The organism is Viridibacillus arenosi (assembly GCF_001955655.1).
GTDB classification, from domain to species: Bacteria; Bacillota; Bacilli; order Bacillales_A; family Planococcaceae; genus Viridibacillus; species Viridibacillus arenosi.
On sequence record NZ_MSPW01000015.1, the window covers coordinates 1 to 97,036 of the forward strand.

The 97,036-nt window shown below is 35.8% G+C and carries 79 protein-coding genes, 1 tRNA gene and 3 riboswitches; of the genes, 59 read left to right on the top strand and 21 right to left on the bottom strand.

The annotated features are described in order from the left end of the window. Positions 1–514: 514 nt before the first annotated feature. The 5 genes from BK137_RS19545 to tsaD all read left to right on the top strand — a co-directional run bounded on the left by BK137_RS19545 (position 515) and on the right by tsaD (position 3,359). Positions 515–591 (top strand) — tRNA-Asp (locus BK137_RS19545). Between the two features lie 143 nt (positions 592–734). Then, complete coding sequence (gene tsaE / locus BK137_RS19550; RefSeq protein ID WP_038179489.1) at positions 735–1,187, top strand: tRNA (adenosine(37)-N6)-threonylcarbamoyltransferase complex ATPase subunit type 1 TsaE; 453 nt, start codon at positions 735–737, stop codon at positions 1,185–1,187. Next, the gene (tsaB, locus tag BK137_RS19555) at positions 1,184–1,885 is read left to right on the top strand and encodes a tRNA (adenosine(37)-N6)-threonylcarbamoyltransferase complex dimerization subunit type 1 TsaB (protein ID WP_038179487.1); all 702 of its coding nucleotides are present in this window, start codon (positions 1,184–1,186) and stop codon (positions 1,883–1,885) included. The genes tsaE and tsaB overlap by 4 nt, the downstream gene beginning before the upstream one ends. Before the next feature lie 11 nt (positions 1,886–1,896). Beyond that, positions 1,897–2,340, top strand: coding sequence for a ribosomal protein S18-alanine N-acetyltransferase (gene rimI, locus BK137_RS19560; protein ID WP_038179485.1), 444 nt, complete (start codon positions 1,897–1,899; stop codon positions 2,338–2,340). Continuing rightward, positions 2,340–3,359 (top strand): tRNA (adenosine(37)-N6)-threonylcarbamoyltransferase complex transferase subunit TsaD, encoded by a 1,020-nt coding sequence (tsaD, locus tag BK137_RS19565; RefSeq protein ID WP_038179483.1) that lies wholly within the window; start codon positions 2,340–2,342, stop codon positions 3,357–3,359. The genes rimI and tsaD overlap by 1 nt, the downstream gene beginning before the upstream one ends. A gap of 375 nt (positions 3,360–3,734) precedes the next feature. On the opposite strand, the gene BK137_RS19570 is transcribed toward tsaD, so the two are convergent. Continuing rightward, positions 3,735–5,675 (bottom strand): ABC-F family ATP-binding cassette domain-containing protein, encoded by a 1,941-nt coding sequence (locus BK137_RS19570; protein ID WP_038179481.1) that lies wholly within the window; start codon positions 5,673–5,675, stop codon positions 3,735–3,737. 126 nt (positions 5,676–5,801) lie between these two features. Here BK137_RS19570 and BK137_RS19575 point away from each other — a divergent pair, with 126 nt between their 5' ends. From BK137_RS19575 to tatC, 3 genes are all read left to right on the top strand, one after another. Beyond that, positions 5,802–6,440: a redox-sensing transcriptional repressor Rex gene (locus BK137_RS19575; protein ID WP_038179479.1), complete on the top strand. Its 639-nt coding sequence runs from the start codon at positions 5,802–5,804 to the stop codon at positions 6,438–6,440. A gap of 81 nt (positions 6,441–6,521) precedes the next feature. Beyond that, on the top strand, positions 6,522–6,710 hold the full coding sequence (locus BK137_RS19580; RefSeq protein WP_038179477.1) for a twin-arginine translocase TatA/TatE family subunit: 189 nt from the start codon (positions 6,522–6,524) through the stop codon (positions 6,708–6,710). Between the two features lie 17 nt (positions 6,711–6,727). Next, the gene (gene tatC / locus BK137_RS19585; protein ID WP_038179469.1) at positions 6,728–7,501 is read left to right on the top strand and encodes a twin-arginine translocase subunit TatC; all 774 of its coding nucleotides are present in this window, start codon (positions 6,728–6,730) and stop codon (positions 7,499–7,501) included. 89 nt (positions 7,502–7,590) lie between these two features. On the opposite strand, the gene BK137_RS19590 is transcribed toward tatC, so the two are convergent. Beyond that, positions 7,591–8,301, bottom strand: coding sequence for a CPBP family intramembrane glutamic endopeptidase (locus BK137_RS19590; protein WP_051448553.1), 711 nt, complete (start codon positions 8,299–8,301; stop codon positions 7,591–7,593). Positions 8,302–8,487: 186 nt separating this feature from the next. Between BK137_RS19590 and groES the strand changes: the two genes are divergently transcribed. The 3 genes from groES (at position 8,488) to BK137_RS19605 (ending at position 11,742) form a co-directional block, all read left to right on the top strand. Then, positions 8,488–8,772, top strand: a complete 285-nt coding sequence (groES, locus tag BK137_RS19595; RefSeq protein WP_038179465.1) for a co-chaperone GroES — start codon at positions 8,488–8,490, stop codon at positions 8,770–8,772. A gap of 37 nt (positions 8,773–8,809) precedes the next feature. Continuing rightward, positions 8,810–10,435, top strand: a complete 1,626-nt coding sequence (groL, locus tag BK137_RS19600; protein WP_038179462.1) for a chaperonin GroEL — start codon at positions 8,810–8,812, stop codon at positions 10,433–10,435. Between the two features lie 602 nt (positions 10,436–11,037). After that, complete coding sequence (locus tag BK137_RS19605) at positions 11,038–11,742, top strand: class I SAM-dependent methyltransferase (RefSeq protein WP_038179461.1); 705 nt, start codon at positions 11,038–11,040, stop codon at positions 11,740–11,742. Between the two features lie 40 nt (positions 11,743–11,782). Here the strand turns inward: BK137_RS19605 and BK137_RS19610 are convergent, their stop codons facing one another. Beyond that, complete coding sequence (locus tag BK137_RS19610; RefSeq protein WP_038179459.1) at positions 11,783–12,628, bottom strand: DUF2268 domain-containing putative Zn-dependent protease; 846 nt, start codon at positions 12,626–12,628, stop codon at positions 11,783–11,785. 182 nt (positions 12,629–12,810) lie between these two features. Between BK137_RS19610 and BK137_RS19615 the strand changes: the two genes are divergently transcribed. Further along, the gene (locus tag BK137_RS19615) at positions 12,811–13,083 is read left to right on the top strand and encodes a hypothetical protein (RefSeq protein ID WP_038179457.1); all 273 of its coding nucleotides are present in this window, start codon (positions 12,811–12,813) and stop codon (positions 13,081–13,083) included. A gap of 338 nt (positions 13,084–13,421) precedes the next feature. On the opposite strand, the gene BK137_RS19620 is transcribed toward BK137_RS19615, so the two are convergent. After that, complete coding sequence (locus tag BK137_RS19620) at positions 13,422–14,819, bottom strand: alanine/glycine:cation symporter family protein (protein ID WP_038179455.1); 1,398 nt, start codon at positions 14,817–14,819, stop codon at positions 13,422–13,424. Between the two features lie 331 nt (positions 14,820–15,150). Here BK137_RS19620 and BK137_RS19625 point away from each other — a divergent pair, with 331 nt between their 5' ends. The 4 genes from BK137_RS19625 (at position 15,151) to BK137_RS22440 (ending at position 18,859) form a co-directional block, all read left to right on the top strand. After that, positions 15,151–16,350, top strand: coding sequence for a phosphoenolpyruvate hydrolase family protein (locus BK137_RS19625; protein WP_038179453.1), 1,200 nt, complete (start codon positions 15,151–15,153; stop codon positions 16,348–16,350). A 110-nt stretch (positions 16,351–16,460) separates the two neighbouring features. Beyond that, positions 16,461–17,669: a Tm-1-like ATP-binding domain-containing protein gene (locus BK137_RS19630; RefSeq protein ID WP_038179451.1), complete on the top strand. Its 1,209-nt coding sequence runs from the start codon at positions 16,461–16,463 to the stop codon at positions 17,667–17,669. Between the two features lie 15 nt (positions 17,670–17,684). Continuing rightward, positions 17,685–18,515, top strand: a complete 831-nt coding sequence (locus BK137_RS19635; RefSeq protein ID WP_038179449.1) for a phosphoenolpyruvate hydrolase family protein — start codon at positions 17,685–17,687, stop codon at positions 18,513–18,515. A gap of 179 nt (positions 18,516–18,694) precedes the next feature. Further along, complete coding sequence (locus tag BK137_RS22440) at positions 18,695–18,859, top strand: hypothetical protein (protein WP_164491919.1); 165 nt, start codon at positions 18,695–18,697, stop codon at positions 18,857–18,859. Between the two features lie 107 nt (positions 18,860–18,966). On the opposite strand, the gene BK137_RS19640 is transcribed toward BK137_RS22440, so the two are convergent. Together BK137_RS19640 and BK137_RS19645 are read right to left on the bottom strand one after the other, a co-directional pair. Further along, entirely contained in the window at positions 18,967–19,683 is a 717-nt protein-coding gene (locus tag BK137_RS19640) for a 3-ketoacyl-ACP reductase (protein ID WP_038179448.1), read from the bottom strand. Positions 19,684–19,843: 160 nt separating this feature from the next. Then, entirely contained in the window at positions 19,844–20,746 is a 903-nt protein-coding gene (locus BK137_RS19645) for a LysR family transcriptional regulator (protein ID WP_038179446.1), read from the bottom strand. 137 nt (positions 20,747–20,883) lie between these two features. Between BK137_RS19645 and BK137_RS19650 the strand changes: the two genes are divergently transcribed. The 5 genes from BK137_RS19650 (at position 20,884) to BK137_RS19670 (ending at position 26,502) form a co-directional block, all read left to right on the top strand. Further along, on the top strand, positions 20,884–21,849 hold the full coding sequence (locus tag BK137_RS19650; protein ID WP_038179444.1) for an ABC transporter ATP-binding protein: 966 nt from the start codon (positions 20,884–20,886) through the stop codon (positions 21,847–21,849). Beyond that, the gene (locus tag BK137_RS19655; RefSeq protein ID WP_038179443.1) at positions 21,846–22,874 is read left to right on the top strand and encodes an ABC transporter substrate-binding protein; all 1,029 of its coding nucleotides are present in this window, start codon (positions 21,846–21,848) and stop codon (positions 22,872–22,874) included. Before BK137_RS19650 ends, BK137_RS19655 begins: the two co-directional genes overlap by 4 nt. A 61-nt stretch (positions 22,875–22,935) precedes the next feature. Continuing rightward, positions 22,936–24,597, top strand: coding sequence for an ABC transporter permease (locus tag BK137_RS19660; protein WP_038179442.1), 1,662 nt, complete (start codon positions 22,936–22,938; stop codon positions 24,595–24,597). Then, positions 24,590–25,696 (top strand): MBL fold metallo-hydrolase, encoded by a 1,107-nt coding sequence (locus tag BK137_RS19665; RefSeq protein WP_038179441.1) that lies wholly within the window; start codon positions 24,590–24,592, stop codon positions 25,694–25,696. The genes BK137_RS19660 and BK137_RS19665 overlap by 8 nt, the downstream gene beginning before the upstream one ends. Next, positions 25,696–26,502 (top strand): hypothetical protein, encoded by an 807-nt coding sequence (locus BK137_RS19670; RefSeq protein ID WP_038179440.1) that lies wholly within the window; start codon positions 25,696–25,698, stop codon positions 26,500–26,502. Before BK137_RS19665 ends, BK137_RS19670 begins: the two co-directional genes overlap by 1 nt. Positions 26,503–26,645: 143 nt before the next feature. Here BK137_RS19670 and BK137_RS19675 read toward each other — a convergent pair whose 3' ends face one another. Beyond that, complete coding sequence (locus BK137_RS19675; RefSeq protein WP_038179439.1) at positions 26,646–27,263, bottom strand: GntR family transcriptional regulator; 618 nt, start codon at positions 27,261–27,263, stop codon at positions 26,646–26,648. A gap of 289 nt (positions 27,264–27,552) precedes the next feature. On the opposite strand from BK137_RS19675, the gene garR reads away from it, so the two are divergent. The 4 genes from garR to BK137_RS19695 all read left to right on the top strand — a co-directional run bounded on the left by garR (position 27,553) and on the right by BK137_RS19695 (position 32,208). Next, a complete protein-coding gene (gene garR, locus BK137_RS19680; protein ID WP_038179438.1) occupies positions 27,553–28,443 on the top strand; it encodes a 2-hydroxy-3-oxopropionate reductase in 891 nt (296 codons plus the stop codon). Positions 28,444–28,449: 6 nt separating this feature from the next. After that, positions 28,450–29,880: a four-carbon acid sugar kinase family protein gene (locus BK137_RS19685; protein WP_038179436.1), complete on the top strand. Its 1,431-nt coding sequence runs from the start codon at positions 28,450–28,452 to the stop codon at positions 29,878–29,880. A gap of 21 nt (positions 29,881–29,901) precedes the next feature. Next, positions 29,902–30,750 carry a class II fructose-bisphosphate aldolase gene (locus BK137_RS19690; protein WP_038179434.1) on the top strand — a complete coding sequence of 283 codons (849 nt, stop codon included), beginning with the start codon at positions 29,902–29,904 and terminating at the stop codon, positions 30,748–30,750. Between the two features lie 138 nt (positions 30,751–30,888). Further along, positions 30,889–32,208, top strand: coding sequence for a gluconate:H+ symporter (locus BK137_RS19695; RefSeq protein ID WP_038179433.1), 1,320 nt, complete (start codon positions 30,889–30,891; stop codon positions 32,206–32,208). 120 nt (positions 32,209–32,328) lie between these two features. Here BK137_RS19695 and BK137_RS19700 read toward each other — a convergent pair whose 3' ends face one another. After that, positions 32,329–33,084, bottom strand: a complete 756-nt coding sequence (locus BK137_RS19700) for a DUF817 domain-containing protein (protein ID WP_038179432.1) — start codon at positions 33,082–33,084, stop codon at positions 32,329–32,331. 153 nt (positions 33,085–33,237) lie between these two features. Between BK137_RS19700 and BK137_RS19705 the strand changes: the two genes are divergently transcribed. The 3 genes from BK137_RS19705 to BK137_RS19715 all read left to right on the top strand — a co-directional run bounded on the left by BK137_RS19705 (position 33,238) and on the right by BK137_RS19715 (position 35,830). Beyond that, positions 33,238–33,807, top strand: a complete 570-nt coding sequence (locus BK137_RS19705) for a manganese efflux pump (protein ID WP_038179430.1) — start codon at positions 33,238–33,240, stop codon at positions 33,805–33,807. Between the two features lie 475 nt (positions 33,808–34,282). Continuing rightward, positions 34,283–34,687: a MerR family transcriptional regulator gene (locus BK137_RS19710; protein ID WP_051448552.1), complete on the top strand. Its 405-nt coding sequence runs from the start codon at positions 34,283–34,285 to the stop codon at positions 34,685–34,687. 114 nt (positions 34,688–34,801) lie between these two features. Then, positions 34,802–35,830: an LLM class flavin-dependent oxidoreductase gene (locus BK137_RS19715; RefSeq protein ID WP_038179428.1), complete on the top strand. Its 1,029-nt coding sequence runs from the start codon at positions 34,802–34,804 to the stop codon at positions 35,828–35,830. A gap of 466 nt (positions 35,831–36,296) precedes the next feature. Here BK137_RS19715 and BK137_RS19720 read toward each other — a convergent pair whose 3' ends face one another. Next, positions 36,297–37,916, bottom strand: coding sequence for an N-acetylmuramoyl-L-alanine amidase family protein (locus BK137_RS19720; protein ID WP_051448551.1), 1,620 nt, complete (start codon positions 37,914–37,916; stop codon positions 36,297–36,299). A 1,041-nt stretch (positions 37,917–38,957) separates the two neighbouring features. Between BK137_RS19720 and BK137_RS19725 the strand changes: the two genes are divergently transcribed. After that, positions 38,958–40,889, top strand: coding sequence for an acyltransferase family protein (locus BK137_RS19725; RefSeq protein ID WP_038179426.1), 1,932 nt, complete (start codon positions 38,958–38,960; stop codon positions 40,887–40,889). A gap of 151 nt (positions 40,890–41,040) precedes the next feature. Here the strand turns inward: BK137_RS19725 and BK137_RS19730 are convergent, their stop codons facing one another. From BK137_RS19730 to BK137_RS19750, 5 genes are all read right to left on the bottom strand, one after another. Next, positions 41,041–42,594 (bottom strand): alanine/glycine:cation symporter family protein, encoded by a 1,554-nt coding sequence (locus BK137_RS19730; RefSeq protein ID WP_051448550.1) that lies wholly within the window; start codon positions 42,592–42,594, stop codon positions 41,041–41,043. 426 nt (positions 42,595–43,020) lie between these two features. Next, a complete protein-coding gene (locus BK137_RS19735) occupies positions 43,021–44,244 on the bottom strand; it encodes an NAD(P)/FAD-dependent oxidoreductase (RefSeq protein ID WP_038179424.1) in 1,224 nt (407 codons plus the stop codon). Further along, the gene (locus tag BK137_RS19740; RefSeq protein WP_038179422.1) at positions 44,237–44,575 is read right to left on the bottom strand and encodes a (2Fe-2S)-binding protein; all 339 of its coding nucleotides are present in this window, start codon (positions 44,573–44,575) and stop codon (positions 44,237–44,239) included. The genes BK137_RS19735 and BK137_RS19740 overlap by 8 nt, the downstream gene beginning before the upstream one ends. Continuing rightward, a complete protein-coding gene (locus BK137_RS19745; protein WP_038179504.1) occupies positions 44,572–44,826 on the bottom strand; it encodes a (2Fe-2S)-binding protein in 255 nt (84 codons plus the stop codon). Before BK137_RS19745 ends, BK137_RS19740 begins: the two co-directional genes overlap by 4 nt. Before the next feature lie 92 nt (positions 44,827–44,918). Next, positions 44,919–46,613 (bottom strand): sigma-54 interaction domain-containing protein, encoded by a 1,695-nt coding sequence (locus BK137_RS19750; protein ID WP_038179420.1) that lies wholly within the window; start codon positions 46,611–46,613, stop codon positions 44,919–44,921. Positions 46,614–46,954: 341 nt separating this feature from the next. Here BK137_RS19750 and BK137_RS19755 point away from each other — a divergent pair, with 341 nt between their 5' ends. The 5 genes from BK137_RS19755 to BK137_RS19775 all read left to right on the top strand — a co-directional run bounded on the left by BK137_RS19755 (position 46,955) and on the right by BK137_RS19775 (position 52,590). Further along, complete coding sequence (locus tag BK137_RS19755; protein ID WP_038179502.1) at positions 46,955–48,127, top strand: NAD(P)/FAD-dependent oxidoreductase; 1,173 nt, start codon at positions 46,955–46,957, stop codon at positions 48,125–48,127. Then, positions 48,127–49,167 carry a proline racemase family protein gene (locus BK137_RS19760; protein ID WP_038179419.1) on the top strand — a complete coding sequence of 347 codons (1,041 nt, stop codon included), beginning with the start codon at positions 48,127–48,129 and terminating at the stop codon, positions 49,165–49,167. The genes BK137_RS19755 and BK137_RS19760 overlap by 1 nt, the downstream gene beginning before the upstream one ends. Continuing rightward, entirely contained in the window at positions 49,168–50,070 is a 903-nt protein-coding gene (locus BK137_RS19765) for a proline racemase family protein (protein ID WP_038179417.1), read from the top strand. It begins immediately after the preceding gene. A gap of 22 nt (positions 50,071–50,092) precedes the next feature. Further along, complete coding sequence (gene dapA / locus BK137_RS19770; protein ID WP_038179415.1) at positions 50,093–50,986, top strand: 4-hydroxy-tetrahydrodipicolinate synthase; 894 nt, start codon at positions 50,093–50,095, stop codon at positions 50,984–50,986. Positions 50,987–51,099: 113 nt separating this feature from the next. Further along, a complete protein-coding gene (locus tag BK137_RS19775; protein WP_038179413.1) occupies positions 51,100–52,590 on the top strand; it encodes an aldehyde dehydrogenase family protein in 1,491 nt (496 codons plus the stop codon). 120 nt (positions 52,591–52,710) lie between these two features. Here BK137_RS19775 and rpoN read toward each other — a convergent pair whose 3' ends face one another. Continuing rightward, a complete protein-coding gene (rpoN, locus tag BK137_RS19780) occupies positions 52,711–54,003 on the bottom strand; it encodes an RNA polymerase factor sigma-54 (RefSeq protein ID WP_038179411.1) in 1,293 nt (430 codons plus the stop codon). Between the two features lie 312 nt (positions 54,004–54,315). On the opposite strand from rpoN, the gene opp3b reads away from it, so the two are divergent. Genes opp3b through BK137_RS19800 form a run of 4 tightly spaced genes read left to right on the top strand, consistent with a single transcriptional unit; the run spans position 54,316 to position 58,645 of the window. Then, complete coding sequence (gene opp3b, locus BK137_RS19785) at positions 54,316–55,242, top strand: oligopeptide ABC transporter permease (protein ID WP_038179409.1); 927 nt, start codon at positions 54,316–54,318, stop codon at positions 55,240–55,242. Continuing rightward, the gene (gene opp3C, locus BK137_RS19790) at positions 55,242–56,276 is read left to right on the top strand and encodes an oligopeptide ABC transporter permease (RefSeq protein WP_038179407.1); all 1,035 of its coding nucleotides are present in this window, start codon (positions 55,242–55,244) and stop codon (positions 56,274–56,276) included. Before opp3b ends, opp3C begins: the two co-directional genes overlap by 1 nt. Positions 56,277–56,288: 12 nt before the next feature. Further along, positions 56,289–58,274, top strand: coding sequence for an ABC transporter ATP-binding protein (locus tag BK137_RS22855; protein WP_076066895.1), 1,986 nt, complete (start codon positions 56,289–56,291; stop codon positions 58,272–58,274). Then, on the top strand, positions 58,274–58,645 hold the full coding sequence (locus BK137_RS19800; RefSeq protein ID WP_235175669.1) for a DUF3899 domain-containing protein: 372 nt from the start codon (positions 58,274–58,276) through the stop codon (positions 58,643–58,645). Before BK137_RS22855 ends, BK137_RS19800 begins: the two co-directional genes overlap by 1 nt. 168 nt (positions 58,646–58,813) lie before the next feature. On the opposite strand, the gene BK137_RS19805 is transcribed toward BK137_RS19800, so the two are convergent. Continuing rightward, positions 58,814–60,475: a peptide ABC transporter substrate-binding protein gene (locus BK137_RS19805; protein ID WP_038179405.1), complete on the bottom strand. Its 1,662-nt coding sequence runs from the start codon at positions 60,473–60,475 to the stop codon at positions 58,814–58,816. A gap of 181 nt (positions 60,476–60,656) precedes the next feature. Here BK137_RS19805 and BK137_RS19810 point away from each other — a divergent pair, with 181 nt between their 5' ends. Continuing rightward, on the top strand, positions 60,657–61,736 hold the full coding sequence (locus tag BK137_RS19810) for a M24 family metallopeptidase (RefSeq protein ID WP_038179402.1): 1,080 nt from the start codon (positions 60,657–60,659) through the stop codon (positions 61,734–61,736). Between the two features lie 65 nt (positions 61,737–61,801). Here BK137_RS19810 and BK137_RS19815 read toward each other — a convergent pair whose 3' ends face one another. Continuing rightward, on the bottom strand, positions 61,802–63,835 hold the full coding sequence (locus BK137_RS19815) for a Na+/H+ antiporter (protein WP_038179399.1): 2,034 nt from the start codon (positions 63,833–63,835) through the stop codon (positions 61,802–61,804). Positions 63,836–64,097: 262 nt separating this feature from the next. On the opposite strand from BK137_RS19815, the gene BK137_RS19820 reads away from it, so the two are divergent. From BK137_RS19820 to BK137_RS19860, 9 genes are all read left to right on the top strand, one after another. Next, a complete protein-coding gene (locus BK137_RS19820; RefSeq protein ID WP_038179397.1) occupies positions 64,098–65,486 on the top strand; it encodes a protoporphyrinogen oxidase in 1,389 nt (462 codons plus the stop codon). Positions 65,487–65,644: 158 nt separating this feature from the next. After that, positions 65,645–66,307, top strand: coding sequence for a class A sortase (locus BK137_RS19825; protein WP_038179395.1), 663 nt, complete (start codon positions 65,645–65,647; stop codon positions 66,305–66,307). Between the two features lie 173 nt (positions 66,308–66,480). Next, a riboswitch (SAM riboswitch) is annotated at positions 66,481–66,587 on the top strand. A 73-nt stretch (positions 66,588–66,660) separates the two neighbouring features. Next, positions 66,661–68,520, top strand: a complete 1,860-nt coding sequence (locus tag BK137_RS19830) for a bifunctional homocysteine S-methyltransferase/methylenetetrahydrofolate reductase (RefSeq protein WP_038179393.1) — start codon at positions 66,661–66,663, stop codon at positions 68,518–68,520. Then, complete coding sequence (gene metH, locus BK137_RS19835) at positions 68,501–71,935, top strand: methionine synthase (protein ID WP_038179384.1); 3,435 nt, start codon at positions 68,501–68,503, stop codon at positions 71,933–71,935. The genes BK137_RS19830 and metH overlap by 20 nt, the downstream gene beginning before the upstream one ends. A 280-nt stretch (positions 71,936–72,215) precedes the next feature. Next, positions 72,216–73,268 carry a Delta(5) desaturase DesA gene (desA, locus tag BK137_RS19840; RefSeq protein WP_038179383.1) on the top strand — a complete coding sequence of 351 codons (1,053 nt, stop codon included), beginning with the start codon at positions 72,216–72,218 and terminating at the stop codon, positions 73,266–73,268. 98 nt (positions 73,269–73,366) lie between these two features. Further along, positions 73,367–74,506, top strand: coding sequence for a sensor histidine kinase (locus tag BK137_RS19845; protein WP_076035270.1), 1,140 nt, complete (start codon positions 73,367–73,369; stop codon positions 74,504–74,506). After that, positions 74,499–75,104, top strand: a complete 606-nt coding sequence (locus BK137_RS19850; RefSeq protein WP_038179381.1) for a response regulator transcription factor — start codon at positions 74,499–74,501, stop codon at positions 75,102–75,104. The genes BK137_RS19845 and BK137_RS19850 overlap by 8 nt, the downstream gene beginning before the upstream one ends. A gap of 366 nt (positions 75,105–75,470) precedes the next feature. After that, positions 75,471–77,054: a catalase gene (locus BK137_RS19855; protein ID WP_038179379.1), complete on the top strand. Its 1,584-nt coding sequence runs from the start codon at positions 75,471–75,473 to the stop codon at positions 77,052–77,054. Between the two features lie 232 nt (positions 77,055–77,286). Beyond that, entirely contained in the window at positions 77,287–77,841 is a 555-nt protein-coding gene (locus BK137_RS19860; protein WP_081729998.1) for an NADPH-dependent FMN reductase, read from the top strand. A gap of 76 nt (positions 77,842–77,917) precedes the next feature. On the opposite strand, the gene BK137_RS19865 is transcribed toward BK137_RS19860, so the two are convergent. Continuing rightward, on the bottom strand, positions 77,918–78,673 hold the full coding sequence (locus BK137_RS19865; RefSeq protein WP_038179377.1) for an ABC transporter permease: 756 nt from the start codon (positions 78,671–78,673) through the stop codon (positions 77,918–77,920). Further along, complete coding sequence (locus tag BK137_RS19870) at positions 78,670–79,401, bottom strand: ABC transporter ATP-binding protein (protein WP_038179375.1); 732 nt, start codon at positions 79,399–79,401, stop codon at positions 78,670–78,672. Before BK137_RS19870 ends, BK137_RS19865 begins: the two co-directional genes overlap by 4 nt. 383 nt (positions 79,402–79,784) lie before the next feature. On the opposite strand from BK137_RS19870, the gene BK137_RS19875 reads away from it, so the two are divergent. Continuing rightward, a complete protein-coding gene (locus BK137_RS19875) occupies positions 79,785–80,276 on the top strand; it encodes a methylated-DNA--[protein]-cysteine S-methyltransferase (RefSeq protein ID WP_038179373.1) in 492 nt (163 codons plus the stop codon). A 326-nt stretch (positions 80,277–80,602) separates the two neighbouring features. Here the strand turns inward: BK137_RS19875 and BK137_RS19880 are convergent, their stop codons facing one another. After that, positions 80,603–81,148 (bottom strand): phosphoribosyltransferase family protein, encoded by a 546-nt coding sequence (locus BK137_RS19880; protein WP_038179372.1) that lies wholly within the window; start codon positions 81,146–81,148, stop codon positions 80,603–80,605. 423 nt (positions 81,149–81,571) lie between these two features. On the opposite strand from BK137_RS19880, the gene BK137_RS19885 reads away from it, so the two are divergent. The 9 genes from BK137_RS19885 (at position 81,572) to BK137_RS19925 (ending at position 94,155) form a co-directional block, all read left to right on the top strand. Continuing rightward, on the top strand, positions 81,572–83,041 hold the full coding sequence (locus BK137_RS19885) for a nicotinate phosphoribosyltransferase (RefSeq protein WP_038179369.1): 1,470 nt from the start codon (positions 81,572–81,574) through the stop codon (positions 83,039–83,041). A 13-nt stretch (positions 83,042–83,054) separates the two neighbouring features. After that, a complete protein-coding gene (gene nadE, locus BK137_RS19890) occupies positions 83,055–83,882 on the top strand; it encodes an ammonia-dependent NAD(+) synthetase (protein ID WP_038179367.1) in 828 nt (275 codons plus the stop codon). 401 nt (positions 83,883–84,283) lie between these two features. Beyond that, positions 84,284–85,234, top strand: a complete 951-nt coding sequence (locus BK137_RS19895) for an AAA family ATPase (RefSeq protein ID WP_038179365.1) — start codon at positions 84,284–84,286, stop codon at positions 85,232–85,234. Between the two features lie 44 nt (positions 85,235–85,278). Next, positions 85,279–86,448 carry a DUF58 domain-containing protein gene (locus BK137_RS19900; protein WP_051448549.1) on the top strand — a complete coding sequence of 390 codons (1,170 nt, stop codon included), beginning with the start codon at positions 85,279–85,281 and terminating at the stop codon, positions 86,446–86,448. Continuing rightward, positions 86,445–88,673, top strand: a complete 2,229-nt coding sequence (locus BK137_RS19905) for a DUF4129 domain-containing transglutaminase family protein (RefSeq protein WP_051448548.1) — start codon at positions 86,445–86,447, stop codon at positions 88,671–88,673. The genes BK137_RS19900 and BK137_RS19905 overlap by 4 nt, the downstream gene beginning before the upstream one ends. Positions 88,674–88,706: 33 nt before the next feature. Next, positions 88,707–88,808: riboswitch (purine riboswitch) on the top strand. A 142-nt stretch (positions 88,809–88,950) separates the two neighbouring features. Continuing rightward, positions 88,951–90,504 (top strand): glutamine-hydrolyzing GMP synthase, encoded by a 1,554-nt coding sequence (gene guaA / locus BK137_RS19910; protein ID WP_038179363.1) that lies wholly within the window; start codon positions 88,951–88,953, stop codon positions 90,502–90,504. 462 nt (positions 90,505–90,966) lie between these two features. Beyond that, a complete protein-coding gene (locus BK137_RS19915) occupies positions 90,967–92,595 on the top strand; it encodes a Na/Pi cotransporter family protein (RefSeq protein ID WP_038179361.1) in 1,629 nt (542 codons plus the stop codon). A gap of 281 nt (positions 92,596–92,876) precedes the next feature. Beyond that, positions 92,877–93,464, top strand: coding sequence for a TetR/AcrR family transcriptional regulator (locus BK137_RS19920; protein WP_038179359.1), 588 nt, complete (start codon positions 92,877–92,879; stop codon positions 93,462–93,464). A gap of 16 nt (positions 93,465–93,480) precedes the next feature. Next, complete coding sequence (locus tag BK137_RS19925; protein ID WP_038179357.1) at positions 93,481–94,155, top strand: YqeB family protein; 675 nt, start codon at positions 93,481–93,483, stop codon at positions 94,153–94,155. A 49-nt stretch (positions 94,156–94,204) separates the two neighbouring features. On the opposite strand, the gene BK137_RS19930 is transcribed toward BK137_RS19925, so the two are convergent. Next, the gene (locus BK137_RS19930; RefSeq protein ID WP_038179355.1) at positions 94,205–94,828 is read right to left on the bottom strand and encodes a pentapeptide repeat-containing protein; all 624 of its coding nucleotides are present in this window, start codon (positions 94,826–94,828) and stop codon (positions 94,205–94,207) included. Positions 94,829–95,027: 199 nt separating this feature from the next. After that, positions 95,028–95,129: riboswitch (purine riboswitch) on the top strand. A 127-nt stretch (positions 95,130–95,256) separates the two neighbouring features. On the opposite strand from BK137_RS19930, the gene BK137_RS19935 reads away from it, so the two are divergent. Next, positions 95,257–96,573: an NCS2 family permease gene (locus tag BK137_RS19935; protein ID WP_038179353.1), complete on the top strand. Its 1,317-nt coding sequence runs from the start codon at positions 95,257–95,259 to the stop codon at positions 96,571–96,573. The last annotated feature ends 463 nt before the right edge of the window (positions 96,574–97,036 follow it).

Here is a 97,036-nt window from a genome sequence, read left to right on the forward strand (position 1 = left end):
GGTAGTTGGGGGTTTCCCCCTGTGAGAGTAGGACGTTGCTAGGCACATCAAAGCACAGCTGATTTAATCAGTTGTGTTTTTTTATTTGTCAAAAATGTAATGGTATATAAGATTTATATATCATTAAATGTAGTTTTTTATATTGTTATAAGTTTGGCGGGTTTGCGGGTTTTATTTTCCGAATCAGAGGAGAGCTGGATTAGTAGCTTCATTATTATGGCTAATTTAATTTGAGACATGGTAAACAGTGATCAAAATTTGCTTGGTAGGGAAATTTCTTTATTTAGGAAAGTTTGAGATTTACAATTATTGAATATTGCCATTTAAATAGAGTAAATGTAACTTCATTAGTGTAACTATTAATGATAGGTAGTTTAAAGTATTAGAAAAAGCTAGAATCATACAATATTAGCTGGATAAAGTAAAAATATTTTATGTAAAAGTAGTTTTTTTTATGAAAATCTATTGCTAAAGCGTAGATTAGCTGATATAATAAATCTTGTCTTAAAGAAATGGTCCGGTAGTTCAGTTGGTTAGAATGCCTGCCTGTCACGCAGGAGGTCGCGGGTTCGAGTCCCGTCCGGACCGCCATTTACTTTTAAATTCAAATGTAAACACAGCTAATGTAGCTGTGTTATTTTTTTATGTCCAAAAAATTTTAGCCCGTTCACTTTGAACATTTGCGGCGCTTTAGGTAAACTATAGTTAATGTAAGTTTGAGAGGATAAGGTCGAATGACAATGGAGATATTGGTTAACTCATTAGAAGAAACACAAAATCTTGCTTTGAAACTGGCTGATTTGCTGGAAGCGCAGGATACGATTACACTTGAAGGAGATCTTGGCGCAGGTAAGACGACTTTTACACAGTCTTTGGCGAAGGGATTAGGAATTACACGTACAGTAAATAGTCCAACATTTACAATTTTAAAGCAATATGAGGGTAGATTGCCATTCAATCATTTAGATGTCTATCGACTAGCTGATAGCGACGAAGATTTAGGCTGGGATGAATTGTTTTTCGGTGATGCTGTGTCTGTAATAGAATGGGCTCATCTTATTGAGCAAGATCTGCCAGCTGAACGTCTAGGGATTGAAATCCATCGAATAGATGAAAATAAAAGACGATTTTTATTGAAACCAATCGGTAAGCGTTATGAAAGATTGTGTGAGGAGTTAATGAAATGATTTGGTTAGGGATAGATACATCGAATTCCCCGTTAGCTGTAGCCATTGTAAAAGATGGTCAAGTTGTAGCGGAGGAAGTAGCGAATATTAAATTAAATCATTCAATTGGGGCTATGCCTGCAATTGAGCGATTATTTGAAAGAGCAAAGATGAAACCAGCTGAAATTGATGCAATTGCAGTTGGAGAGGGTCCTGGTTCTTATACAGGTGTGCGCATTGGTGTTACGATTGCTAAGACACTTGCTTGGACATTAAAGAAACCACTAGTTGGTATTTCTAGTTTAAAGCTCTTAGCAGCAAATGCAGCACTTTATAATGGAGTTGTATGCTCTATTATTGACGCGAGAAGACAAAATGTCTACGCAGGTGCTTATAATATGTCAGCAGGTCTAACGTCAGCAGTTGAGGATGGGCATTATAGCTTGCAAGGATTACTTGAAAATTTAAAGAACTTAAATGCACCAGTGATGTTCGTTGGACATGATGTGGATTTATTTTGGGAGTCAATCCAAGACCAACTAGGAGATCATGCAGTACGTGCACCTTTTACTTTAGATTTACCTAGTGCTAGTCAGCTAATTCAATTAGCTTCACAACAGGAATTGCCTGATATTGAAGCTGTACATTCATTTGTACCTCAATATCGTCGTTTAGCTGAAGCTGAGGCGAATTGGATAAAAGAGCAGAAAGGTCAGTAATAGGTGAAACGATGATTATTTATCGAGAGATGACAGTGGCGGATGTACCAGCAGTGCATGCAATTGAAGCTGAAGTATTCCCATCACCGTGGACGATGGATTCTTTTTATCATGAAATGACTACAAATACACAAGCTACCTATGTTGTTGCTGTGGACGGCACAGAGCAAATTATAGGGTTTTGTGGCATGTGGATTGTATTAGATGAAAGTCAAATTACAAATGTGGCAGTAACAGCATCTGCTAGGGGTTTAGGGATAGGTGAAGGACTAATGCGTGAAGCAATTCGTATCGCTCGTGAACGGGCAGTTGTCGTTATGAGTTTAGAGGTACGTGTTACAAATACAGTTGCCCAAAATCTCTATCGTAAACTTGGCTTTCAAGATGGAGGTATCCGAAAAGGATACTATACAGATAATCAAGAGGACGCTCTTGTCATGTGGGTGAATTTATAATGGAAAATCGATATATATTAGGAATCGAAAGTAGTTGCGATGAAACGGCAGCTTCTATTGTCAAAAATGGGTGTGAAATAGTGTCAAATGTAGTGGCATCTCAAATTGAGAGTCACAAACGTTTTGGTGGTGTTGTACCAGAAATTGCTTCAAGACACCATGTAGAGCAAGTGACACTAGTGATTGAAGAGGCATTGGCGCAGGCAAATATGAAGCCAGAGGATCTAGATGCGGTAGCAGTAACAGAAGGTCCTGGGTTAGTTGGGGCACTTTTAATTGGTATTAATGCAGCGAAGGCTTTTGCATTTGCTAATGGCCTCCCGTTAATAGGTGTACATCATATTGCAGGGCATATATATGCAAATGCTTTAATGCAGCCGATGGAATTTCCTTTACTTGCTCTAGTGGTATCTGGTGGACATACAGAACTTGTTTTCATGAAGGAACATGGCTCATTTGAATTGATTGGAGAAACTCGTGATGATGCTGCTGGTGAAGCTTATGATAAGGTAGCTCGCGTATTGAATATTCAATATCCAGGTGGTCCGCATATTGACCGTATGGCGCATGAGAGTGATGAAGCAGTTAAATTTCCCCGAGTTTGGTTGGAAGAGGATTCATATGATTTCAGCTTTAGTGGTTTAAAATCTGCAGTGATTAACTATAAGCATAATGCCGAGCAACGAGGCATCGAAGTAAATCCATTACATGTTGCTAAAGGTTTCCAAGATAGTGTTGTAGAAGTGTTAACAGCGAAAACATTACGTGCAGCGCGACAGTTCAATGTGAAACAAGTAATTGCAGCTGGTGGTGTTTCAGCTAATAAAGGTCTGCGTAAATCACTAGATGAAACATTTGCTAATGAAGGTATTCCTTTTTATGTGCCACCACTTAAATTGTGCACAGATAATGCGGCAATGATTGCTGCTGCTGGTACATTTATGTTTGAAGCTGGAAAGCGTAGCGATATGGGAATGAATGGACGCCCAGGTATGGAATTAGTATCTTGGCATAAATAATATCACTTATTTATTAAAACTAAATTGTGTATGAGAAAAGATTACTTTCGTCAGAAAGTGATCTTTTTTTCATAAAATGGGAACAAGGGATGAAAAATACGAACATTCGTACTTATGCACAATCTGTGGATAAGTTGTGGATAATATGTGTGTTTTCAACATATGGTATTGTCTTTTACACAACTAAATGTGTGTAAAATAAATTTACGTTGTGGATAATGTGTATAACTATGTTAATATACTGGGAATAAAGGAGTTATAATGTGTATAACCCTGTGGAGAAAAAATACGTAAAATTTCTTCTTGACCTATATATGGGACATGAATTGTTCTTATACGACAAAAACCGCGTGCTCATCGACACGCGGTTTTCTTTTAAAACATTTCAAGTTGTTCGTTTAGTTCAAGCCATTCCATCTCAGCTGTTTCATGCTCTTCTTTGGTTTCATCAAGTTGATGTTGAAGGGCCATTACTTTTTCGTGATCAGGGAAGATTTCTGGATCGCACAGTTGCTCCTCTATGAAACGGATTTGCTCTTGATAGTTTGCCATACTATCTTCAATCTCTTCAATTCGTCGACGAATTTGACGTTCCTTCTTTTTCGCTTCCTTATCGATTTTTCCATTTGTCGTCACTTTTTCTGGAGCTTGCTCTTTTGGAAGAGGTATTGCTGCAAGTTTTTCAGCTGCTAATTCTTCAAGCTCTTTTTTCTTCTCTACAAAATAATCATAATCACCTAAATATTCAAAGCTACCATCAGCCGATAAATCAATAACTTTTGTAGCAATACGATTAATGAAATAACGGTCGTGGGAAACAAATAGTAAAGTGCCTGGATAATCGATGAGCGCATTTTCCAATATTTCCTTACTATCTAAGTCTAAATGGTTCGTCGGTTCATCAAGAATAAGGAAATTACATTTTTGAAGCATCAGTTTCGCGAGTGCAAGACGTGCTTTTTCCCCACCCGATAAATCTTGTACGATTTTACTGACGTCATCACCAGAGAATAGGAAGCGACCTAGCACTGTGCGAATGTCTTTTTCGTTCATTAATGGCCATTCATCCCAAAGCTCTTTTAAAACAGTTTTGTTGCTTGTAAGCTTCGCTTGCTCCTGGTCATAATAACCGATTTGAATATTCGTACCATAATGAATGTCTCCCGCAATGACAGGTTTGTCCTTTACAATGGTTTTTAGTAGTGTAGATTTACCAACACCATTTGGTCCAACAAGGGCAATGCGATCTTCGCGGAAAATACGCATATTAATATGTTGAGATACTAATTTCCCATCATAGCCTATTGCTACATCATTTACTGCCAGTACATCATTACCACTTTGTCGGTCGATGCCAAAGGTAAATGTCGCTGATTTCTCATCGCCATCAGGTGAATCCATCCAATCAGTCTTCTCTAACACTTTACGTCGGCTTTGTGCCATTTTCGTCGTTGAAGCACGAGCGATATTTTTTTGGATAAAGACTTCTAATTTTGCCTTTTCATCTTGTTGCTTTTCGAATAGTTTCATATCACGTTCATAGTTTTTCGCCTTCTCATCTAAGTAGCGACTATAGTTACCTGTGAACTTTGTGACATGATGACGAGAAACTTCGTAAACAATAGATACAACTTGGTCCAAGAAATAGCGGTCATGTGATACGATTAAAATAGCGCCGTCATAATTTTTTAAATAGTTTTCAAGCCAGCTTAATGTTTCAATATCTAGATGGTTTGTAGGTTCATCCAAGATTAACAAATCAGGCTTAGTTAAAAGAAGCTTTGCAAGGGCAAGACGGGTACGTTGCCCACCAGAAAGGGCAGAAATATACTTGTCATAATCAGCTGGATAGAATTGCATACCATGCAAAACGGAGCGTGTATCGGCTTCGTATTGATAGCCACCTTGCTCTTTGAAGTCATGCTGTAACTGATCGTACTCAGCCATTACCTTAGCATAAGTTTCTGCATCCTCATAAACAGCAGGATCAGCCATTTTATGCTCTAAGTTTCGTAACTGCTGTTCTTGTTTTTTTATCGGTTCGAAAATAGTCATCATTTCTTCCCATATAGTTAGAGAAGATTCTAAACCAGCATGTTGTTCTAAATATCCTAGGCGAACATCTTTTGGCATAATGATATCACCAGAATCATAAGAAAGCTGACCCGCTATAATTTTCAGTAATGTAGATTTACCAGCGCCGTTACGGCCAACAAGTGCAACACGATCTCGATGCTGTACTTCTAGCTTAACGCCGCTTAAAATTTCATCCGCAATGTAAGATTTATATAATTGATTGACTTGTAAAACAATCATTTTAGACACCTCAGTTCAATCTTAGTTTATCGGATTGCGCAGTTGGGTGCAATGAGATAACTTTACAGGATAACAATCGTCATGTAATATTGAAACGATTTCGGATTGATTGCAGGAGGAAACTGTGTGAAACACGAAACAACTAAAATTCCACAAGCTACGACAAAAAGGCTTCCTCTCTATTATCGATTTATTCAAAACTTCGCTAAAGCAGGGCAGGAACGCGTCTCTTCAAAGGAATTAAGTGAAGCGATGAAAATTGATTCTGCGACCATTCGTAGAGACTTTTCTCATTTTGGAGCGCTTGGCAAAAAGGGCTACGGCTACGATGTCCAAAAAATGCTAGCGTTTTTTAGAAATATATTAGACCAAGATGAGCGTATGAATGTAGCACTAATAGGGGTAGGGAATTTAGGGAATGCCTTTTTGAAATATAACTTTCAAAAGAATCATAATACAAAAATTGTCGTTGCATTTGATACAAAAGCTCCGCTAGAAGGTAAAATGATAAGTGGTATACCTGTGTATCATCCGGATGCGTTAGAGGACAAGTTTGTTGAGTACGGAGCAGAGCTTCCTATCTTAACTGTACCATCACGCTCTGCACAGATGATGACAGATCGTTTAGTGAAGATGAATGTTAGAGGTATATTAAACTTCACACCGATTAGAATATCAGTACCGGATTCAATTCGGGTGCATACGATTGACTTATCTATCGAGTTACAAACGCTTATATACTTCATGCGAAATGATGAAGAATAACTCGAAATATTCACATTTATAAAATAGCATAATTTAGCGAAATGAGTTAAAATAAGAAGATATTATGAGGAGGTGTCTGTTATGGTTGGCCCAGGGAGTGCTATTATCATAGGGACTGTAGCCCTACTTATTTTCGGACCGAAGAAATTACCTGAGCTTGGAAAAGCAATGGGTTCTACTCTCCGCGAATTCAAAAACGCTACTAAAGGTTTAGCAGAAGACGAAGAGGATACAAAAAAAGTCGTCGATGTTAAAAAAGAAGAAAAATAAGTTAGGATGTTAGTTGGATGAACAATAATGAACTAACGATAATCGAACATATAGAAGAATTAAGAAAACGGCTATATATTGTTGCCGTTTTCTTTGTTATTAGTGTTATCGGTAGCTTCTTTTTAGCTGAACCGTTAATCCACTTTTTACAATTTAATAGTGAAGAAGCACAACAACTACAATTGCATTCATTTAAAGTAACAGATCCAGTAAAGGTCTATTTCCAAGTTATTTTCATTCTATCTGTTGTCATAACATCGCCTGTTATTTTGTATCAGATTTGGTCATTTATTAGTCCAGGTTTATATGAAAAAGAACGTAGAGTAACACTAAGCTATATTCCATACAGTGTATTACTATTCTTGGGAGGCGTCGTGTTCTCATATGAACTATTGTTCCCTTATATTATTAAGTTTATGATGCAAATGTCTGTGGAATTAGATGTGCAACAAACGATAGGAATCAATGAATACTTCGAATTTTTAATGCAAATCACCTTGCCATTCGGAGTAATATTCCAATTGCCAATAGTGGTCTTATTCCTTACACGCTTAGGTATAATCACACCAATGATGTTGACTAAAGTACGAAAATACGCGTACTTTATCTTACTAATCATTGCGGCTATCATTACCCCACCAGATATTATGTCTCATATGTTTGTAACATTACCGCTTTGTATTTTATATGAGATTAGTATCCTTATTTCTCGTGTAGGCTACCGCAAGTATTTAAAAGCGGAACAGCAACGCCAAATTGAATTGGCAAACAATCCTTCTACTGATGAATAATCAGTAGAAGGATTTTTTATTTGGAAAATTAAAAATAGATGAGGGAATACATAAAAAAACCTACTCCACAAAAGAGTAGGTCGGCAATCTTACTGTCCTAAAAACTTCATAAGATCATCTTGATAAAGTTGAACTAAAGTTACAAAGCCATTTAGCATCATATGCGCAATAATCGATGTAATAATGCGTTGTGTCTTATGATATAAAAACGCGAATATAAAGCCTGAAATCGCATACAGTATGATGTGTGAAAAGTCGAAGTGGATCACGGCAAAGACAATTGCACTTACTGCAGCAGCAATAAAGAAATTTGTCTTTCGGAAAATTGAACCGAAAATAACACGGCGGAAGATAAATTCCTCTAAAATCGGTCCAAACACTACAATACCTATAATAGCTACTGGTGCCACATCTGCAATTTCAATTAAATTAGCTGTATTTTCTGAGCCAGTTTTTATGCCTAGACCTTGTTCGATGAGGGCACCGACTGTTTGGCCAAAGAATACGAGGAAGAAGCCAATTATACCCCAGCCGATTGACATAGGAATAGAAGCCTTTTCACCTTTAAAAACTTGCCAAAAACCTTTATCTCTCCTAACAAGAATGAGTGAAACGATTAGAGCGGTACCCATGCTGATGAATATCCACCAACCTTGGGTCATGAGAATAGCTGAGTTTAAACTAAGGTCAGGATTCATTTTCTGTATGAGCTTAAGAAGCGGTTTCAAAAAAAGAATAGATGACAGTTGCATAATAATGTAGACAATCAAAACAAAAAATGCGGTTTTCTTTGATTTCAAATTTAAAATCCTCTCTTAAAAAAGGTGTTATCTCTATTGTAGAATACTCGCTTTCGAAAACAAAATAATTTATGCTTCTTACTTGCAAAAAAAGATGGAATTCTTTATTATAAGAATTGTGTTAGCACTCATGACTTAAGAGTGCTAATAAAATATAAATTCAACATTTCTAGGAGGTTGTTTCACTTGTTAAGACCATTAGGTGATCGCATTATTATCGAATTAGTCGAAGTAGAAGAAAAAACAGCATTCGGCATCGTTCTTCCAGACTCTGCAAAAGAGAAACCTCAGGAAGGTAACGTTATCGCAGTAGGTACTGGCTTCTTGACTGACAGTGGTACAACAGTTCCACTTAACGTAAAAGAAGGAGACCGCGTTATCTACTCTCAATACGCTGGTACTGAAGTAAAATATGAAGGTAAAGAATATTTAATTTTACGCGAAAGCGATATTTTGGCTATTATCGGCTAATAACTGAAACTAAAAACTATTCAGGGGGTACGCATCAATGGCAAAAGATATTAAATTTAGTGAAGAAGCACGCAGCTTAATGCTTCGCGGAGTAGATAAATTAGCAGATGCTGTTAAAGTAACATTAGGACCTAAAGGACGTAACGTCGTTTTAGAAAAAACTTTTGGCTCACCACTAATCACAAACGATGGTGTAACAATCGCAAAAGAAATCGAGTTAGAAGATCCATACGAAAACATGGGTGCAAAACTTGTATCTGAAGTAGCTTCTAAAACTAACGAAATCGCTGGTGACGGTACTACTACTGCAACAGTTCTTGCGCAAGCAATGATCCGTGAAGGATTGAAAAACGTTACAGCTGGTGCTAACCCAGTTGGTATTCGTAAAGGTATCGACAAAGCAGTAGCTACAGCTATTACTGAACTACAAACTATTTCTAAACCAGTTGAAAACAAAGAAGCAATTGCTCAAGTAGCGGCTATTTCTGCAGCTGACGAAGAAGTAGGCGAGTTAATCGCAGAAGCTATGGAACGTGTTGGTAACGACGGCGTTATCACTATCGAAGAGTCAAAAGGCTTCACTACTGAACTTGATGTAGTAGAAGGTATGCAATTCGACCGTGGTTATGCATCTCACTACATGGTTACTGATACAGATAAAATGGAAGCTGTCCTAGACAATCCATATATCTTAATCACTGACAAGAAAATCGCTAACATCCAAGAAATTTTACCAGTACTTGAACAAGTTGTTCAACAAGGTAAACCACTTTTAATCATTGCTGAAGACGTAGAAGGCGAAGCACTTGCTACATTAGTAGTGAACAAACTTCGTGGCACATTCAATGCAGTAGCAGTTAAAGCTCCTGGATTCGGTGACCGTCGTAAAGCTCTATTAGAAGATATCGCAATCCTAACTGGTGGACAAGTAATCACTGAAGATATCGGTTTAGATCTTAAACAAACTTCAATCGATATGCTTGGTCGCGCAGCGAAAGTTGTTGTAACTAAAGACCACACTACAGTAGTAGAAGGCGCTGGCGAAATCGGTTCAATCGAAGCTCGCGTAGGCCAAATTCGTGCACAATACGAAGAATCTACTTCTGAATTCGATAAAGAAAAACTACAAGAACGCCTTGCTAAATTAGCTGGTGGTGTAGCAGTTATCAAAGTTGGTGCTGCAACTGAAACAGAACTTAAAGAACGTAAACTACGTATTGAAGATGCTCTAAACTCAACTCGCGCAGCAGTACAAGAAGGTATTGTAGCTGGTGGTGGTGTTGCACTAGTAAGCATCTACAACAAAGTAGCTGAAGTTGCAGATGCATACGAAGGCGACGTAGCAACAGGTGTTAAAATCGTTCTTCGTGCTCTTGAAGAACCAGTTCGTCAAATCGCTAACAACGCAGGTCTTGAAGGTTCAATCATCGTAGACCGCCTAAAACGCGAAGAAAAAGGCATTGGTTTCAACGCAGCAAACGGCGAATGGGTTAACATGATCGACGCTGGTATCGTAGATCCAACTAAAGTAACTCGTTCAGCACTACAAAACGCAGCATCTGTAGCAGCTCTATTCTTAACTACAGAAGCAGTTGTAGCAAACATCAAAGAAGCAGCAGCTCCTGCAATGCCTGATATGGGCGGCATGGGCGGTATGATGTAGGGTTCGCACGATGCGAATCACGTAACCGTTGCGACAGGACGTCGCGAACTTAGGTTACGTTCCTTACCAATGTGGTAAGACATCTCGTACGCTTTCACTGCGCTAAAAAACGCAAGGCACTATCTAACTTTGTGTTTGCAAGACCCTAACATTAGACTACTCATCTAAAGTTAAACCCCCTTATCATTTCTTAAGTGAATTGATAAGGGGGTTTTTTGTAAAGTGTTAAATAGTAAATTACTATTAGTGATTGATACTGATTTATCTTTTATGGTTATTCATGTGAAATTATTAAATTAGATATATTTTACGGAAATATATCTGAAGGTGACGGAGTTATATCCTATTACAGGAATACACAGGAGAAAATTCATTGGTGCACTATTGAACATTAATGAAAAAATATTTCCTTGAGAAAATATGCTACTTATATAAACTTTTAATAATAATAAAAGCAGCCCTGCAATCACTGCAAGGCTGCTTTTTAAGTATCAAAATTTATTTACTATGAAGTAATATTTTCATTAAGGGCTTACTCTATACATCTACATATCTAAAGAGTAAGCATACTATAACTTTATAAAAAATAGGAGGGATATCCAGTGTCTAATGCTTACTTAGACTTATTAGCATACTTTGGAATTGGTGGTGCACATCCTGGTGGGTTTAATCTAACCCAATCAATATTAAAAGACGCAAATATTAAACCAAGTGAATCTGTATTAGATGTAGGTTGTGGTACAGGGCAGACATCAGCTTTCTTGGTGAAAAGATTTAAGTGCCAAGTGACTGCAATAGATAAACATCCAATTATGATAGCAAAAGCAGTGGAACGATTTAAGAATGATCCATCCACAGTTAAGGTAATGGAAGGGAACGCGGAATGTTTGAATTTTGAGGATGACTCCTTCGATTTCATCATTGCTGAATCTGTTATCGTGTTCACAAATATTGAAAAGACGTTACATGAACTTGCTAGGGTGTTGAAAAGTGATGGCAGGTTGATCCTTCTTGAAATGACGGCTGAACAGAACCTGACGGAAAAATTGCAGAGAAAAGTATGCAATTTATATGGAATCAAAGAAATTTTAAGCGAAGATGAGTGGCGGGCTAAGTTACAGCAAGCTGGATTTACTCGTCTTGAAATAATCGATACACCATCTGAACTTAGTCCAAGTGAAGTAGATGATATTAATCAATCGGATAACATAAAAAAAGAGCTGTTTGATTTATTGGAAGAGCATAACGAATTAATAAATCATTATCGTCATTTCATAGGCTATCGAGCTTTTAAATGCTATTTCTAACATAACTTTTAAAAAAAGAATTGAAATGGCATCCTTAAAGTTACTCATCAATTGCAAATTTGGAACCGGCAATTATTTCATCAGAGGATTTATAATATAACTCGCCCTTTTTAAAGGGACCGTGATTCTTTTGATAGCTATCAACAATCTGAAAGCCTAGATGATAACCAATCCATTTTGGCAGTGGTCCTCTAGCTTTACCATATAAAAAAGGGTAATGATTATTTATGTCTTGAACATTTAAAGAAGGTATAAAACGTCGTTTCCATATAGCAGAAGCATCTTCAAATGAGTAGAGATTGACCCAAGGACCAATCCATTTTTCACCATACAAATCTTTTACTGCATATTCTCCAAGTCCTTCAATGATGAGTGAATCTTTTAACGTAATTTTATTCGAAGCCAAATCTAAATGTTTTATTCTACAAACATGGTTATATTCATGGGCTAATAAAGCCTTTAGTTCTGTTATTGGAAGATCTACAGATACGAATAAAAATAATGCCCCACTATAGGCCACACCGTTTTTACTTGGTGTTTGTTTTCTTGACTTTATATTCGCGTTTTTTATAGGGAAAATATAGATTGAAACTTTTGGACCTTTCCATAATCTCCTTAAATACTGATATTCCTGCTCAACAATTTGCCAAACTTTTTGATCTTCTAACTTCTTTACGGTGCTCTTTAAGTTGGTCCATTCATACGGCTCAAAAAGTCCATAATTCTGGAGTTCATATTGCCAGACTTCTGGGTTGGCCTTAGGCTTTAATCCTTCGAGTGGTCCGCATAGTGTCTCACATTGTAAGTAAGATGCTCCTTTACCAGACTGCTCTTCACATAGTTCAATAAACTCATAAAGCCAAGGTTGCGTTTTGATCACTGACATATATCTCATCCTTTTAGTTTTGATGTCTTTTAGTATATGTATGGGATGCATCATTGCTTTTGATAAATATAAATAGCTACTAATCCTTTATTCACTAGACGATTGTCCATTACGTAAATTTATCACCTCCATATACTAGCAGAGCATACTTGTATGTAAATAGTCGTGGAAGGAGGATTAAAATGAATCAAATATATGATCAATGTTGTAGATTTCATGGAAGAACGGTGAGGATTACTTGCAATGATGGTAGAGTTCATGTAGGGGAAATTACCAGAGTTAATAGAGATATGGTCTGGATTCGACCTACTGGAGGTCTTGGTGGTTATGGTTTGGGATTCTTTGGGGGAGGTTTTGGATTCAGACGTGGATTTGGACGTGGATTTGGTTTTGGATTTGGCATAGCTCTTGGTGCAATTACTGGAATCGCCTTGGCTTCAGCATTTTTCTGGTAAGACCTATTTAATCCAAGTTCACGTTCCCACAAGCATAGTATAACTTCCATTAATTAATCTCTTGCAAATAATAAGGGAAATGGGGTAAACGCGTGCTTTGGCTGAACAACAAAGCCATAAAAAGGAGAGTAAATTGAACTGTGCCTAATTGTTAGATACAAACTGACAATTGAAGGTGCAGTTTTTTTGTACATAGGTGCTTTTATTGAAAGCTCAGGAAATTTTCCTGGTTATTCCAACGAATCAAGGGGCAGCTTCTTTCATTTGAACGATGATATAAAATATTATATTTTTGCTTATAAAAAAACGTGCAAGCAAGTGCTGCACGTTTTTATTTCTTATCTATCTTCTTCTTCCCAACATTCCGTGTTTTTTAATCCCGGAATTGATTTTGCATAAAATGAAGGGTTTTTACCTTGTTTACGTTGTTTGGTAAAGTCATCCAATACACGGAAAGCTACTTTTCCTAGTAAGATAATGATGATGATATTTAACATCGCCATTAGCCCCATAAATAAATCAGCTAAGTTCCAAACAAGTGATACATGAGCTACAGAACCGAACATGACCATTCCTAGAACTACTAAACGGTAACCCGTTAACCATCCTTTATGTGCGTTCATAAATTCGATATTTGTTTCACCATAATAGTAATTTCCCACAATCGAACTAAATGCGAAGAAAATAATCGCAATTGCTATAAAGTATGGAGCCCAACTTCCTACATGTACAGCGAAGGAATTTTGAGTTAGGACGATTCCGTCATCTGGTCCTGTTGAATATAGACCTGCCAAAATAATAATGAAAGCAGTAGCAGAACAAATAACAATTGTATCAAAAAATACGCCTAGGCTTTGAACGAGACCTTGTTTTGCAGGATGTGAAGTACTTGCAGTAGCAGCTGCATTTGGTACACTACCCATACCAGCTTCATTTGAAAATAAGCCGCGGCGTACACCTTGCATAATTGCAACCCCAATAGCTCCTCCAGCTGCTTCTTTCAAGCCGAATGCTTCAGATAAAATTAGGCTGAAGACTCCTGGTATTTCCGATAAATTAGTTGCGACCACGTAAAGAGCGATGAGTAAATAGAATATGGCCATAACGGGTACAATTACTTGTGTAACTTTCACAATTCTATGTACGCCACCAAAAATAATCATAGCTGTTAACACAACTAATACGATCCCAATGATATAAGGCTCGATATTAAATGCTTCTCCAACTGAAGTAGCAATCGTATTGGACTGTACTGCATTGAAGATAAAACCAAAGCTTAAAGTTAAAAGAATACTAAAGACTATTGCCAGTTTGCGTTGGCCTAGCGCTTTTTCCATGTAGTAAGCAGGACCACCACGGAAAGAGTTACCATCTCTTACTTTGTAAACCTGTGCAAGTGTACTTTCAATAAACGCGGTAGCCATTCCGATAATGGCGATAATCCACATCCAGAATATAGCTCCAGGTCCACCGACCCCGATAGCTAGTGCTACTCCTGTTATATTTCCTGTACCTACACGAGAAGCTGTACTAATAGTAAAAGCCTGAAACGCGGAAACGCCCTCGTCTTTTTCTTTTTTCTCCATTATTAAACGGAACATTTCGCCAAACATACGAAACTGTACAAATTTAGTTCCAATCGTAAAATACAAACCAGCACCTAGTAGTAATACGATTAATATATATGTCCATAAAACATTATTTGTTTCATCAACTATATTCCCGATCCATTCCATTTATCTGCCTCCTTTTTTGCATACCTTTTAGTTTATAACATTTTTTAATAAACAATCAACTTAAAAGAGAAAATAAGTACGGTCAGTCTTTGACTTAATTTTTTTATTTTATTAATAATATTAAAGTCATAAATAAAGACAAACCTAAGTTGATTACAAAGGAATTTTTCGAATGTTGCTTAATCTATAGTTATGATTTTTACTGATTTGTACTGTCTTTCTTCATATTTAAATATAAGTCTAAAATTTTCAGCATCATAATGAGTATACTGTAATTTGATTATTCACCAATGCTATACTTTGAATAATTGTTTGTTAGGTGGTGTTAGAAGTGAATATAAAGGAACATGTTTTAAAAAGGTTAGAAGAACAGCTTCAATTGCACGGCCATCTCATTGGAGTAGCAGCAGGTTCCGGGATGACGGCTAAGTATGCAGAAGTTGGTGGAGCGGATTTTATACTGGCTTTGAGTTCCGGGCGCTTTCGTCAAATGGGTGTTAGCTCATTAGGAGGCTTTTTAGCTTACGACAATAGCAATGATCTTGTTATGAGTTATGCATCGAAAGAGTTGATCCCTATTGTTAATAATATTCCTGTAATCTTTGGATTACAGGCAACAGATCCCACAATCGAGTTGGCTGAAAAACTAAATGAAATTGAGAGGGCAGGATTTGCTGGTATTAATAATTTCCCGAGTGTGGGGTTAATAGATGGCCAATTTCGTGAGGCATTAGAGGAAAATGGGATGAGTTATGCACGTGAAGTGGAAGCTATTGCGATGGCGAACAAGAGAGGACTATTTACTGTTGCTTTTGTATTTAATGTGGAACAGGCAGAGCAAATGATGAAAGCTGGGGCAGCGATCATTTGCGCGCATTTGGGACTAACAGTAGGTGGTTCTCTCGGAGCTAAGAAGATTTTATCATTGCAGCATGCAAAGAATCTTGCAATGGAAATATTTGAACGTTGTGAGCAATTTAATAGACCGGTTATACATATGATATATGGTGGTCCCGTGAATAAACCAATAGATGTCCAATTTATGTATGATGGTACATCAATCATGGGATATATTGGCGGTTCTTCTATAGAACGCATACCTACTGAACAAACAGTTACACAAGTTACAAAGTCTTTTAAGAAATCGGATGACTTTCATTATGATGAGCTAATAGAGAAGATTATTGATGGGATGGGGAGTCAAAGAGACTATATTGAATTTGTGAAGAAATATATTCACCTTCATTATATGGATCAAATTCATTTACGGGATATTGCCAAAATGTTGAATTTATCAAGTTCATATTTAAGTACATTATTTAAATCTGAAGTAGGAATGGCTTTTACACAATATCTAATTGAATTTAGATTGAATAGAGCTGTTGATATATTAAAAAAACAGTCTTTACCATTAACGAATGTGGCTGAAATGGTAGGTTACCCAAACTATGTACAATTTAGCGTCATATTTAAAAAGCATAAAGGCGTTTCTCCAAAAGAATTTATAGAATCTAACATAAACAAAAGTTAATGAAATATAAACAGATTCATTTTGCCTGTATGAATTGGTATATTAATGATAAGAAGTTTTGAAAGCGTTTTCTTCATTATTTATAGATTTACCAAAAGGGAGAGATGAACTTGAAAACAATCGCATTGACAGGTACCTTCGATACAAAAGGACAAGAGTTTCTATTTGTAAAAGAACTTATTGAATCTTTAGGAATGCAAACATTGACGATTCATACGGGAGTATTTGATCCTCAATTTAAACCAGATGTGAATAATGATGAGGTTGTAGGTATTGTTGGTGAAGACATTATAGCAATTCAAGAAAAAAAGGATCGAGCACATGCTACAGCGGTTCTATCAAAAGGTATGGAACTACTAATTCCAAAACTCTATGCTGAAGGTAAATTTGATGGCATTCTATCGTTCGGTGGCACAGGTGGAACCTCGATTGCGACACCAGGTATGCGTAAATTACCAATAGGTGTTCCAAAAGTGATGGTTTCAACTGTAGCTTCTGGTAACACTGAGCCATATGTTGGAACAAGCGATATCGTGATGATGCCATCTGTTGTAGATGTTGCAGGGCTAAATGTCATTTCTACTCGTATTTTTACAAATGCAGCCTTTGCGATTATGGGTATGCTTCACTTTGAACATGATTTGAAATTTGAAAAGAAACCGCTAGTAGCAGCTACAATGTTTGGTTTAACAACTCCTTGTGTGAATTTCGCTAAGAAATATATGGAGGACCGCGGATATGAAGTACTGATATTCCATGCTACTGGTGTAGGTGGCCGGACAATGGAACAGTTAATCGAAACAGGATTTATAGATGGTGTATTAGACTTCACCACTACTGAATGGGCAGATGAATTAGTTGGCGGTGTTTTAGCTGCTGGACCAAGTCGTTTAGAAGCAGCGGCTAAAAAAGGTATCCCACAAGTTGTTTCTTTAGGTGCTCTTGATATGGTGAACTTCGGACCATTTGATTCTGTTCCAGAGAAATTTGGAGGACGTAATTTCTACAAACATAATCCAACAGTTACATTAATGCGAACAAATGAAGAAGAAAATAACCGAATTGGTGAAGTAATTGCTGAAAAGTTAAATATGGCAAAAAAAGATACAGTATTAATGCTTCCGTTGAAAGGTTTATCGGGGCTTGATGTAGAAGGACAGTCTTTCTATGGTCCTGAAGAGGACACTGCGTTATTTACTGCACTGCGTAAAAAATTAGATAATCCAACAGTTGAAATTGTTGAAATGGATTTAGATATTAATGCACAAGCATTTGCAGAACAAGCAGCTGAGCGCTTAATAGCAATGATGAACAAATAAAGAGGAGTGACAAAAATGGTTCAATTAAATAGAAAAGATATTTTAGCACGTTTTACTGAAGAAATTTCCAATGGAAACATCTTATTAGGAGTAGGAGCAGGTACAGGTATTACTGCAAAAAGTAGTGAGGCAGGCGGAGCTGATATGCTAATTGTATATAACTCAGGTCGTTACCGTATGGCTGGTCGTGGCTCACTTGCAGGATTGTTATCTTATGGAGATGCAAATCAAATAGTTATAGAAATGGGCAATGAAGTATTACCAGTAGTCAAAGATACACCAGTTTTAGCAGGTGTGAATGGTACTGACCCATTCCGTGTAATGGATGTCTTTTTAAAGCAATTAAAAGAACAAGGTTTCAGCGGTGTTCAAAACTTCCCAACAGTTGGTTTAATCGATGGTGTATTCCGTCAAAACCTTGAGGAAACTGGCATGGGTTATGGACTTGAAGTAGAAATGATTCGTAAAGCGCATGAATTAGATATGTTGACAACACCTTATGTGTTTGATGAAGAACAAGCGAAGCAAATGGCTGAAGCAGGTGCAGATATCTTAGTTGCTCACATGGGACTGACGACAAAAGGAACAATTGGTGCACATACTGCATTAACATTGGATGACTGTGTGGAACGAATTCAAAAAATTATCGAAGCAGGTCGCGCTATCAATCCTGATATTTTAGTTATTTGCCATGGTGGACCAATCGCGGAACCAGCAGATGCTGAATATGTAATTAACAAAGTGGACGGTATTTGCGGTTTCTTCGGTGCCTCAAGTATAGAGCGTTTCGCTGCAGAAAAAGGAATTAGAGAACAATCAGAAGCTTTCAAGAATATTCGTTCTTAACTTGCTAAGCAAGAGATTGTTACTTTATTAAAATGATAGTAATTCACTCTTGCTCAAAATGAAAATCTAAAGCAACCTTGCAAATACTTAGCAAGGTTGCTTTTACATATCATCTATTATTTCTGCATAATCCATTTTTCCGTGGAAAGACTATATTTACAGAAAGGATGAGTGTTTAGATGGAAGAAAATAAATACGCACAACTTAACCATGAACAATTGAGAGAAATTAATGAAATGGAAGAGAAATTGGGTGTAACATTGATTGCTTACGATACATCTGCAACTCAAACTAATAGGTCTACATCCTTTAATAATGCTTCTTCTGAAATCAATCCGTCTTAGAATCCCATTACTCATGGGCAGTAATTAGTAAGAGTATAAGCTGAAAATCAAAAGAACCTCCTCATCTTATGAAAAAGGTGAGGAGGTTCTTTTTTTTATAATAACACTTATGGATTTGTTGACCATAAACCAGCTGATTTTAGAAGAACTCTTGGGTGTAATTTAAGTTGGGCAACCATAAAGTCTGCAATATCTTCTGGCTGCATTACTTTATCTGGATTGCCATCAGTTAAATTCAGTTCGACTGCCATATCAGTAGCAACAGTGCTTGGTGTTAAGGTACTAACACGAATATTATGTTTTCTTACTTCAAGCATTAATGATTCACTTAGAGCAATAACAGCAGCTTTTGAAGCACTGTATGCACTAGTAACAGGTGCACCTTTTTGACCAGCTGTTGAAGAGATATTAATGATATCACCAGTTTGGCGTTCAATCATTTCTGGAAGTACAGCACGTGTTATGTAATATACGCCCATGACATTTACTTGGATGATTTTCGCCCACTCTTCTGGATCAAGCTCAAGGAAATTTCCGAATTTAGAAATACCAGCGCTGTTTACTAAAATATCGATAGCACCAAGTTCCCCACGAATTTTTTCGACTGTTGCATTTGCTTCATCGATATTCGATACATCACCTGTTGCAATGGCTACCTTCACTCCGTATTCTTTTAGTTCAGCTACTACATTTTCTAAATTTTCAAGAGTTCGGCCAATTAAGCCAATGTTAATGCCCTCTTTTGCGAAAGCAATTGCTGTAGAACGTCCAATTCCACGTCCTCCACCAGTTATAAGCGCTGTTTTACCATTTATATTTTGCATCTATCTCTCTCCTTACTATTTATAAAATCGTACGAATTTTAATTTAGTATTCATATATGGTACCTTGACCGAATGAAAATGTATATTATTTTGCTTTGTAGCCGTTATCTAACACACTGAAAAATGATTGTGAAAACATAGTTATGTCTTCCACTAAAAATTAATCATTCGCTTTGTAGTCATATGCTAAAGTGTGAATCACTTTCTTTACAAACTCATCAATTTTACTATCTAAGCGACACTTAGGGTAAACGAGCTGAATTTTGCGGGTTAGAGTAATATCGTTCAATTCCTTTTTGAGTAATGTTCCTGATTTTAGTTCTTCATCCATTAGAGCAATAGAGATAAAGGCTAATGTTTTGCCGTAAGTTAACATCTTCTTAATGGTACTAACTGAATCTAGTTCAATTGTGTAGATAGATGGTGCAAAAGGATCTAACCACTTTCCGATGAAATGATTAGTTGAGCTTGAAGAGGTATGCAATAATATTTTGCTTTTAAGGACATCTGATTTTGAGATGTCCTTTTTTGTTGCAAGTTCGTGTGTGGGACTTAATGCAAGAACAAGAGAATCTTCACCAATAGTTTCGTAAATGAGTGCTTGATCTTCTTGTTTTGTTTCCATTATAAGTCCAAAGTCTAGCTCTTGAAGTATTAACTTCCTTTCGATTTCAGGAGCCGTCTTTACTTCTAAAGAAATTCTTATATCTGGATAAGCTGTGGAAATTTGATCGATGATATCAGGCATGAAAATATGGGCAGGAAGCCCACTTGCACCTAGTCGAATTGAGCCGATATTGCCTTCTATTAGGTTTTCAAAGAATTGATTCATGTCTTTTTGTAGCTGTACGATTTGCCGCGCATAGTGATAGAGTCCTTCTCCCGCCTCAGTTAAACGATAACCCCCAGCATTTGTACGGAATAAGCGTACTCCATATTCTTCTTCTATTGAACGAATATGAAATGATACAGTAGGCGCAGTAATGCCTAGCTCTTTAGCAACAGGAGCTAGCTTTTTTAAATTTACGAGCAAGCAAAATGCCTGTAATTTGAGATTATTCATTTTATCCTCCTAAAGTAAATTAGATAAACTCTTGCATTGGCTATAGTATATTAGAGTTTTTTTAACGAATTGTTAATACTAGGTTAATATTTCCTAAATATCTGGATCTTATAGTGGTTATAGACGAGGAGGGCATTATGAAAATCTCGATTACGAATATAGAAAAGAAGTATGGGAAATCTCAAGCACTCTGGCCGATTAATGTAGAACTAGACAGTAAGTTTGTAACAATTTTAGGTCAATCGGGTTGTGGTAAAACTACGTTATTAAAAATACTAGCTGGTTTAGAGAAGCCAACAAATGGTGAAATCAGATTTGACGAAACAGTTATCTATTCGTCAGATCTTCGTAAGAACATTAGACCAAATAAGCGTAATATTGCAATGGTCTTTCAAGACTTTGCACTTTGGCCACATATGACTATTTTTCAGAATATTGCTTTTGCATTAAAGGGGGTATTGCCCAAGTCAGAAATTAAGGAACGTGTAGATTATGTTATGCGAATGGTGAAAATGGAGGGTTTCGAGAGACGTAAACCTGGCGAATTATCAGGAGGTCAGCAGCAACGCGTGGCACTTGCTAGGGCTCTTGCAACTAATCCAAAACTAATTCTATTTGATGAACCTTTATCAGCATTAGATGCAGTTCTTCGAGAAAAGATGCAAGAAGAGATTATGCATATTATTCATGAGCTAGATTGTCAAGCTATCTTTGTCACACATGATCAAACAGAGGCTATGACAATGTCTGATCAAATTATCGTGATGGAGGCAGGGAGAATTGCACAGGTAGGTTCACCACAAGAAATCTATCAATCACCAGCTACACCTTATGTGGCAGACTTTATCGGAAAAGTAAATTGGGTTGATAAAGGTAGCCGTATTGTTCGCCCTGAAGGAGTATCAAGACATTCACAATTAGGGGCTATAGCAAAACAAGCAAAAATAGTGAAAAGTACTTTTATCGGAGATCGATATTTAGTTCAAGCAGAAGTAGAAGGCAATCAATGGAGCTTTTACGAAAACGCTCCGCTCGAAAAAGGAAAACAGCTTAAAGTTTTTATAGATGAAAAACAAATTTATCAATTGGAGGGATTACATTGAAGAAACGTAGTTTAAAAATGATAGCAACAGTTGGAACACTTTTGACATTAGCATTAGCTGGGTGTGGAAATAGTGACACAGCCACAAATGATGGTGAAGCAAGCGCACAATCTAAAGAAAATAAAACACTAACAGTTTATTCTGCTGGACCAGATGGTTTGGCAGCAAATGTACAACAAGCATTCGAAGAAAAAACAGGAATGAAGGTAGAGATGTTCCAAGGAACAACAGGGAAAATTTTATCTCGCTTAGAAGCAGAGAAAACAAACCCTGTTGCAGATGTTGTCGTATTAGCTTCAGTAGCTTCAATGGATGGGATGAAAGAAGCCAATCAACTTCAAAGTTATAAAGACGCTGAAAATGCAGGTAAAATCAATAGCGATTGGTCGGACGCAGAAGGCTATTATTATGGCTACAGTGCATCAGCTTTAGGAATTGCTTACAATACTAAAAATGCAAAATCAGCTCCAAGCGAATGGTCTGATTTAGCGAAAGCTGAATGGAAAGATAAAATCAATATTCCAGATCCGAGTCTGTCGGGTTCAGCTGTTGATTTCATCTATGGATATACGGAAGCAGAAAAAACTGGTTGGGACATTGTTCAATCATGGAAAACAAATGGTTTACAAGTAAATGGTGCAAATAAGGAAGCATTAGACTCAGTTATTACTGGAGATAAAGATGCAACAATTTCTGGAGTAGATTACATGGCCTATAAAGCAAAAGCAGATGGAGAGCCTGTAGAAATTGTTTACCCGAAAAGTGGAACAGTTGTCAGCCCACGAGCAGTTGGAATTATGAAAGATGCAAAAAATGTAGATGGAGCTCAAGCTTACGTTAATTTCTTACTTTCAGATGAAGGTCAAAAGCTAGTAACAGATGCTTATTTACTTCCGGGGAACAAAGAAATTCCGGTGAAGGATCGCGCAGCATTGGATGAAATTCCTCAACTAACTGTGAATTGGAAAGGCGCAGAGACAAAGCAAATCGATATTTTAACGAAATTTAACGAGATTTTCCAATAATAATTTATGAGCTGAGACATTTTTCTCAGCTCTTGTTTTCTAAGGAAGGAATGAAACCTCGATGATTATGGAAGGTAGACAAACTTTTGGAGTATTACTAGCCATTGTTGGTACGTTTGCTATCGCGCCATTATTAGCAATTCTATATTATACATTTGTTGATGGCGGGCAATTAGATTTTTCGCAGATTAGTAGAATGTTTGAAAATGATAGAATGTGGCATACGTTAGGCAACTCTTTACTATTAGGTGTTTTAGTAATTTTGGGTACTACGATTATAGCTTTACCAATGGCGTTAATTCGTACGAAAACTAGCCTGATCAAATTTGATTGGTTAGATATTGTTCTAACGATTCCCTTTATGACACCGCCATATATTGGGTCAATGGGCTGGATATTGTTTATGCAGAATAATGGTTTTTTGCAACAATTAATGCCAGGTGTATCATGGATGTCAGATTATTTCTTCTCTCTGTTTGGAATGGTAATGGTGATGAGTTTGCACCTATTTCCTTTTCTATATTTAATGCTGAGAAATACACTGCTAAGAATTAATGGATCCTTTCTTGATGCTGCATTGATATTCGGACGAAATCCGTGGAGAAACTGGGCTAAAATTGTTTTACCATTACTAGTTTCGAGTTACGTACTAGGCGTATTACTAATTTTCATAAAGACCTTGGCTGAATTCGGTACTCCTGCAACTTTTGGCAGCAGAATTGGCTTTCAGGTTTTTACTACAGAGATCCATTCCTATTTATCAAGATGGCCTGTAGACATTAGTATGGCCACATCACTTTCTTTATTTTTACTTTCTGTTTGTCTGATCATCTGGTACTTCCAAAATCTAATTGGACGAAAAAATACATATAGCGTGTTATCTGGTAAGACGCAAGCTATTCGAGAAATGAAAGATAAGTGGTATATAAAGCTAGGTGCATGGCTATATGTAGGAATTGTATTACTGTTTTCAATTGGAATCCCTTACTTTTCAATTATTGTGACATCACTACAAAAGGTAAGGGGAGATGGCCTAAGTGCAGGGAATTTCAGTTTTGCATCTTATCAGGAAGTATTTACTAGTGGTAGTGCGGGACTATCAGCATTTCTGAACAGTATCGTATTTTCATTTATCACAGCTAGTATTACTGCTGTTATAGGATTATTCATTGCACTTTATATTAAAAAAGGCGAAACAAAAAAACAGCAAGTATTGGATTTCTTTAGTCTTATGCCAAATATTATTCCCGGAATTGTGTTTGTAGTAGGTTTAATCATGTTCTGGAACTCACCTTTACTACCAGCTACGATTTACAATACGAAAGCAATGGTGGTTGTGACCTATTGTGTACTATTCTTACCATACTCGGTTCAATATACGAAATCTTCTTTATCTCAATTAGATCAATCCATTTTCCAATCAGCTGCTATTTTTGGACGGAATAGTTGGGACGTGTATCGATATATCTTTATCCCATTGTTAATGCAGGGAATTCTAGCTGGGATGATGATGACATTTATTATTTCGATGCGTGAACTTGTAGCGGGATTACTCATTTTGCCACCTTCAGTTGAGACCGGCGCAACGTTTATTTACAGCCAGTTTGAACAAGGAAACGTTGGTTTAGGAATGGCAGTTGCTGTTATTACAGTAGCTATGACTGTCATCTTCATGTTCCTGTTAGATTGGTTGCAAAAAAGAGGGGGGCATGCGGGTGCTTAAGGTTGAAATTTTAGGGGGAGTTGGCGAGTACGGGCGTAATTGTTTTTTTATAGAAAATGAGGAGCATGCCATTTTACTCGACTGTGGCATTATGAATGATGCTGAAAAAACTCCTCCTAATTTAACAAAAGATCATGTAGAAAAACTCGATGCTGTGTTTATCTCACATTCGCATATTGATCATTCAGGTGCATTGCCGATGCTAGAAACATGGGACTATAAAGGTGAAATCTTTATGAGTAAAATGACAGCTAGACAATTAAAACGATCGTTTAAAAATACAAAGATTTTTCAACCAACAACGATTGAAAAATGGTTGAGAGTTAGTGATTATCTTGAATTTCAGTGGGGCTATAGCGGCCATATAGTAGGGAGTGTTTGGTACAAGATTCGATTCTTTAAGGAGGTGATATTTTTCTCAGGGGACTATGTCATGGATTCCTATTTATTAAATGCCACTTTACCACAAGTAGATGGAACCAAGTACGATCTAGCTTTAATAGATAGTGGACATATTGAGAAACAGATTAATAATTTGGAAGTATTACAACAGATTAAGAAGTATATCGAGGAACAACCAAGTCGTCCTATTATTTTTCCCTCTTCTTTTTCAGGTAAAACAGCTGATATTGCTACGTATCTTTTTCAACATACAGAAAGAGAAGTAAACATTGATAAAGAATACTTTTCTTTTCTTGAGGATTACTATAATTCACCTGAAAATATTCGTACACCAAGATATGAAGAAATCTTGAAATCATTTAAGATGGACTGTTTTAGAGAGAGGGTAGAGAGTGAAAATGCAATCTATTTCGTTTCAGAGATTAATGAGTGGAAAATTGAAGAATTATTACACATATATCCAACTGCAATAGTAATTTTTACAGGCTACATGAAAAAAGATGGATATTTAAAGAGACTAGCCAGAAATAAAGCTCAATCGAAGCAGTTTTTTTATAAAACACATTTAGATTATCTAGATATCTTAGAGCTTTCAAAAACAATAAATGCTACTGATACTATATATTTCCATAGTCGATTAACAAATAGGAAAACTACTTTTACAAAATTAGTAGAAAAAAAGGAGGAAATAATATAATGAAAATTGTAAAGAAAATAGCACTACAGTTATTTATGGCTAGTCTTGTTCTTCTGTGTATTAGCGGGTACGGTTCCGCTCAGGTGAGTGCAGCGATTAATCCTGGAAATGAAATTAAGTATAATATCAAACCTGATATTTTTAAAGAATCTAAGATAATAAATGTCTTTTCAGCAACGAAAAAAGATGAAGTAAAAATTTACTACTTCGATACAGTAAATAAAGCATTTTTAGGAGTGGACTATAACCATCGCTTACGTGTATATAAAGATAGTAATAAGATAGATATTACTTATAAAAAAAGGTTCCTAAACACTCCACTTGATGAAGCAATTGCGATAACACAAGATCATGGTTTCACTGGGGACGAATCAAATTATAAATTTGAATTAGATATTAAGGGTGGTAATCATACTTTTGCAGTAAGCAGAAAAGAGTCATTAAAAGAAACATCAAAAGTTTCCTTCAACGCTGTTGATACTGAAGCAGCAAAGAAACTAATTTTAGATAATGCACCGAAAAAAATCCGGAATTGGGATTCTGAAAGTTGGTACAATAATACGTTAACGCAAACTGTTGTTTATGGACCAGCAAAGGCTACTACCTATAAGGGTAGTTATGCAGGATATGAAGCGGATATTGAAGTTTGGAATTATCAAGGTGATATCATGGTTGAACTATCAACAAAAGAAGATGATGCTTCAAAAGCTGCTGTCATTGAAAAATTATGGCACGATAAGTTAGAAGTTGAAGGTTATCTTAGTGAAGATCAACGTGGTAAAACTGCATTTGTAATGGAGAAGTAAATGATGAGCTTATTTAAATGAGTTTTAATTGGAGAATACAAAAAGGATATAGACTCTTTTCTTTAAAAGAGCCCCATATCCTTTTTAGTTTGCACTAAACACTTATTGAATGTGTTTATTTGATTACGTGGCAGATAGCTTAACTACATTCCCATACGATTTAAACAGAATTCTAAATCCTTCTGTATGTGTTCTTTCATTAGACGCTCTGCCTCATCACCGTTATGTTGAAGGATAGCGTTATAGATGTCATTATGCTCTTCTATTAAAAGAGGTCGTTTGTGATGGACAACTGTTTTGCGGAAAAGGTAAATGATGGACTGCATGCGGTCAATGATGTCAATCATCATTGGATTGTTCGTAGCACCTACGATAATTTGGTGAAAATCATAGTTTGCTGTCATGACTTCTTCTGTAGTTCCTGTGCGGCCAATATCTACACATGATTTAAGCTTTTCAAGTACTTCTTCAGTCATATAACTGGCACAATATCTGGCAGCAAATCCTTCCAATAATATACGTACTTGAAAAATATGACGAAGATCCATATCACTTGGATTTACAACCCGCTTATTTTGAATAAGTCCTTCTTGCTCTAGCTTACGGATCGCTTCACGCACAGGTGTACGACTAATACCTATTTCCTCAGCTAGTCTTTCTTCAGTAAGTTTCGTTCCACGGTCTAATTCGCCATTCAATATTTGATCTCGAATATATTCATATGCCTGCGTATTTGCAGGAATAGTCTCCTTTTTTACCAATAAAATCGTCTCCTGGAATCTAATTTGTACTTATATAAAGTATAAGTATAAGCTTTATAATTTGAAAGTAGTATTTTTGTATGCACTTTCATTAAAAATGTATACAAAATAAATTAAAATGTGTACAATGTTCCGTAAGGTTATGAAAACGCTTTATTAATAAAAAGCTGTTGGCTCTGTGAACTGAAAAAGTTCTTGTATTTTAGAACAGGGTTTAGACCTAAGATAAAGAAATTTTAGTTAACAATGAATCACTCAAGTGTGATTACAGCAGAAGGAGCTAATTAAAATGACTAAAAAAGTTGGATTTATAGGATTAGGTATTATGGGAAAACCCATGGCATTAAATTTAATTAAAGCTGGTTACGAACTAACGGTTTTTGATATTAATACACAAGCTGTAGAAGCACTTGTAGAAGCAGGAGCAACAGCTGGAACAGCAATAGAAATGGGAGAAGCTTGTGATGTCATTATTACAATGTTACCTGCCTCTCAACACGTAAAAGACACGGTACTAGGTGAAACTGGTATTTTGAAAACAGCTAAAAAAGGAACTGTCATTATTGATATGAGTTCTATTACACCAGGTACTACTGTTGAAATTGCAACAGCAGCAGCAAAACAAGGTGTAGGAATGCTAGATGCGCCTGTAAGTGGTGGAGAGCCAAAAGCAATCGATGGTACATTAGCGATTATGGTCGGTGGAGAAGAAAGCGTATTCGAATCTGTCAAAGATGTACTTCAAACTGTTGGTAAGGAGATTACTTTAGTCGGTAAAAGTGGTAGCGGTGTAACAGCGAAATTAGCAAACCAAATTATCGTGAATTTAAATATTGCAGCTATGTCTGAAGCACTTGTTCTTGCTGCAAAAGCAGGTATTGACGTAGAGAAAATGTATCAAGCGATTCGTGGAGGTCTTGCTGGAAGTGCAGTACTGGATGCAAAAGTACCGCTTATCCTAGATCGTAATTTTGTAGCAGGTGGGAAAATTTCAATCAACTTAAAAGATATAACAAATGTCATGGGAGCAGCTCATGATTTAGATGTGCCACTACCACTTTCAAGTCATTTGCTTGAAATCTTCCATGCGCTTAAAGCCAATGGCAAAGAAAATGATGATCATGGCGGGATTGTACAATATTACGAAAAACTGGCAAATGTAGAAGTGAAAAGGGGTTAAGTTAAAATGACTAATTTAAACGTAAAAGAAACTTTCTCTAATCTACCTGCAGTGCCCGAAGAAAAAATCGTCAATGATTTACTCACAAAAGAACTAAAGGCTTTCAATAAAAAGATTATCGTACTAGATGACGACCCAACAGGTGTTCAAACAGTACACGGTATTTCTGTCTACACTGATTGGTCAGCAGAAAGTATTGAAGCAGGTTTTGCTGAAGATAATTCAATGTTCTTTCTCTTAACTAATTCACGAGGCTTTACAGCAGCTGAAACTGAACAAGCGCATAAGGATATCGCTAGTGTTATTGAACGTACAGCACAAAAACAAAATAAAGAATTCATCATTATCAGTCGTGGAGACTCAACATTACGTGGTCATTATCCCCTTGAAACAGAAGTATTAAAAAATACAGTTGAATCTCAATCTGATATGAAATTTGATGGTGAAGTAATTATGCCTTTCTTTAAAGAAGGTGGTCGCTTTACGATTAATAATATTCATTATGTACAGTATGACAATGAACTAGTACCTGCAGGTGAAACTGAATTTGCTAAAGACCGTACTTTTGGTTACAAATCTTCACATTTAGGTGAGTGGGCAGAAGAAAAGTCAAACGGAGAGTTTAAAGCAACTGATGCTACTTACTTATCATTAGAGACTATTCGCAACCTTGATATTGATGGTTTAGTTAATCAATTGATGGCAGTCAATGGTTTTAATAAAGTCGTTGTAAATGCTGTTGATTACGTTGATGTAAAAGTAGTAGTCATTGCATTAATCCGAGCGATGAATACAGGAAAACTGTTCATGTTCCGCAGTGCTGCTGCTTTAACTAAAGTAATCGGTGGCGTGAGTGATAGAGATATTTTGACTAAAGAAGAATTAATGAAAGACCATTCTAAAAACGGTGGTTTAATTATGATTGGCTCTCATGTGAAGAAAACAACAGAGCAATTTGAAGCGCTAAAAGAATGTGATTTTATTGAATTTATCGAATTTGATGTTCACCTTGTATTACACCCAGAGCAATTTGAAGCAGAAATTGAGCGTATTATAGCGCTTAGTGGAAAGCTAATTAGTGAAGGGCAAACAGTCGCCGTCTATACGAAGCGTGAACGTCTTGATCTTGGTGAAGGCAAAAAAGAAGAAGAATTAATGTTGTCAGTGAAGATTTCAAATGCTGTGACAAGCATTGTCAAACGACTTGAAGTACGTCCGAGCTTTATTATCGCTAAAGGTGGTATTACTTCAAGTGATATTGGAACAAATGGGCTTAGCGTTAAGCGTGCACTAGTAGCTGGGCAGATTAAACCTGGGATTCCAGTTTGGCTAACAGGTAGTGAAAGTAAATTCCCTGGCATGGCTTATGTTATTTTCCCTGGGAATGTGGGAACAAAAACAACCTTAAAAGAAGTAGCAGAGTTATTACATCAGTAAAGTAAGAAAGGTTGAGTAGACATGCTAGTTAATACGAAAGATATGCTGATTGCAGCACAAAAAGGTAAATATGCTGTAGCAGCATTTAATGTATATAATCTTGAAACGGCACAGGCTGCAGTTCGCGTTGCTGAAAAAGAAAAGCATCCGGTAATAATTGCTTTAGGAGAGCGTTATTTTGATACGGTGGATGTGGAAGCTTTTGCAGCATTAGTTAGAGTACTTGCGGAGAAAGCTTCCGTTCCGGTTTCTCTTCATTTAGATCATGCTTATGAAAAGCAATCTATCATTCGAGCAATTCGATGCGGTTTTAATTCTGTTATGTTTGATGGTTCAAAGTTTGATCTTGCGGAGAATATGAGATTAACAAAAGAAATTACGGAGATTGCTCATATGGCGGGTGTCAGTGTAGAAGCAGAAATCGGTTCAGTTGCTCGTGGTGCTTTTTCAGATGAAGAAGAAGGGGATGGCACTTTAACAGATCCACAGTCTGCAAAGGCATTTGTGGAGGAAACAGGTGTTGATTTTCTAGCTGCTTCAATTGGAACCGTACATGGTATGTATACAGGAGAGCCTAATATCAAATTGGACTTGTTAGATGAAATTCGTGAACTAGTTGGCATACCACTTGTCCTTCACGGGGCATCAGGGACACCAGACGAAATTATTAAGCAGACTGTAGCAAAAGGAATTTGCAAAATCAATGTAAATACTGAAGTATCACTAGCTGCAACATCTTATTTACAAAAGTCTTTTGAACAAGAGCAAAATAAAGTGGCTCATTTATCAGTAATTATGGCAAGTATGCAAGAAGCGATGGAACCTGTGATGACAAAGTTTGTCCGTTTATTATTTGCAGATAAAGCCTAACAACCTTGATTTTAAGTAAAGAATATTTCGATGCTTTTCAGCCTTTTATATTAGAGCTTTATATGAAAAAATTAAATCGGAATGCCAAGAACTTATCAGTAAATGGCATTCCGCAACTTTTATGAGAAGAGGATTGCTATGCCAATAGTTTCTATATGTGTAGGGGTTGCCCTATTACTATTATTAATGGTGGTATTTAAGTTAAACGCTTTCATATCATTAATTATTGTTTCGCTACTAGTAGGTATTCTTGAAGGTATGTCTCCAATTGATGCTATGACATCGATTGAGAATGGTTTAGGTTCGACTCTAGGTCACCTTGCAATGGTCATTATTTTTGGGGGAATTCTTGGTAAACTAATGACGGATTCTGGTGGTGCTCAACGTATAGCGATGACACTCATCAAAGTTTTTGGGGAAAAGCGAGTTCAATTAGCAGCTGTACTTACGGCATCAATTGTAGGGATTGCTCTTTTCTTTGAAACAGGCGTTGTTGTATTAATTCCTTTAGTCTTTACAATCGCTGCAGCAGCAGGGGTACCTGTACTTTATATCGGTATGCCAGTTATTGCTGCTCTTATCACGATGCACGGCTTTGTTCCACCACACCCAGGACCAACAGCAATTGCTGACGTGTTTGGTGCGAATATAGGTAAGATGTTGATTTATGGTATCATTATTGCCATTCCTGCAATTATTTTAGCAGGGCCGGTGTTTACGAAGTTGTTTAAGAAAGAAAGTTTAGAAACGACGATTCCTAAAGAACTATTTAATCCAAAGCATTTTGAAGAGCATGAAATGCCAGGGTTTGGCACTAGTATTTTTACAGCTATTATCCCTGTTATTCTAATTGCAACAAAGGCTTTTGTTGAGATCTTCATGCCTGGTTCACCTATTATGCCAGCTACTAATTTCATAGGTAATCCGAGTGTTGCCCTTTTAATCTCAGTTATTATTGCCATCTTTACCTTTGGGATTAGTCGTGGTAAAAAGATGCCAGAGATTATGAATTCTGTTTCAGAATCTGTTAGTGGTATTGCGATGATTCTATTAATTATCGGTGCTGGTGGTGCATTCAAACAAGTACTGATTGATAGTCATATTGATCAATATATTTCAGATATTATGGCGGGTTCAACGCTTTCACCATTATTACTTACTTGGTTAATTGCAGCTCTTTTAAGAGTTGCGGTTGGTTCTGCAACAGTGGCAGGTATGACTGCAGCTGGTATTGCTGCACCACTTGTATCAGCTGCAGGTATAAGTCCAGAGTTAATGGCTTTAGCTGCTGGTGCAGGGAGTATTACTTTCTCTCACGTTAATGATGCAGGTTTCTGGATATATAAAGAGTACTTCAACCTTTCAATCGGTCAAACCATTAAGACATGGTCTGTAATGGTAACCATTATTTCTTTAGTAGGACTAGCTGGTGTACTTCTTATTAACATGTTTATATAATAAAAGGTTTTAAAAATATTGATATTCTATTAATGTAAAAATATTTAAAAGAGGCACTAACTAAGTTAATTTAGTTAGTGCCTTTTTTACGCAGGTTTCAAATAAGGTGTTGTAAATTATTCACTTCACTCGACTCTTCACTTGCTTCAATTGTGCCACGATGATGATGCTAATGATGACCAATAAAAACCATGAGCTAATTTTGCCGATTGAAACGAGGGACCAAGTGTGTTCTTGATTTGGGTATTGCCATGCGCCGAAGAACGTTACGATATTTTCAGCAATCCAGATAAAGAAACCGATTAAGAAAAATGATAAAATCATTGGCATTTTAAAGCTTTTTTTGTTCAATTTATATGTTACTGTTGTACGAAAAAAGATGACTAATAACAATGCTTTTAAGACCCAACGTAAATCATATATATAATGATGCGTAAAAAAGTTCATATAAATAAGAATGCTGATACTATAAGCAAAAAATGGCTTTGGCCAGTTGTAAATATGTAAATCTAAACGCCTCCAACTTTGACAAATATAACTCGCTACACTGGCATACATAAAGCCACTATAAAGAGGTACACCAAAAATTTTACTGTACGCCTCCTCTGGATATGACCAAGACCCCATATGTACTTTAAATAATTCAAGCCCTAGTCCAATGACGTGAAACAAGCAGATGACTTTGAATTCATCCCATGTCTCTAATTTTGAAATAAGCATAAAAACTTGTGCAGCTAGACAAATGATTAAAATAAAATCATAGCGTGGTAAATAGGGAATTCTCAACAGATTAGATAAGGCAAGTGTAGCGAAGATAATGACTGGGAAAATGCATGATATTGCTTGTAAGTATGTAAATTTTAATAATCTCTCCATAAAATCACCCTAAAATTGGACGAAATTACATAAGATTAGGTTCGTATTGATGCTTTTACAAGAAGGGGGTGCATTCCAGTACAGTTGAATGCACCCTTTGATTATTTATGCATATGATTTAAAGAATGAGTGTATCGTTACAAGGAGGTCATTATGCATTGGGTTACCATTCTACTTATGGGGGTTGCAGCTAATTTAGACAACTTAGGCATTGGTCTAGCTTATGGGGTTAAACAAACAAAAATCCCTATGATTTCGAACATTACTATTGCGTTTGTGGCGATGGTCATAACGTATATAGCGGTAATCGCGGGTTCTGAGGTGACCAGGTATATTTCGCCCCATAGCGCTAGCCTTATAGGCAGCTTTTTGTTGTGTGGAATTGGGCTATGGACACTATTATCCACAAAATTCAAAAATCAGGAGTCTTTGAAAAATCCTGAAACAATGGATAGAGATATGAATCGAATTATTTCTGTTAGAGAATCGGTGCCGCTCGGTTTGGCCCTATCTGCAAACTGCCTTGCAGGTGGGATAGGGATTGGTGCAAATGGTATTTCAGCTATATGGACAGTTATATCAATTGGTTTATTTTCACTAATTACGATTGGAGTAGGCAACCATTTTGGTTCTTTATTGACCAATTCATTTATCAGCAAATATTCCACTGTGCTTTCTGGATTATTACTTATCTGCATTGGGATATTTGAGATGTTCATTTAACCACAAGAAAGCCCTAAATCTAATTGGATTTAGGGTGATTTTTTTATGATTTTATTTGAATGCTAAATGTAGAAGATAAATACATTTTAGATATAAGGATTAAATCCCAACTAAATAAAGTAATAGAATTAAAGATAAAATAGTTCCAGTGACTATATAATGCCGCCAATTATTCTTGCCATAAAGAGCTAAACCATTAATTATTCTCGATACAATAGTTAGGGATAAAGTAAAAACTAACCAGATGAAGGGTAATACGCTAAATAAGGTTTGAATGCCTATTGCTAATAAGAAGAGGTGACTTATTGCGAAAAAAGTCAGTGCAATCTTTTTAGAACTGCCTAATGTTATGCCCTGTTTTAAATTTCTAATAGTCAGGGTAACCAAACCAGTGATGCATACCATAGAATATAATATTATTATTAAACTACTAACCAATTTCATCCATCCTTTCATATTTAATAAAGGATAGAATATGGGGTTAACCCCACGTCAACTAATTACTGTTTTAGGAGCTGAGGCATTGAAAATTAGTGAATTTATAAAAAAAGTGAATACAACAAAGGATACAATTCGTCACTACGAGGAATTGGATTTAGTGAAACCGAAATGGACGAATGGAATAAGGGATTATTCAATAAAAGATATTAGTGATTTTCATGCAATTAAGGAAATGCAGTTAATTGGATTTACTTTAAAGGACGTACAGGAAATATTCAATATAAAGCGAACTGATGGATGCGGGTCAGAAAAGTTAATTCAAGGATTATTAAAAAGCCTTGATCAAGAACTAGAATTTGTACTAAAAGAAGAACAAGAACTTCAATATAAAAAAAATAAAATTAGAACAATGATGTTGGAGTTAAATCAGTTAATGTAATATCTGTAGAGCCTTTTGTAGTGTAGGAGAAGAGGTTTTCAAAATAAAAATGATTTTAAAGTAGCAGATTCATCTATCAATCATATTCTAATCTCACTATGAGGAGGTGGCAAAATGGAGTTTGGAGTATATACCTTTGCAGATTTAGGAATCGACCCTCAAACAGGAAAGTTAGGGAAAGCAAAGGACCGTTTGCAAGAGGTATTACAAGCGGCGAAACTTGCGGATGAAGTTGGGCTTCAAGTATTTGGAGTAGGTGAGCATCATCGACTGGATTATGCAATTTCTTCAGTGCCAGTAGTATTAAGTGCAATTTCTCAGCAGACAAAAAATATCCAGTTAACAAGTGCAACAACAGTTCTCAGTACTGTAGATCCAGTTCGGTTATATGAAGATTTTGCAACGTTAGATTTATTATCGAATGGTCGTGCAGAAATTATGGCAGGACGTGGTGCCTTAGTAGATTCATTTCGATTGTTTGGTTACAATCTTGAGCAATATAACGAATTATTTGAAGAGCACCTTGAATTGTTTTTGAAGTTAAATAACGAAGCAACTATTACTTGGAAAGGAAATTACCGTCCTGAGTTATCCAATGCAGAGATTTCACCACGAGCGACAAATCCCATTCCTGTCTGGGTTGGTGTAGGAGGCACACCAACAAGTGCGAAGAGAGCGGGACGTTATGGAGTAGGAATGGCAATTGTTATTCTTGGGGATGATCCAAAATGCTTTGTACCTTTAGTTGAGGATTACCGAACAGCATTTAAAGCAGCGGGACATCCAAAAGAACAGTGTCAATTAGCTGTAACGGGTCATGGATATTTTACTGAAGATGGAAAGCGAGCGAGAGAGACATTTTATACTTACTTTAATAATTATTGGACATATGTTAACAAGCAGCGTGATATGTTTTTTCACTTAGATCGTGAAGATTATGATCAAATGACATCTCCTGAGGGATCATTGTTTATCGGAGAACCAGATGAAATTATTGAGAAAATTCTTAAACAGCATGAATTACTAGGTCATTCTCGCTTTTTAGCACAGCTAGACATCGGTGCGCTTCCTTACAAAGAAGTAGCTAAGTCAATTGAATTACTAGCGACTAAAATAATGCCAGGGGTTAATAAATATATATAAATCTCAAAAGGGCTGTCCCATCGTCATGTGGTGACAGTCTTTTTGGTTTTAGTTCAATAGTGAATGCCGAATTTATTAGAAGTATAGATGAATACATTATTTAAAATAGTTTTCATTTGATAAGGGAAGAAACACTATGAAGTAGAAGCATTAAATTGAGAGGACATGCTATAATAACTAACAATGAGTCGGCGATTTAAAAGCTGATACGAAGGGTATGTTAGCTGTGAATCCTATCTTAAGGCTATTAGGAATAATATTATTTTTATTTATTATTTTGAAATTTGGCATGTCAATTATGAAATTATTCGTTACACTTCTATTTTATAAGTATTTTATTATCGTCTTAATCATTGCAGGGATTGCATTTTTTATCTATAAAACATCGCCATTTAAACAGAAAAATAAAAAATAAGACAAAAAAGGAAACACCTCTGATTGGAGAGGTATTTCCTTTTTCTTTTTACTATTTAAAATAATTAATCAAACCATTTGTAATGCCATTTGCGGCAGAATTACGGAATGTAGCTGTTTTTAAAGTTTGTACTTCTTGCAGATTCGTGATGAAACCTAATTCAACAAGTACACCGATTTGTGGATTTTCTCTTAGTACATATAAATTTTGATATTTGTGTCCACGATTAACCATGTTCGGTAGAGAGTTGCTCATTCCCTGTTTGATATACGAAGCAAGGGTACTGTCTTTCCCTTTTGTATATAGAACGGTGAAACCACGAGCTGAAGCTGTAGCAGAGTCATGATGAAGGCTTATAAAAGCATCAGGCTTCATCATATTTGAAAAAGAAACGCGGTCATATAATGTTGGGAAAATGTCCGTAGTTCGTGTCATTTTCACTATAGCACCCGCAGCTTGCAATTTTGAACGTAAAGCTAATGCGACTTGAAGATTTAAATCTTTCTCTAATACACCGTTAGCAACAGCGCCTGAATCTGATCCTCCATGACCTGCATCAACGACAATAACCTTACCACTTAAAGAACCATCGGATGTATTAGTACCATCGTTTGATACCGGCTTAGTAGGTTTTGATTTTGTAATTTTACCGTAGCTACCAGAAACCCAACCTGTTTTGCCTGTAGCATATGTAATTTTAATCCAGTTATTGCTCGATTTATCCAAAATTTTAAATGAGCTACCGTATTTTACAGTATCCAACTTTGTTGAAGTTGCTGAAGCACTTTTACGTACATTTAAAGAATCAGCTGTAATAGTAAAGTATTTTCCAATGTCAGTTGAGGGTACTACTGTCCCTGTATTTGAATTCCCATTAGATGAAGAAGTTGTTGGCTTTGTTTTTGTGATTTTACCATAGCTAGTACTTGCAGAAACCCAACCTGTTTTGCCTGTAGCATATGTAATTTTAACCCAATTATTGCTAGACTGAGCAAGAATTTTATATGAGCTATTTTTTTTAATTACTGCTAATTTTGTGGAACTAGCTGAAGAACTTTTTCGAACATTTAAAGAATCTACTTTTACGGTAAAATATTTACCAACATTAGCAGTTGAAGTTGCTGCTGGTTTTACTGTTGAACCATTTGAACTGCTAGTAGATGTGCTTTTTTTAGTCGTAATAGAGACATACGATTTACTAACCCATCCTGTATACTTGCTCGTTTTGATTTTTACCCAGCTGTTTTTTTCAGCAAGGACTGTTCCTGATGTTCCTTTAGATAACTTACCAAGACTTTTGTACGAAGTACCAGCTCCGCTACGAATGTTTAAATTGCTTACTGTAGCGACGGCCTTTTTCGTAGTACTTGACGTTGCTGTCGTTGAAACTTTCACAACATATTTTGAAGAAATCCAACCTGTTGTACTGCTAGATTTCACTTTTGTCCAAGTACCCTTTGTAGAAATTTTAGTTACCTTGCTGCCCATTTTTAAAACTTTAACAACTTTGTAGTTTGTACTTGGACCTGATCGCATATTGAGTGATTCAGCATTCACTTTCATAGTGACGGTTGATGCAGCGTTTGCTTGTCTTACACCGACAAAGGAAGGAATGATTAATATGCTACATAGGAGAAGTAAAAACATGAATTTGAATCTATTATTTTTCATTCTATACCTCCTCATTCGCTATATTAATGCTTATTTAGTAAAAAAGGCGTATTTTAAATAAAACGTGAGAATTTTATATTATTTGTTACTCAAATGTAATGCTTTTTTAATAAAATTAATATATATATAACTATTAAAATGCGTTTTAATGTGATATATAAAAATGAATCTATATAACCAAGTAAATATATATAGGTGACTAAAGTATTGTTTCGGCGATAGTATTTTTGGTAAGTAAATAGAATCACTTGATATATATGTTTTTTATGGAAATGTCTATTTTTCTGAAATGATATAGAAGTTTTGAGATGCTTTCTGAGCGTTTAAAAGCACCCCGGAAAATAAACGAAATTAGGTTTTTTTGTGGTAGTGAGAGGCATTAATGTATCGTATCTGGGCTTATAAAATCAAAATACAATAAATGAAAAAAAGAGAGGTTTGTTAAATAAGAGCCAATATTGAGGTTGTACTTTAACGCGAAAAGGAAATATATTAATAATAATAGGGTAGTAGCTAAAGTACAGTGACTCTATGGAATTGCTAGTGAAATATGGAAGGTTTAATAAGTTTTTAGACTATATATAATAGTGGGTTCATATTTAACATGCAGATTACATACGTTACTTTTTAACATACTACATTACAGATGGATTCACACTATATTATTATTGGTAAGTTATTCCTGGTTTTGACGATATACGTCCGGGATTAAGAAAACTATAAAAAAATTCACTAAAACAAGCTCTAAAACTTTAAAAAGCTGCCTTTTAGATATACTTTAATGTAAATCGGGAAGGTAGTTTTTTATTGGATTTAATTTGAAAATAAATAGGAGAAAGTACTTTTTGAAATTAAGTAGTTATATTTATGAATAAAAAGGGAGTTTGCTATAAAATGCTAGGAGTAGTATAGAAGTAACATGATTAAATAATAAATAATTTAAGATTTTTTGAAGAAAAAACGATATTTTAAAAACTATTCTTTTGATTAATTCGTCAAATATAAATAGAAGACAGTAGTGCGTATTTAGGGGGTAGTGTAATGCCAAAGCCAATGAAAGATAATCGCAGATATATAAGTGGTTTGGACGGACTAAGGGCATTGTCAGTGTTGGCGGTCGTATTGTATCATCTACATTTTAAATCAGTAGACGGTGGATATTTAGGTGTAGCCATTTTCTTTGTTTTGTCAGGTTATTTAATAACAGATTTACTAGTAAATGAATGGGATAAGACTGGGAGGATTGATCTAAAAGGATTCTGGATTCGGCGATTTAGAAGGTTAATCCCAGCATTATTTATCATGTTAATCCTAGTTGGTACGTGGATTACACTTTTCCAGAGAACGTTTTTAGTAGGGCTGCGTTCAGAAATAGTAGCGGCAGCATTATATGTTAGCAACTGGTTTTACATAGCACAAGATCATTCGTATTTTACATCGTTTGCTCCGCCATCACCGTTGCAACATATGTGGTCACTTGCAGTAGAGGAACAATTTTACATATTATGGCCAATTATTATGATGATAGGTTTGAAGTTTGTTAAGAATAGAGGAACTCTTGCAATAGGTATTTTCCTAGGTGCACTTGTATCCGCTATTTTAATGTTTGTAATGTATGAACCAGGTGTAGATCCTAGTCGCGTTTACTATGGTACAGATACTCGAGCATTTTCAGTATTAATAGGAGCATCGTTGGCATTTGTATGGCCTAGTAGAAAGGTTGCTAAAAACGTCACGGATGATGCTAGAAAACTTCTTAACATTGTAGGAATCATTAGCTTTTCTTTATTAATATTGATGATGATGACGATGGATGAGACAGGTTCGTTTTTATATATGGGCGGTATGCTTTTAGCTTCAATTGTGACTGCTATTTTAATTGCAGTTATAGTGCATCCAGCAAGTTTCGTAGGAAATCTATTTAGTTTTAAACCTCTTATTTGGATAGGGGTACGCTCTTACGGAATTTATATTTGGCATTTCCCGATTGTTGTTTTAATGGGAGCAGGGGTTGGATATGAGGATGTTAGCTTTATCAAAGTGTTGATCATTATTGGATTAACACTACTATTTGCCGGTTTATCTTGGCGATATGTGGAGGATCCAATTCGCAGAGGTCAATGGCGGATATGGCTAAATAATTTTCAATCGAAAGAATGGACATGGTCTTGGTCTCAATGGGAATTACCTTATCGTATTGGTTCAGCAATAGGTGGCTGTGTACTAATTATTTTCATTATGGGGATGATTTTCACGCCAGCTAAGCAGTCTGCAAGTGAACAATTGGAAGAGCATTTAATAGCAGAGCAAAAAAAACTTGAAAAAGTACAGCAAGAACAGAATATAGAAGCAAAGAAAGCTAATGAAGAGAAAATGAATCAAGAGGAAGAAGAGCGACGCGAAGAAGCGAAGGCGAAAGCTGAAGCAGCAAAAGAACAAGTAGAAGCTTTAGAAAAAGAAAAGGCTAGAAAGGCACTGGAAATACCAAGCGAGGTATCAGTTAGTGCGATTGGTGATTCGGTTATGTTAAGTGCTGCTACTGAGTTACAGAAGAAAATACCACAAATTATTGTTGATGCACAAATAGGTCGTCAAGTATACGATGCTTCGAAAGTTGTGACGGACTTAAAAAGCCAAGGTAAACTTGGACAAGTTGTTGTGGTAGGTCTTGGCTCTAATGGTGATTTTAGTACAACACAATTAGATACATTATTAAAAGCCATTGGCAAGGAACGCACAATTTACTTGATAAATACAAGGTTACCAAGGGATTGGCAAGACGGGGTAAATGAAAAATTAAGCGAAGCTGCAGAAAAAAATAGCAATGTAACATTAGTAGATTGGTATAGTGAAACAAACAATGATAAAGATTTCTTCTATCCTGACATGATTCATCCAAATGAAGAGGGTGGGAAATTTTATGCCTCGCTTGTACGCAAAGCTATAGCGCAATCTGTGAACTCTAAGCGATAATTATCAAATTGATAAAACTGTATATCTTAATTATTAGAAAGCCTCCAACAGTTGAAGTTCTAACTGTTGGAGGCTTTTTTGCAAAAATAGATATGGATATTCAATACTAGTACGTTGAGTTATCAACTACGCATGTTTTTGAATCGAACCATTATTTGTTGAGTGGAGTTTTACTTTTTGCTTTATCTTCTTTATTAATCAATGTATGGGCATGCTCAATAACAGCTTCCTTAGGATCGAGAATTGCAGTCAATCCATTTTTTCTATTCAGTTCATCACATTTATTAATCCAAAAATCAGCATTTTCAATGCCAACTTTTCTAGGGTCAAAAATCGGATCCAATCCAGCTTTTTTCTGATTATCATAATCTTTCAATACTTTTAAGGCAGGCTTTGAAAGTAATAAAATAGCGGCTAAGTTAAGCCAAGCCATGCTGCCGATACCTAAATCACCTAATGCCCAAATGAAGGAAACGGATTCTACACTTCCAATATAGACCATACCTAATAATCCTATTTTCAACACAAAATTTAGCCAACGGAATTTTGTGTGTTTGTCTAAATATACTAATGTTGTTTCTGCGATATAGTAATAGGCCATTAAAGTTGTGAAAGCAAAGAAGAATATTGCAATTGAGATGAATATACCTCCAAATCCTGGTAATACGGCCTCTACAGCGGATTGTGTATAAATAGGACCTGCATCGATTCCTTTCATATTATCAACAATTGGTGCCTTACCTTCAGGTGTCACGCTATACATACCTGAAATTAATATCATAAAAGCTGTTGCTGTACAGACGACAATTGTATCAATATAGACAGAAAATGCTTGTACAAGACCTTGCTTAGCAGGATGTGATACTTCAGCTGCCGCAGAACTATAAGTTGCCTCGCCAACACCTGCTACGTTTGAGAATACCGCTCGACGGACCCCCCATGAGATGGCAGCTCCTACAATACCACCAAATGCTTCATGTGCACCAAATGCACTTGAAATTATAAGAGAGAACATAGCTGGAATTTCTGAAAAGTTAGCAAGTAATACAATAAGTGTCACTGCTACGTAGCCGATAGCCATAAAAGGAACTGCTTTATCGGCAACTGTTGCAATACGTTTAACACCACCGAAGATGATAAACCCTAAAAGCACTACAATAATAAGACCAGAAACACTTTTGTTAATACCGAAAACGTTTTCAAAACCTGATGCAATACTGTTGGATTGAACGCCCGGCAGTAAGATACCATAAGATATAGTCACAACAATAGCGACTAATATAGCAAACCATTTTATCTTTAATCCTTTTTCAATAAAGTAAGGTGTCCCCCCACGATATTGAGTACCTATTTTACTTTTATAAACTTGAGCAAGTGTTGATTCAATAAAAGCACTGGCACCCCCGAGTAAAGCCATAACCCACATCCAGAATACTGCACCTGGGCCTCCAAATGCGATTGCTGTAGCTACTCCTGCGATATTTCCAATACCAACTCTTCCTGATAAAGCTAGACAGAAGGCTTGGAAAGAAGATATTCCATGGTCAGAATTTTTACCTTCAAATAGTAGCATGATCATTTCTTTGAAGTATCTAAACTGTACAAACTTTGTCATAACCGTAAAAAATAAACCTGCTCCTAAAGCAAAAACAACTAGTCCTGTACTCCATACCTGATCTACTAACCAAGTTACGATAGTCTCCATCTTGACTCCCCCTCATGATTGCAAATAGAATTTATAACAATAATTAATTGATAAACCTTCAATGATTGCATAATTCAGTGGCGTATATGATCGAAGCATCATGCTGTATAACCCTAAATAGTTATTTTGTGAACTTGATATTTCTTAGTAATAAAATAGATAAAGGAATAAAGTACTTATTCAAAATGGCCTCCTTTGTAAAAGTAAGTTCAGTTGACATAGGATACTGGTGATTGAGATTTACTAATGTAGTAAATTCACGCCCCTTTCTAAATCTAAAATGAATAATTCCTTCTTCAGATATAGTTAATGCAATTTTTGTGCCAAAATTATTTTTGGTTACTTTGAAAATTAAAAAATATCCCTAATTAAAAAAGAGCCACTCCATTAGTTAAGCTAAACTAGAATGGAGGAGCTCTTTTTCTTTTAGTTTTTTACTAGTTTTATATCTTGTTGATGTTTTATCCAGTATTGTTGTAATTTTTGCTTACCAATGTTGATATCCGGGTGGAATTGAATAAAAGCATTTTCTCTAGTTGAGTTTAATTGTTGAAGTGCATCTTGTATCTCTTGTTCTAGTTTGCCATGATAATTTTTATTAGCAATTGTTAAACCCGCTAAATGTCCTTGTTTAATAGCGATTTTAGCACCCTCAATCCCTGTGATATTGCCTGCTACGTAAAGACCATCTAGAACTGTTTCCATCTTCTCGTTATGTAAGGGAACATAGCCGCCAAGTTCTTCTATCCAATGGAATGGACAGCCTGCTAAAGCGGCCAATTCTGCTAATGGGTATAAGCCACCAGCAATACAGACGAAATCAGCACTAATCTTTGTTTCTGTACCAGGAATTATTTCACCCGAGGGACTAATATCTGCTAGGATAACACCATCAACAGAATTATTACCATAAATCTCAATAACAGCTTTACGAAGCATAATTGGAATATCCCACATTTTCATACCCTTTTTAGGATAAAAAGTGATTCCCATTTTCTTTAGAAAATCATTTTTCATTAGTTTACTTCCCATTTTTACTAATTGGGAAGGAGCCATATGTGCCACATTTAGTAAAGAATTCATAACGGTTAGAGGGTTCCCGGTCTCTTCACTGACCTTTGTTAGTCTTGGTAAGGCAATACAAGCAACTTCAATATTTGCTATTTTTAACTCCATTGCAATCGCAGAAGAAAGTACATTAACGCCTACAATTACGCCTTTATTCCCTGGTTTTACACGATGTACATTTGTCATCACTTGAGCGGCGCCTACAGACATTACACCTGGTAGCGTCCACCCAGGTATAGGGATTGGCAATTCGGCAGCACCTGTCGCTAATAATAAATTTGGTGTTGTATAGGTATGTTCATTAGTATAAACAACCCACTGGCCATCAATTTTTTCAATATTAGAGACTGGAGTACTTAATTTAAAATCGACACCTAATGATAGTGCGCTATTGTATAGGTTTGCGGATTCCTTGACGCCATTCCACCAGCCGCCTGTTGGTTCTTCGTATAATTGACCAAGTAATCTACCACCTGCTTTCATATATTCATCAATGACAGTTACTTTTAATCCTTGTTGTGCCATGGAGATAGCTCCAGATAAGCCTGCAGGCCCTGCACCGATGACGATAGCATTATTCATTATTAGCCCTCCAATCACGAACAGGTGTCGGTAATTTCCCGCCACTTATGATATTCATATTCTCCTCTAATGGTGTTAAACATGCACGGACTCCTTGTTGGCCGTTAACATGTACTCTGCATTCGAAACAATGTCCAATATTGCAGTAAATACCTCGTGGTGTACCGCTCTCCTCATGGTATCGGATTGTACGAATACCGTTTGCCAATAAAGCTGCAGCAATAGATTCTCCTAATAAACCTGTTAATGTTTCACCGTTAAAAGTAAATAGAACTGTATTTAAGTCATTTAATCGCCCTAATACCGGGTGATCTATAATGCGCATTGTCATTCGTTTACACCTCCTAAGTCTCCAAAGTGAATTGGACGAATAGGTGGCTGATATTTTAAGGAAACCTGTTTCTCGTTTCGCGGTTGAACTTTATTAGCTATACTGTCGACCAAATTACGGCACGTCCTACCTCCACAGTAGCCCATACCAGCTCTAGTGCGGAGCTTTAGTTCGCGGGCTGTGCAATCGTAGGCTGTTGCTGTCTCGACCAATTGCCCGTAAGTTACTTCTTCACATCTACAAATTATCATGTTGTTTTCTGACAATACGCTCACCACTTTCAAAAAAGTTTGCAATCTATTCTTAAAACAAATGCAAGAACTATGCCAAAAATCAACTGTAGTTATTTTATGCCTAATTTATTGAGACGGTTGTAAAGTGTAGCACGGGTAATACCAAGATTTTTTGCACATGTATTTTTATTCCCATCAGCTTTATGTAACTCTTTAAGTAATATATCTTTTTCATATTCTTGTAATTGGAGATTCAAAGGTAGGGAATCATATTGTTTTAAATCGTTCTCCTCTTTTTTATTATTCGTAAAGGAGGGAGCATGTAATTCAATTGGTAAGTCTTCAGGTTTTATGATTCCGTTATCAGAGAAGACAACAAGTCTTTCAACGACGTTTTTTAGTTCACGAATATTTCCTGGCCATGAGTAGTTCATTAGATTTTGTAGAATGTCTTGAGAAATACCGTGAACAGGGCGGTTATATTTAATAGAAATTTCATATAAGAAATAATGAGTTAATTCGATTATGTCACTTATTCTTTCGCGTAGAGCGGGAATCTTAATATTCACTACGTTTAAGCGATAATATAAGTCCTCTCTAAATTTTCCTTCTTTTATAAGTTCCATCAGATCGCGGTTAGTAGCTGCAACTACATGGAAGTCAACTTCAATTTCCTTAGTTCCCCCAACAGGGTAGAATTTCTTTTCTTGCAGAAGCCGTAAGATTTTAACCTGCATATCGAGTGGCATTTCACCGATTTCATCTAAAAACAATGTTCCACCCTTAGCAAGTTCTACTTTTCCCTTTTTCCCTTTTTGATCTGCACCAGAAAAAGCTCCTTTTTCATAACCGAAGATTTCGCTTTCAAATAGTCCTGGTGGAATGGCACCACAGTTTATAGCTATAAACGGAGCTTTATCATCTTCTCTTATAGTGTGAATGGCTTTAGCAAATAACTCTTTCCCAACACCACTTTCACCATTAATCAAAATATTCGCATGTGTTGTAGCAGCCTTTTTTACTCTCTCTAATGTCTTTTTTAGTGTAGGGCTATTTCCTTTTATGTAAGTGAAGGGATTATCAGCGTTCTTTACTTTTCTTACTTCTTCTTCTAGAGAGAATAGCTTTTCTGAAGTCTCGTAAAGCTCATTATTTAAACGAATTTGATTTGTAATATTCGCCTCTGAGACAACTGCTCCAATAATAGTATCTTGCCAAATTACTGGATTTGAATTAATTCGAACAACTAAATCTTCACGTGGCTGATGCTGAGCATGTTGAATAGATGTTCCTTGTTGCAATGAATTTAGAATTTCTAGGTGTTCAGCTTGAAAAAAATCAGTGATAGGTCGACCCAATACATCTTGTTCTTTTAACGTAAATAACTCCTCTGCTCCTTTTGTCCAATATAATACGTTCTGATTTTCATCAATAACTGTGCAAGATTCATCAATTGTATTTAAAATCGTATCAAAAAATATATTAGCTTTTAAGTGCTCTGTAAATAAATTAGATAGTAATAGAGTGCTAGTAGTATAGCCGATAATGTCATCATTCATAGTGAATAATATAGGCTTATTATGCTCACAAGAATTTAGAATAGTTGGTAGCGGAGTATCAAAAGAAAATATATCGCAAAAGATCTGTGAATCATCCAATTTAATAAATATCTTCCCGGTATCATCGCGATAAAAAGTTTGTTCTGAAGATTTAGTTTGTAATGAAGAAGTTAAAAGTTCTTTTGAATCAAGTATTGAAAATTTTTTTGATAAGAGCTTAAGAAGTAATTTTTGTTCATTATTCATAAATATCTCCCCGCCTCAATTGTTTAATAAATTAGAATTGTCTAATTTATTTTACACAATATAAGAAAAAATACAAAGCTAATCCATCTAATTGAAAAATATAGATAAAAATGGTTATTTTCTATTTGTAGAGAATGTAATATAGCAATCTATTTATCTTTTTCAAAGTTGAATTCTATATAAATAATGAAATACGCCATAGATTGAGTAGTTTTTGATATGAAATAATTAATAATTTTTCAATAAATAAGTGATATCTTCTAGGGAAACTTAAAAGTTGGCACGGTTCCTGCATTATATATTGCTGACGGAAAGAAAAAGGAGGAGACATAGTGAGTGCTATACAACATCGAGATATTGTTGTAATAGGTGGGGGAATCATTGGTGCAGCAATCGCGTATTATGGCTCTAAAGCTGGTTTAGATATAACAGTACTTGAAAAAAATGAACTAGCTAGTGGAACATCTTCAAGATGCGATGGCAATATATTAGCGATAGATAAGGATCCGGGTTTTGATAGCCAAATGTCTTTGAAAAGCCAGGAACTTGTTCATAAATTAAGCAATGATTTAGAGATACCTTTTGAATATAGGAATCCGGGTAGTATTTTAGTTTGTGAAAATGATGCTGAAATGGAAGCAGCAAATCAATGGGTGAAAAGGCAACAAGATGCTGGTCTAGATTTCAAAATGTTAGATCGACAAGATTTACGCAATGAATCAAAGTATTTTGCAGATGATTTATATGGAGGGTTAGAGTGTGCAACTGACTCCACTGTAAATCCATATATGCTGACGTTTTCAATGTTTCATAGTGCAGAAAAGCAAGGTACAAAAATTCATAAAAATATTGAAGTAAAGCATATAAAGAAGGATTCTGATGGTCGCTTTACAATCGAAACGTCTAATGGCATCTTTTCAGCAAATAAAGTAGTTAATGCATGCGGAGTTTGGGCTCCAAAAATTGGTGAAATGTTAGATTTACATATACCCATTTTACCAAGAAAAGGTCAGCTTATTGTGGCATCTCGTCAAGAGCCGGTTGGTCTGCGTAAAGTGATGGAATTTGGTTATTTAATATCGAAATTTGGTGGAGAAAGACAAGTGGATAAAGCGACTGAACAATATGGCGTTGCTTTAGTTTTTGAACCAACAGAGAGTCAAAATTTTTTAATTGGTAGTAGCCGCCAATTTGCTGGATTTGATACAAGAGTAGACCATGAAGTAACGAAGTATATAGCTAAGAGAGCAGTTCGTTTTTATCCTAAAATGGCCGATATGACAGTAATTCGAACATATGCGGGGTTAAGGCCATGGACAGAGGATCACCTACCGATAATTTCTGAGGTTGAGCATATTCCAGGATTTTATATTGCAGCAGGGCATGAGGGTGATGGTATTAGTTTAGCAGCTGTGACTGGAAAATTAATTGAAGAAATGCTTACTAAAAAAGCTACTTCTGTTCCAATTGAACCTTTAAGATTACAACGTTTTAGGGAAAGGATGTTGACCTAATGAATCTGCAAAGATTATTTACAACCGTTGATACTCATACAGGAGGAAATCCAACACGAACATTAGTTAGTGGGTTACCACCTTTAAAAGGTAAAACTATGTCTGAAAAAATGCTCTATATGCAACAAAACTATGATTGGATTCGCATGTTTTTGATGAATGAACCTCGTGGACATGATGTTATGTCGGGTGCATTTCTAACAGATCCTTGTCATCCAGATGCAGATGTTGGCGTAATTTATGTAGAAACAGGTGGTTATTTACCAATGTGTGGACACGACACAATTGGTTTGTGTACAGCGTTGATTGAGACAGGAATGGTACCTGTTGTAGAACCGTATACACATATTAAAGTAGACACACCTGCAGGATTAGTAGATGTACAAGTGAAGGTGGAAAAGGGCATAGCAAAAGAAGTAACTTTTGCTAATGTACCAGCATTTTTATTGAAGTCTATTGAAATTTATGTGGCGGATATTGGGGAAGTGAAATGTGAAATTGCTTATGGTGGGAATTTTTATGGAATTATAGATGCTCGCTCATTGGATTTACCATTAGTTGAAAACAATGCATCGACCATTATCGACATAGGTATTCAAATTCGTAATGCTATTAATGAGCGTGAAGATATTGTGCATCCTGAATTTCCGTTTATCCGTGGTCTAACACATATTGAATTTTTCACGGACCCAGTTCATCCTACGGCAGATGTGAAAAATACAGTAATTGTTCCTCCAGGGGGAATTGATCGATCACCTTGTGGAACGGGCACCTCTGCAAAATTGGCTACATTGTTTAGTAAAGGTGAAATTGGCATAGATGAGCTCTTTGTACACGAAAGTATTGTGGGTACTCTATTTAAAGCGAGAGTATTAGAAAAAACGAAAGTTAACCAATTAGATGCAGTGATTACTGAAGTAACCGGCTCGGCTTGGCTTATGGGTATGCACCGCTTCTTCTATAATGAACGAGATCCTTTAAAAGAAGGGTTCCTACTTATTCCGCCTATGGAACATGAAACAGAGAAAGAAGGTGTCTAAATGAAGTTTGAGAAAATGTTTAGCACGATTGATACGCATGTTGCGGGCGAAGCATACCGTATCGTAATTCAATCACCAATCACCTTTGCAGAAAATAACATTAAAAAAAATCACGAAGAACTACAAGTACAATTTGAAAATACTAAAAATCTGTTGCTAAAAGAACCTAGAGGCCATAGAGGTATGCACGGATGCATCGTTCTACCATCGGTTGTAGCAGACTTTAGCTTACTATTCTTTACACATGAAGGAGTTAGCAATTTTAAATGCGAGTCTTTAATTGCTACTTTAACAGGACTATTAGAAACAGGGAATTTACAACAAAAATCTTCACATCTTTATAGCATTGAAACAGTGAATGGAATTTTTGAGTTACATGCTGAAATAGCTGATGGTGAAGTTATTGCTACAAAACTTCGTCACTCAAGTGATTTAATAGTTGAGAATTCTCAGGATACTTCTCTAATAGTTATAGATGAAGAGAGACAGTACGCATTATTTGAGAAGGTAAATGAAGCTCAAGAAATTACTTTGGAGAATTTAGCTTCACTTAGTAAATGGGGCAAGGAAAAAATTCGGAACTTAGTGGGAAAAGGTTTAAATATTACGGGTGTCATTTTAATAGAACAAGATGATGAGGATATTTCTCGAGTACGCTCAGTAACATTTGAGAGTGATGGCTATATTTTACGCTCACCGGGTATCGATAGTACTCTTGCGATTGCAAAAGTTTATCAGAAAGAAGTATTACAAAATTCTAGTATTTTTAACAGCACATTTAAAGTGCAAAAGGATTCAAATGAAGAGTTTTATACTATTTCAACAGAGGCCTTTGTGACAGGTATACATCAGTTTATATTCGATCAGGAAGATCCGTTAGAAAACGGTTTTATATTAGCTTAAACAAATTTGAGGAGGAATTGACATGACAAAATTAGAAGGCGTTTTTCCAGTATTAATCACACCTATGTTCGACAATGGTGAAGTGAATTGGGAAGGATTCAAAAACAATATTGAGTATTTTGTTGCACAGAACGTAGGCGGTATTACGATAAATGGTAGTACAGGAGAATTTGTTAGTTTAACAAAAGAAGAACGTTTTAAAGCTGTAGAAATCGCTGTTGCACAAGTGAATGGTCGTATACCTTTAATTGTTGGTACAGCAGCAGAAACGACTGCGGATGCGATTGAATTTACAAAACAAGCTGAAGAAGCAGGTGCTGATGCAGCGCTATTAATCAATTCATACTACGCTCATCCAAAAGAAAATGAAATCTACGAGCATTTCAAAGCAGTCGCGGAATCCGTGAAATTACCAATCATGATTTATAATAATCCATTCACATCTGGCGTAAATATTAGCCAAGAAACGATTTTACAAGTCGGTCGTGACGTAGAGAATATTACACATATTAAAGAATCAAGTGGTGAAATCCGTAAAGTACGTGATATTACACGCCAAGGTGAAGGATTTATCAAAACATTCTGTGGTGCAGATGATTTAGTATTAGAGTCATTCCTAGTTGGAGCGACAGGATGGATTTCAGTAGCAGGTAATATTGCGCCAAAATTAGCGGTGGAACTATATGAGAGTGTACAAAATGGCAATTTAGATAATGCTTGGTTAGTATACGATCGCTTATTACCATTATGTAACTTCCTTGAGGGTTCAGGAAAATATGTGCAAATTGTTAAACGTGCAATGGAGATTAAAGGATTAGCGGGTGGTCCAGCACGTAAACCACGCTTACCATTGAATGAGGAAGAGGAAGCACAATTACAAGAACTTATTAAAAATGTAGAGACAGTACCACAATAGTTTAATAGAAAACTATTGTGGAATATGACAGTAAAGAGAAAATGATCCTCTCTTAGTGAACAACTAATAGAGGATTGTTTTCGGTGAATTTAATTTTGGAGGGAGTATGAGGTATGACAACAATTAATTATAGTTTAAAAGAAAAAGTAGTAGAATTTCTAAACGGAACCATTGGATTGTATATTAACGGAGAATACGTACCATCGATTAGTGGGGGAACGATAGACGTAATTGATCCAGCTACAGAGGAAATCATCACTCAAGTATGTGAGGCTCAAGCAGACGATATTGATGTAGCGGTATCCGCAGCTCGCAAAGCTTTTGATGAGGGTGAATGGACGAAATTAGAAGCAGCAGAGCGATCACGTCTTATGTACAAATTCGCAGATTTATTAGAAGAACATCGTGAGGAACTTGCACAATTAGAGTCACTTGATAATGGTAAACCGTATGAAGTGGCTCTGGCAGATGATATTGATGGTACAATTCAGCATTTTAGATATTATTCAGGGTGGGCAACAAAAAGTTTAGGTAATACCGTTCCAGTATCTCCTGATTACGTAACTTATACGGTTCACGAGCCAGTAGGTGTTGTAGGGCAGATAATTCCGTGGAATTTCCCGTTAGCGATGGCCGCTTGGAAACTTGGAGCTGCTCTCGCAGTAGGTTGTACCGTCGTTATTAAGCCGGCAGCAGAAACACCATTGTCATTATTATACGCGGCTAAATTATTTAAAGAAGCTGGTTTCCCAGATGGTGTTGTAAATGTTGTCCCAGGATCAGGTCAAGGGGCAGGTGGAGCGATTGTAGAACATCCTCATGTTGATAGAGTGGCTTTTACTGGATCTACTGCGACGGGTAAAAAAGTAATGGAAACAGCTGCACAGCAAATAAAAGGCGTCACATTAGAACTTGGTGGTAAATCTCCAAGTATCATTTTAGAAGATGCTAACTTAGAAGAAGCTATTGAAGGTGTCTTCAATGGCATTATGTATAACCACGGACAAAACTGTAGTGCGTGCTCACGCTTATTTATTCACCGCAAACATCATGATTATGTTGTAGGGGAATTAGTGAAACGAGCTAATAAGTTAAAACTAGGACGTGGTTTAGAGCCTTCAACAGATATGGGCCCATTAGTATCTGCAAAACAGCAAAATACTGTTTTAGGTTATATTGAAAAAGGAAAAGCTGAAGGTGCAAAAATAGTTGCAGGTGGTGGGAAACCGTTTGATAAAGGTTATTTTGTAGAGCCTACTATTTTTGTTGATGTTGAAGATCATATGACTATTGCTCGTGAGGAGATTTTTGGGCCAGTACTTGCTGTATTTGTATTTGATACAGTTGATGAGGTTATTCGACGTGCAAATGATAGTGACTATGGTTTAGCTTCTAGCGTGTGGACTGAGAATATTAAAACAGGTCATTATATCGCCAACCGCTTACAATCAGGAACTGTATGGATTAATGATTTTGGTCTTGAGTGGGAAACAATGCCGTTTGGAGGCTATAAAAAATCCGGGGTTGGTAGAGAAATGGGTGGAGAATATGGTCTAGCAAACTATACTGAGGTTAAGAGTGTATTTGTGAATATTAAACGTTAATAACAAATCGTCTTATAAATATGATTCTTTAAGACATAATTAAATTTAGAATAACATTTCAATATTAGTATTAAAGATAATGCTCGATATCCTATTTAGGGTATCGAGCATTTTGTATAGTTATAGCTCCTTACGCTTACTAGCAGAAGGAATTCTCATTTCTTCGCGGTATTTATTGATAGTTCTCCTAGAGATTGTGATGCCATATTCAGAGTTGAAATATTCCGCCATTTTCTGATCTGAATAGGGTTTTATTTTATTTTCTTCAGCAATGAGCTGTTGCAAAAGAGTTTTTACTTTTTCTTGTGAAATCGTATGGCCATCTTTTGTTTCGAGTTTGGATGTAAATAAGTTTTTAAGTTCAAATGTACCAATTGGTGTTTGAACAAACTTATTGGTTGTTGCTCGACTTACAGTAGATTCATGCATTTCTATAGCTTCAGCTACTTCTTTTAAAGTAAGTGGTTGTAAAGCAGAAAAACCTTTTAGAAAAAAATCCTGCTGCTTTCCTAAAAGTACCTGCATGATTTTAATAATTGTATTACGACGTTGTTCGATGCTGTTAATGAGCCAATTATAATTTTTATAATGCTCATTAATATATTTTTTTTCATCACGATTTGCAGTTGGTAAGTTCATATAAAAACTATTTAAATGGATATTTGGCAAGTAAGTATCATTTAAATGGAATAGTAATTGATGATTATGTTCTTCCACAATAATATCTGGACGCAAATATTCCGTTGTTTCATGACTCATAACAGCACAGGGTTTCGGGTTCAAGGTTTTAATCAAATCATTGCATTCTTTTATTTCTGCGAGTGAAATATGCATTTTATTGGCGATAACTTGCCATTTTTTCTCTGCCAATAAATTTAAATGTTCATTAATAAGTATAGCTAGTTGTTGGTGTTCAGGATATCGAGTGCGAGCTTGTAAAGTTAGACATTCTTCTAATGTACGGGCACCAATACCAGAAGGGCCAATTTGTTGTAATAGATGTATTCCTTCAGTAATTTCTTTTGTTTCAAAAGTGGTATGTATGGGATCCGTTTGGAAGTATCCTTGATCATTTAAATTATAAATAATGTATTTTAACTGTTTTTGTATGTAGTCATCATTGAAATTAAGTTTTACTAATTTATATAAATAATCTCTAAAATCAATTTCAGCTTTATATGTAATATCTGTAGTTTCTTTTCTTGAGTGATTTGAAAAGGTGTACATTGGTAACTTCTCGACGTATTGATCATCAGCTTTTTCTTGAAGTTCAATTAAAGGGTTCTCTAATTCTTGCTGCCGGATAAATTGTTCTAAATCATCATTAGAGTATTGAAGTAACTCGATTGACTGTCTAAGTTGAACTGTCATTAACATTTTCAATTCCTGGCGTTGTTGAATTACAAGTTCCATATAATCCCCCTCTAATCTAATCCACCCATTGTTTAACTATTGTAGCACATGTTCTATTACTTCAAAAAGACGTATTTCTATGGAAATAAACCATAAAAGAGTTTGTGTGGTTTTATATTTATAATATTTTTTCTATTTAAAGTAAATAAAATAGTGGTTAATGTAGTTATTTACTAATGATAGATTATTTTGAATTTAAAATCAAAATATGTCGTGTTGTGTCAGTTGAATATTCGAAGTGGCATGAAGATTGCATGTAATAATTTATGGAAATGATGGATTCCAATTTAATGGGAGATGGGGGGGTATTTTATGTTTCGTTATATTATGAGTAGGATTGGTTATATGTTTGTTACATTGTTTATCATTATTTTATTATCGTTTGTATTAATGCAGACGTTACCTGGATCACCTTTTAATGATGAAAAATTGCCACCTGCACAAAAAGAATTATTATACGAAAAGTATGGGTTAGATAAGCCGGTAGCTGAACAGTTTGTAACTTACTTGAAAAATTTATCACAAGGGGATTTAGGTGTTTCCTTTACCTTTGATAATCGACCAGTAACGAAGATTATTAGTGAACGAATTGGCGCATCAGCCATTTTAGGGATGCAGGCAATTCTATTAGGGACGATGGTAGGTTTATTGTTAGGTATTTTAGCTGCATTAAGACATAACACATTTTGGGATTATGGAGCCATGTTAATAGCGGTATTGGGTATTTCAATTCCATCGTTTGTATTTGCAGGCTTTTTACAATATTGGGTAGGGGTCAAACTAGGATGGTTACCTATTGCCTTTTGGGGAGGATTTGAATATTCAATTTTACCAACATTTGCGTTGTCAGTAAGTGTTGTTGCTACGATTGCTAGATTTACACGTATCGAAATGCTAGAAGTCTTAGGACAGGAGTATATTATAACTGCGAAATCAAAAGGGCTTTCTAGTTTCGAAATCATAGGTAAGCATGGAATAAGAAATGCACTTATTCCTATTATTACAATTATAGGTCCACTTATTGTTAATACTATTACGGGCTCACTTGTTATTGAGAAGATTTTTAGTATACCAGGATTAGGCGAACAATTTGTTAATTCAATTATTACGAATGACTACCAACTGATTATGGGAACCACTATTTTTTATGCAGTTCTTTTCATAGTAGTTGTATTAATTGTTGATATTTTATACGGCTTTATTGATCCGCGCATTAGAGTAGCGGGGGGGAACCGATAATGGTAATAAAACATAATGAAAATGTAAAAGTGAAAAAGTATTCACCTGATTTATTTGAACCAGCTAATCAAGGGGCAATAAAAAGAGAACAAATTATGAGACCTGAGCAATCCTTTTGGCAGGATGCCTGGAGTAGGCTTAAAAAAAATAAAGCGGCATTCTTTGGTTTACTGATAATTGTAGTTGTCATTTTATTGGCGATATTTGGACCTTATATGAACAGTCATGGTTATGACGAACAAGATTTAACCCGTACCAATTTGCCCCCGAAGATTCCTGTGCTAGAGAATATTTCATTTTTAGGAGTTGATGGCAAGGATATTCGTAATGTCGACCAATATGCTTCTAAAAACGTTGATGAGTTTTTTTGGTTTGGTACAGATGAATTGGGAAGGGATTTGTGGACGAGAGTTTGGCAAGGAACTAGGATTTCGTTATATATCGCTTTCTTAGCAGCGACTATTGATTTAATTATTGGTGTAGCATATGGAGCGGTATCGTCATTTTATGGGGGAAGATTAGATACATTGATGCAACGTATTATTGAAGTTCTAGTTGGAATTCCAGGTTTAATTGTCAATATATTATTGATTTTAATACTAAAACCAGGGATTCTTTCTATTACATTAGCAATGGTTATTGTAGGTTGGATAGGAATGGCTCGGATTGTCCGAGCACAAATACTAAAGTTGAAAGGACAAGAATATGTATTAGCTTCTAGAACTTTAGGTGCAAGCAACCAGCGTTTAATATGGAAACATTTAATACCAAATACATTTGGTCCGATTATAGTGGTTACAACTTTCACTATTCCTGGTGCTATTTTTACAGAAGCTTTATTGAGTTTTATTGGTTTAGGGTTACAGCCACCAATCGCATCATTAGGAACCATTGTGAATGATTCTTATAAATTATTACGAATTTATCCACATGGAATGGTCGTATCGTCAATCATTATTAGTTTAATCATGATTAGTTTTAATTTATTAGGGGATGGTTTACGGGATGCGTTTGACCCTAAAATGAGAAAATAAGGGGGATGGAACATGGACTATATACTTCAAGTAAAAAATCTCCATGTATCTTTTGATACATATGCAGGAGAAGTACAAGCAGTACGAGGCGTTTCTTTTGATTTGAAGGCTGGTGAAACACTAGCGATTGTAGGTGAATCAGGTTCAGGGAAATCTGTAACATCAAAAAGTTTGGTGCGATTAAATCCCCCTGAATCTACTAGGGTTAAGAACGGTGAAATCCTGTTTGAGGGAAAAAATATCTTGAATATTACCGAGCAAGAAATGCGTAAAATACGTGGTGCAGATATTGCAATGATTTTTCAAGATCCAATGACTGCTTTAAATCCAACGATGACGATTGGAAAACAAATTGCGGAGAGTATTCGAAAACATACTAATATGGGCAGTACGAAGGTTAAAGATCGAGTTATTGAGCTTCTTCAAATGGTGGGAATAAAAGATGCTGAAACACGTATAAAGCAATATCCACATCAATTTTCTGGGGGGATGCGACAACGTATTGTCATTGCAATGGCATTAGCATGTGAGCCAAAGATAATTATTGCGGATGAACCAACTACAGCATTAGATGTTTCTATTCAAGCACAAATACTAGAACTCTTAAAACACATACAACAACAAATGGGTTTATCTATTGTGTTTATCACACATGATTTGGGTGTTGTCGCAAAAATGGCTGATCGTGTTGCAGTTATGTATGCAGGCAAGATTGTTGAAATCGGTTTAGTAGATGAGGTTTTTTATAAAACAACGCATCCTTATACGAAGGGATTGCTAGCAGCCATGCCTAGACCGAATATGATGTCAGATGAACTCTATTCGATCCCTGGCTCTCCACCAGATCTACTAAATCTCCCGCAAGGAGATGCATTTGCAGAGCGTAATAAACAGGCGTTAAAAATAGATTTTATAGAAGAACCTCCTTTATTTCAGATATCAGATACGCATTTTGCTGCCACATGGTTATTGCATGAGCTTGCACCAAAAACAGTTCCTTTAGAAAATAAATCTGAAGAGTCAATGTCCAGTGATTTTGTATTGGAACAAGAACATACTACAAAGGAGAATCTCATTTTAGTTAAAGGGTTAAAGCAGTATTTTAAATTGGATAAACATAATACTGTAAAAGCAGTTGATGATATCAGTTTCAACATATATAAGGGTGAAATTTTTGGATTAGTAGGCGAATCAGGCTGCGGTAAATCAACGACAGGTCGCTCTCTCATTAAACTAAATGATATGACTGCGGGAGAAGTTATTATTGATGGAAAAGATATTAGAAAAGTGAAGTCTAAGAAGGAGTTATTGGAGTTTAATCGTAAAGTTCAAATGATTTTCCAAGATCCTTATTCTTCTTTAAATCCAAGAATGAAAGTCGCTGACATTATTGCTGAAGGACTTGATATCCATCATTTGAATGTAAATCAGCGTCAAGAAAAAGTACACGATTTACTCGAAACTGTAGGCTTAAATAAAGAACATGCTAATCGCTATCCACATGAATTTAGTGGTGGTCAGCGCCAACGTATTGGTATTGCAAGAGCACTAGCAGTGGAACCAGATTTTATCATTGCGGATGAACCAATTTCTGCGTTAGATGTTTCAATTCAAGCACAAATAGTGAATTTGCTAAAAAAGTTACAAAAAGAAAAAGGACTTACTTATTTGTTTATTGCTCATGATTTATCGATGGTAAAATATATTAGTGATCGAATTGGTGTAATGTATAGAGGAAAAATTGTAGAGATGGCGAGCAGTGAAGAATTATATGAAAATCCAATTCATCCTTATACAAAATCATTACTATCAGCATTACCACTACCAGATCCATTGTTGGAAAGAGAGCGAAAGCGAATCATTTTTGATGATCAATCTTATGAAGGTAGAAATCGAGAAAATGAAATTCTAAGAGAAGTCAGAAAGGGTCATTTTGTGATGTGCACCGAACAAGAATATGAAGAATATAGAAAGACTATTAAGGTGGTGAATCATTAATGTCCTTTAAAGATATTTATAGAATCGTAATTTGTATGTTGATTTCTATTGTCTTATCAGTCGTATTTATCTATGTGTTTGGACAAACAAATGTAGTTCTGAGTATATTAAACAATTTGTTTATCATAGCATCTATATTGTTAATAATCGGTGGAGGATTCTTTGTTCTTCAAGGGGGACTCTTCAATGGTATTACTTATAGTTTTAAACGATTTTTTAGCCGAATAACTAGATTAGGAGAATATGCTACAGCAATCGACGGAGATGTTGAATATACTTCAGCTTTTTCAAGTGATTACACGTACCCCATATTAATAGCCGGGGGTATTCAATTTATACTCGTATTGTTAATTTCAATTATTTATTTTTAAAAAAGAGATGTGAGCAATTTGCTCACATCTCTTACTTGTATGTCCTATTATGAACGTATTCTCTAAACGAAATAACTTTTTCAATGGCCAACAAATTCATGAATTTGTTTTAGGTTTTGAATCTTGTTATATGGATAGTAATATAAGGATCGTAAGGTTAATCACTCTCTATTTTTCGATGTATGCCCATTTGTAACTCATATCTGCAGAGAATGGATGCTCATAAAGGTTTTTTACATAAGGTTTCGTCAAGCGACTAATACCTACTTGGTAAGTTGGTGCGAATGCGACATCGTCTAGCATTAATTTCTCAGCTTGTTGCAATATTTCCCAACGTTTTTTACTATCAACAGTTACTCTCGCTTCTTTGATTAGTTTATCAACGCTACTATTACTGTAGTTAGATTGATTGTATGGTGCACCTGTCTCAAATAACTCGATATACGTCATAGGATCTTGGTAGTCAGGTCCCCAGCCGCCATAATCTAAATCAAAATCGACTTTAGCTTCTAAAGCTAATTTTTGTTTGTTAGGTTGCATATTAATAGTCAATTTAATGCCTTCTAAGTTTTTTTCAAGTTGATTTTTAATGTACTCGACGGCGCTTTTAGCTTGTGCAGTATCGTAACTTAGTATTTCTAGAGTCACTTTGTCAGTACCTAATTCTTTTAAGCCTTTTGCCCAATATTCTTGAGCTTTACTAATATCAGTTTTGTTCATATCACCATTGCCATCACGGAAGTCTTTACCATCAGGGCCTGAAGATAAACCTTCAGGTACTAAGAAATAGGCGGCGATGGATCCGTTTTTCATAATGACATTTGCCATAGCTTCTTTATCCCAGCCCATATCAATAGCTTTACGGATATTTTGATTGGATAGATATTTATTTTCGTGATTAATACGTAAAAAGTATGTGTTAGGTTTTAAGAAAGTTGAGAATTCTGGGCTATCTTTGTATTGATCAACGAATTCACTTGATAAAGTAGCTGTATCAATTTCATTTGCTTCGTATAGGTTCATAGCAGTTGCCGTGTCCTTAACGATTTTTTGGTTGATTGTAGTTAGTTTTACAGTATCTTTATCCCAATATTTCTCGTTCTTTTTAAATTTCCAACCTTGGCCTTGTTTCCATGATTCCAATATAAAGGGACCATTGTATATCATTTTATCAGTTTCAAGAGCATACTGGTCACCTTGTGCTTCAGTGAATTCCTCATTTTGTGGGAAGAATGGTGCATATGTTGTTAAGCTTAAGAAATATGGAATTGGTCTTTCCAGTTCGATTTCTAATGTATAGTCATCTACTGCTTTAATTCCAAGTTGATCAATTTTACCATACAGTGTGTCATTTTTATCTTGAATTTTTACAGCATTTTTAATGTCTAGCATTAGGTAAGAATATACAGCCTGTGTTTCGGGATTAATAGCCTTTGACCAAGCATAAATAAAGTCGTGTGCCGTAACTGGAGCATCGTTACTCCATACAGCATCTTTTCGAAGCTTGAAAGTATAAGTCTTACCGTCTTTGGATATCTCATGTGACTCTGCAATCCCTGGAACTGCTTCGTTTTCAGGCCCAATGCGATACAAGCCTTCATAAACAGAGTTCATAGCAGTTACTGCTAGCGCATCTAAGCTACCGAGTGAACTCATCGTTGTTAAATCCCCTGACGCAGATAGATTTAATACTTGTTCAGTCGTTGAACTGTTAGGATCACTAGCCTTTTCACCTTCCGTTTCGTTAGCTTCATCCTTACCATAGCAGCCTGTTAAAATAATCATTAAAGAAAATAATAACATGAAAGAAAATAAAACTTTCTTCTTCATAAAATAAGCCCCCCTATTTTAAAATCCCAACAAACGAAAAGAATCCTATCATCCTTCTGAATGTGAGTCGAAGTAATAGTATGCAATATTCATGCCTATATCTTTATTAAGGTACAAATTTAGTGAAAGATTGGCATAATACTTGCAACATGTTAAATATTAAATTATTGGAGGGTTAAAAATGGGGAAATTAGAAAAGTTAAGAGCTGTATTAGAAGAGCAAGGATTGGAAAGTTTAATTGTGACAAATGATCAAAATCGACGTTACTTAACAGGATTCACTGGGAGCGCAGGAACTGTGTTGGTAACAAAAAACAAAGCATTCCTATTTGTGGATTTCCGCTATGTTCAACAAGCTCAAAATCAAACAATGGACTTTACTGTGAAAGAAATTGATCGTGCAGTTTTGTGTGAAGTAATTTCCAACATATTACAGGAAGAAAATGTTAGTAGAGTTGGATTTGAGGAAAAGAATATTACGTATTACTTACATTCATTATTTGCTAAGAATATTCAAGCAGAACTTGTACCCATTTCAGGTGCAGTTGAAAAATTACGTATGATTAAATTACCTGAAGAAATTGAAAAGATTAAAATAGCAGCAAGTATTTCTGATGCGGCATTTACACATATATTGGATTATATAAAACCAGGCATATCAGAAATTGATATTGCCAATGAACTAGAGTTTTACATGCGAAAGAAAGGAGCTACTTCATCTGCCTTTGATATGATTGTAGCTTCAGGGTATCGATCAGCATTACCACATGGTGTCGCTAGTAATAAGTTAATAGAAGAAGGGGATATCATAACGCTTGATTTTGGGGCTTATTATGATGGCTATCGTTCAGACATGACACGCACAATTGCTATAGGACAACCAACAGAAGAAATGATAGAAATCTATAATATTGTTCATGGCGCATTAGAAAATGCACTGGCGCATATGAAGGTAGGCATTACTGGCAAAGAAGCTGATGCTTTGACTAGACAGTATATAGAAGAAAAAGGATTCGGAAAGCAATATGGGCATGGTTCTGGACATGGGATAGGGTTAGATATTCATGAGGACATTTTCATGTCCCCAGTTTCGGAAGAGGTATTACAAGAAGGAATGGTGTTAACGGTTGAACCTGGTATTTATTTACCTAATGTAGGTGGAGTTCGTATTGAAGATGATGTTCTAATAAAAAAGGATGGAATAGAAATTTTGACTTCTTCTCCAAAAGAGTTAATTATTTTATCTATGTCTATAAAATAAGACAACTGTCAAAAAATCTGTACAGTAAAAAAGAACGACTGACTATGTCAGTCGTTCTTTTTCTTTTATTCACTCATTTCATACAACGATATGCTTTCAATATAGTTTACAAATCTACGCAATTCTTTTTCTTCTGTTCGGTCAATTTCACCGGCTTCGTACATTTTTTGGATTTCCAAACGTTCAGTTTCAATTAAAAGAGCGCGTAATTCCTCTTTTATTTCATCGCGGCGTTCAGAATTTCGAGTGACGGATTGCTTCATCCTATCCATAATTCTGCGATATTCGTAAATAATAGAATTAGCAAGATCAGGGTTTTCTTCTGATTTTGCATATTGTTCTAGAGCATCAATGCCTGCTCCTAAAGCGTGCATACGTAACTCTTTCTTTTGGCGGAAATATTCAATCCGTTTATCCTTATTTAAACTGTATCTTTTTCGAGTAGTTTTCCAGTGAAGTAAAATTCTATAGAGAATAGTGATTACTTTTGGGCGATTTGGATTACTAATATTCTTTTCGCGTTCTTTAAAAGCAGCTTGGCATGCAGAGTATATATCCGGATCTAAGTTTTGGTCCTTTTGATTCTTTTCTATATAGTCCTTTTCTGCTTTTAACCCAATTAAACGTAGTTTTTTTATTTGATGCTTGCGTTCTTTAGAAGCTAATTTTTCTGCGTTGAGCTCTACATCGATTTGATTGAACATCATTTTTGCTTCGTCTATTAATTCAAAAGCTACAGTTTGGTTTTCTTCAGTCATCACTGTATTTATTTTACGGACTGAAGCAAGCAGTAAGCGTTTTTTGGCTTCATTAAAAGTGAGCTTTCCTTCTCGTATTTCTAAAACTTCTTCTTCATCAATTAAAAGAGGTAAGAAAATTGTAGCAATTAGCAATGTAAATAAAATAACACTAGATGCTAAAAACAAAATCAGCGAACGCTCTGGAAACAAATCTCCGTTATCAACTAGTAAAGGAAGTGATAAAACACCGGCCATCGTTACAGCGCCACGAACGCCTGTTAAGCTAGTCAGCAAACTCGCCTTCAGACTAGGCCTTTCTATTTCTTGAATTGCGTCTTTTTTATATTCATAGTGAGAAAAAGCATATGACCAAATGAAACGAATACCTAAAATAACAAAACCAATTGCAATAGAGTAACCGATAATTTGCCAGTTATTCATGGATGGATTCTCTAACGTTTCTGTCATCGACAACGGAATGTTTAATCCAAGTAACAGGAATACGACTCCGTTTAAAATGAACAGCACGATGGACCAAGTGTTTTCTGTAATTATTTGTTCTTCAGCAATTAAAGTCTCAGTATGATCTTTTACAAGTGCATGCACAATTCCACCTACAACGACTGCAATGACCCCTGATGCATGAAAGACATCCTCTGCAATGAAATAAATGATAAAAGGTGTTAAAAGCTGTAATAATGAATGAAAAACGACATCATGGATGCCTTTTTTTCGAAGTGTAAAGCGCAGTTGCGTAATGATGATACCTAAAATTAGACCAAGTATAGCCCCAGCCAAAAATGTATAAGTAAACTCGAAAAAAGCTTCCTTAATTGAAAAGTACCCTGTCACAACAGCTGCCACGGCGAATTTGAAAGCAACTAAACCAGAGGCATCATTAATAAGTGATTCACCACGAACGAGGTTTAAAATCTTCTCGGGTATTTGAATACGCTTTGCAATACCGTTTACTGCTACAGGATCTGTTGGTGATAAAATGGCTGCAAGTGCAAATGCAGCAGCTAGAGGTATATCAGGAATTAGCCAATGGATAAAGTAACCACCGCCGAGCGTCGTTAGAAGGACTAATATAATGGCATTCCCAAGAATAGGTGTGCGCATTTTCCACAGTTCTTCTCTAGGGAAATTGCGTCCGTCATTATACAAAAGTGGGGCAACAAAAAGTAATAAAAACCATTCAGATTCAAGCTGAAGCGTCATTTCATTAGCGAATATAGCTAATAGAACGCCAAGTGCTATTTGGATTAGTGCTGTAGGTATAAATGGAATATAATGTCCAATTACATTTGATAATAACAGGCAAACTAATAGTAATAGGATTGTAATTAATAAATCCATAATAAACTCCCTTCAAAAAAAGTATCGATAGAAAAGTAAGTATTTATTCATTACCCTTTTTCAGAAATAAATGTACTGTATAAAGAAACTTTCAAGAATATTTATGAAAAGGCCACGTTAAATTTGACAAAGGTGTAAACGTTCGCAAATAAGTGCGTGAATTTGTGATGGATATCATGACAGTTTCGAAAATGAAAGTTTATACTAGAACTACAAACAACCAATTAAAATAAAACAGAATCCGTTGTGAGGAGTGAATATATTGAAAACAGTTGTTGTAGTTGGTGGCGGTATAACAGGTCTTACTACTATGCATTATTTACAAAAGGAAAAAGAGGACAAAGGCTTAGATATAGATTTAGTATTGATTGAAAAGAATGACTACTTAGGTGGTAAAATGCACTCAGTAGAAAAAGATGGCTTTATTTTGGAGACGGGTGCAGATTCGATTGTTGCACGTCATTCTAGTGTTATGCCATTAGTAGAAGACTTAGGGTTACAAGATGATCTTGTATATAATGGTACAGGAATTTCGTATATTTACACAAATAATACATTGCACGCGATTCCAGCAGACAGCGTTTTTGGCATTCCTACAAGTGTAGAGTCCCTTGAAAGTAGCTCATTAGTTTCAGCAGAAGGAAAAAAAGAGGCGTTAAAAGATTTAGAAATGCCTAATGAGCATTTCACAAAGAATAGCTCAATCGGTTCTTTCTTAGAGCATTTCTTAGGAAAAGAGCTTGTTGAAAAACAAATCGCTCCAGTGTTATCAGGGGTCTATTCAGGGAAGTTAGACACGCTGACAATGGCTTCAACATTACCGTATTTACTCGAGTATAAAGAGCAGTACGGAAGTATTATTAAAGGGTTTGGCGCACATAAAGAAGAATTTCAAAAAGCGGCAAATAAAAAATTCATATCCTTTAAAAATGGATTATCTTCTTTATTTACCCGTTTTGAAGAGAAGTTAGCAGACGTTACAATTCTAAAAGGCGTTTCAACAAATCATATCGAAAAAAGCGGCGACAAATATAAATTGACATTTGATAATCACGAAGCAATTGAAGCTGATTTTATCGTGTTAACAACACCACATGATGTAACTCAAAAACTATTAAAAGATCCGAATTTGGACGAGGACTTCAACGATTTTAGCAATGCCTCACTAATTACGATGTATTTAGGTTTTAATATTCCCGATAGCCAATTACCTGCAGACGGTACAGGTTTTATCGTTTCTGAAAACAGTGATGTCAAATGTAATGCTTGTACATGGACAAGTCGTAAATGGAGTCATACTTCAAAAGACGGCAAATTACTTGTGCGTTTATTTTATAAAAACTCAAACCCAGATTTTGAAGAAATGAAGCATTCAAGTAAAGAGGAATTAACTGAAATTGCTTTAGAGGATATTGCAAAAAGCTTGAATATAGAAGCAGAGCCTACTGTTGTAGAAGTGACAAAGTGGAATGATTTAATGCCAGTTTACCATCTTGGTCATGGAAAAACAGTAGAAGCTTTATCAACTAAAATGGCCACTGCATATGAAAATGTATTACTTGCAGGTTGTTCTTATTACGGTGTAGGTATTGGCCCTTGTATTAAGAACGGGAAAGAAACAGCAGAATCAATTCTAGCAAAAATACATTAAAAAACAATCAAGGTAGGTAGAAAAGAGCTAAGGGATACCAATTTCATTAGCTCTTTCTTTTTGGGGTAATTTTAATAATTTTAACGTTATGTCAAACTGCTTGAAAGTGCTAAGTGAATTGTTACTATTAAAATGAATGAGAAAAGAAGGTGGATAACATGCGGAAAAAGGGAAGTTTGATATTAGGCATTTTCTTGCTAGTAATTGGTTTAGTTTTTATTTTCTATCAGCCTATTATGGGATATTTCATTTCGAATATGTCGAAGGCAACGATTGAGCAACAAGACATAGCGTCAGCAATGAAGAATCTAGATGCGTCATTTGATTTTCAGCAAGTGGATGATTTAAATGTCAAAGATGTTGTAAAGGCACAATTCAATCAAAAAAAACTAAATGCCATTGGAGCTATTAGTGTACCTCAAGTGAATATGCGATTACCTATTTTATATGGTGTATCGAATACAAACTTAGCAATTGGTGCTGGTACGATGAAACGTGAACAAAAGATGGGAAAAGCTAATTATGCCTTAGCGGGTCATAATATGAATAATGGGAAGGCACTCTTTAGTCCTCTTACTAATGCGGAGGAAGGTATGCAAGTTTATGTAACCGACTTTAAAAAAATCTATGAATATAAAATTGATAAAATGCATATTGTACAACCGGAGCAAATTGATGTCATAAATGATTCAAATGAAAAAATGATAACGCTCGTTACATGTAATTATGATGGTTCTAAGCGACTGATTATTCAAGGTGAATTGGTTGAAATAAAAAGTTATGATAAGACATCAGCTAATAAAATTTTTGCAAATAAATAGTCATGAAGAAATGATTGTTGTTTCAACAAGTAATTGCCAAAACTCATCTTTTTTGTTTTGTAGCTAAAATATACTTATAATACAGAGTTTTGCTATAATTCTAAAAACGCTCTTGACGATATTCTTTTCTAGGGTTATGATTCTTTTAATTATTCTAACAATTAAATATATATTTCTTATCAAGAGAAGCTGAGGGACTGGCCCTTTGAAGCTTCAGCAACCAGCCATCTGGTCAGGTGCTAACTCCAGCGGATTTACAGATTGTCCGAAAAGATAAGAAGGAGCGAACATCGTAATCGTCAAGCCTTCTTATCCATAAGAAGGCTTTTTTATGTAGAAAGGAAGGGATTTTAATGGGATTACTTGAAAAATTGCAAACACAAGTGTTAACAGCTGACGGTGCGATGGGCACTTTATTATATTCTTACGGAATTGATTATTGTTATGAGGAATTAAACATTACCAAGCCTGAAGTGATTGAAAATATACACCAACAATATATAAAATCAGGCGCTGACATTATTCAGACTAATACGTATACAGCGAATGCCATTAAATTAGAACGTTATGGTTTAGAGAGCTCTGTAAAGGAGTTTAATGAATCGGCAATCGCCATTGCAAAACATGCTGCAGCACCAGGAGGCCAATTTGTCTTAGGGACAATTGGTGGTATTCGCGGTATTCGTAAAAGTGAAGCGACACTAGCTGAAATCATAGCTGCATTAGATGAGCAAGCGGGGTATCTATTAGCAGGTAATCCGGATGGTTTATTACTAGAGACGTACTATGATTTTGAGGAACTTTCATCTGTAGTGCAACATTTGAGAAAATTGACTGATGTACCAATCATCTCGCAAGTATCAATGCATGAACCAGGTATTTTACAAAATGGCTTATTATTAAATGATGCATTGCACCAATTAGAAGCTTTGGGTGCAGATATTGTTGGAGTAAATTGCCGTTTAGGCCCTCACCATACAATCCAAGCGTTTGAGGATGTAGAATTGCCATCCAAGGCATTCTTATCTGCATATCCAAATGCTAGTTTGCTAGATGTAGAAGATGGCAAAATTGTTTACGAATCAGAGGCTGATTATTTTGGCCGTGCTGGTGTTTTACTACGTGACCAAGGTGTTCGATTAATTGGAGGATGTTGTGGTACGACACCGAAGCATATAGAAGCTGTAAAAAAACGTATTGCTGACCTACCACCAATTGAAAATAAAATTGTAAAGAAGAAAAAAGTAATCGAGATTAAAGAAGCGACTCCTGATCAGCATGAGCCACTTCACGAAAAGGCGAAAAAGGAACGTACAATCATTGTAGAACTCGATACACCTCGCCACCTTGATACCACTGCCTTTATAGAGGGGGCGCAAATACTCAATGAAACAGGTGTTGATGCTGTCACTATGGCTGATAATTCATTGGCATCCCCTCGTATTAGTAACATGGCAATGGGCTCAATTTTGAAAATGCAAAATAATATTCGTTCCCTTGCTCATATTACTTGTCGTGATCGCAATCTCATCGGCTTACAATCGCATTTAATGGGTCTTGATGCATTAGGTATTAATGAGATTTTAGCAGTTACTGGAGACCCTACAAAAGTAGGTGATTTCCCAGGTGCAACTAGTGTTTATGATGTCTCAAGCCTAGAGTTACTTCAATTAATTAAACAGTTGAATGAAGGGATATCATTCTCAGGTAAACCTCTTCGTAAAAAGGCTAATTTCTCTATTGCAGCTGCATTTAATCCTAATGTACGAGTGCTTGATAGAGCCGTAAAAAGATTAGAAAAGAAAATTGAGTGTGGAGCAGATTATTTCATCACACAGCCTGTATATACGAAGGAAAAAATAATAGAGATATATGAAGCTACTAAACATTTAGAAACCCCTATTTTCATAGGAATCATGCCACTAACAGGTATCCGAAATTCAGAGTTTTTACATCATGAAGTACCAGGGATTAAGCTCTCTGATGAAGTACTTGAAAGAATGCGCGCAACGGGTAATGATAAAAATCTTGCAACTGCAGAAGGTATAGCGATTGCTAAGGAATTAATCGATACAGCCGCAGAGTTATTTAATGGTATTTATATCATTACGCCATTTACACGTTACGATATGTCAGTAGAATTGATTCATTATATTCAAGAGCTAGATCAACAGAAAGTAGGAGATCACAACTATGTTAAAACAACCAATTAAAGAACGACTCCAACAACATATTCTTATATTAGACGGTGCAATGGGGACTATGCTCCAAAATGCTAATTTAACTCCCGAGGATTTTGGTGGAGATGAATATGATGGCTGTAATGAATATTTGAATATCACACGACCTGACGTGATCGAAAATGTACACCGTGCTTATTTAGAGGCGGGTTCAGATATTATTAGTACGAATACATTTGGTGGGACTCCTGTTGTATTAAATGAATATGCATTGGGTGATCAAGCGCATGAAATTAACTTATTAGCAGTGCAAATCGCTAAAAAAGTAGCGGATGAATTGTCAACACCTGAATGGCCACGATATGTTGCTGGTGCAATGGGACCAACGACTAAAACCTTATCAGTAACTGGTGGTATTACATTTGATGAGCTATTGTATGACTTTTACGTGCAAGCTAAGGCATTAATTAACGGTGGAGCGGATTTGTTATTACTTGAAACAAGTCAAGATATGCTGAATGTTAAGGCTGGCACTTTAGGTATTAAACAAGCGTTTGAAGAGCTTGATAAAGAACTGCCTGTGATGATCTCGGGAACAATTGAACCTATGGGAACTACTCTGGCAGGGCAAAGTATTGAAGCCTTTTATATTTCAATTGAACATATTAAACCGCTATCAGTCGGGTTAAACTGTGCTACTGGACCTGAATTTATGACAGATCATTTACGCACGCTTTCAGAATTAGCAACAAGCTATGTTAGTTGTTATCCGAATGCAGGTTTACCAGATGAAGAAGGGCATTATCATGAGACTCCGGAATCATTGTCTAAAAAGCTTGAAGGTTTTGCAGATAAAGGCTGGTTGAATATTGTTGGGGGTTGTTGTGGTACCACGCCTGAGCATATTAAATCAATCCGTAAAGTAGTAGAGCATAAGCAGCCTCGTCAAATGCCTGAAACAGCGCATGGTCATGTCGTAGCAGGAATTGAACCGCTTATATATGATGATTCAATGCGCCCGTTATTTGTAGGTGAACGTACAAATGTTATTGGTTCACGAAAATTTAAGCGTTTAATTATAGAAGGTAAATTTGAAGAAGCTGCAGAAATTGCTCGTGCACAGGTGAAAAACGGTGCGCACGTTATGGATATTTGCTTAGCAAACCCTGACCGGGATGAACTTGAAGATATGAAAAACTTCATGACTGAAGTGGTAAAGAAAGTTAAAGTTCCCCTTGTAATCGATTCAACGGATGAAAAGGTAATCGAAGAAGCACTGAAATATTCCCAAGGGAAAGCAATCATTAACTCTATTAATTTAGAGGACGGAGAAGAACGTTATGATGCTGTTTTACCAATAGTGAAAAAATACGGTGCTTCTATCGTTATCGGAACAATTGATGAAAAAGGAATGGCTGTTGACCGCCATAGTAAATTGAAAGTTGCTGAACGTTCTTATGACCTGCTAGTGAATAAATGGGGAATCGCACCGGAAGATATTATTTTCGATCCTCTTGTATTCCCAGTTGGTACGGGAGATGAACAATATATAGGAGCGGCTGAAGAAACGATTGAAGGTATTCGCTTAATCAAAGAAAAAATGCCTCGAGTATTAACTATTTTAGGTGTTAGTAATGTATCGTTTGGTTTACCTCCAGTTGGACGTGAAGTATTAAACGCTGTGTATTTATACCACTGTACACAAGCCGGGCTAGATTACGCTATTGTAAATACAGAGAAATTAGAGCGCTATGCTTCAATTCCAGAAGCTGAGATTAACTTAGCAAATGATTTAATCTATAAAACAAACGACAAGACACTTGCTGATTTCACAGATTTCTATCGTGACAAAAAGAAAGAAAAGACTGAAGATGATATTCCAAAAACAGTACCAGAGCGACTAGCATATTACATTATTGAAGGTACAAAAGAAGGGCTAATCCCTGACTTAGAAGCTGCAATGAATATGTACGATTCACCGTTAGAGATTATTAATGGACCTTTGATGACAGGGATGGCTGAAGTTGGACGTTTGTTCAATGACAACCAATTAATCGTAGCCGAAGTACTACAAAGTGCGGGAGTTATGAAAGCATCAGTATCATTCCTAGAACAGTTCATGGAAAAAAATGAAAATGATACTGGTAAAGGAAAAGTAATATTAGCAACAGTTAAAGGGGATGTACATGATATCGGAAAAAACCTTGTTGATATTATTTTAAGTAATAATGGTTATAAGGTAATTGATGTTGGTATTAAAGTTACACCCCAAGCACTAATTGAAGTTATTAAAAAGGAACATCCAGATATCGTTGGATTATCAGGATTACTCGTAAAATCAGCACAGCAAATGGTCATTACTGCGCAAGATTTCAAGGATGCAGGCATCATTACTCCAATGCTCGTAGGTGGAGCGGCATTATCAAGACGCTTTACAGAAACGAAAATTGCAGCAGAGTACGATGGTCCAGTTATGTATGCAAAAGACGCGATGCATGGGCTTGAGTTAGCTAACAGACTGCAAAGTGATGATAAAGGTGAATTGCTAAATGAGTTAGAAGACGCAATTGAAAAACGTGCAGCATCGGAAGAAAAGCGTGCTGCAAGACCAGCTGTTGCTGTAGCAGAAAAACCAGTTAAAACAGTACGTTCAGATGCACCGATTTTTGTACCGACTGATTTACGACGTCATGTTTTAAAAGACTATTCAGTATCTCATTTGTATCCATATGTGAATATGCGAACATTAATTGGCCATCATTTAGGTTTAAGAGGATATAGTGATGAAATGCTTGAAAAAGGTGACTCTCGAGCAGTTGAGTTATACGAATTAGTAACAGAATTCTTGGAATCAGGTATGTTAAATCCATCAGGCATGTATCAATTCTTCCCTGCACAAGCAGACGGAAATGATGTTGTTATTTATGATCCAGAAGATAGTAAGACCGTTATTGAGCGCTTTACTTTTCCACGACAAAATAAGATGCCGTACTTATGTTTAGCTGATTTCTTGAAAACAGTTGATAGTGGAGAAATGGATTATGTTGCTTTTATGCAAGTAACTGCTGGGCACGGTGTACGTGAGGCTGCAGCACGTTTGAAAGAGCAAGGGAAATTCCTTGAAAGTCATGCATTCCAAGCAACAGCTCTTGAATTAGCAGAAGGTTTTGCAGAACGCATCCATCAAGAAATTCGAGACCAATGGGGATTCCCAGATACCACCGATTTCACTATGCGTGATCGTTTTGCGGCAAAATATCAAGGGCAACGTTTTTCATTTGGCTATCCTGCATGTCCAAATTTAGAAGATCAATCGAAACTCTTTGGTTTGATTAAACCAGAAGATATAGGTGTACATCTTACAGAGGAATTTATGATGTCGCCAGAAGCATCCGTATCAGCAATTGTTTTTGCACATCCTGATGCAAGATATTTCAATGTAGAATAAGAAAAAGCGAGATGGTTTTAAGCCATCTCGCTTTTTGCATTTATTTTAAACAGATTGTAGATCTAATTTCGAGTAAGAAAACAAAATCCATCCTTATCATTTAATGATAAATATTAAACAAAGTAAGCAGTATCAAGTGTATTTTTAATTTTATTACCAAGTATTAAGACTTGCTATATGACAGATGTCATATGTTAATCATGACAACTATATCTACTATCATGTAACTATAAGTTTTAAGATGAGAATATATAAAGCGAAGAAAAGTGAGGGACATCACATGAATAATATAGAAAAGACGAAGCAATTACGTAAGGACGTCGCACCGTTCGCTAAGTCTCATTTGAATAAAAGTATTATGCAAATGGTTAACACTTTGCTGCCACTAATAATCTTATGGACAGCAGCGTATCTATTAGTTCCAGTATCTGTTTGGGCATCGGTTGGTTTAAGTATTATCGCAGCAGGTTTTGTAGTTCGTACATTTATTATATTCCATGATTGTACTCACGGGTCATTTTTTAAAAATAAAAAAGCAACAGATATTGTTGGTACATTAACAGGAGTATTAACATTATTTTCTTATGAAAAATGGAAACGTGAACACGCGATTCACCATGCAACAAGCTCAAATTTAGATAAACGTGGTGTTGGTGACATTTGGGTGATGACAATTGAAGAGTACGTTGCAGCATCAAAAATGGAGCGATTCAAATATCGCGCTTACCGTAACCCGCTTGTAATGTTCGGATTTGGACCACTTTATTTAGTATTAATTTCAAGTCGTTTTAATCGTAAAGATGCAAAACGAAAAGAGCGTATGAATACGTATCTTTCAAATATTATTATCTTAGCACTAGCAACTACGATTGTGATGACTGCTGGATGGACTGCATTTTTAATCGTACATGGTACGACGATGTTTGTAGCTGGTTCATTAGGGATTTGGTTATTCTACATTCAACATACATTTGAAGATTCATATTTTGAAGAAGAATCTGAGTGGGATTATGTAAAAGCGGCGATTGAAGGAAGTTCATATTATAAATTGCCACTAGTTTTACAATGGGTAACAGGTAATATTGGTTTCCATCATGTGCATCATTTATCACCACGTGTACCGAATTACTTATTAGAAGAAGCACATGAAAAAGTACCACCACTTCAAAAAGCGACAACAGTAACTATCAAAACAAGTTTAGAATCATTACGTTATAAATTATATGATCCATCACAAAAAGCCTTTGTGACTTTCAAATCTGTACAAAGATTAGTAGATGAACATGATCGCTTGTCAAAAAATCAAAATGTACCTATGAAAAAAGCAAGCTAAGTAAGAAAGACGGTCATTTCTTTAAACAGAGATGGCTGTTTTTGTTTGTATGACATTTGATATAATAGGGGCAATTAGATGGGGCGGTGAATGAATTTATGCTGAGCTGGTTTAGTATTTTCCCGAAGAGTCCTTGGCTAAGTATCTATGCTTGGGTTATTTTCTGTTTACTACCGTTCTTTTTCATATTTAGGTCATCTTCATTTTTAGAAATAGCGATAGGAATTTCAATTTTACTTTTATATTTTGTTTCGTATCGTTTTTCACATAGATCACACAATGGACTAGTGTATATGTGGGTATCCTTTGAAATGTTAATTAATGTTGCGATGACATTACTTTTTGGTTATGTTTATCTATCATTATTTACGGCGTTTTTTATCGGGAATATTCGTAATACTGTAGGATTTTACATTATGTATGGCTTACATATCGCTTTTACAATTGGCGCGATAGTAGCAGGGTTTTTCATTGAAATTGATTTATTTCTTCCTCAAATACACTTTATCATTATTTCGGTTATTGGAACGGTCTTATTACCGTTTAATTTATATAACTGGAATAGGCGTGAAAAGCTTGAAGGGCAACTAGAGTCGGCAAAAGAACGTATTTCTGAGCTTAGTATCTATGAAGAGCGCCAGCGTATCGCACGCGATTTGCATGATACCCTCGGGCAAAAGCTTTCCATGATTGGCTTGAAAAGTGATTTAGCTGCACGTTTAGTGGAAAAGGATCCACAGGCAGCAGTAATGGAATTAAAAGATATTCGCCAAACAGCAAGCATTGCGTTGAAGGAAGTGCGCGAACTTGTCGCAGATATGCGTACAGTGAAGTTACGTGATGAACTTGTCCGTATTCAGCAAATTTTAGATGCAGCTGAAATGGAATTGACGATTGTAGGAGACCCTAATTTTGATAAGGTTCCAACGATTGTAGAGAATGTTCTAAGCATGTGTTTAAAGGAAGCAGTTAATAATATAGTAAAACATAGCGATGGATCGAAATGTGAAATTACATTCGTCCAAAATAATAATGAATTGCAGATTATCATTGCTGATAATGGCGTTGGCCTATCAGCAAGAAAAGAAAAATCAGAAGGTAATGGCTTAAATGGCATGCGAGAACGGTTAGAGTTCGTCAACGGAAATCTGGAAATTACTGAACAAAATGGCACAGTGCTTAATATTACTGTACCTGTCGTCATCACACATCAAAAGGGAAGTGACCAACATGATTAAAATCGTCATAGCTGAAGACCAAGGTATGCTTCTAGGTGCTATGAAATCTTTACTCAATATGGAAGATGATATGGAAGTAGTCGGCATTGGCAAAAATGGTGCTGAAGCTGTCACGCTTGTCGAGGAGCATAATCCTGATATTTGTATTATGGATATTGAAATGCCCTTAAAAACTGGATTAGATGCTGCTGAAGAATTACAAGATCATCCTTGTAAGATTATCATTTTAACTACTTTTGCGCGTCCAGGTTATTTCGAACGCGCTCGTAAAGCGGGTGTGCGTGGTTATTTATTAAAAGACAGCCCCATCGAAGAACTTGTAAATTCTATCCGTGTAATTATGGAAGGCAGACGGCTATATGCACCTGAATTAATCGATATTGTCTATGAAGAGACGATTGAAAATCCGCTCACAGAACGTGAAAGTGAAGTACTTGAGCTAGTAGCGGAGGGTAAAACGACGAAGGAAATAGCGGGGGAGCTTTTTCTTTCGCCCGGTACCGTGCGAAACTATATTTCAACCATCTTAGACAAACTAGAAGTAAGCAATCGAATTGAAGCTATTGCTCGTTTTAAGGAAAAAGGATGGAACAAATAGAGCGAAAGAGTTGGCTAAGCGAGTTTTATATAAATCCATATTGTTAATTAATCAGCATCTCCTTGTGAGGTGTTTTTTTGTTGGGAAAATTGCTAATCGAGGAGATTTGGATGAGTTGAACGGAGGAGCGAGTTGGTTAAATGGAGCCGGAGTGAGTTAAAAAGGCGAGTAGGTTAAAAGAGAGCCGGAGTGAGTCAAAAGATAGCGAGAAGGATAAAAGCAAGCCCGAGCGAATTAAATAGAAGCCTGAGTAAGTTAAATCAAAATCCAAGTACATCAAATGAAACCCAAGAATCTCTCACAAATGTTTAATTCAATAAAATACAGGACAAGATGAATTGTGAAGACATTCAAGGAGGCAATTTTATGACACATAATGATAATCATATTGAAAAGGAAGATACGCTTACCAATAGACAAGGGCATCCTATTACAAACAATCAAAACTTGAGAACTGTTGGTAATCGTGGGCCTGCTACTTTAGAAAATTATGATTTCCTAGAGAAGATGAGTCATTTTGATAGGGAGCGTACACCCGAACGTGTAGTACATGCTCGTGGAGCAGGGGCACATGGTTATTTTGAAACGTATGGAACGGTAGGTAATGATCCTGTTTCCAAATATACTAGAGCAAAGGTATTCCAAGATAAAGGGAAGCAAACACCAGTTTTTGTTCGATTCTCGACTGTAATACATGGAAATCATTCACCTGAAACTTTACGTGATCCCCGAGGATTTGCAGTGAAATTTTATACTGAAGATGGTAACTGGGATCTAGTAGGGAATAATATTAAAATCTTCTTTATTCGTGATGCTATGAAATTTCCTGATATGATCCATGCATTTAAGCCAGATCCTATTACGAATATACAAGATGTTGAGCGCTTTTTTGATTTTTGTGCAAGTTCACCAGAATCATTCCATATGGTCACTTTTATCTACTCACCTTGGGGGATTCCTGCAAATTACCGAATGATGCAAGGATCTGGGGTGAATACGTATAAATGGGTGAATAGTGATGGAGAAGCTGTTTTAATCAAATATCACTGGGAACCAAAGCAAGGAATAAAGAATTTGACGCAACAGGAAGCTGAAGAAATCCAAGCGAAGAATTTTAACCATGCTACTCAGGATTTATATGATGCGATAGAAAATGGAGATTATCCAGAATGGGAATTAAATGTTCAAATCATGTCTGATGGAGAACATCCAGAACTCGATTTCGATCCTTTAGATGATACAAAGCTGTGGCCAGAAGATCTATTCCCGTGGCATCCTGTAGGGAAAATGGTATTAAATAAAAATCCTGAAGATTTCTTTGCAGAAGTGGAGCAAGTATCATTTGGAACAGGTGTATTAGTTGATGGACTCGATTTCTCTGATGATAAAATGTTGCAAGGTAGAACATTTTCTTATTCAGACACACAGCGTCATCGTGTCGGAGCAAACTATTTACAACTCCCAATTAATGCGCCGAAGAAACGTGTTGCTACAAACCAAAACGGTGGTCAAATTTTGTATAAGCGTGATTTAGCGCCAGGACAGAATCCGCATATAAATTATGAGCCATCCATGCTTGGTGGCTTGCATGAAGCTAAACAAAACGCAAAAGAGTATACACCCTTTATAGAAGGCAATTTAGTGCATGAATCCATTGATCGACAAAGTAATACGAAACAAGCAGGGGAAACGTATCGTAATTTTGAGGATTGGGAAAAAGATGAGCTTCTAGAAAATCTTATCGGTGATTTATCAAGTTGTGATGAAAAGATCCAAAAGGCAATGATTGCATTAGCAGAGGAAGCCGATGATGACTACGGTCGTAGACTAAAAGAGGGACTGCAAAATGCTGAAAAACACTCGTCTACGCAAAGACCGTTAGCAAATATTGATGGAGATAATGCTCCTGAAGATGCCATTGAAAAAGGGCATGACGCAGAGCCGTATTAAAATGAAACGTGAGGATGATAAACCTCACGGTTTTTGCTATTGTTTTCTACTTAAAAAAATAGTCGATTGCCAAAAAAGAAATACAGCAAATTTATTAATATATAAATAAAAAATTGCGCATGCTATAGAAGGTATTTTTCGTCACTGAGTCAAATTGTTGGAATATCCTATTTTTAGGGTATATGCTTTACTTGTTACAAAATTTTAAAATAGAAAAGGAAGTAGACATTAAATGACTATTAAAGTAAAAGCAATAATAGGTTCAACTAGCTCAACTTCAAATAATTTAAAACTTGTAAACTTCATGAAAAAACGCTATGCAAACAAATTGGATATTACACCGGTATTAATTAATGACGTTGAAATGTTCTCAATTGATATTGAAAACAATCCACCAGCTGGTGCAACAGCTTTTAAATCGGATGTTAAAGATTCTGATGCAGTATTATTTGCTGTTCCTGAATATAACTATTCCATTCCAGGTGCATTAAAAAATGCAATTGACTGGTTATCACGTGGTGGTGATTATACAATCAAAGATAAACCAGGGTTCATTGTAGGTTCATCTATGGGTGTTTTAGGTAGTGTTCGTGCTCAAATCCATTTGCGTGAAATCCTTTCAAATCCAGCTTTAGCGCCAGTACTACTGTCAGGGAATGAAGTATATATAGGTGCTGTTCATACGAAGTTAAACGAAGCTGGCGAACTAATAGATGAAAGTACAATTGCATTCCTTGATACGGTAGTAGACAACTTTATTGCTTTTTACGACAAACATACTAAATAAAATATAGCTCCCTAAGTACAATCATTATGACAAAAAGCTTCTACTCTAAGACGTATAGAGAAGAAGCTTTTTTTTGTTAAAATTTTTCCTTCAACATTTGCATGCGATTATTAAACAATGTTGGATAGGACAAAAATCCAAGGAAAATACTCGATACAGCCGCTGTCGTAAGCAAGATGAAAACGATTAGCAATTGAAACTGCACTGCCTGGATAGGGTCAGCTCCAGCAATGATTTGACCACTCATCATGCCTGGAAGTTGTACAAGTCCGATCGTTTTTTGGCTTTCTATCGTTGGAATCATGCTTGCCTTTATCGCACTAATTAATTGATGATGAATAGCCTGTTTTGGTGTTCCACCTAATGATAAAATGAGCTCTACTTGATCACGATGCGCGTGCATTTCAGCTGTGAAACGATTTAAGAATAAAATGGATAGTACCATAGAGTTCCCGATGATCATTCCACTAATTGGAATAATATATTGTGCAGTTGCGGGTACAATGTGGAAGCCTAGTAGTATGGCTTGCGTCAATACTTCAACAGTCAGTAAAGTAACTGCAATTTTCCACGTAATCCCGTCTATAGATTTACCTTTTTTACGTGCGTTTAATGTAGCAGTTCCAATCATCAAAGCGATCATTAAGAAGATATAGATAAAATGATTGGAATCAAAAACAAATTTTAATACATAGCCGACAGCAAGTAACTGGATTATGGAGCGTATAGTAGCAATAAATGTATCTTTTTCTAATCCGAGTTTTAAAGTTTTTGATAAAATTAATGGAATAAGTACGAAAATCAATGTTAAGGATAATGCTAAATAGCTCATTTAATCACCCCTTGTACGAAGCGTCTTACAAGCTCATTTTGAGGGTCCTCTAATAGTTTGCTTTCTCCAGTTTCAATGACTTCACCTTTCATTAAAACCCAAGTATAGTGACCAATTTTTAATGCTTGGTCAAGATTATGTGTAATCCAAATCATCGTCACATTATATTTTTCGTTGATTTTGACGATAAGTTCTTCGATTTCTTTTAATGAAGCACGATCAAGTGCAGATGTAATTTCATCAAGTAACAATATTTCGGATTGATTGACAAGGGTTCTTGCAATCGATACTTTTTGGCGTTGCCCACCTGATAGATCATATGCATCTTTATGTAAAAAGGCGTGTTCCAAACCAACATCATCTAAATATGAAATAGCATCTTCTTCAGTTAGTTTCTTATTTTGCAATGCCAACGGAAGCTCTAAGTTTTCAAAAACTGTGCCTTTGATCATAGGAGCAGCCTGTAATGCCATTCCAACATTTCTACGTAAATCAATTGGATCATAAGTAGTAATGAGCTTATTGTGAATAAAAATTTCGCCAGCAGTAGGGGAGATTAAGCCGTTGCACATTTTGAGTAAAGTAGTCTTACCTGCACCAGAAGGACCAACAAGCGTTGTGATTTTTCCCTTAGGAAAAGATCCTGTAACGTCTTTAATTATTTGAGAGTCGCCAATTTGAAAATCAACATGGCTAAAATGTATGGCGGGATCGTATACAGTATCCATTTGTAAGCCTCCTAAAAAAAGTCTTTACTATAAATGTACCATAGTTCAAGAATAATCTTCTATATAAGAGTCGGTTGAGTATTCAATAGTTAAGCAAGTGACGTTAAACTTTTATAATCAACGTGTCAGATTTTCGATATATTACTTTTACATCCCAACACTACCCTTTCAACTAACAATATTGGGTATATTATAATTACACCAAAAAGTAAGATTTGATATGCTGAGTGCCAATGACCTTTTTGCATCCAACAGAAGAACAAACTATATTAGGGCGTTATATCTTGTTAAGGTGGGAACCAAATGCATCGTATTTTATTACATTATCAATAAACAAGACTAGTGAAACAACAAATCTTAATGAAAAAAAGGGGAATATTAGCATGATAAAAGATATTTATTGGACATGTTTTCAATATGAGGATTGGGAAATTTATTTAGCTGCTACAGACCATGGGCTTAGTTATGTAGGCATTAGTATGGATGAGTTAGAAACGATGTCTGCAAAGCGGTTTAAAAAGTATAGCCTAATAGAGTCTGATGAAAAATTAGAAGCATATAAAAAAGAGTTGATCGACTATTTAAAAGGTGTGAAACAGGAATTCGTGATGTCTCTAGATACAGGTGGCACGGAGTTTCAACAAGCTGTTTGGAAAGCATTACAAGGTATACCTTATGGCGAAACAACAACTTACTCAGCCATCGCCAATCAAATAAATAATCCAAAGGCAGTACGAGCTGTAGGTACAGCAATTGGTGCAAATCCAATTCTGATAATCGTACCATGTCATCGTGTTATCGGAAAAGATGGTCAACTTACAGGTTTTCGTAGCGGTATACCGATGAAAAAAGCACTACTTGCATTAGAAAAATAAAGTACATGAGACATGAAAATGAAGAAATTATTTTACCAAATTGATGCAAAAAAATTGAGTTTCTTCCTATATAAATAGTAACTATAAAATAAATTGATAACGTTTGCGAGATTCTCATATTACCTTTCAAATATTTTATAGTTCACATAACCTAATAATGTCCGTCTGTTTGAAGTTGTCTTGAAAAATAATACAATTCCAATTTTTGTTTGAAAACTCAAATCAATCTAATGTGAAAATCGTTTATTTTATTGGCGTAAATTATATTTTGGCAAAATGAAAAGCCAATTCAAAATTTGATTGAATTGGCTTGAGAATTTGTAAGTTTATTGGTGATGAGGGAAGAGTGGCAATGTCCCTAAGAAAATAATGTCATCCCTTTTAATAGCATCACCTTCTGCTAAAATAGCTGCTTTTGCAACAACTCGACCGCCTGCTTTTGTTACTAGCTCTTCTAATACTTTGATAGACGCCCCAGTGCTAATTACATCATCAATAATTGCAACCCGCTTATATTTTAAAAAGGCTACGTCATGGAAGTCTAAACATAGGATTTGTTTTTCGTCTGTCGTAATGGATTTCACTTCATGAATAAGTGGTTCAAGCATATAAGCTTTTAATGATTTACGCGCTACGACATAACGTGGTAATTTCATACGCTTTGTAAGTTCATACACTAAAGGAATCCCTTTTGCTTCTGCTGTAATGAGTAGATCTACATCAGGTAGCTTTTCGGCAAGGGCAGTAGCTGCTGCATCCACCATCTCTATATCACCTAATAAAACAAAGCTAGCTATAGATAGATTTTCTTTAATTTGAATAATGGGTAAATGTCGCTTTAAACCCACGACATGTAATTCATAAGTTTTCATTGCATAAAATCCTCCGATTTACAAAATGACTAATGAGACAAATTCAAAAAATACCCGATGGCTTATATAAATAGGTCTCTAATAGTCTTTACATTTTCAGATGATTTAAGTCGTAATAATGCGCATCATCAAAAAATAACGTGACACATTCCTTAATATAACAATTTCACGATGACTACCTAGATATTTTCAATACACTTTACTGGAAGTATACGGGATTGTTCGATTCAAAAACAATGTTATCACCTTTAAAACTATTGTTCAAATTAATAGTTGATGGATTACTGAGAAAATTAAGAAATTTACAGTGTAATTAATGAAAAAATATAAGGTTCATGAGATAGAATAACGGTTTTCAAAACATGTTTAACGTTAAATAGTGTATACTATGACTAATTACGATGGTGGAAGAAGGGACTAAGTATGAAGTCGAAATATCCAGATGATAGCTTAGCGCTACATACAGACTTATATCAGATAAACATGGCAGAATCTTATTGGGCAGATGGTATACATAATAGAAAATCAGTGTTTGAGCTGTATTTCAGAAAATTACCATTTGGCAACGGTTTTGCAATTTTTGCTGGTCTAGAAAGAATGCTGGAATATTTACGTGATTTCCGTTTTAGTGAAAGTGATTTAGAGTATTTGCAAAATGATTTAGGTTATAGCGAAGATTTTATAGAATATTTAAGAGATTTACGCTTTACCGGAGATGTATATTCAATGGTTGAAGGTGAATTAGTCTTCGGTAATGAACCGATTGTTCGTATTGAAGCGCCTTTAGTAGAAGCACAATTAGTTGAAACGGCGCTACTAAACATTGTCAATTATCAAACATTGATTGCTACAAAAGCAAGTCGTATTAAGCAAATTGTAAAAGACGATGTAGTAATGGAATTTGGTACACGTCGTGCACAGGAGATGGATGCAGCTATTTGGGGTACACGTGCAGCAATTATTGGTGGGTTGGAATCGACAAGTAATGTGCGAGCAGGTAAATTGTTTAATTTGCCAGTTGCAGGCACTCATGCTCACTCCCTTGTTCAAGCTTATAAAAACGATTACGAGGCGTTTCATGCTTATGCAAGACGTCATAAAGACTGTGTATTTTTAGTTGATACGTATAATACATTAAAATCAGGAGTTCCAACTGCGATCAAAGTAGCAAAAGAACTGGGCGATAAGATTAACTTTATAGGTATTCGCTTAGACAGTGGAGACATTGCATTTTTATCAAAAGCGGCACGTAAAATGTTAGATGACGCTGGATTCCCAAATGCCAAAATCGTTGTATCAAATGATTTAGATGAATATACTATTTTGAACTTAAAAGCTCAAAATGCAATGGTTGATATGTGGGGTATTGGTACAAAACTAATTACTGGTTACGATCAACCTGCTTTAGGTGCAGTGTATAAAATAGTATCCATTGAAAAAGAAAATGGGCAAATGGAAGATACCATTAAAATTTCTGCTAATGCTGAAAAAGTGTCGACACCTGGGATGAAAAAATTATATCGCATCATCGATCGTGAGAATGGTAAAGCAGAGGGTGACTACATTACGATGTTTGATGAGGATCCTCAATTAGAGGAACGTATTAAAATGTTCCATCCTGTGCATACATTCATCTCTAAATTCGTCACTAATTTTGAAGCAAAAAATTTACACACAAAAGTGGTTGAAAATGGACAAGTAATCTACGAAAGTCCTTCTGTACAAGAGATGCGAGAGTACGCAACTGAAAATTTAGACTTATTATGGGATGAATATAAGCGTTCTTTAAATCCAGAGGAATATCCAGTCGATTTAAGCCAAAAATGCTGGGATAATAAAATGCGTAACATTCAAGAAGTGAAAGATATGGTTGAACAAATCGATCTTGGGTAAGGAGGTAAGTAGTATGTCAAATTTACAAAAACAAATTATTGAAGAACTAAGAGTACTACCAATAATCGATGTACAAGAAGAAATTCGTCGTTCAGTAGATTTCCTAAAAGCATACGCACTTAAGCATTCTTTCGTAAAAGGTTTTGTTTTAGGTATATCTGGTGGTCAGGATTCCACTTTGAGTGGTAAACTGGCGCAAATGGCAGTAGATGAACTAAATGCACAAGTTGGTAAAGATCAATATTCTTTTTGGGCAGTGCGTCTTCCATATGGAGTACAATCAGATGAACAGGATTGCCAAGATGCAATTGATTTTATCCAACCGACAAAAGTATATACTGTAAATATTAAGGCAGCTGTAGATGCTGGTGTACAAGCTTTGGCTGATGCGGGAGTTGTACTTTCTGATTTTGTAAAAGGGAATGAAAAAGCACGCGAACGTATGAAAGTTCACTTTGCAATTGCAGCAACAAATGCTGGGATTGTCATTGGGACAGACCATGCGGCAGAAGCCATTACCGGGTTCTATACTAAGTTCGGTGATGGCGGGGCAGATGTTGTACCGATATTCCGCTTAAACAAGCGCCAAGGTAGAGCGTTACTTGAGGAGCTTGGATGTCCGAAACATTTGTACGAAAAGACACCAACAGCAGATTTAGAAGAAGAGCGTCCTTCATTACCCGATGAAGTTGCGTTAGGTGTGACATATGATCAAATTGATGATTATTTGGAAGGTAAAGAAATTCCTGATGAGGCTCGTAAAGTCTTAGAAGGACATTACTTACGTTCGCAACATAAACGCCACCTACCAATAACTGTGTATGATGATTTTTGGAAGTAATTAAATAACATAGATGAGCCGAATCCCGAAGTGGGGATTCGGTTTTTTTGTATTTCTTTAACCGAAGGACGTGAATTGGTGAAAGATATTATAAACAAACAATTAATTAATAAAACAGATACCTGTTATCATTTGAAAATTTAGCTCTAAAGTAGATTTTAAAATTATGAAGAAAAAGGGGGTTAGTAAAGAGCTTTAAGGAGCAATAATATAAGGAACTAAACAGATGAATTGAGCTAAAAGTTGTTCTACTCTGTGATTTGTTAAAGGTTTGTAATCAAACGAAATACAATGGACATGGTATAATAAGTCCAATTATATAAAAAAACTCGGTTCATAAGACTTATTTTTTTGGTCTAATGGCTTAAAACGATAGACTTTGTAAAGTGGAGGTTCAATTGATGGAAACACAAGAAAAGCTTCAAGAGGTCGTACGTAATATTGAAAAAGTTATGATAGGTAAAAAGCATATTGCTGAATTGAGTGTAGTATCGTTACTTGCTCAAGGGCATGTTTTATTAGAGGATGTACCTGGTGTTGGTAAAACGATGATGGTACGTGCTTTAGCAAAATCAGTAGGAGCGCAATTTAAACGTATACAATTTACACCGGATCTATTGCCTTCGGATGTTCTGGGTGTATCCATTTATAACCCAAAAGATATGGAATTCCATTTTCGACCAGGGCCAATCATGGGCAATATCGTATTGGCTGATGAAATTAATCGTACTTCTCCGAAAACGCAAGCTGCTTTACTTGAAGGTATGGAAGAGGCTGCTGTGACAATCGATGGTGAAACATATAGTATACCAAAACCTTTTTTTGTAATGGCAACACAAAATCCTATTGAATATGAGGGTACCTATCCATTGCCAGAAGCACAACTCGATCGATTTTTGTTAAAGATGAAAATGGGTTATCCATCTTATGATGATGAAATTGAAGTACTGCGTCGTGCTGAACAAGGAAAGCCAATCGATTTTTTAACATCTGTCATTACATTAGAAGAGTTAATTACTTTGCAACAACAGGTGAAAGATGTTTTTGTTGATGAAGTTGTGAAAGGTTATATTGTTGATTTATCTCGTGCAACGAGAGAAAACCAATATGTATATTTGGGTGTTAGTCCACGAGGCTCGATTGCATTGATGAAAGCTTCGCAAGCATATGCATTACTTCGTGGTCGTAGTTTTGTAACACCTGATGATGTTCAGTTTTTAGCACCATTTGTATTCTCACACCGTATAATGCTAAGGCCTGAAGCTCGTTATGATGGAGTTTCACCTGAAGAAATTATTGGACGCATTTTAATTAATACAGTTGTGCCCATTAAAAGGTCTGCAAATCAATGACAATAAGTAGGTTACGATATGTTTCAGGGAGAATCCTACGCCTGATGCTAGTCGTTTTGCTACTGCTTAGTACATTAGCATTTAGCATCATAGAAGGCGGTTTTGTAATCTGGTTTGTCTTTTTCATGTTACTTCCTTTCTCAACGTACTCATTGCTGTTATTTTTTACACCTTTAAAAAAAATGAAAATAGAGCGTAGTATTGAACAGGAATATATGAGAAATGGTGATTCATTGAAGATGACAATGACTCTAAAACGCAATAATAGATGGCCTATTGTATATGCAGTTATTCGTGAAGCGATGCCAAGTGAAGCATTGGTAAATGCAACGACGCAACCAATGCAAAGGTTATTGTTAATTGGATTTAAAAAGGAAGTTAAGTGGACGTATGAGATTGAAGAAATACCGCGGGGGGAGCACTTTTTACAAGGCGTTGAAATAACAGTAAGTGATTTCTTTGGATGGATTAAAAAAACGCAAATCATCCCTGCGAAACGTACGGTTGTTGTGTATCCAAATGTGACGAAAATGATTTTCAGACCACTTGATATGAGCATGCAAACAGGAACTGGACCGGTATCTTCCACAATTGTACGAGATACGACGATGGTATCAGGGTTGCGCGAGTATCAATCTGGAGACCGGATGTCTTGGGTTCACTGGAAGACATTTGCGAAAACGGGAGAGCTTCGGACGAAAGAATTTGAAGATCAACAATCACAAGATTTATGCCTTGTGCTAGATTGTTCTCCATCAGCATTATTTGAAGAGCAAGTTGAGTTTGTTGCCTCTATCTTAAATGCAAGTGTTCGTCAGCAAATTACGATGGCGTTTTTGTCGGCAGGTAGAAATCGTGTGTTTTTTGAAGCTACGCAAACAGAAAGCCAATTGCAAGAGGTGATGTTCCATTTGGCGAGTGTACAAGATGATTTGGGAGATTCAGTCAATCATTTGTATGAACAAGATCGTACGTTAGCGAATGCGGCTCAAATTCTTTTTGTGACAAGTGAGCTTACAACAGAGTGGCTTGATATTTTAACAAAGGTATCAAGGTCATCTCGTGCCTGTGTATGTTTTGTTATTCGAAGTAAAGGACAAGTCATGTCTACCCAAGAGCAGGCTATGGAGAAATTGGCTCGTACACGTGGGATAAGAGTTATTACGATTGCTAAGGAACAATTTACAGAAGCTTTTACGGGGGTGTTGAAATGACACATCATCCTATTAAGCGAATGATAGGATTAGTGGCACTCTATATAGTGATTTTCTTCATGTTAAGAGAATGGCTTCTGCCCATAGTGAATTTGACCAATACTGGTCATTTAAACTTATTCTTATTATTCGTAGGTATCTGTTTACTGGCGAATATAGTCCATTTAAATGGTTGGATATCGGCCATTATAAAATCTGCCTATATACTCTGGTTTTTAATGTACGTTTATACAGGAACGAAAGTATGTTCAATTGAGAGTGTACTAACATTAAGCAGTGATCTTCAAAATAGTTGGTTAGCATTGATGCAAAAAGATTGGAACGGTGTGGAGAATTCATTTCGAAGTATCTTATTCTTTATCTTACTTTGGATGACAATTTATCTAATTCACTATTGGATAACGGTGAAGCATACTATTATTCATTTCTTATTCGTAACGATTATATTTTTAGTATTGTTAGATACTTTTAGTGAATATAATGCAAAGTTTGCCATTATAAGAGTTATGTTTTTAGGATTACTTTTACTAGGAACTTTATATGCTAATCATTTATTTGAGACAAATGCTGTAGAAAGGAAAGATATAAAGTATATCGCTGTCCTAGTTCCGTTAGCAGTTATGCTTATTGCGAGTACTGTATTTGCCTATGCGATGCCTAAAAAAGGCCCGATGGTAACTTTACCAAAATCACTTTCTACTCTAATGGACCAACAAGGTAAAGGCAGTTCTGCTATTGGGAAAATTGGTTATGTTGAGGATGATAAAAAGCTAGGCGGACCATTTAAAATGGATGCTCGAATCGTCTTTAATGCAAAGGCTGATAGTAATCAATATTGGAGAATTGAAACAAAGGATATTTATACTTCTAAGGGATGGGAACGTAAAAAGGGTGATGTCTATGTCGAAGCTTTTAATCAAAATGAGAACATTCCTTTAAGTATTAAACCAGGAAGTAAAATGGATCAAACTACTGCAGAAATTGAAATGAAGAAAGATTTCAAATTCATTATGCAGACATATGGTTTAATGAAAGTTGGTAATGTAGATCCAGGAGTGTCTTTCTACCGAGAAATAGACGGTGAAAAAATTCGCTCTTTAAAGGGCGAAGATGAAATTGCGTTAGAAGCGTATACGATATCTTATAGTTCACCAAAATATAGTTTGAAGGCACTCAAGAAAACAAATGTAAACGATTTGGATAAGTTATCGAAGGATTATAATACTTATTTGCAATTACCTAAAACACTGCCGAAGCGAGTAAGAAAACTTTCAAAAGACATTACGAAAGATGAAAAGAGCTTATATGGTAAGGCTAATGCAATTGTAGATTATTTTAAATATAACGATTATGTCTATAGCCGTGATAAAGTGGCGATTCCAGGGAAAAATGACGATTATGTAGATCAATTTTTGTTCGATACAAAAATGGGTTATTGTGATAATTTCTCAAGCTCTATGGTTGTCATGTTGCGTTCTATTGGTATTCCAGCGCGCTGGGTAAAAGGTTTTTCTGAAGGTGAAGAAGTACAGAATGTTGCAGGCCAACAGAAGGAATTTGTCATCACAAATAATAATGCCCATTCATGGGTAGAAGCATATTTACCTGGAATAGGCTGGATGTCTTTTGAACCTACTATAGGCTTTGAAGGTTTTGATAATGTGTTAGATGATGTGAAAAATCAACAAGAACCTACACCAATCAATCCTAAAAAAGAAGACAAAGAAGAAAAGCAAAAACAACAAAAAGCTGATAAGAAGAAAGAAGAAAAAACAAAAGAAGAAAAGCAGAAGCAAGAAAAAGATGAAAAAAAGGCTCAAAAATCAAAAAAAGCAGAACCTGTAATGAGTAAGAAGTTTACAATGGTGATAGCGATAATTATAGGAGCTTTGATAGTACTATCTTTAATTCTAGTATTATTGCGTAGAAAGTGGATACCAAAAGCAATAATTACTTTTTATCGTATGAAAAAACCTGAGAATATTTCTTTAGACCATGCTTACCATCAATTATTAAAACAATTAGATCATGCTGGTTTGAAAAAGGGGAATGGGCAGACCTTGCAAGACTATGCAAATTATGTAGATGAACGATTAAGTACAACGCATATGAGTAAAATAACTGCTTTATATGAGCAACAAATTTATAGTAATAATTACGCTCAATGGGATTGGTTAGATATTAAAGAAAGTTGGGAATATTTAATCAATCGTACAAGCGGTTGATTTTAAGTGTTACAACATGTAAAATTGAGAAAAATTATATATATTGATTACCCTCATATATGTTCGAAAATAAGGTTCGGATGTCTCTACCAGGTTACCGTAAATGACTTGACTATGAAGGTGAATGACAGCGTGGTTAATCCATGTACTAGCATTCACCTTTTTTGATGTAGAGCATAAGGACGCGTAGGATGTAATTTCAGACGCGTTCTTTTCGTATAGAAATGTTAAAATGAGTAGGTAAACAGTTATATTAATATTAAAAGAGGTGGAAACGTTGTCAGCTAGTTCAATTTTACAAGATCAAGAAAAGATTATCGTTCTTGACTTTGGTAGCCAATATAATCAGCTAATTACTCGTCGTATTCGTGAATTTGGAGTTTACAGCGAATTACATGCACATACTATTACTGCAGAAGAGTTAAAAGCAATGAATGCTACAGGGATTATTTTCTCTGGTGGCCCTAACTCTGTATATGATGAAAATGCATTCCATATTGATGAAGAAATCTTCAATTTAGGTCTTCCTATTTTAGGGATTTGCTACGGTATGCAATTAATGACACATGCTTTAGGTGGGAAAGTAGAAAAAGCTGCACACCGTGAGTATGGTAAAGCAGAAATTCAAGTATTGAATGACAATGCATTATTCGGCGAATTACCAAAAGAGCAAGTTGTTTGGATGAGCCATGGTGATTTAGTAACTGTTACTCCAGAAGGCTTTGAAACAATTGCGACAAGTGCTTCATGTCCAATTGCTGCAATGGCTAATGCTGAGCGTAAATTCTATGCAGTTCAATTCCACCCAGAAGTACGTCACTCAGTATACGGAAATGACTTATTACGTCAATTCGTATTCGATGTATGTAACGCTAAAGGCGACTGGTCTATGGAAAGCTTCGTAGAAATTGAAATTCAAAAAATCCGTGAACAAGTTGGCGACAAAAAAGTTCTTTGTGCACTTTCTGGTGGCGTAGATTCATCAGTTGTTGCTGTTCTTATCCACAAAGCGATTGGTGACCAATTGACTTGTATGTTCGTTGACCACAACTTAAACCGTAAAGGTGAAGTTGAACAAGTAATGAAAACTTTCACAGAAGGTTTCAACATGAACGTTATCAAAATCGATGCTCGTGAACGCTTCATGAGTAAATTAGCTGGCGTTTCAGATCCAGAGAAGAAACGTAAAATTATCGGTAACGAATTTATCTATGTATTCGATGAAGAAGCTTCAAAACTTGAAGGTATGGATTTCCTTGCACAAGGAACTCTTTACACTGATATTATTGAGTCTGGTACAGCAACTGCACAAACAATTAAATCTCATCATAATGTAGGTGGATTACCTGAGGATATGCAGTTCGAACTTATCGAACCATTAAAAACATTATTCAAAGACGAAGTACGTGCACTAGGTTCTGAACTTGGACTAGCTGATGAAATCGTATGGCGTCAACCATTCCCAGGTCCGGGTCTTTCAATCCGCGTACTTGGTGAAGTAACAGAAGAAAAATTAAACATTGTACGTGAATCAGATGCTATCTTACGCGAAGAAATCGCTAAACATGGTTTGGATCGCGACATTTGGCAATACTTCACAGTACTTCCTGATCTGAAAAGCGTAGGTGTAATGGGTGACCAACGTACTTACGATTATGCAATCGGTATCCGTGCTGTAACGTCAATCGACGGTATGACTTCTGACTGGGCACGTATCCCATGGGAAGTTTTAGAAAAAATCTCAGTACGTCTAGTAAACGAAGTTGATCATATCAACCGCGTACTGTATGACATTACTTCTAAGCCACCAGCAACTATTGAGTGGGAATAATAATATTAAAGCTTGGAGAGCCTACATTAGTAGGTTTTCCAAGCTTTTTTTGTTTGCCTGATATCAATATACTTCATGACCTAGTCTATCTGAATAATGTTCATAGTAGTGCTCTCAGTTAAAAGTAGAAAATACTTTTTCGAATTTCTGCATTCGAATATAAATATTTTTGGTGGGCATTAAAACCTGAACGTTTCCATGACTCTATTGAATTTAAAGATGTAGTGAATGGATATGTAGAAAAAAGTATGGAAAACTATAATTGACAACGGAAGGATTTTTATAAAATAGATGAAAAATTCTATAAACTTTTAGCTTATCAAAAAAATATTAAGAAATTTGCCGAAATTACGACTGAATTGTAAATGCTGTGTAAAGAGCATGTTAAAACTCTGTGAAAAGCCAACGCAGAAAGTTAGTATTTTTTATAATAAATGTGATAAAACATGAAGGAGTGGCAGCATGGAGTTAAATTGGCAGGAAATGATTTTTCAATTCTTGGGAGGCCTAGGACTCTTTTTATTTGCAATTAAATACATGGGTGATGGTCTGCAAAAAGCAGCCGGAGACCGTTTAAGAGATTTATTAGATCGTTTTACGACAAATCCATTTATGGGTGTCTTAGTAGGGATTTTTGTCACAGTACTTATTCAGTCGAGCTCCGGGACAACCGTTATTACGGTCGGTTTAGTCAGCGCGGGCTTTATGACATTACGACAAGCGATTGGTGTCATTATGGGGGCAAATATCGGGACGACGGTTACAGCCTTCATCATTGGGATTAATATAGGGGAGTATGCATATCCTATTATGGCACTTGGGGCAGTTCTGTTATTTTTCTTTAAGAAAAGTAAGATTCAAAATATTGGTCAAGTATTATTTGGTTTCTCAGGTTTATTTATCGGACTAGAGTTGATGTCGAGTGGTATGAAGCCATTACGTGATTGGCCGGCCTTTATTGATTTAACATTAAACATGAGTGATTCTCCGATACTTGGTGTTATTGTTGGTGCAATATTTACGCTAATTGTACAATCATCTTCTGCAACAGTTGGTATTTTACAGGGCTTGTATGCAGAAAACTTAATAACGCTTCATGGTGCGTTGCCAGTACTTTTCGGTGATAATATTGGGACGACGATTACGGCGATACTGGCAGCATTAGGGGCTTCTGTTGCCGCAAGACGTGCAGCGGCAACACATGTATTATTTAATGTTTTTGGTTCAATCATTTTCTTGCTCGTGCTTGGGCTATTTACGAATTATATAGAATGGATTTCTGGTATATTAGGATTAGAACCTAAAATGCAAATTGCCTTCGCGCATGGAACGTTCAATGTTGCCAATACGCTTATTCAACTACCGTTAATTGGTGTATGGGCTTATGTCGTTACCAAGTTGATTCCGGGTGAGGATACTATAGTTGAATATAAACCGAAGTATTTAGATTACTCGTTAATTACAAAATCACCAGGTATTGCGTTAGGACAAGCAAAGCAGGAAGTGGTTCGTATGGGGGGTTTTGGTGTACAAGGATTATCAGCAGCTATGGACTATTTAAAAACGTTAGATGTGAAGCAAGCAAGTACAGCGGCACAATTAGAAGAAGCAATAAATAATCTCGATCAAAAAACAACGGATTATTTAGTAAGTTTATCAAAACAATCATTATCAGGTGTAAATTCTCATATCCATCATGCGCTTCTTGAAAATATTCGTGATATTGAACGTGTTGGTGATCATGTAGAAAACCTAATTGAGCTTATTGATTATAAAGAATCGAATCGCATAAAACTTAGTCAAGAAGCGACGCAAGAGCTAGAAGGAATGTTTGAGCTTGTCATTGAAACAGTAAAAATAGCAATGCATGCGCTTGATACACGTGATGTGTCCTTGGCACAGCAGGTAAGAGCTCAAGAAGAACGTATTGACGAAATGGAACGTAGTTTACGTAAACATCATATTCGTCGATTGAATGAAGGTATTTGCTCGGGTTCAGCAGGCATTGTATTTGCGGATATTATTAGCAATCTTGAACGTATTGGCGACCACGCCAACAACATTGCTGATACGATTTACGAACAAGATTAAGGTAATGAGCATTCTTTCGGGAAGGCTTATTTTTTTACCTCAATTTTCAAATGATTCATTAGGTGTATTTTCGTAAACAATTAGAAGACATAAGACATCTAATAAGGGCAAATGATGAGGATATCAACAGTCATCCTCAATTTAAAGATAAACGAAATGCTAAAATCGATAACTTGTTTTATAGGATAGATGATCTCATTTGTAAAGTAAGATACGAGATTGACAACTTACTTAATTAAATGATTTAATTTACTTAACGATAGGTAAATAAGAGGTGTAATATGAATAAAGGGAAAGAAACGTATCAACGTGTATTGGATGTAGCTATTTATTTTTTTGCTAAAGAAGGAATTCATAAAACAAGCTTTGCAATGATTGCTAAAGAGTTGGGAATGTCAAAGCCTTCTCTTTATTATTATGTGGAGTCGAAAGATGAACTAATCAAAAGGGTTTTTGATTATATATTTGAAGATTATACATTCGAAAGGTACTTTCAAATAGAAGGCATGACTAAAGAAGATTTGATTGAACAGCTTTATTCAGGTGGTATGAAGTATATAAATGAGATTCAAGAACAGGATATATTGCTGAATTTATTGAGTGAATTTACTTTGTATGCTAATCGAATTAAAGAAGAGGATGAAACTTTTATCGATAAGATAAAGGAAGTACAACAAATGTTTATTGATGGCTTTGTCCAAATTCTACAGAAAGCTACAGAGTTTGGATTAATTGAAAAAAATAATATTCAGGCGAAAGCTGGAGTGTTGGCTTTAATGTTGGATAACATTCTGAATTATAAAATGCTATATATGAAAATAGAAGAGGCTGCTATTTGGCGGCAAACAATTACAGATGTAATAAAGTAATAGGAGTGTAAAAGGGATGAATCATACAACCGTGCATTTGAATTTTTCTAAGGCGGATAAATTATTTTTATGGTTGATTTTGCCGCTCATTGGTTTAGTAATAGGTTATTTTTTGCCTCAAATTTCAGAATGGGCAAGTAAGTTAGATTGGATTCCATTCCAAGGGCCATTTAAGTTGGTCGCTAGTCTAAATGCGGGGTGGGTTATTTTTGCTACGATGGCATTTGGATTGGTAGCGGGTATAATTTTGACTCTAATTATTTATGATGAAATATTGAATATTTACATTAGTGAGGATGCATTAGCCTTTAAAATTGGGAAAGTTGAATTGAGTTATGTCAAAGATGATATTAGCTATATTTATATAGATCATAAAGATTTAGTTCTGATTGGGCATGAAGGTCAGGAACTTTTCAGATATAAAAAAGAAATTAGCACTAAAATATTAAAAGAAGAACTTGGTGAACTGGGTTATCTTTTGAAAGATGGAAATCCGTATAAGGAACAGTTTAAGAAATGGGTACCTGGGTTAACCGATTTATCACTTGAAGCAAATGCATTGTTAAAGGCAAGGGAAATTACGCTTAAAAATGATGCTAGTGAAGAGGCTTTACAAATTGCAGTTGAATTGTGGAAGCTCCATGTTTCGGTAAAAGAGATTGAATCGAAGCAATATTATAGAGTCGTGTAAGGGAAATAACCGAACCTCCTAATCGAAGGAGGACGGTTATTTGCAATTCTTATTGAATATTAATGCCAAGGATAGCGACGATTGCAGTAGCCTGATCATGACGAATAGATAAACCCTTCGCTAATGTTGGATCTAAGTTGATTTGTTCGAAATAACAAGACGATAAATCGATTCCTTTTAAATTTGTATCAGAAAAATCAGCTGCGTTTAGTTCCATTCCTTGAAACGTGACTTGAGTTAATTTTACATCTTGTAAAGTGCTTTCGTTTAATTGGCCATCTTTAAAGGCAACTGCATTCATTTTTGATTCTGAAAATGTACCATAGTTTAAAAGACAATCAACTAATTCAACATTTTTAAGCTGTGTACGGAAGAAGCTGGAACCAATTAGTTTACATGTATCAAATTTGGCGCGATAAAAAACAGATTCTGCAAAATTACAATTTGATAAATCACATTTAGCGAAAATGACATCCAAAAACTCCATTTTAGTAAAATCATCTGTTAGGAATACGCAATTCTCGAATTTAACTTCGCTTAATTGGCGAGTACCAAAGCGACAATCGATTTGACATCCTTTAAGTAAAGAGTTCGCTTCAATTTCTTCTAGCATCATTTCTTCGTTTTCGATAATTGTTAAATAATGTTGCGAAGGTTCTATGATTTTAGGCATATTATAAATCCTCTCCAATCCACTTTGTATCATTTTATCAATAATACGCTAGATACACACTTAATAAATCGCTAAAACATGTATTGTAATAATCTAGTATATCGAGACAAAATAGCTTATTCACGAACTATAATAAAGAAAAATATAAAAACGTTCGGAAAAACTATTGAAAATGAAAACCAAGAATGATATATTATCTAATATAAATAAATAACGTCGTCGTATAATGTCGGGGATATGGCCCGAGAGTATCTACCAAGTTACCTTAAATAACTTGACTACGATTAAAAGAATTGGCTTTGCTGATTCTTTTATAAACTTGTGAGTATGAGTACTTAGCAAGGAATCGTAGACATTCGACTATTTCTATTTAGTTGCATGTCTTTTTTATTCTCTAAGATGTATAAGACGACATACGGAGGATTATCATGAAAAAGTATTTCCAGTTTGAAGAACTTGGAACAAATTATCGTCGTGAGATCATAGGTGGTATTACAACATTCTTAGCGATGGCCTATATTTTAGCGGTGAACCCAGGGATTTTAGGGGACGCTGGTATGGATAAAGGTGCTGTGTTCGTAGCTACAGCATTAGCAGCGGCGGCTGGTTCATTGGTGATGGGGATTTTTGCGAAGTTTCCGATTGCATTAGCACCGGGCATGGGGCTTAACGCATTCTTTGCTTACACAGTAGTATTAACATATGGTATTCCATGGCAAACAGGTTTAACTGGTGTATTCTTCTCAGGAATTATTTTCATTATCTTATCTTTAACAGGTGTTCGTGAAACAGTTATTAATGCTATTCCAACACAATTAAAATATGCAGTATCAGCAGGTATCGGATTATTTGTAACATTTGTTGGTTTAAAAGGTGCAGGAATCATTGTTGCTAATGAAGCAACACTTGTTACTTTAGGAGAGTTTAAAGGTGCAACATTATTAGCAGTTTTCGGTATCGTTATTACAGTCATCTTAATGGCTAGAAATATTAAAGGGTCAATTTTCCTAGGAATTATTATTACTGCAATTGTTGGTATGATTTTTAACTTAATCGCTGTACCAACTGCTATTGTATCAAGTATTCCTGATGTATCTTCAACATTCGGGGTAGCGTTAGATCCTATTAAAGAAGGATTCTCAAATGGATTTAAAGAATTACTCAATGTTCAATTCTTAATCGTTGTACTTACATTTTTATTCGTAGATTTCTTTGATACAGCTGGTACATTAATGGCTGTAGCAAATCAAGCAGGTTTAGTTAAAGACGATAAGTTACCACGTGCAGGCCGTGCTTTAATGGCAGATGCAATTGCAACAACAATCGGTTCTTTATTTGGTACATCAACAACAACTGCTTATGTTGAGTCTTCATCAGGTGTAGCTGCTGGAGCAAGATCAGGTTTTTCTGCAGTTGTCACAGCAGTATTATTTTTACTGGCAATGTTTTTCTTCCCACTTTTAGATGTAATTACTTCGGCAGTAACCGCGCCGGCGTTGGTGATTGTTGGGGTGTTGATGGTTTCATCATTACGTTTAATTGAATGGAATAAATTCGAAATTGCTGTGCCGGCATTCTTAACAATGATCATGATGCCATTAGGTTATAGTATTGCAACTGGTATTGCAGTAGGATTCATCTTCTACCCAATCACAATGTTACTAGCAGGTAGAAAGAAAGAAATTCATCCTTTGATGTATGTATTGTTTTTTGTCTTCCTTGCTTACTTTATCTGGGTACGATAATTAAAACGCTATTATATAGAAGAAGCTCCCTCCAAATGGTAGGGAGCTTCTTCTATATATAAAGAGAGTTAAAGAGTCTTATACTAATTAATAAAACTTTTTAACGGAAAACTATTGCAACATATCACTTAGGGTGATATAGTAAGTAACGTTGTCACCGAGACAATGAAATTACAACTTAATTCCCTAGTTAAAACACTTTTGTATAAAGGTGTTGACAACAAAGTATTAAGTTGTTATGATATAAAAGTTGCTGATTGAGCAACAATATTATATTAAGAGAAACAACTTAAAAGAAATTTTAAAATAGTTGTTGACAACGAAAAGTTATTTTGATATAATAAGTGAGTCGCTGATGAAGTGGCGAACATAATGAACCTTGAAAACTGAACATGCAAGACGTTAATCAATAAATGTTTTTGAACATCAACTCTGTTGGTGGATCAAAACAAAAATAGATATC

What these genes read in the sequence shown, in the direction of transcription:
- BK137_RS19805 (WP_038179405.1), bottom strand. Translation starts at nt 60,475, where the DNA reads ATGAAGAAGAAAGTTTTATTTTCTTTCATGTTATTATTTTCTTTAATG.
- BK137_RS19900 (WP_051448549.1), top strand. Translation starts at nt 85,279, where the DNA reads ATGCTAGTCGTTTTGCTACTGCTTAGTACATTAGCATTTAGCATCATA.
- BK137_RS19615 (WP_038179457.1), top strand. Translation starts at nt 12,811, where the DNA reads ATGAATCAAATATATGATCAATGTTGTAGATTTCATGGAAGAACGGTG.
- BK137_RS19715 (WP_038179428.1), top strand. Translation starts at nt 34,802, where the DNA reads ATGGAGTTTGGAGTATATACCTTTGCAGATTTAGGAATCGACCCTCAA.
- BK137_RS19860 (WP_081729998.1), top strand. Translation starts at nt 77,287, where the DNA reads ATGACTATTAAAGTAAAAGCAATAATAGGTTCAACTAGCTCAACTTCA.
- BK137_RS19720 (WP_051448551.1), bottom strand. Translation starts at nt 37,916, where the DNA reads ATGAAAAATAATAGATTCAAATTCATGTTTTTACTTCTCCTATGTAGC.
- opp3C (WP_038179407.1), top strand. Translation starts at nt 55,242, where the DNA reads ATGGTAATAAAACATAATGAAAATGTAAAAGTGAAAAAGTATTCACCT.
- rimI (WP_038179485.1), top strand. Translation starts at nt 1,897, where the DNA reads ATGATTATTTATCGAGAGATGACAGTGGCGGATGTACCAGCAGTGCAT.
- BK137_RS19810 (WP_038179402.1), top strand. Translation starts at nt 60,657, where the DNA reads ATGGGGAAATTAGAAAAGTTAAGAGCTGTATTAGAAGAGCAAGGATTG.
- BK137_RS19740 (WP_038179422.1), bottom strand. Translation starts at nt 44,575, where the DNA reads ATGACAATGCGCATTATAGATCACCCGGTATTAGGGCGATTAAATGAC.
- rpoN (WP_038179411.1), bottom strand. Translation starts at nt 54,003, where the DNA reads ATGGAACTTGTAATTCAACAACGCCAGGAATTGAAAATGTTAATGACA.
- BK137_RS19750 (WP_038179420.1), bottom strand. Translation starts at nt 46,613, where the DNA reads ATGAATAATGAACAAAAATTACTTCTTAAGCTCTTATCAAAAAAATTT.
- BK137_RS19855 (WP_038179379.1), top strand. Translation starts at nt 75,471, where the DNA reads ATGACACATAATGATAATCATATTGAAAAGGAAGATACGCTTACCAAT.
- BK137_RS19920 (WP_038179359.1), top strand. Translation starts at nt 92,877, where the DNA reads ATGAATAAAGGGAAAGAAACGTATCAACGTGTATTGGATGTAGCTATT.
- BK137_RS19705 (WP_038179430.1), top strand. Translation starts at nt 33,238, where the DNA reads ATGCATTGGGTTACCATTCTACTTATGGGGGTTGCAGCTAATTTAGAC.
- BK137_RS19935 (WP_038179353.1), top strand. Translation starts at nt 95,257, where the DNA reads ATGAAAAAGTATTTCCAGTTTGAAGAACTTGGAACAAATTATCGTCGT.
- BK137_RS19650 (WP_038179444.1), top strand. Translation starts at nt 20,884, where the DNA reads ATGAAAATCTCGATTACGAATATAGAAAAGAAGTATGGGAAATCTCAA.
- groL (WP_038179462.1), top strand. Translation starts at nt 8,810, where the DNA reads ATGGCAAAAGATATTAAATTTAGTGAAGAAGCACGCAGCTTAATGCTT.
- metH (WP_038179384.1), top strand. Translation starts at nt 68,501, where the DNA reads ATGTTAAAACAACCAATTAAAGAACGACTCCAACAACATATTCTTATA.
- BK137_RS19635 (WP_038179449.1), top strand. Translation starts at nt 17,685, where the DNA reads ATGGTTCAATTAAATAGAAAAGATATTTTAGCACGTTTTACTGAAGAA.
- BK137_RS22440 (WP_164491919.1), top strand. Translation starts at nt 18,695, where the DNA reads ATGGAAGAAAATAAATACGCACAACTTAACCATGAACAATTGAGAGAA.
- dapA (WP_038179415.1), top strand. Translation starts at nt 50,093, where the DNA reads ATGACAAAATTAGAAGGCGTTTTTCCAGTATTAATCACACCTATGTTC.
- BK137_RS19685 (WP_038179436.1), top strand. Translation starts at nt 28,450, where the DNA reads ATGACTAATTTAAACGTAAAAGAAACTTTCTCTAATCTACCTGCAGTG.
- BK137_RS19730 (WP_051448550.1), bottom strand. Translation starts at nt 42,594, where the DNA reads ATGGAGACTATCGTAACTTGGTTAGTAGATCAGGTATGGAGTACAGGA.
- BK137_RS19640 (WP_038179448.1), bottom strand. Translation starts at nt 19,683, where the DNA reads ATGCAAAATATAAATGGTAAAACAGCGCTTATAACTGGTGGAGGACGT.
- BK137_RS19815 (WP_038179399.1), bottom strand. Translation starts at nt 63,835, where the DNA reads ATGGATTTATTAATTACAATCCTATTACTATTAGTTTGCCTGTTATTA.
- BK137_RS19845 (WP_076035270.1), top strand. Translation starts at nt 73,367, where the DNA reads ATGCTGAGCTGGTTTAGTATTTTCCCGAAGAGTCCTTGGCTAAGTATC.
- BK137_RS19830 (WP_038179393.1), top strand. Translation starts at nt 66,661, where the DNA reads ATGGGATTACTTGAAAAATTGCAAACACAAGTGTTAACAGCTGACGGT.
- BK137_RS19765 (WP_038179417.1), top strand. Translation starts at nt 49,168, where the DNA reads ATGAAGTTTGAGAAAATGTTTAGCACGATTGATACGCATGTTGCGGGC.
- BK137_RS19905 (WP_051448548.1), top strand. Translation starts at nt 86,445, where the DNA reads ATGACACATCATCCTATTAAGCGAATGATAGGATTAGTGGCACTCTAT.
- tsaD (WP_038179483.1), top strand. Translation starts at nt 2,340, where the DNA reads ATGGAAAATCGATATATATTAGGAATCGAAAGTAGTTGCGATGAAACG.
- BK137_RS19670 (WP_038179440.1), top strand. Translation starts at nt 25,696, where the DNA reads ATGAAAATTGTAAAGAAAATAGCACTACAGTTATTTATGGCTAGTCTT.
- BK137_RS19850 (WP_038179381.1), top strand. Translation starts at nt 74,499, where the DNA reads ATGATTAAAATCGTCATAGCTGAAGACCAAGGTATGCTTCTAGGTGCT.
- BK137_RS19620 (WP_038179455.1), bottom strand. Translation starts at nt 14,819, where the DNA reads ATGGAATGGATCGGGAATATAGTTGATGAAACAAATAATGTTTTATGG.
- BK137_RS19895 (WP_038179365.1), top strand. Translation starts at nt 84,284, where the DNA reads ATGGAAACACAAGAAAAGCTTCAAGAGGTCGTACGTAATATTGAAAAA.
- BK137_RS19925 (WP_038179357.1), top strand. Translation starts at nt 93,481, where the DNA reads ATGAATCATACAACCGTGCATTTGAATTTTTCTAAGGCGGATAAATTA.
- BK137_RS19800 (WP_235175669.1), top strand. Translation starts at nt 58,274, where the DNA reads ATGTCCTTTAAAGATATTTATAGAATCGTAATTTGTATGTTGATTTCT.
- BK137_RS19880 (WP_038179372.1), bottom strand. Translation starts at nt 81,148, where the DNA reads ATGAAAACTTATGAATTACATGTCGTGGGTTTAAAGCGACATTTACCC.
- BK137_RS19660 (WP_038179442.1), top strand. Translation starts at nt 22,936, where the DNA reads ATGATTATGGAAGGTAGACAAACTTTTGGAGTATTACTAGCCATTGTT.
- desA (WP_038179383.1), top strand. Translation starts at nt 72,216, where the DNA reads ATGAATAATATAGAAAAGACGAAGCAATTACGTAAGGACGTCGCACCG.
- nadE (WP_038179367.1), top strand. Translation starts at nt 83,055, where the DNA reads ATGTCAAATTTACAAAAACAAATTATTGAAGAACTAAGAGTACTACCA.
- BK137_RS19885 (WP_038179369.1), top strand. Translation starts at nt 81,572, where the DNA reads ATGAAGTCGAAATATCCAGATGATAGCTTAGCGCTACATACAGACTTA.
- BK137_RS19915 (WP_038179361.1), top strand. Translation starts at nt 90,967, where the DNA reads ATGGAGTTAAATTGGCAGGAAATGATTTTTCAATTCTTGGGAGGCCTA.
- BK137_RS19725 (WP_038179426.1), top strand. Translation starts at nt 38,958, where the DNA reads ATGCCAAAGCCAATGAAAGATAATCGCAGATATATAAGTGGTTTGGAC.
- BK137_RS19775 (WP_038179413.1), top strand. Translation starts at nt 51,100, where the DNA reads ATGACAACAATTAATTATAGTTTAAAAGAAAAAGTAGTAGAATTTCTA.
- BK137_RS19870 (WP_038179375.1), bottom strand. Translation starts at nt 79,401, where the DNA reads ATGGATACTGTATACGATCCCGCCATACATTTTAGCCATGTTGATTTT.
- BK137_RS19760 (WP_038179419.1), top strand. Translation starts at nt 48,127, where the DNA reads ATGAATCTGCAAAGATTATTTACAACCGTTGATACTCATACAGGAGGA.
- BK137_RS19690 (WP_038179434.1), top strand. Translation starts at nt 29,902, where the DNA reads ATGCTAGTTAATACGAAAGATATGCTGATTGCAGCACAAAAAGGTAAA.
- tatC (WP_038179469.1), top strand. Translation starts at nt 6,728, where the DNA reads ATGAACAATAATGAACTAACGATAATCGAACATATAGAAGAATTAAGA.
- BK137_RS19580 (WP_038179477.1), top strand. Translation starts at nt 6,522, where the DNA reads ATGGTTGGCCCAGGGAGTGCTATTATCATAGGGACTGTAGCCCTACTT.
- BK137_RS19570 (WP_038179481.1), bottom strand. Translation starts at nt 5,675, where the DNA reads ATGATTGTTTTACAAGTCAATCAATTATATAAATCTTACATTGCGGAT.
- BK137_RS19695 (WP_038179433.1), top strand. Translation starts at nt 30,889, where the DNA reads ATGCCAATAGTTTCTATATGTGTAGGGGTTGCCCTATTACTATTATTA.
- tsaE (WP_038179489.1), top strand. Translation starts at nt 735, where the DNA reads ATGACAATGGAGATATTGGTTAACTCATTAGAAGAAACACAAAATCTT.
- BK137_RS19825 (WP_038179395.1), top strand. Translation starts at nt 65,645, where the DNA reads ATGCGGAAAAAGGGAAGTTTGATATTAGGCATTTTCTTGCTAGTAATT.
- BK137_RS19710 (WP_051448552.1), top strand. Translation starts at nt 34,283, where the DNA reads ATGGGGTTAACCCCACGTCAACTAATTACTGTTTTAGGAGCTGAGGCA.
- BK137_RS19930 (WP_038179355.1), bottom strand. Translation starts at nt 94,828, where the DNA reads ATGCCTAAAATCATAGAACCTTCGCAACATTATTTAACAATTATCGAA.
- garR (WP_038179438.1), top strand. Translation starts at nt 27,553, where the DNA reads ATGACTAAAAAAGTTGGATTTATAGGATTAGGTATTATGGGAAAACCC.
- opp3b (WP_038179409.1), top strand. Translation starts at nt 54,316, where the DNA reads ATGTTTCGTTATATTATGAGTAGGATTGGTTATATGTTTGTTACATTG.
- BK137_RS19700 (WP_038179432.1), bottom strand. Translation starts at nt 33,084, where the DNA reads ATGGAGAGATTATTAAAATTTACATACTTACAAGCAATATCATGCATT.
- BK137_RS19645 (WP_038179446.1), bottom strand. Translation starts at nt 20,746, where the DNA reads ATGAATAATCTCAAATTACAGGCATTTTGCTTGCTCGTAAATTTAAAA.
- BK137_RS19875 (WP_038179373.1), top strand. Translation starts at nt 79,785, where the DNA reads ATGATAAAAGATATTTATTGGACATGTTTTCAATATGAGGATTGGGAA.
- BK137_RS19865 (WP_038179377.1), bottom strand. Translation starts at nt 78,673, where the DNA reads ATGAGCTATTTAGCATTATCCTTAACATTGATTTTCGTACTTATTCCA.
- BK137_RS19745 (WP_038179504.1), bottom strand. Translation starts at nt 44,826, where the DNA reads ATGATAATTTGTAGATGTGAAGAAGTAACTTACGGGCAATTGGTCGAG.
- BK137_RS19610 (WP_038179459.1), bottom strand. Translation starts at nt 12,628, where the DNA reads ATGTCAGTGATCAAAACGCAACCTTGGCTTTATGAGTTTATTGAACTA.
- BK137_RS19735 (WP_038179424.1), bottom strand. Translation starts at nt 44,244, where the DNA reads ATGAATAATGCTATCGTCATCGGTGCAGGGCCTGCAGGCTTATCTGGA.
- BK137_RS22855 (WP_076066895.1), top strand. Translation starts at nt 56,289, where the DNA reads ATGGACTATATACTTCAAGTAAAAAATCTCCATGTATCTTTTGATACA.
- tsaB (WP_038179487.1), top strand. Translation starts at nt 1,184, where the DNA reads ATGATTTGGTTAGGGATAGATACATCGAATTCCCCGTTAGCTGTAGCC.